Origin of the sequence: Allomesorhizobium camelthorni, from assembly GCF_011045125.1 — a bacterium.
Classification (GTDB): Bacteria; Pseudomonadota; Alphaproteobacteria; order Rhizobiales; family Rhizobiaceae; genus Allomesorhizobium; species Allomesorhizobium camelthorni.
On record NZ_JAAKZF010000011.1, the window covers coordinates 55,272 to 139,639 of the forward strand.

Annotated in this window: 76 protein-coding genes, 1 tRNA gene and 1 pseudogene (1 of these 78 only partly in view); 34 read left to right on the forward strand and 44 right to left on the reverse strand. The window is 64.1% G+C overall.

Features of this window, described 5'->3' with window-relative positions; translation table 11 throughout:
* Positions 1 to 1,474, reverse strand: the 5' portion of a protein-coding gene (locus G6N73_RS11280; RefSeq protein WP_165027604.1) for a sigma-54-dependent transcriptional regulator. 41 nt of this gene lie to the left of the window's left edge; only the first 1,474 of its 1,515 coding nucleotides appear in the window; the start codon lies at positions 1,472 to 1,474; the stop codon falls past the left edge of the window.
* 153 nt (positions 1,475 to 1,627) lie between these two features.
* On the opposite strand from G6N73_RS11280, the gene G6N73_RS11285 reads away from it, so the two are divergent.
* The 11 genes from G6N73_RS11285 to G6N73_RS11335 all read left to right on the forward strand — a co-directional run bounded on the left by G6N73_RS11285 (position 1,628) and on the right by G6N73_RS11335 (position 15,296).
* Positions 1,628 to 3,463 (forward strand): M3 family oligoendopeptidase, encoded by a 1,836-nt coding sequence (locus tag G6N73_RS11285; protein WP_165027607.1) that lies wholly within the window; start codon positions 1,628 to 1,630, stop codon positions 3,461 to 3,463.
* Positions 3,464 to 3,677: 214 nt separating this feature from the next.
* A complete protein-coding gene (locus tag G6N73_RS11290; protein ID WP_165027731.1) occupies positions 3,678 to 4,775 on the forward strand; it encodes an aminodeoxychorismate synthase component I in 1,098 nt (365 codons plus the stop codon).
* Entirely contained in the window at positions 4,724 to 5,383 is a 660-nt protein-coding gene (locus G6N73_RS11295) for an aminotransferase class IV family protein (RefSeq protein WP_165027609.1), read from the forward strand. The genes G6N73_RS11290 and G6N73_RS11295 overlap by 52 nt, the downstream gene beginning before the upstream one ends.
* A gap of 290 nt (positions 5,384 to 5,673) precedes the next feature.
* On the forward strand, positions 5,674 to 6,570 hold the full coding sequence (locus tag G6N73_RS11300) for a heme-dependent oxidative N-demethylase family protein (RefSeq protein WP_165027611.1): 897 nt from the start codon (positions 5,674 to 5,676) through the stop codon (positions 6,568 to 6,570).
* 169 nt (positions 6,571 to 6,739) lie between these two features.
* On the forward strand, positions 6,740 to 8,185 hold the full coding sequence (locus G6N73_RS11305; RefSeq protein WP_165027613.1) for a homospermidine synthase: 1,446 nt from the start codon (positions 6,740 to 6,742) through the stop codon (positions 8,183 to 8,185).
* Positions 8,186 to 8,423: 238 nt separating this feature from the next.
* Positions 8,424 to 8,813, forward strand: coding sequence for an outer membrane lipoprotein Omp10 (gene omp10 / locus G6N73_RS11310; RefSeq protein ID WP_165027615.1), 390 nt, complete (start codon positions 8,424 to 8,426; stop codon positions 8,811 to 8,813).
* A gap of 84 nt (positions 8,814 to 8,897) precedes the next feature.
* Positions 8,898 to 10,151 (forward strand): phenylacetate--CoA ligase family protein, encoded by a 1,254-nt coding sequence (locus G6N73_RS11315; RefSeq protein ID WP_165027617.1) that lies wholly within the window; start codon positions 8,898 to 8,900, stop codon positions 10,149 to 10,151.
* Between the two features lie 144 nt (positions 10,152 to 10,295).
* Entirely contained in the window at positions 10,296 to 12,353 is a 2,058-nt protein-coding gene (locus tag G6N73_RS11320) for a 5'-nucleotidase C-terminal domain-containing protein (RefSeq protein ID WP_165027619.1), read from the forward strand.
* 136 nt (positions 12,354 to 12,489) lie between these two features.
* Positions 12,490 to 13,554, forward strand: coding sequence for a ferrochelatase (gene hemH / locus G6N73_RS11325; RefSeq protein ID WP_165027622.1), 1,065 nt, complete (start codon positions 12,490 to 12,492; stop codon positions 13,552 to 13,554).
* A 321-nt stretch (positions 13,555 to 13,875) separates the two neighbouring features.
* Positions 13,876 to 14,826, forward strand: coding sequence for an SPFH domain-containing protein (locus G6N73_RS11330; protein ID WP_165027624.1), 951 nt, complete (start codon positions 13,876 to 13,878; stop codon positions 14,824 to 14,826).
* Positions 14,827 to 14,837: 11 nt separating this feature from the next.
* Positions 14,838 to 15,296, forward strand: coding sequence for an NfeD family protein (locus G6N73_RS11335; RefSeq protein ID WP_165027626.1), 459 nt, complete (start codon positions 14,838 to 14,840; stop codon positions 15,294 to 15,296).
* Positions 15,297 to 15,376: 80 nt separating this feature from the next.
* On the opposite strand, the gene G6N73_RS11340 is transcribed toward G6N73_RS11335, so the two are convergent.
* A complete protein-coding gene (locus tag G6N73_RS11340; protein ID WP_165027628.1) occupies positions 15,377 to 16,378 on the reverse strand; it encodes a KpsF/GutQ family sugar-phosphate isomerase in 1,002 nt (333 codons plus the stop codon).
* Positions 16,379 to 16,526: 148 nt separating this feature from the next.
* Here G6N73_RS11340 and G6N73_RS11345 point away from each other — a divergent pair, with 148 nt between their 5' ends.
* On the forward strand, positions 16,527 to 18,233 hold the full coding sequence (locus tag G6N73_RS11345) for an outer membrane beta-barrel protein (protein ID WP_165027630.1): 1,707 nt from the start codon (positions 16,527 to 16,529) through the stop codon (positions 18,231 to 18,233).
* A gap of 4 nt (positions 18,234 to 18,237) precedes the next feature.
* Here G6N73_RS11345 and galU read toward each other — a convergent pair whose 3' ends face one another.
* Positions 18,238 to 19,140: a UTP--glucose-1-phosphate uridylyltransferase GalU gene (gene galU, locus G6N73_RS11350; protein ID WP_165027632.1), complete on the reverse strand. Its 903-nt coding sequence runs from the start codon at positions 19,138 to 19,140 to the stop codon at positions 18,238 to 18,240.
* A gap of 208 nt (positions 19,141 to 19,348) precedes the next feature.
* Between galU and G6N73_RS11355 the strand changes: the two genes are divergently transcribed.
* Together G6N73_RS11355 and G6N73_RS11360 are read left to right on the forward strand one after the other, a co-directional pair.
* Positions 19,349 to 20,575: a lytic murein transglycosylase gene (locus G6N73_RS11355; protein WP_165027634.1), complete on the forward strand. Its 1,227-nt coding sequence runs from the start codon at positions 19,349 to 19,351 to the stop codon at positions 20,573 to 20,575.
* 121 nt (positions 20,576 to 20,696) lie between these two features.
* A complete protein-coding gene (locus G6N73_RS11360; protein WP_246251904.1) occupies positions 20,697 to 21,977 on the forward strand; it encodes an SGNH/GDSL hydrolase family protein in 1,281 nt (426 codons plus the stop codon).
* A 26-nt stretch (positions 21,978 to 22,003) separates the two neighbouring features.
* Here G6N73_RS11360 and G6N73_RS11365 read toward each other — a convergent pair whose 3' ends face one another.
* The 5 genes from G6N73_RS11365 to G6N73_RS11385 form a co-directional block, all read right to left on the reverse strand.
* Entirely contained in the window at positions 22,004 to 23,458 is a 1,455-nt protein-coding gene (locus tag G6N73_RS11365; protein WP_165027636.1) for a glutamate synthase subunit beta, read from the reverse strand.
* Positions 23,459 to 23,486: 28 nt separating this feature from the next.
* On the reverse strand, positions 23,487 to 23,852 hold the full coding sequence (locus G6N73_RS11370) for a DUF5615 family PIN-like protein (RefSeq protein WP_165027638.1): 366 nt from the start codon (positions 23,850 to 23,852) through the stop codon (positions 23,487 to 23,489).
* A 3-nt stretch (positions 23,853 to 23,855) separates the two neighbouring features.
* Positions 23,856 to 24,101 carry a DUF433 domain-containing protein gene (locus tag G6N73_RS11375; RefSeq protein WP_165027640.1) on the reverse strand — a complete coding sequence of 82 codons (246 nt, stop codon included), beginning with the start codon at positions 24,099 to 24,101 and terminating at the stop codon, positions 23,856 to 23,858.
* 72 nt (positions 24,102 to 24,173) lie between these two features.
* Positions 24,174 to 28,877: a glutamate synthase large subunit gene (gene gltB / locus G6N73_RS11380; protein ID WP_165027642.1), complete on the reverse strand. Its 4,704-nt coding sequence runs from the start codon at positions 28,875 to 28,877 to the stop codon at positions 24,174 to 24,176.
* Between the two features lie 33 nt (positions 28,878 to 28,910).
* Positions 28,911 to 29,066, reverse strand: a complete 156-nt coding sequence (locus tag G6N73_RS11385; RefSeq protein ID WP_165027644.1) for a hypothetical protein — start codon at positions 29,064 to 29,066, stop codon at positions 28,911 to 28,913.
* A 278-nt stretch (positions 29,067 to 29,344) separates the two neighbouring features.
* On the opposite strand from G6N73_RS11385, the gene G6N73_RS11390 reads away from it, so the two are divergent.
* A complete protein-coding gene (locus tag G6N73_RS11390; RefSeq protein ID WP_165027646.1) occupies positions 29,345 to 30,394 on the forward strand; it encodes a threonine aldolase family protein in 1,050 nt (349 codons plus the stop codon).
* A 44-nt stretch (positions 30,395 to 30,438) separates the two neighbouring features.
* Here the strand turns inward: G6N73_RS11390 and G6N73_RS11395 are convergent, their stop codons facing one another.
* Positions 30,439 to 30,909: an Hsp20 family protein gene (locus tag G6N73_RS11395; RefSeq protein ID WP_165027648.1), complete on the reverse strand. Its 471-nt coding sequence runs from the start codon at positions 30,907 to 30,909 to the stop codon at positions 30,439 to 30,441.
* Positions 30,910 to 31,372: 463 nt separating this feature from the next.
* Here G6N73_RS11395 and G6N73_RS11400 point away from each other — a divergent pair, with 463 nt between their 5' ends.
* The gene (locus G6N73_RS11400; protein ID WP_165027650.1) at positions 31,373 to 32,323 is read left to right on the forward strand and encodes an alpha/beta fold hydrolase; all 951 of its coding nucleotides are present in this window, start codon (positions 31,373 to 31,375) and stop codon (positions 32,321 to 32,323) included.
* Positions 32,324 to 32,326: 3 nt separating this feature from the next.
* Here the strand turns inward: G6N73_RS11400 and hisN are convergent, their stop codons facing one another.
* Positions 32,327 to 33,103, reverse strand: coding sequence for a histidinol-phosphatase (gene hisN / locus G6N73_RS11405; RefSeq protein WP_165027652.1), 777 nt, complete (start codon positions 33,101 to 33,103; stop codon positions 32,327 to 32,329).
* Positions 33,104 to 33,428: 325 nt separating this feature from the next.
* A complete protein-coding gene (locus tag G6N73_RS11410) occupies positions 33,429 to 34,319 on the reverse strand; it encodes an N-formylglutamate amidohydrolase (RefSeq protein WP_165027654.1) in 891 nt (296 codons plus the stop codon).
* A 208-nt stretch (positions 34,320 to 34,527) separates the two neighbouring features.
* On the opposite strand from G6N73_RS11410, the gene cpdR reads away from it, so the two are divergent.
* Positions 34,528 to 34,890 carry a cell cycle two-component system response regulator CpdR gene (gene cpdR / locus G6N73_RS11415; RefSeq protein ID WP_008835384.1) on the forward strand — a complete coding sequence of 121 codons (363 nt, stop codon included), beginning with the start codon at positions 34,528 to 34,530 and terminating at the stop codon, positions 34,888 to 34,890.
* Between the two features lie 103 nt (positions 34,891 to 34,993).
* Positions 34,994 to 35,068, forward strand: a tRNA-Val gene (locus G6N73_RS11420).
* Positions 35,069 to 35,157: 89 nt separating this feature from the next.
* On the opposite strand, the gene G6N73_RS11425 is transcribed toward G6N73_RS11420, so the two are convergent.
* Positions 35,158 to 35,445: a hypothetical protein gene (locus tag G6N73_RS11425; RefSeq protein WP_165027656.1), complete on the reverse strand. Its 288-nt coding sequence runs from the start codon at positions 35,443 to 35,445 to the stop codon at positions 35,158 to 35,160.
* A 267-nt stretch (positions 35,446 to 35,712) separates the two neighbouring features.
* Positions 35,713 to 36,015: pseudogene (locus G6N73_RS38565) on the reverse strand (MarR family transcriptional regulator); the annotation flags it as partial.
* Positions 36,016 to 36,137: 122 nt separating this feature from the next.
* On the opposite strand from G6N73_RS38565, the gene G6N73_RS11435 reads away from it, so the two are divergent.
* Together G6N73_RS11435 and G6N73_RS11440 are read left to right on the forward strand one after the other, a co-directional pair.
* Positions 36,138 to 36,632 (forward strand): methyltransferase family protein, encoded by a 495-nt coding sequence (locus tag G6N73_RS11435; RefSeq protein WP_165027660.1) that lies wholly within the window; start codon positions 36,138 to 36,140, stop codon positions 36,630 to 36,632.
* A gap of 56 nt (positions 36,633 to 36,688) precedes the next feature.
* Positions 36,689 to 37,309: a TVP38/TMEM64 family protein gene (locus tag G6N73_RS11440; protein ID WP_165027661.1), complete on the forward strand. Its 621-nt coding sequence runs from the start codon at positions 36,689 to 36,691 to the stop codon at positions 37,307 to 37,309.
* 44 nt (positions 37,310 to 37,353) lie between these two features.
* Here G6N73_RS11440 and G6N73_RS11445 read toward each other — a convergent pair whose 3' ends face one another.
* The 15 genes from G6N73_RS11445 to G6N73_RS11515 all read right to left on the reverse strand — a co-directional run bounded on the left by G6N73_RS11445 (position 37,354) and on the right by G6N73_RS11515 (position 52,229).
* Positions 37,354 to 38,199: an EamA family transporter gene (locus G6N73_RS11445; RefSeq protein WP_165027663.1), complete on the reverse strand. Its 846-nt coding sequence runs from the start codon at positions 38,197 to 38,199 to the stop codon at positions 37,354 to 37,356.
* Positions 38,196 to 39,107 carry an endonuclease/exonuclease/phosphatase family protein gene (locus G6N73_RS11450; protein WP_165027665.1) on the reverse strand — a complete coding sequence of 304 codons (912 nt, stop codon included), beginning with the start codon at positions 39,105 to 39,107 and terminating at the stop codon, positions 38,196 to 38,198. The genes G6N73_RS11445 and G6N73_RS11450 overlap by 4 nt, the downstream gene beginning before the upstream one ends.
* Positions 39,108 to 39,256: 149 nt before the next feature.
* The gene (locus G6N73_RS11455; RefSeq protein ID WP_165027667.1) at positions 39,257 to 40,321 is read right to left on the reverse strand and encodes an ABC transporter ATP-binding protein; all 1,065 of its coding nucleotides are present in this window, start codon (positions 40,319 to 40,321) and stop codon (positions 39,257 to 39,259) included.
* A 14-nt stretch (positions 40,322 to 40,335) separates the two neighbouring features.
* A complete protein-coding gene (locus G6N73_RS11460) occupies positions 40,336 to 41,127 on the reverse strand; it encodes an ABC transporter permease (protein WP_165027669.1) in 792 nt (263 codons plus the stop codon).
* The gene (locus G6N73_RS11465) at positions 41,124 to 42,038 is read right to left on the reverse strand and encodes an ABC transporter permease (protein WP_165027671.1); all 915 of its coding nucleotides are present in this window, start codon (positions 42,036 to 42,038) and stop codon (positions 41,124 to 41,126) included. Before G6N73_RS11465 ends, G6N73_RS11460 begins: the two co-directional genes overlap by 4 nt.
* A gap of 59 nt (positions 42,039 to 42,097) precedes the next feature.
* Complete coding sequence (locus G6N73_RS11470; protein WP_165027673.1) at positions 42,098 to 43,204, reverse strand: ABC transporter substrate-binding protein; 1,107 nt, start codon at positions 43,202 to 43,204, stop codon at positions 42,098 to 42,100.
* 206 nt (positions 43,205 to 43,410) lie between these two features.
* Complete coding sequence (locus G6N73_RS11475; protein ID WP_165027675.1) at positions 43,411 to 44,598, reverse strand: iron-containing alcohol dehydrogenase; 1,188 nt, start codon at positions 44,596 to 44,598, stop codon at positions 43,411 to 43,413.
* 20 nt (positions 44,599 to 44,618) lie between these two features.
* On the reverse strand, positions 44,619 to 46,004 hold the full coding sequence (locus G6N73_RS11480; RefSeq protein ID WP_165027677.1) for an aldehyde dehydrogenase family protein: 1,386 nt from the start codon (positions 46,002 to 46,004) through the stop codon (positions 44,619 to 44,621).
* 22 nt (positions 46,005 to 46,026) lie between these two features.
* Positions 46,027 to 46,443 (reverse strand): PIN domain-containing protein, encoded by a 417-nt coding sequence (locus G6N73_RS11485; RefSeq protein WP_165027679.1) that lies wholly within the window; start codon positions 46,441 to 46,443, stop codon positions 46,027 to 46,029.
* Between the two features lie 3 nt (positions 46,444 to 46,446).
* Entirely contained in the window at positions 46,447 to 46,887 is a 441-nt protein-coding gene (locus G6N73_RS11490) for a DUF7662 domain-containing protein (RefSeq protein ID WP_165027681.1), read from the reverse strand.
* A gap of 71 nt (positions 46,888 to 46,958) precedes the next feature.
* Positions 46,959 to 48,329 carry a glutamine synthetase family protein gene (locus G6N73_RS11495; protein WP_165027683.1) on the reverse strand — a complete coding sequence of 457 codons (1,371 nt, stop codon included), beginning with the start codon at positions 48,327 to 48,329 and terminating at the stop codon, positions 46,959 to 46,961.
* Positions 48,330 to 48,430: 101 nt separating this feature from the next.
* Positions 48,431 to 49,480, reverse strand: coding sequence for a TRAP transporter substrate-binding protein (locus G6N73_RS11500; RefSeq protein ID WP_165027685.1), 1,050 nt, complete (start codon positions 49,478 to 49,480; stop codon positions 48,431 to 48,433).
* A gap of 97 nt (positions 49,481 to 49,577) precedes the next feature.
* On the reverse strand, positions 49,578 to 50,903 hold the full coding sequence (locus tag G6N73_RS11505; RefSeq protein WP_165027687.1) for a TRAP transporter large permease subunit: 1,326 nt from the start codon (positions 50,901 to 50,903) through the stop codon (positions 49,578 to 49,580).
* A complete protein-coding gene (locus G6N73_RS11510) occupies positions 50,900 to 51,397 on the reverse strand; it encodes a TRAP transporter small permease subunit (protein ID WP_425484073.1) in 498 nt (165 codons plus the stop codon). Before G6N73_RS11510 ends, G6N73_RS11505 begins: the two co-directional genes overlap by 4 nt.
* Before the next feature lie 4 nt (positions 51,398 to 51,401).
* The gene (locus G6N73_RS11515) at positions 51,402 to 52,229 is read right to left on the reverse strand and encodes an N-formylglutamate amidohydrolase (protein ID WP_165027690.1); all 828 of its coding nucleotides are present in this window, start codon (positions 52,227 to 52,229) and stop codon (positions 51,402 to 51,404) included.
* A 174-nt stretch (positions 52,230 to 52,403) separates the two neighbouring features.
* Between G6N73_RS11515 and G6N73_RS11520 the strand changes: the two genes are divergently transcribed.
* The 3 genes from G6N73_RS11520 to G6N73_RS11530 all read left to right on the forward strand — a co-directional run bounded on the left by G6N73_RS11520 (position 52,404) and on the right by G6N73_RS11530 (position 57,752).
* Positions 52,404 to 53,231: a MurR/RpiR family transcriptional regulator gene (locus tag G6N73_RS11520; protein WP_165027692.1), complete on the forward strand. Its 828-nt coding sequence runs from the start codon at positions 52,404 to 52,406 to the stop codon at positions 53,229 to 53,231.
* Between the two features lie 198 nt (positions 53,232 to 53,429).
* Positions 53,430 to 54,614 carry an efflux RND transporter periplasmic adaptor subunit gene (locus G6N73_RS11525; protein WP_165027693.1) on the forward strand — a complete coding sequence of 395 codons (1,185 nt, stop codon included), beginning with the start codon at positions 53,430 to 53,432 and terminating at the stop codon, positions 54,612 to 54,614.
* Between the two features lie 9 nt (positions 54,615 to 54,623).
* Positions 54,624 to 57,752 (forward strand): efflux RND transporter permease subunit, encoded by a 3,129-nt coding sequence (locus tag G6N73_RS11530; RefSeq protein ID WP_165027695.1) that lies wholly within the window; start codon positions 54,624 to 54,626, stop codon positions 57,750 to 57,752.
* A gap of 47 nt (positions 57,753 to 57,799) precedes the next feature.
* On the opposite strand, the gene G6N73_RS11535 is transcribed toward G6N73_RS11530, so the two are convergent.
* Complete coding sequence (locus G6N73_RS11535) at positions 57,800 to 59,041, reverse strand: acyl-CoA dehydrogenase family protein (RefSeq protein ID WP_165027697.1); 1,242 nt, start codon at positions 59,039 to 59,041, stop codon at positions 57,800 to 57,802.
* A 179-nt stretch (positions 59,042 to 59,220) separates the two neighbouring features.
* Here G6N73_RS11535 and G6N73_RS11540 point away from each other — a divergent pair, with 179 nt between their 5' ends.
* From G6N73_RS11540 to G6N73_RS11550, 3 genes are read left to right on the forward strand one after another with little or no spacing between them, the layout of a single operon-like run.
* Positions 59,221 to 60,036 (forward strand): SDR family oxidoreductase, encoded by an 816-nt coding sequence (locus G6N73_RS11540; RefSeq protein ID WP_165027698.1) that lies wholly within the window; start codon positions 59,221 to 59,223, stop codon positions 60,034 to 60,036.
* A 49-nt stretch (positions 60,037 to 60,085) separates the two neighbouring features.
* Complete coding sequence (locus tag G6N73_RS11545) at positions 60,086 to 60,535, forward strand: MaoC family dehydratase (RefSeq protein WP_425484074.1); 450 nt, start codon at positions 60,086 to 60,088, stop codon at positions 60,533 to 60,535.
* Positions 60,532 to 61,563, forward strand: a complete 1,032-nt coding sequence (locus G6N73_RS11550; RefSeq protein ID WP_165027701.1) for a phosphotransferase family protein — start codon at positions 60,532 to 60,534, stop codon at positions 61,561 to 61,563. The genes G6N73_RS11545 and G6N73_RS11550 overlap by 4 nt, the downstream gene beginning before the upstream one ends.
* Before the next feature lie 49 nt (positions 61,564 to 61,612).
* Here the strand turns inward: G6N73_RS11550 and G6N73_RS11555 are convergent, their stop codons facing one another.
* From G6N73_RS11555 to G6N73_RS11570, 4 genes are all read right to left on the reverse strand, one after another.
* Entirely contained in the window at positions 61,613 to 62,173 is a 561-nt protein-coding gene (locus G6N73_RS11555; protein ID WP_165027702.1) for a sarcosine oxidase subunit gamma, read from the reverse strand.
* Entirely contained in the window at positions 62,166 to 65,159 is a 2,994-nt protein-coding gene (locus G6N73_RS11560) for a sarcosine oxidase subunit alpha (protein ID WP_165027703.1), read from the reverse strand. Before G6N73_RS11560 ends, G6N73_RS11555 begins: the two co-directional genes overlap by 8 nt.
* Positions 65,160 to 65,364: 205 nt before the next feature.
* The gene (locus G6N73_RS11565; protein ID WP_165027704.1) at positions 65,365 to 65,751 is read right to left on the reverse strand and encodes a sarcosine oxidase subunit delta; all 387 of its coding nucleotides are present in this window, start codon (positions 65,749 to 65,751) and stop codon (positions 65,365 to 65,367) included.
* A gap of 16 nt (positions 65,752 to 65,767) precedes the next feature.
* Entirely contained in the window at positions 65,768 to 67,021 is a 1,254-nt protein-coding gene (locus G6N73_RS11570; RefSeq protein ID WP_165027705.1) for a sarcosine oxidase subunit beta, read from the reverse strand.
* A gap of 242 nt (positions 67,022 to 67,263) precedes the next feature.
* Between G6N73_RS11570 and G6N73_RS11575 the strand changes: the two genes are divergently transcribed.
* On the forward strand, positions 67,264 to 67,836 hold the full coding sequence (locus G6N73_RS11575; RefSeq protein WP_206078797.1) for a PadR family transcriptional regulator: 573 nt from the start codon (positions 67,264 to 67,266) through the stop codon (positions 67,834 to 67,836).
* A 54-nt stretch (positions 67,837 to 67,890) separates the two neighbouring features.
* Here G6N73_RS11575 and G6N73_RS11580 read toward each other — a convergent pair whose 3' ends face one another.
* Positions 67,891 to 68,598 carry a hypothetical protein gene (locus G6N73_RS11580; RefSeq protein WP_165027707.1) on the reverse strand — a complete coding sequence of 236 codons (708 nt, stop codon included), beginning with the start codon at positions 68,596 to 68,598 and terminating at the stop codon, positions 67,891 to 67,893.
* A gap of 188 nt (positions 68,599 to 68,786) precedes the next feature.
* Here G6N73_RS11580 and G6N73_RS11585 point away from each other — a divergent pair, with 188 nt between their 5' ends.
* The 6 genes from G6N73_RS11585 to G6N73_RS11610 all read left to right on the forward strand — a co-directional run bounded on the left by G6N73_RS11585 (position 68,787) and on the right by G6N73_RS11610 (position 73,716).
* Complete coding sequence (locus G6N73_RS11585; RefSeq protein ID WP_165027708.1) at positions 68,787 to 69,557, forward strand: SDR family oxidoreductase; 771 nt, start codon at positions 68,787 to 68,789, stop codon at positions 69,555 to 69,557.
* A gap of 448 nt (positions 69,558 to 70,005) precedes the next feature.
* Positions 70,006 to 70,269: a 30S ribosomal protein S21 gene (rpsU, locus tag G6N73_RS11590; protein WP_040585386.1), complete on the forward strand. Its 264-nt coding sequence runs from the start codon at positions 70,006 to 70,008 to the stop codon at positions 70,267 to 70,269.
* Between the two features lie 100 nt (positions 70,270 to 70,369).
* Positions 70,370 to 71,215, forward strand: coding sequence for a tetratricopeptide repeat protein (locus tag G6N73_RS11595; RefSeq protein WP_165027709.1), 846 nt, complete (start codon positions 70,370 to 70,372; stop codon positions 71,213 to 71,215).
* Positions 71,216 to 71,293: 78 nt separating this feature from the next.
* Positions 71,294 to 71,782: a DUF992 domain-containing protein gene (locus G6N73_RS11600; protein WP_165027711.1), complete on the forward strand. Its 489-nt coding sequence runs from the start codon at positions 71,294 to 71,296 to the stop codon at positions 71,780 to 71,782.
* 14 nt (positions 71,783 to 71,796) lie between these two features.
* The gene (locus G6N73_RS11605) at positions 71,797 to 72,195 is read left to right on the forward strand and encodes a VOC family protein (RefSeq protein WP_165027712.1); all 399 of its coding nucleotides are present in this window, start codon (positions 71,797 to 71,799) and stop codon (positions 72,193 to 72,195) included.
* A gap of 90 nt (positions 72,196 to 72,285) precedes the next feature.
* On the forward strand, positions 72,286 to 73,716 hold the full coding sequence (locus G6N73_RS11610; protein ID WP_165027713.1) for an MFS transporter: 1,431 nt from the start codon (positions 72,286 to 72,288) through the stop codon (positions 73,714 to 73,716).
* Between the two features lie 15 nt (positions 73,717 to 73,731).
* Here the strand turns inward: G6N73_RS11610 and G6N73_RS11615 are convergent, their stop codons facing one another.
* The 9 genes from G6N73_RS11615 to G6N73_RS11655 form a co-directional block, all read right to left on the reverse strand.
* Positions 73,732 to 74,544 (reverse strand): IclR family transcriptional regulator, encoded by an 813-nt coding sequence (locus G6N73_RS11615; RefSeq protein ID WP_165027714.1) that lies wholly within the window; start codon positions 74,542 to 74,544, stop codon positions 73,732 to 73,734.
* 72 nt (positions 74,545 to 74,616) lie between these two features.
* Complete coding sequence (locus G6N73_RS11620) at positions 74,617 to 75,816, reverse strand: aminotransferase class V-fold PLP-dependent enzyme (protein ID WP_165027715.1); 1,200 nt, start codon at positions 75,814 to 75,816, stop codon at positions 74,617 to 74,619.
* A gap of 45 nt (positions 75,817 to 75,861) precedes the next feature.
* Complete coding sequence (locus G6N73_RS11625) at positions 75,862 to 76,353, reverse strand: RidA family protein (RefSeq protein WP_165027716.1); 492 nt, start codon at positions 76,351 to 76,353, stop codon at positions 75,862 to 75,864.
* Between the two features lie 11 nt (positions 76,354 to 76,364).
* Entirely contained in the window at positions 76,365 to 77,378 is a 1,014-nt protein-coding gene (locus G6N73_RS11630) for an ABC transporter ATP-binding protein (RefSeq protein WP_246251905.1), read from the reverse strand.
* A complete protein-coding gene (locus G6N73_RS11635) occupies positions 77,375 to 78,385 on the reverse strand; it encodes an ABC transporter ATP-binding protein (protein WP_165027717.1) in 1,011 nt (336 codons plus the stop codon). The genes G6N73_RS11630 and G6N73_RS11635 overlap by 4 nt, the downstream gene beginning before the upstream one ends.
* On the reverse strand, positions 78,382 to 79,608 hold the full coding sequence (locus G6N73_RS11640; RefSeq protein WP_165027718.1) for an amidohydrolase/deacetylase family metallohydrolase: 1,227 nt from the start codon (positions 79,606 to 79,608) through the stop codon (positions 78,382 to 78,384). Before G6N73_RS11640 ends, G6N73_RS11635 begins: the two co-directional genes overlap by 4 nt.
* A gap of 3 nt (positions 79,609 to 79,611) precedes the next feature.
* Positions 79,612 to 80,475: an ABC transporter permease gene (locus G6N73_RS11645; RefSeq protein WP_165027719.1), complete on the reverse strand. Its 864-nt coding sequence runs from the start codon at positions 80,473 to 80,475 to the stop codon at positions 79,612 to 79,614.
* Positions 80,475 to 81,416, reverse strand: a complete 942-nt coding sequence (locus G6N73_RS11650) for an ABC transporter permease (protein ID WP_165027720.1) — start codon at positions 81,414 to 81,416, stop codon at positions 80,475 to 80,477. Before G6N73_RS11650 ends, G6N73_RS11645 begins: the two co-directional genes overlap by 1 nt.
* A gap of 110 nt (positions 81,417 to 81,526) precedes the next feature.
* Positions 81,527 to 83,068 (reverse strand): ABC transporter substrate-binding protein, encoded by a 1,542-nt coding sequence (locus tag G6N73_RS11655; RefSeq protein WP_165027722.1) that lies wholly within the window; start codon positions 83,066 to 83,068, stop codon positions 81,527 to 81,529.
* Between the two features lie 174 nt (positions 83,069 to 83,242).
* Between G6N73_RS11655 and G6N73_RS11660 the strand changes: the two genes are divergently transcribed.
* A complete protein-coding gene (locus tag G6N73_RS11660; RefSeq protein ID WP_165027723.1) occupies positions 83,243 to 84,046 on the forward strand; it encodes a potassium channel family protein in 804 nt (267 codons plus the stop codon).
* 132 nt (positions 84,047 to 84,178) lie between these two features.
* On the opposite strand, the gene G6N73_RS11665 is transcribed toward G6N73_RS11660, so the two are convergent.
* A partial coding sequence (locus G6N73_RS11665; RefSeq protein ID WP_165027725.1) for an NAD(P)(+) transhydrogenase (Re/Si-specific) subunit beta occupies positions 84,179 to 84,368 on the reverse strand: 190 nt, incomplete at its 5' end.

Here is an 84,368-nt window from a genome sequence, read left to right on the forward strand (position 1 = left end):
TCCCGTACTCTTTCAGCTTGCGGTAGAGGGTCGAGCGGCCGATGCCGAGCCTGCGCGCGACCTCGCTCATCTGACCATTGTAATGGTCGATCGCCATCCTGATCATTTCGAGCTCGACCTCGGCCAGCGAGCGCACATTGCCGCGCTCGTCGAGCGCCTTCAGTATGCCGAACCGGATTTCCGCGGCCGGCCGCAACGGCGTGGTCCTGTCTTCAGTTGGAGCGCGCTGGGCCTCCAGCGGGGCGGCAACGGGTTCCGGCTCGCCGCGATCCAGATTGACGGTGCCCTCGACCTGCGCCCTGATCTGCGGGAACTCCTCCTCGGTCAGCGTTTCGCCTTCGCACAGCACGGTGGCCCGGAAGATGGCGTTTTCGAGCTGCCTTATGTTGCCCGGCCAGTCATAGGCCTGAAGCATCGACAGAGTGCGCGCCGAGATGTCGGTGATGCGACCGCGCGCCTCAGTGGGCGCGACGCGCCCCATGAAATGGCGCACGAGATGCGGAATGTCGTCGCGGCGGTCGCGCAGCGGCGGCACGAAAATCGGATAGACGTTCAGCCGGTAGAACAGGTCCTCGCGGAATTTGCCGTCCTTGACCTGCTGCAGCAGGTTGCGGTGGGTGGCCGAGATCAGCCTTATATCGACCTTGACGGTCGAGCGCCCGCCGACCGGGTCGACCTCGCCGTCCTGAACCGCGCGCAAGAGCTTGACCTGCACGTCGAGCGGCAGGTCGCCGATCTCGTCGAGGAACAGCGTTCCCGAATGCGCCTCGACGAACTTGCCAGCGTGCTTTTCGGTCGCGCCCGTGAACGAGCCCTTCTCGTGGCCGAACAGGATGCTTTCGACCAGATTGTCGGGGATGGCGCCGCAATTGACCGTGACGAAGGGTTTTGAACGGCGCTCGCCGGAGCCCTGGATGGCCCGGGCGACGAGTTCCTTGCCGACGCCCGATTCGCCCTCGATGAGGATCGGAATGTTGGAGGCGGCGGCTTTCTGCGCCAGCCTGAGCACGCGGTCCATGGCCGGGCTGCGGGTGACGATATCCTTGAAGGAGAGCGTGCCGCCGCCGCGTTTGGAGGAGCGCTTCGCCTCCATCTCGCGCGCCTCGACCTTGAGCGCATTGTCGATGGCCGTGCGCAGCCGCTCCGGCGAGGCCGGCTTGACGACGAAGTCGAACGCGCCGTTGCGCATCGCCAGCACCACGGTCTCGATGCCGCCCTGCGCGGTCTGCACGATGACCGGCAGATGGATGCCGCGCTCGGCCATGGCCTTGAGCACGCCGATGCCGTCCAGCCCGGGCATTGAGAGATCGAGGATGACGACGGCGACCGGACGGGCCTCAGGCCCCTCCAGCAGCTTCAGCGCCGCCTCGCCGCCATCGGCGACGAGCGCCGAGTGGCCGAATTTCGTCACCGCAGCCTCGAGCAGCCGGCGCTGCACGGGATCGTCGTCGACTATGAGTATGCAGGCTGCCATGAATGACATATTTCGTTAGCAGATGGCGGGTACGGGCGTTATTGCCGTCTGGATCATCCTGGCACAGGGTTCTAAATAAATGGCTTCGAAAAAGCCGGGGAATCGAGCGTTCGGGTTTACGCGGCGCATACCTGGAATCGGAAGGCGGACATCATGGCATTGAACCCCGGCGCAAAGGCCGCCTCCCTGGCGGCAAGCCAGGCTCCCTCCGCACTTGGAGACCTGCCGGAATGGGATCTCGGCGACCTCTATCCGGGCATGGATGCGCCCGAGCTGAGGCGCGACCTGGCGAAGGCCGCCGAGGACGCCGTCGCCTTTGAGGAACGCTGGAAAGGCACGCTTGCGAGTGAAGCCGCGCGTGGCGCCGAAGGCCGCCTCGGCGAGGCGCTGCGCGAATATGAGGCAATCGAGGAACTGGTCGGCAAGATCGCCTCCTATGCCGGGCTGATCTATGCAGGCGACACTTCCGACCCGCAGCGCGCCAAGCTTTATGGCGACGTGCAGGAGAAGATGACCGACGCCAGCGCGCATCTGCTTTTCTTCGCGCTCGAACTGAACCTGGTGGACGATGCGCTGATTCTGTCCGCGCTCGACGCCGACCCGGCATTCGGCCACTACCGGCCCTGGGTGCTCGATCTCCGGAAGGACAAGCCCTACCAGCTCGAGGACCGCATCGAGCAGCTGTTCCACGAAAAGTCGATAACCGGACGCGGCGCCTGGAACCGGCTGTTCGACGAGACGATGACCGATCTGCGCTTCGAGGTCGGCGGCGAGGAACTCACGCTGGAGCCGACGCTCAACAAGCTTCAGGACCCCGACGGCGAGGTGCGCCGCGCCGCCGCCGAAGCGCTGGCGAAGACCTTCAAGGAGAATCTGCGCACCTTCACGCTGATCACCAACACGCTGTCGAAGGACAAGGAGATCTCCGACCGCTGGCGCGGCTTCGAGGACATCGCCGATTCGCGGCATCTCGCCAACCGCGTCGAGCGGAGCGTCGTGGATGCGCTTGCCATGGCCGTTCGCGAGGCCTATCCGCGTCTGTCGCATCGCTATTATGCGATGAAGGCGCGCTGGCTCGGCATGGAGACCATGAACCATTGGGACCGCAACGCGCCGCTGCCCGAAACACCGCAGGCGACCATCGGATGGGACGAAGCAAAAAACACGGTTCTGTCGGCCTATCACCGCTTTTCGCCCGACATGGCCGACATTGCGCGGAAATTCTTCGACCGCCGCTGGATCGACGCACCGGTGCGGCCGGGCAAGGCGCCGGGCGCATTCGCGCATCCGACCGTGCCGTCGGCGCACCCTTATGTGCTCCTCAATTACATGGGCAAGCCGCGCGATGTGATGACGCTGGCGCACGAGCTCGGCCACGGCGTGCACCAGGTGCTGGCCGGCGCCCAGGGGCCGCTTATGGCCTCGACGCCGCTGACGCTCGCCGAAACCGCCTCGGTGTTCGGCGAGATGCTGACTTTCCGCTCGCTGCTGGACAAAACCATCGACCGCCGCGAGCGCAAGGCCATGCTCGCCCAGAAGGTCGAGGACATGATCAACACGGTGGTGCGCCAGATCGCCTTCTACGAGTTCGAGCGCAAGGTGCACACCGAGCGCAAGAATGGCGAGTTGACCGCCGACCGGCTCGGCCAGTTCTGGCTGGAGGTGCAGGCCGACAGCCTGGGACCGGCAATCAGGCTGCGCGAGGGCTACGAGACGTTCTGGACCTACATCCCGCACTTCATCCACTCGCCCTTCTACGTCTATGCCTACGCGTTCGGCGACTGCCTGGTGAACTCGCTCTACGCCGTCTACCAGAACGCCGAGCGCGGCTTTCAGGAGAAGTATTTCGACATGCTGCGGGCCGGCGGCACCAAGCATCACTCCGAGATCCTGGCGCCGTTCGGGCTAGACGCCACGGATCCAGCCTTCTGGCAGATCGGACTCAGCATGATCGGCGACCTGATCGACGAATTGGAAGCGCTGGAGTGAGACAGGTTGGCTTTACCCTCCCCCTTGAGGGGAGGGTCGATCCGCGCAGCGGATCGGGGTGGGGGTCGTAACAAGCGTGGCATCTTCTTTTCCACCCCCACCCCGTCTCGCACCCGCCGCTCCACGGCGGCCGCTCGCCGACCCTCCCCTCAAGGGGGAGGGTAAAAGCGCTTCACCCTTCGTCCTCTTCCGCGACGACCCGGCCGGGCGCGAGGTGCTGTTCGAGCAGCCGCGCGAGATCATCGCTCCTGATACGGCGGAAAGTTTCTTCCCGGCGCTGGAAGCGGCGCAGGCCGCCCATGAATCGGGAAAGTGGCTTGCCGGCTATTTCTCCTATGAGGCCGGCTATCTGTTCGAGCCGAAGCTCAGGCCGCTTCTGCCTGAAAGTCGGCGCGCGCCGCTCTTCTGCCTCGGCGTGTTCGACGGCCCATCCGACGCCTCCCCGCCCGACCGGCAAGCGCCCCCCAGCAACGGGCCGATCTTCGACGCGCGGGCAAGCTGGTCGTTCGAGGATTACGAGAAGCGGTTCGCGCGGCTGCACCGGCATCTGCGCGAGGGCGACTGCTATCAGGCCAATCTGACTTTTCCGGTAAACGCGCAATGGTCGGGCGAGGCGCTCGCGGCCTTCAATGCGCTGACGGCGCGCCAGCCGGTAAAATACGGCGCGCTGGTTTGTCTCGGCGAGCCGCTCGTCCTGTCACGCTCGCCAGAGCTCTTCTTCGAGATCGACCGCAAAGGCTGGATCGAGACGCATCCGATGAAAGGCACCGCCCCGCGCGGCGCGACGGAGGCGGAGGACAAGGCGCAGCGCGAATTCCTGCGCAACGACCCGAAGAACCAGGCGGAAAACCGCATGATCGTCGATCTGTTGCGCAACGACATCTCGCTGATCAGCGAGGTCGGCACGCTCGACGTGCCGGAGCTTTTCCGTATCGAGACCTACCCGACTGTGCACCAGATGGTGAGCCGGGTGCGCGCGAAACTCCTGCCCGATCTGACGATCGCCCAGATCTTCGCCGCACTGTTTCCGTGCGGGTCGATCACCGGCGCGCCGAAGATCCGCGCCATGGAAATCCTGCACGCACTGGAGGGGACGCCGCGCGACGTCTATTGCGGCGCCATCGGCTGGATCGCGCCGGACGGCACGATGCGGTTCTCGGTGGCGATCCGCACCATCTCGCTCTTTCCGGGCGGCGAGGCCGTCTACAATATCGGCGGCGGCATAGTCTTCGATTCCACCGCCGAGGAGGAGTATGCGGAATGCCTTCTGAAAGCGCGGTTCGCGACGGGAACGGTGCCGGCTTCGAGCTGATCGAGACGCTGCGCTGGGAGCCGGCGCGTGGCTTCGTGCGGCTGGAGCGGCATATGGCAAGGCTGGCAGGCTCGGCGCACGAGCTTGGTTTCAAGCTGTCGCCGGCCGGGATCGATCGCGCGCTTCGAGACGCCGCTGGCCGCGACGCGCCGCTGCGTGTCCGCCTGACGCTGCGACGAGACGGTAAGGCGGAGGTTACGACGCAGCCATTCACGCCGCTCGCCCCGGACGCTGTCTGGATGCTGCGAATTGCCGAAACCCGATTGGACCCGAACGATCCGCTGCTGCGCCACAAAACGACGCGGCGCACCGTCTATGATGCGGCGCGCGCGGAATTTTCGCGCGAAGCGGCAGACGAGGTCATCCTGCTCAACCAGCATGGGCAGGTCTGCGAAGGCACGATCACCAATGTCTTTGCCGATATGGGCGACGGCGTCCTGCTGACGCCGCCGTTGCGATGCGGCCTGCTGCCCGGCGTGCTTCGCGGCGAGTTGCTGGAAAGCGGCAAGGCCAGGGAAACGGTGCTGAAGGTTGACGATCTTCGCCGCGCGAACGCGATTTTCGTCGGCAACTCGCTGCGCGGGCTGATCAGGGCGCGCCTGGGTTAGACAGAGCACTCCTGTCCACCCCCCTCTGTCCTGCCGGACATCTCCCCCGCAAGGGGGGAGATTGGCAGCTTCGCCGCTGCCGCCAATCTTTCAGCGCCGCAAGCTGGACGCGGCATTCGAGAAGGCAAATCTCCCCCCTTGCGGGGGAGATGTCCGGCAGGACAGAGGGGGTGGACAGGAATGCGCTGTTTTTGCCGAAGGCCAAGTTTGACAATTCTCTACCGCTGCCAATCGAAACGCGCTACGATTCCGCCATGGCTTTAAGCATTGAACCGTCACGATAATTCGGCTTGTCTCCTCCCCTCCATACCCCCTATGACGGCTCGTCGAAGCCGTTCTCGATCGGCCTGAAGCCGCTGGACCTCGCCGAATGGATCGAGATCGGCGACGATCTGGACATGTATCTGGCCGAGAAGCACCGGCTCTACGCGACGGTTCCCGACAGGGTTTTCGTCGAGGAACCGAATACGCGGGAAGCGCAGCGTGAAGTGCTCGATCTCATCGAGGCGCATCTGGCCCGGTATCATCCGGAACTGCTTGAGCGGCTAACGGGCAACGCGCGAAACGGCGACGAAGCGGAGCCGCCGCTTCTCACGGCATCCCTGCTCGTCCAGGAAGATTTGATCCTGATGCGCAGGGGCGAGAACGGCTGGCGGCTCGCGGCGGGGTCGCTGTGCTTTCCGTCATCCTGGTCGCTGGGCGAGAAATTCGGGCGGCCGCTGCATGAAATCCACGCGCCGGTGCCGGGATTCGGCGGCGGCACCCGCAACGCCGATCTGATAAGCCGCATGTTCGACAGCCTTCAGGGCCAGGCGGTGCTGCGCTGGAACTGGTCGCTGCAGGCCGGCAACGATCTTTACCTGCCGTTCTCGCACCGGGAGCGCGTGGACCGGGCGACGAACCGGCCGCCGAAATTTTCGAGCGACGAGATCGCGGCTCGGGCCTTCATCCGCGTCGAGCGCCAAACGCTGCGCAAGCTGCCGGTTTCGGGCGACATTCTTTTTACCATCCGCATCCATCTCGACCCGCTGGCGGCGATCGAAAAACATCCTGAGCGCGCCGCGCTCGCCGCGTCCTTTGCCGATCAGCTCGAAGGGCTCGACGAGGCGCAGCTGGACTATAAGGGCCTGACCGCCGACCGCGACAGGCTGGTGGCGGTGCTGCGGGGCATCTCATGCGTCCGCTAAGCGTCTGTTTGGAAACTCTACTCTGGCGGGTCATCTGCCATAGCGAGTTTCGAAACAGACGCTAACCAAGCATTGTGGTTTTCGCTTTATTGTGACGAGGAACTATGGTCTTCAACTCGACCATCCGTCGAGATACACGCATAACGCGCGAACCAGGAGTGTCTGAAGAATGGCGAAAGAAAAGTGGCCCGTCCACGGTGAGATAACCGGCCCGGTGGTGATGATCGGCTTCGGGTCGATCGGCCGCGGCACGCTTCCCCTCATCGAGCGCCATTTCAAATTCGACAAATCCCGCATGACCGTCATCGATCCGCGCGACGACGACCGCAAGCTGCTCGACGAACGCGGCATCGCCTTCCTGCAGGAGGCGGTTACGAAGAAGAACTACAAGAAGTTGCTGACGCCGCTTCTGACCGCGGGCGGCGGCCAGGGCTTTTGCGTCAACCTTTCGGTCGACACCTCCTCGCTCGAACTCATGAAGCTCTGCCGCAAGCTCGGCGTGCTTTATGTCGACACTGTCGTCGAACCCTGGCTCGGCTTCTATTTCGATACCAAGGCCGACAACGCCTCGCGCACCAACTATGCGCTGCGCGAAACCGTGCGCGAGGAGATCCGCAAGAATCCCGGCGGCGCCACCGCCGTCTCCTGCTGCGGCGCCAATCCGGGCATGGTGTCGTGGTTCGTCAAGCAGGCGCTGGTCGATCTCGCCAACGACCTCGGGCTCCAATTCGCCGAGCCGGCGGAAGGCGACCGCGAAGGCTGGGCGCGGCTGATGAAGCAGGCCGGCGTCAAAGGCATCCACATCGCCGAGCGCGATACGCAGCGCACCAGGAACCCCAAGCCGATGAACGTGTTCTGGAACACCTGGTCGGTCGAAGGCTTCATTTCCGAGGGGCTGCAGCCGGCCGAACTCGGCTGGGGCACGCATGAGAAATGGATGCCGAAAAACGCCCGCAAGCAGAAGAAGGGCTCGAAGGCCGCGATCTTCCTCGAACAGCCGGGCGCCAATACGCGGGTACGGACATGGTGCCCGACGCCCGGACCGCAATACGGCTTTCTCGTCACTCACAATGAGTCGATCTCGATCGCCGATTTCTTCACCCTGCGCGACAAGAAGGGGAAGGTCTCCTACCGTCCGACCTGTCACTACGCTTATCATCCCTGCAATGACGCCATACTGTCGCTGCACGAGATGTTTGGGTCCGGCGGCAACGCGCAGCCGGTGCATCACGTGCTCGACGAGGACGAACTTGTCGACGGCGTGGACGAACTCGGCGTGCTGCTCTACGGCCACGCCAAGAACGCCTATTGGTACGGCTCGCAGCTTTCGCTTGCCGAAGCGCGCAAGCTGGCGCCCTACCAGAACGCAACCGGCCTGCAGGTCACCTCGGCGGTTCTGGCCGGCATGGTCTGGGCGCTGGAAAATCCGCAGGCAGGCATCGTCGAGGCCGACGAGATGGACTACCGGCGCTGCCTCGAAGTGCAGTCGCCCTATCTCGGGCCGGTCAGGGGCTATTACACCGACTGGACTCCGCTGGAGGGCCGCCCCGGCCTGTTCGCGGAAGACCTCGACACGAAGGACCCCTGGCAGTTCCGCAACATGCTGGTCCGATAAAGAGGCCGTCATAATCTCGGCCTGCCGTAGCGGCGCGAGCATCGGGGTTCGCTTCCGTTTACCGGGAGTGCTAATCTTCGCGCCCGAAGCTGCAAGCAGAATATCTGCGGGGGCGGCGGGACCGTGACAAATGCGAAACAGTTTTCGGGCAAACCCGGCCAGGCGGGACCTGAAAACGGCGAGCGCCTTGATTTTCCGCGTACGCCAAGCGACACAATCACGATTTGAGAAGAGAGGGATGATCGCCATGGTGCGCAAACTGTTTTCCGCAGCCGCTATCGCCGCTGTGGCGGCGGGCCTCGCCGGCTGCATGACCGGCGGCCCCGGCGGGGGACCATTGGCCGCCGCCCCGACGGGCGTGGAAGGCGAGTGGCTGAGCACAGACGGCGTCGCCGTGTCGCGCTTCTCGGGCGGGGTGTTCCAGACGACGGCGCTCGACACCGGCAACAAGCTGGCCGACGGCAGCTACCAGATGGTGGACAACCGGAACGTCGCGATCACCGTCAAATCGCTCATTCGCCAGACGACCTCAAGCGTCAATTGCGCGCTGGTCGCCTCCAACCAGCTCAACTGCACCAGCTCCACCGGCCAGCAATTCGTGCTGACGAGGCGTCCGGCGGTCGGCTGATCCGGCCCCGGAGCCAATCATGCCAAGGTCTGCTTGCGGCGCTGTTGTGCGCCGCGCTAACCTCCCGCGACTGAGGGAGGCAGCATGAGCGAGCATTTCGACGACCTTGAGACGCGAGACCCCGCCGAGCGCGAGGCGGCGCTGTTTGCGGCACTTCCCGGATTCCTGCGCAGGGCGACGGCGGCAGCGCCTGGCCTCGCCCGCTGGCTGGCCGACATCGACCCTGAGGCGGTGACGAACCGCGCAGCGCTCGCCGGCCTGCCGGTGCTCAGGAAATCCGGGCTGATGGAATTCCAGCAGGCCGATCCGCCCTTCGGCGGCTTTGCCGATCCGGCCGCGTTGCGGGGCAACCGCGTGTTCCACTCGCCCGGCCCGCTATGGGAGCCGGAGCTCGGCGAGGATGTCGCGGAAAACACCGCCCGCGCCTTCTTCGCCGCCGGCATCCGCGCCGGGGACATCATCCACAATGCCTTCGCCTATCACATGACGCCGGGCGGCTTCATCCTCGACGCCGGCGCGCGCGCGCTCGGCTGCATCCTGTTTCCGGCCGGCACCGGCAACACCGACATGCAGGTCGACGCAGCGGCGGCGCTGAGGCCCTCGGTCTACTGCGGCACGCCGGACTTCCTCAAGGTCATGCTCGACCGCGCCGCCGAGACCGGCAAGGACCTGTCCTCCTTCCGGCTGGCGCTGGTGTCGGGCGGAGCGCTGTTTCCCTCGCTGCGCGCCGAGTACAAGACGCGCGGCATCGACGTGCTGCAATGCTACGCCACCGCCGAATTCGGCGTCATCGCCTATGAGAGCGCTGCCGCCGACGGCTCGCCCAATCCGGGCATGATCCTCAACGAGAAGCTGATCGTCGAGATCGTTCGCCCTGGCACCGGCGACCCCGTCGCGGAAAGCGAGGTCGGCGAGATCGTCGTCACCGGCTTCAACGCCGGCTATCCGCTGGTGCGGCTCGGCACCGGCGACATGTCGGCGATCCTTCCCGGCCTGTCGCCCTGCGGCCGCACCAACGCCCGCATCAAGGGCTGGATGGGCCGCGCCGACCAGCGCACCAAGGTCAAGGGCATGTTCGTCGATCCGGCCCAGATCGCCGCGGTGGTCAGGCGGCATCCCGAAATTGCCAAGGCACGGCTGGTGGTCGCCCGCGACGGCGACCGCGACGCGATGGTGCTGCATGTCGAGGCGGCAAGCGGCGCTGCGCCCGATCTTGCCGGCGTCGAGGCTTCGCTGCGCGAAATCACCAAGCTCGGCGGCGCGGTTCGCCTGGCAGCGCCCGGCTCGCTCGCCAATGACGGCAAGGTCATTTCCGACGAGCGCGACTACAGCGCCTGATTGCACCGGATGGTCCCGCCAGAGCCCGGGATTCCTCTTGCATCCGGCAAACCGCAATGTGAACATGGATCGGGGACCGTCTCGCATGAGCGGTCATGGGAGTCGCGCAAAGCGCTCCGACAGGGGATCACTCGGGAGACTGAAATGAAGAAGTTCGCCGCCATCGCAGCCCTATCGGCATCGGCAGTCGCCATGTCGGCGGGCGCTTCCTTTGCCGACTACACGCTGAACATCCTGCATATCAACGACTGGCACAGCCGCATCGAATCCAACAACAAATTCGAATCGACCTGCTCGGCCGAAGAGGAAGGCAAGGGCGAGTGCATCGGCGGCGCGGCCCGCCTGGTCACCGCAATCACGGACCGGCGCAAGGCGCTCGAAGGCCAGAATGTGCTGCTGCTCAATGGCGGTGACAATTTTCAGGGCTCGCTGTTCTACACCACCTTCAAGGGCGCGGTCGAAGCCGAATTCCTGAACCTGATGAAGTTCGACGCCATGACCGTCGGCAACCATGAGTTCGACGACGGCGAAGATGCGCTGGCGCCGTTCCTCGACGTGATCAAGTTTCCGGTGCTCTCCGCCAACGTAAACGCCAATGCGCAGTCGAAGGTCGGCGACCGCATCAAGCCGTCGATCACGCTCGACGTCGGCGGCCAGAAGATCGGCATCGTCGGCGCGGTCACCAACGACACGCCGGAAGTCGCTTCGCCCGGCCCGAACATCACGATCGAGGACGACATCAAGACGATCACCGCCGAGGTCGAGAAGCTGAAGGCCGCCGGCGTCAACAAGATCATCGCGCTGACCCATGTCGGCTACCCGCGCGACAAGGAGATGATCGCGAAAATCCCCGGCGTCGACGTGGTGGTGGGCGGGCATTCGCACTCGCTTCTGTCCAATACCGACGACAAGGCCGAAGGCCCCTACCCGACCATGGTCGACAATCCCGAGGGGTATAAGGTTCCGGTGACGCAGGCCGCGTCCTATTCCAAATATCTCGGCGAGTTCACCGTCACCTTCGACGACAATGGCGTCGTCAAGGAGGCCAAGGGCGATCCGCTCTATCTCGACAAGTCGATCAAGCCGGACGAGGCGGTGCTGGCTCGCATCAAGGAACTCGGCGCGCCGATCGAGGAGTTGAAGAACAAGGAGGTCGCCGAGACGACGGCGACGATCGACGGCAGCCGCGAAACCTGCCGCGCCAAGGAATGCGAGATGGGCAATCTGATTGCCGACGCGATGATCGACCGTACCAAGGACCAGGGCGTGACGATCGCCATCCAGAACGGCGGCGGCATCCGCGCCTCCATCGACGCCGGCAAGGTGACGATGGGCGAAGTGCTGACCGTGCTGCCGTTCCAGAACACGCTGGCGACCTTCCAGTTGACCGGCAAGGACCTCAAGGCCTCGATCGAGGCCGGCCTTTCCGAGATCGAGGAAGGCAAGGGCAAGTTCCCGCAGGTGGCCGGCCTGAAATATTCCTTCGACAAGTCGGTCGCGCCCAATGAGGGGCGGCTGAAGTCGCTCGAAGTGATGGAAGGCGGCGCATGGGCCCCGATCGACGAGGCCAAGACCTACACGATCGCCACCAACAATTTCGTGCGCGGCGGCGGCGACGGCTACAAGCTGTTCGCCGAGAACGCGCAGAACGCTTATGATTACGGCCCGAGCCTTGAACAGGTGGTCGCCGACTATCTCGCGGCGAACCAACCCTATGCGCCGAAACTTGAAGGGCGCATCACCGAGGTAGGTGCGGCGGTCGCAGCAGCACCGGCAGCTGAGCCAGCGCCGGCGGCAGAGCCGGCTCCCGCAGTCGCCGCCGCTGAACCAGCGCCCGCGCCTGAAGCGGCGATCAAGATGCCCGATTTGCCGGCCGCATCCGGCGAGATCGCCACGGCAGCGCCGACGGTCGAAGCCGCGCCTGAAACCGCGGCGGCCGCGCCGGTTGTCGAACCTGCCCCGGCGGCGGAGCCGGCAAAGCCGGCCGAACCGGAAATGGCGGCAGCACCCGCAGCAGCCGAGCCCGCGGCGACGGCCATGCCCGACAGACATGTGGTCGTCCCAGGCGATAATTTCTGGGATATCGCCGAAAAGATCTATGGCGACGGGTTCAAGTGGAAGGCGCTGTCCGAGGCCAACCCGCAATATGCGCCCAAGAAGCTGCCGGTCGGGGCGACGCTGAAGGTTCCGCCGGCAAGCTGAGCGTCCCGGCCGCGATGAAAGAGAGCCCGTCCGGAACATCCGGGCGGGCTTTTTTCATGGCGAGGTGCGGCCAGACGCAGCATTGTATTCCACGGTCATGCGGCTAGGTTCCCGGCCGTTACCGGAGAAGCGCTGAATGGATGCCGCGAAAACCAGCAAGACATCGAAAGCCGAGACGGGCGGCCAATCGCCGTCCGGGCATCCGGCGCTGAAATCGCAAAAGATCGGCGTCATGCTGGTCAATCTCGGCACGCCTGACGGCACCGACTTCGGCTCGATGTGGCGCTATCTCAGGGAGTTTCTTTCCGACCCCCGCGTGATCGAACTACCGCGCATCGCCTGGTATCCGATCCTCTACGGCATCGTGCTGAACACCAGGCCGAAGAAATCCGGAGCGAACTACCGCAAGATCTGGAACAGGGAGCGCGACGAATCCCCGCTGCGCACCTATACCCGGTCGCAGAGCGAGAAGCTCGCCGAGGCGCTGCGCGGCGAGCCGCAAATCGTTGTCGACTGGGCGATGCGCTATGGCAGCCCGTCGACGAAAAGCGTGGCGGAGCGCCTGGTGGCGCAGGGCTGCGGCCGCCTGCTGGTCCTGCCGCTCTATCCGCAATACTCGGCAACGACGACAGCGACCGCGAACGACAAGCTGTTCGCCGCGCTGGCGAAAATGCGCCGGCAGCCGGCTGTCCGCAGCGTGCCGGCCTATTACGACGATCCGGTCTATATCGACGCCGTCGCCCGCTCGATCGAGACGCACCTCGCCTCTCTCGATTTCGCGCCGGAGGTGGTCATCGCCTCTTACCACGGCATCCCAAAAGCCTATTCCGACAAGGGTGATCCCTATTACTGGCACTGCCTGGAGACGACACGGTTGGTGCGCGAGCGGCTGGGCTGGGGAGAGGAAAAGCTGATCACCACCTTCCAGTCGCGTTTCGGCGCGCAGGAATGGCTGCAGCCCTATACCGACAAGACGGTGGAAAGGCTCGCTCGGGAAGGTGTTAAGTCGATTGCAATCGTCAATCCCGGTTTCTCGTCGGATTGCATCGAGACGCTGGAGGAGATCGCAGTCGAGGCCCGCGAGATCTTCCTGCATGCGGGCGGGGCCAACTTCGCCCACATACCCTGCCTCAACGACAGCCCCGGCGGCATGGCGGTGATCGAGGCCCTGGTGCGCCGCGAATTGTCAGGCTGGGTATAAAAAGATCTGCGCTGTGCCGCATGGATTCCCGACACTCTCCGCTCGTTCCTCGCTCATGAGGTCGGGAATGACGGATCTGATGGAGGCTCCTGCCAATCTCCGGCGTTGACGATTTTCAGCATGCCTCTATGCGTTCGTCATTCCCGACCTCGTGAGCGAGGAACGAGCGGAGAGTGTTGGGAATCCATGCCTCGACGGTCACTACATGCTCTACGACGACAGACATTCCGCTCGTGATTGTGTCGACGCCGAAACCCAATTAGAAGTTTCAGCAGAAACCGGCGGCCGACTATGCCGGCCGCATTTCCAGGGGGAACTTTCATGCCGTTCACCGGCCTCGACATCATCATTCCGATCCTTGTCATTCTCGTCCTGCTGGTACTGTTCACCAGCATCAAGACTGTCGGCCAGGGCTACAACTATACGGTCGAGCGCTTCGGCCGCTACACCAAGACGCTGACGCCGGGCTTGAACCTGATCATCCCCTTCATCGACCGCATCGGCGCCAAGATGAACATGATGGAGCAGGTGCTGGACGTGCCAACGCAGGAGGTCATCACCCGCGACAACGCCATCGTCGCGGTCGACGGCGTGGCCTTCTTCCAGGTGCTCAACGCGCCGCAGGCGGCCTATCAGATAACCAACCTTCAGAACGCGATCCTCAATCTCACCATGACCAATATCCGCTCGGTCATGGGTTCGATGGATCTGGACGAGTTGCTGTCCAACCGCGACACCATCAACGACCGCCTGCTGCGCATCGTCGACGAGGCGGCGAGCCCGTGGGGCATCAAGATGACCCGCGTCGAGATCAAGGACATCAACCCGCCGGCCAATCTGGTCGACTCCATGGCCCGCCAGATGATGGCCGAGCGCACCAAGCGCGCGCAGATCCTCGAGGCCGAGGGCCTGAAGCAAGCGCAGGTGCTGGAGGCCGAGGGCCGCAAGGAAGCAGCCTTCCGCGACGCGGAGGCGCGCGAGCGCGCGGCCGAAGCCGAGGCGCGCGCCACGCAGGTCGTATCCGAGGCGATCGCCAAGGGCGACGTGCAGGCCCTCAACTATTTCGTCGCGCTCAAATACACCGAGGCGATGGCCAAGATCGGTTCGGCCAACAACAGCAAGGTCGTGCTGCTGCCGATTGAGGCCGCTTCGCTGATCGGCTCGCTGGGCGGCATCGGCGCCATCGCGCAGGAGGTCTTCCGCAACGAAGGCACCGCCGGGGCGCAGCGCCAGGCGGCGCGGCCGCCGGTGGTGCGGCCCGACCAGGGTTGAGGATAGCGGCAATGCTCGAAAGCATCTTTGTCGAACTCGGGCCGTGGAACTGGATGGTTCTCGGCTTCGCGCTGCTCGCGCTGGAACTCGTCGTTCCCGGCTTCTACCTGCTGTGGATCGCGCTGGCCGCCCTGGTCATCGGGGCGGTGTCGCTGCTGATCTGGGATGCCGGCTTCTGGATCTGGCAGGTGCAGGTGGTCGCGTTCCTGGCGCTGGCACTGGTCGCGGCCTATCTCGGCCACAGGCTGATGGGCGGCAGAAACGCCGAAACCGACCAGCCGCTGCTCAACCTTCGCGGCGAACAAATGATCGGGCGCACCGCAACTCTGACCGAGCCGATCCGCGAGGGGCGCGGACGCATCCAGCTCGGCGACACATTGTGGAGGGTGTCAGGCCCCGATTTGCCGTCCGGCACGCGTGTCCGGGTCAAGGCCGCATCGGACTCGGAGCTGATCGTCGAGGCGGTCTGAGCCGAGTTATTTGGCGGTATGATCTTGTCCGAAAAGTCTGCAACTTTTCGCTGCGCGGACCTTCGGTTCGGGATCATACTCTAAGCCGCGCCGATCCTGAGCAGGTCATGCAGATGCACTAGGCCGACCGCGCGGCCGTCCTCGATGACCATCAGGCTGGTGATCGATGAGGAATTGATCGTCTGCAGCGCCGTGGCGACGATCGTTTCGGGCCCGACAGATTTCGGCTCCTTCGTCATCACCTCTTCAACCGTCATCGCCAGAAGGTTGTTGCCGAGGTGGCGCCTTATGTCGCCGTCGGTGATGACGCCCTTGAGCGTTCCGTCGGCGGCCACCACTCCGACGCAGCCGAAACCCTTTTGCGAAATCTCGCGGATGGCCTCGGGCATGCCGGCGCCGAGCCGGACAAGCGGAAGTTCGTCGCCGGTGTGCATGATCTCGCGCACCTGCGTCAGATTGGCGCCGAGTTGGCCGCCCGGATGGAAGGTGCGGAAATGGTCAGGCGTGAAGCCTCGCGCCTCGAGCAGCGCAATGGCCAGCGCATCGCCGACGACGAGTTGCAGCAGCGTCGATGTGGTAGGCGCCAGCCCGTGCGGGCAGGCTTCCGCGGCGCGCGGCAGGCTTATCACCACGTCCGCCTGGCGGGCCAGCGCCGAACTATGCCCGGCGGTGACGGCAATCAGCGGAATGAGGAAACGGCGCGAATAGGCGATGATGCCCTTGAGTTCGGCGGTTTCGCCCGACCACGATATGGCGACGATGGCGTCGTCGCGCGCGATCATGCCGAGATCGCCGTGATTGGCTTCGGACGGATGGACGAAGAAGGCGGGCGTGCCTGTCGAGGCAAGCGTGGCGGCGATCTTGGAGCCGATATGGCCGCTCTTGCCGACGCCGGTGACGATCACCCGGCCGTTGATCTGCGACAGGAGCTCGACCGCTTCGGCAAACGGTCCGGCGACGCCGTTCTCCAGAGCGTCTGCCAGCGCGGCCACGCCGGCTTGTTCGGTGCGGACGGTGCGGAGCGCGGATGCAATCGACGCCTCCCGCTCGGGCTTCCGCTTCTTCAAGGTTTCAGCATGCATGGACGATGCGCTTAGCGTTTTGCCGCGCGGCTGTCCAATATTTATCGCGCGGCTCGACAGTTCGACGGCGCCGCCTCAACCCTCCATTAACCATCGCCATTTACGGTTCGGTAAGCATGGCGCCAGCGCGCCTTCCAGCAAGGTGACGATGCCGCAGGTTCGCCCAGTATCGACGAAAAGCGCGCCTCGCCCGGCAGCCGGTTACCGGCTGCTGTCGGTGAGCGCGGCGGCATTGCTGTGGGCCGCACCAGCTCTCGCCCAGGAAAGCGGCCTTCGCGGCGCCGTCGCCGAAACGGAGATCACCGGTTCGCTGCTGTCGCGCGCTCCGGACCAGGCGGCTGTCGAACCAAACCAGCCTTTTCCCCGCTATGTCCCGGTGAGCCCCGGCGCGGTGGCGGAGGAGCCTGCCGACGACAACGACAGCATTTTCGCGCCGGCCGATGTCGCCGACGATCCTTTCGCGGACGATCCGCCCATTCCGTCCCGCGTGCCGACGACCGCCAGGCAGCGCGCCGAGGAAGCGCGCACACGGGCGCGGCCGCAGACGGCATCTGAGCGGCGCGCGGCGGAAACGGCCGAAACCACCGAAGGCGCTACAGTCGATGAAGTGATCACCGGGACCGAGCGCGTCGACACGATCGATTCGGCGGAAGATCTGGCGCTCGACGAGGGCGCCGGACGCATCGAGGCGATCGAAGGCCTTGACGGGATCGAAGAGGACAATCCGTTTGCCGCCACCGGCATCCGCGTCGGGACGTTTATCATACGGCCGACACTGGAACAGGGCGTGACGGCGACATCCAACGCCGATGCGAGCAGCGGCGGCGAACCGGCCACGCTTTCGGAAACGACCTTGCGGCTCAACGCCATATCGGACTGGAGCCGCCACACCGCGACGATCGACGCCTACGGCAATTTCAGAAAGACGATCTCAGGCGACGAAATCGACGAGACCAGGGGCGGCATCGACGCGGCGCTGGCGCTGGATATTGCCAACGACTACCGCGCGCTGGCCGAACTCGGCTACGAGGCCGGGCCGGAATCGGCGTCGTCGCCGGTGGTGATCGAGGGAACCGTGTCGCAGCCGCTGCGCCAGACCTTCAACGGAAGCCTCGGCTTCGAAAAGGATGTCGGCAAGGCCCGCTTCGGCATCACCGGCCTGGTCGAGCACCACACCTATGGCGACGCGGATCTGTCGAGCGGCGGAACGCTTTCGCAGGAAGACCGCGACTTCACGCTGGGCGCCGTCGTGCTGCGCGGCGGCTATGAGATTTCGCCGGCGCTGACGCCCTTCGTCGAGGCCGAATTCGGCCGGCGGCAATATACGCTGGAAGAGGATGCAAGCGGCTTCCAGCGGTCTTCGGACCGGGTCGGCGCGCGGGCGGGACTGGAGCTCGACCTCACCGAAAAGCTGACCGGCGAGTTCTCTGCCGGCTGGATAAGGGAAACGTTCGACGACGACCGGCTTGACCCGCTCTCGGGCCCGACGCTGAACGCAGACCTCGCCTGGTCGCCCGAGCGCGGCACTATCGTCAATCTAGCCGCGGCGACGTCCGTGGAGGGCACCACGACCGCCGGCGAAAGCGGCTCCATCCTGCATGCCGCGCGCATTGGCGTGGAGCGCGAAATCCGCGCCAATCTGACAGCCAACGCCTCGGTCGGCGCCGGCTACCGCGACTATGCCGAATCCGACGGCCACGATCTGATCCTGACCGCCGAAGCGGGTGCGACGTGGTGGCTGAACCGCTATGGCGGCCTCACCGGCCGGCTGCGCCATGAGATGATGGACAGCAATCTGCCCGACCGGGAATATGAGGCCAACAGCGTGTTTCTCGGCCTGAAACTGCAGCGGTAGCAGCTCAGCCCACTTCGCGACGCTCAAGCGGCTGGATCTCGTCCAGAAGCGCCTCGATGGTGGCCGACATGCTCTCATGCATATCGGCGCGCCACAGCGCGAAGGCGACATTCGCCTCGATGAAGCCTTCCGGCGAGCCGCAGTCGAAAGTGCGTCCCCGATAGTGATAGCCGAAGAAGGGCTGCTGCTTTTCGAGTTTGAGCATGGCGTCGGTGAGCTGGATTTCGTTGCCCGCGCCACGCTCCTGCCCTTCCAGCACCTTGAATATCTCGGGTTGGAGGATGTAGCGGCCGTTGATGTAGAGATTGGACGGCGCGGTTCCGGCCTTCGGCTTCTCGATCATGCCGGTGATCTCGAAACCGGTATGGATGTCCTCGCCCTTGCCGACGATGCCGTATTTGTGGGTTTCGGCCGGATCGCATTCCTGCACGGCGATGATGTTGTTGCCGGTCTCTGCGTAAAGTTCGACCATGGCCTTAAGGCAGCTCTTGTCGGCCTGCATGATCATGTCGGGCAGGAGCAGCGCGAACGGCTCGTCGCCGACCAGGTCGCGCGCGCACCAGACGGCATGGCCAAGACCGAGCGGAACCTGCTGGCGGGTGAAGCTGGTCTGGCCCGGACCCGGCTGCAGGCGCTGAAGATGTGCGAGTTGGTCGTCCTTGCCGCGCTGCGCCAGCGTGTCGTAGAGCTCGAACTGCAGATCGAAATGATCCTCGATGACGCCCTTGTTGCGGCCGGTCACGAAGATGAAGTGCTCGATGCCGGCTTCGCGCGCCTCGTCCACCACATACTGGATCACCGGCTTGTCGACGACGGTCAGCATTTCCTTGGGGATCGATTTCGTCGCCGGGAGGAAGCGCGTGCCGAGACCGGCGACCGGGAAGACTGCTTTGCGGACTTTTTTCATGGCGCAATTATCCGTTCCGATGGGCCGGCTGCAATCACAAAGAATGACATGTTGATGCCGGAATTGAACATTACTGCGAAAAATCGAATTTCAGTGTGGGGCAATCAAGCGTTCCGGCCGATTTTGGTTCTCGCGGCGCTATGGTAAACCGATTGATAACCGGCTTCGACGAAAATGAGTCTTCCGCACGCTTTCAAGGAGGGAACAGATGCTCGTTCGCAAGACCGCAATTCGCCTAGGGAGCGTCTTGGCGGCTGCCGGCCTATCGCTCGCCCTTTTCTTCTCGGCCGGACCCGCTTCGGCCGACGCCGGCTTCCAGCGCTGGGTCGCGAGCTTCCGGGCCACCGCCACGCAGAACGGCGTCTCGGGCGCGACCTACGACCGCGCCTTCCGGGGTGTCACCGATATTGATCCCGAGGTTCTCGAGAAGGCCCGCTATCAGCCTGAGTTCACCGCGCCGGTATGGGACTATTTCGACAACCGCGTGCATGAGAACTCGGTCGCGGTCGGCCGCCAAATGGCGCGCAAATGGAAACCGTGGCTCGACCGCATCGAGGCGAAATTCGGCGTCGACAGGCACATTCTGCTGGCCATTTGGTCGATGGAATCGAATTACGGCGAGATCCTGAAGAACGACAAGGTCATGCGCAATGTCGTGCGCTCGCTCGCCACGCTCGCCTATGCCGACAAGAGGCGCGCCAAATTCGCACGCACCCAGCTGATCGCGGCGCTGAAGATCCTGCAGAGCGGCGACATAGACGAGAGCCACCTCACCGGCTCCTGGGCCGGCGCCATGGGCCACACGCAGTTCATCCCGACCTCCTACCAGGCCTACGCGGTCGACGCCGACGGCAACGGCCGGCGCGACATCTGGACCTCTATCCCGGACGCGCTGGCGACCGCCGCCAATCTCCTGCGCAAGAATGGCTGGCAGGCCGGAAAGACCTGGGGCTACGAAGTCACCCTGCCGGCGGGCCGGAAATTCCCCGCCGGCTCCATGTCGCTCGCCAAGTGGCAGAGCATCGGCGTCGTGCGCGCCAGCGGCAAGCCATTCCGCAACGGCTCCGACAAGGCGGAACTCAAAGTGCCGGACGGCCGCGGCGGACCGGCATTCCTGATGACAAAAAACTTCTCGGTCATCAAGCGCTACAACAATGCCGACAAATATGCCTTGGCGGTTGGCTTGCTCGCCGATGAAATCGCCGGCTATGGCGGCCTTGTGCAGGACTGGAAGCGGCCGTTCACCAAGCTGTCCTTCGAGGAAAAGCAGGAGCTTCAGCAGAGACTGTCGGCTCACGGCTATTACGACGGCAAGTTCGATGGCAAGATCGGCGAAGGCTCCCGCTCGGCGATCAAGGCTTTCCAGGCGCAGTTGGGCCTGGAGCCGGACGGCCATCCGAGCATGGAAGTGCTGTCGACGCTCAGGCAGCGCTAGCGCGCGATTCCGTTCCGGGTGGAACCGGAAGGAGCTGTGACCTATTTTGACTTGAGCGCACTACCCGAAGGTTCGCTACGCTCCGCGAAACTTCGCTTCTGGTTCTTAGCGGGAGAAGACATTGCCATCGCATCAGCGCATCTGGTTCGCCGCACGGCGCTTGTTTGCGATGATGCTTGCGCTTGCGGTGCTGGTCACCGGCTTTTCGATCGGCGCGCCGATCCAGGTCGCCGCGCAGGAATACCGTCCGTGGTTGCGCAATCTTTGGATCTTTCCGCGCAGGGAGCGGCGGGTGGCGCCGCAGCGGGTGGCGCCGCAGCGGGCGGTGCCGAGGCGCGAGGTGCCCGGCGCAAGACGGAAAGTCATCCGCAGGAGCACCGGCCAGGCGCGCAAGTCGGTCGCCCGTCGCAATGTTGAGAGGGCGGCGCCGGCGGAACCGGAAGTGCCGGCCGTCGAGAAGCTTGCCGACGCAAAGATCGTGCTGGTGGTCGGCGATTTTCTTGCCAGCGGACTGGCCGAGGGGCTGGCAGAAGCCTATGCCGAAAACCCGCGTGTGAAAGTGGTCGACAGGTCGAACGGCTCGTCGGGCTTCGTGCGCGACGACTTCTTCGACTGGCCGGGCGAAATCGCCGGCATCGTCGAGGAGGAAAAGCCTTCCGCAATCGTGGTGATGCTCGGCTCCAACGACCGCCAGCAGATAAAGGCGGCAGGTGAGCGCGAACCGGTCAGGTCCGAAGGCTGGACCAAGGAGTACACGCTACGCGCCGAGAAGTTCGGCAAGACCATAGCGGACGGCAAGGTGCCGTTCGTCTGGGTCGGCATGCCGGCTTTCAAATCGTCCAAGATGACGTCCGACATGCTTGCGTTCAACGACATCTATCGGACTTCGGCCGAGGGCGCGGGTGCGGAGTTCATCGACATCTGGGATGGCTTCGTCGACGAGAACGGCGCGTTCGTGACCACCGGCCCGGACGTGAACGGGCAGCCGGCGCGGCTGCGCTCGGGCGACGGCATCAACATGACGGCGGCCGGAAAGCGCAAGATCGCCTTTTACGCCGAAAAGCCCCTGAACAAGATATTGGGCGAAACCACCGGCCCGGACCCGTTCGCATTGGCGCCGGCAACGCCCGTTGCACCCGGTACGCCGAACGCCGCGCCCGTCGACCGCACGGTTCCGATTTCGCTCGCCGACCCACAGCTTGATGGCGGGACCGAGCTTCTCGGCGCGCAGGCGCCTAAGAAGAAGCAAGAGGCCCGCACACCCGGCGAAAGGCTGGCGATCGAGGGCGTGGCTCCCGAAGCGGCGCCCGGCAGGGCCGACGATTTTTCGCGGCCACGCAAGCCGCCCGTTCCGGCCGCCACGCCGGACAGCGCGGAAACGACGACCGCAATCGGCCGCTGAGCGAGATAGCTGCTGCGAACGAACGGCTATCTCGGCAGGACGCTCGACCCCATCAGCGCTTCGTCGATCGAGCGGGCGGCCTGCCGGCCCTCGCGGATCGCCCATACCACGAGAGATTGGCCGCGGCGGACATCGCCGGCAGCGTAGAGCCGGTCGACGCTGGTCCGGTAGTCGCGATCGTTGGCCTGGACATTGGTGGAGCGGCGCGCGTCGGTGCCGATCGCAAGCTTTCCTTCCAGCTCCTTGACGATGCCGTCGCGGAAAGGGCCGGCGAAGCCGATGGCGATGAAGGCAAGATCAGCGCGGATGACGAATTCGGTGCCGGCGATCGGCTGGCGCTTCTCGTCGACCTCGCAGCACCTAACGCCGGTGAGCTGCCCTTCCTCGCCGATGAATTCCAGCGTCGCCACCTGGAACTCGCGCTCGGCGCCCTCCGCCTGGCTGGACGAGGTCCGCATCTTGGTCGCCCAGTAGGGCCAGACCGCGAGCTTGTTTTCCCTTTCCGGCGGCTGAGGCCGGATGTCGAGCTGGGTGACGCGCACCGCGCCCTGCCGGAAGGCGGTGCCGACGCAGTCGGACGCCGTGTCGCCGCCGCCGACCACGACGACGTGCTGGCCCGCCGCCACGATCGGCTTTTCCGGCCACGCAACCGACTGGATGTTCTCGCCGCCGACGCGCTTGTTCTGCTGGACGAGATAAGGCATCGCGTCATGCACGCCGTCGAGGTCGTCGCCCGGAATGCCGGCCGCCCGCGGCGTTTCGGAGCCGCCGCAATAGAGCACCGCGTCATACTCGGCGAGCAGTTCCTCGACCGGTCTGTCGACGCCGACATTGACGCCGCAATGGAAGGTGACGCCCTCGCCCTGCATCTGCTCGACACGCCGGTCGATGAAATGCTTCTCCATCTTGAAATCGGGAATGCCGAAGCGCATCAGCCCGCCGGGGCGGCTCTCGCGCTCATAGACATGGACGTCGTGCCCCGCGCGGCCGAGCTGCTGCGCCGCCGCCATGCCCGCCGGCCCGGAGCCGATGACGGCGACGCGCTTGCCTGTCTTCTTCTCCGGCGGATAGGGCCGGATGTGGCCGAGTTCATAGGCCTTGTCGGCGATCGCCTGCTCGATCGTCTTGATCGCGACGGGGATGTCCTCGAGGTTCAGCGTGCAGGCTTCCTCGCACGGCGCCGGGCAGATGCGGCCGGTGAACTCCGGGAAATTGTTGGTCGAATGGAGGTTGCGGATCGCGTTGTCCCAATCGCCGGCATAGACGAGGTCGTTCCAGTCCGGGATCTGGTTGTGGATCGGGCAGCCGGTCGGGCCATGGCAGAACGGTATGCCGCAATCCATGCAGCGCGCGGCCTGTTTCTCGACCTCCTTGTCCGACATCGGCAGCGTGAATTCGCGAAAATGCCGGATGCGGTCGGAAGCCGGCTGGTACTTGTGCACCTGCCGGTCGATCTCGAGAAAACCTGTTACCTTGCCCATCTTTACTCCGAATTGATAGCTGCCCACATCACCGCGCAGGAAGTTCACGCGGTTTGATGCGTGTCCGGCCAAGGACCGTCAAATTACCGAGGAACCTGCTTTCCTGGTCAGCCAGCCGTTCCACAACTGCCGAAGCGACTTCGTCCCACGGACCCGGAAAGGTTGAAAGCTGGAGTACTACGACTCCATATGCCGGATGACCTCGCGAAAAGATCAGGTCGCCATAGTCAAAATCCTCTGTAAGGAGCACCCGTTCGTCCCGGACCGACCAAGCGAGCACCAATTCATCGGGTATTCCTTTGGATACATCTCCAACCCACTCCACATCGTGACCATGATCGCGCAGCTTGGAGACGATCAAACGCCCGAGGCATTCATCTGCGAGATACCGCACCCCTTACTCAGCCGCTTCCGGGTGAGAGGTGAACGCATCCCGGATGTGATCCGCCGCAAATTCGTTCGCAGCCAAAACGTCCTGTTCCGTCAGACGCGGGTACTGCTCTAGAATCTCGGCTGTGGACAATCCTCGCGATGCAAGCCGTAACACGTCCTCAACCGTGATCCGGGTGCCACGAATGGTCGGTTTTCCAAACCGGATTTCCGGGTCGGCCACAATTCTCGACTTTCCGTCAGCGGTTTTCATTTCTGTGTTCCATCGGTCCACTTAGCGAATTCGCCCGAATTTACTCCATATCCTACCCGCGACCAAATTCCCCTACTCCGCCGCCACGCTCATCCGCAGACGCTCCATCTCCTGGAGCGCACGGCGATACTCGACCGGCATCACTTTGCGGAATTTCGGCCGGTAGCTCGCCCAGTCCTCGAGGATTTCCTTGCCACGCGTCGAGCCCGTGTAGTGCACGTGGTTCGAGATGAGCAGATGGAGGCGCTCCTCGTCGTGGCTGGTCATATCGCCCGACACGTCGACGCGGCCCTTATGGTCGAGGTCGCCGCCATGGTGGTGCAGCTTCTCGAGCATGTCGTCTTCTTCGGGAACCGGTTCGAGTTCGACCATGGCCATGTTGCAGCGCTTGGCGAAATCGCCCGCTTCGTCGAGCACATAGGCGACGCCGCCCGACATGCCGGCCGCGAAATTGCGTCCGGTCTGGCCGATGACGACGACCACGCCGCCGGTCATATATTCGCAGCCGTGATCACCGACACCCTCGACGACCGCGACGGCGCCCGAATTGCGCACGGCGAAGCGTTCGCCCGCGACGCCGCGGAAATAGCATTCGCCCTCGGTCGCGCCGTAGAGAACGGTGTTGCCGACGATGATAGAATCCTCGGCGACGATCTTCGCATCGTCGGGCGGGCGGATGACGATGCGGCCGCCCGACAAGCCCTTGCCGACATAGTCGTTGCCGTCGCCGATCAGCTCGAACGAAATGCCGCGCGCCAGGAACGCGCCGAAGGACTGGCCGGCTGTGCCGGTCAGCTTCACCGAGATCGTGTCGTCGCGCAGCCCCTTGTGCTTGTAGCGCTTGGCCACCTCGCCCGAAAGCATGGCGCCCGTCGAGCGATCCACATTGCGGATGCCGACCTCGATCTTGACCGGCAGCTTCGATTCCAGCGCCGGCCTGGCGAGCTCGATCAGCTTGCGGTCGAGCACGTCGTCGATCGGATGCTTCTGGCGCTCGGTCCAGTGCGTCGCCTCGCGCGGCGCCTCGGGCTTGTAGAACACGCGGCTGAAGTCGAGGCCCTGGGCTTTCCAGTGCTCGATCACGGCCCGCTTTTCCAGGAGATCGGTATCGCCGACGATCTGGTCGAGATGGGTGAAGCCCATTTCGGCCAGCAGCCCACGCACCTCTTCCGCGACATAGAAGAAGAAATTGATGACGTGCTCGGGCGTGCCCTTGAAGCGCTTGCGCAGCACCGGATCCTGGGTCGCGACGCCGACCGGGCAGGTGTTCAGATGGCACTTGCGCATCATGATGCAGCCGGCGGCAATCAGCGGCGCGGTGGAGAAACCGAACTCGTCGGCGCCGAGCAGCGCGCCAATGATCACGTCGCGGCCGGTGCGCAGCCCGCCATCGACCTGAAGCGCCACTCGGCTGCGCAGATCGTTCAGCACCAGCGTCTGGTGCGTCTCGGCAAGGCCCATCTCCCAGGGTGAGCCGGCATGCTTCAGCGAGGTCAGCGGAGACGCACCGGTACCGCCATCATATCCGGAGATGGTTATATGGTCGGCGCGCGCCTTGGCGACGCCCGCGGCGACCGTGCCGACGCCCACTTCCGAGACCAGCTTGACCGAGACGTCGGCTTCTGGATTGACGTTCTTCAGGTCGAAGATCAGCTGCGCCAGATCTTCGATCGAATAGATGTCGTGGTGCGGCGGCGGCGAGATCAGCCCGACGCCCGGCGTCGAATGGCGGACCTTGGCGATGGTCGCGTCGACCTTATGACCGGGCAACTGGCCGCCTTCGCCGGGCTTTGCGCCCTGCGCGACCTTGATCTGCATGACATCGGAGTTGACCAGATATTCCGCGGTCACGCCGAACCGTCCCGAGGCGACCTGCTTGATGGCCGAGCGCTCCGGATTCCGGCCGCCGCCGGGCAGCGGCAGGTAGCGGTCCGGCTCCTCGCCCCCCTCGCCGGTGTTCGACTTGCCGCCAATCTGGTTCATGGCGCGCGCCAGCGTGGTGTGCGCCTCTCTGGAAATCGAGCCGAACGACATGGCGCCGGTCGAGAAGCGCTTGACGATCTCGGCCGCCGGCATGACCTCCTCGATCGGCACGGGCTTGCGCCCGGTCTCATCGGCGGTCTTGATCTTGAACAGGCCGCGAATGGTCTGCGCGCGCGCCGTGTGGCTGTCGATCTGGGCGGAATACTCCTTGAACGTGTCCCACGAACCCTGGCGCACGGCATGCTGCAGCGAGGCGACGGCGTCGGGCGACCAGATATGGGCCTCGCCGCGCATCCGGAACAGATATTCGCCGCCGACTTCCAGCGCGTTGCGCAGCACCGGGTCGTTGCCGAACGCGTCGTGATGCCGGCCGACCGTCTCGGCCGCGACCTCTTCGAGGCCGACGCCCTCGATCATCGTCGCGGTGCCGGTGAAGTACTTGTCGACGAAATCGGTCCGCAGGCCGACGGCGTCGAAAATCTGCGCGCCGCAATAGGACTGATAGGTCGAGATGCCCATCTTGGACATGACCTTGAGGATGCCCTTGCCGATCGACTTTATGTAGCGCGAGACGACCTCGCTCGCATCGACCTCGGCCGGCATCTCGCCGCGCTTGTGCATGTCGAGCAGCGTGTCGAAGGCGAGATAGGGGTTGATCGCCTCCGCGCCGTAGCCGGCGAGGCAGCAGAAATGATGGATCTCGCGCGGCTCGCCGGATTCGACCACGAGGCCGACGGAGGTGCGCAGCCCCTTGCGGATAAGGTGGTGATGGACCGCCGCCGTCGCCAGCAGCGCGGGAATGGCGATCCGATCCGGACCGACCTGGCGGTCCGACAGGATGATGATGTTGTAGCCGCCGGCGACCGCCGCCTCGGCACGCTCGCACAGCCGCTCGACAGCGCCCTGCATGCCGGCGGCGCCTTCAGCCGTCGAATAGGTGACGTCGATCGTCTTGGTGTCGAACCTGTCCTCGGTGTGGCCGATCGAGCGGATCTTCTCGAGATCGGCATTGGTAAGGATCGGCTGACGCACTTCGAGCCGCTTGCGGCGCGACGAGCCGACGAGGTCGAAGATGTTCGGCCGCGGCCCGATGAAGGAGACGAGGCTCATCACCAGCTCCTCGCGGATTGGGTCGATCGGCGGATTGGTGACCTGGGCGAAATTCTGCTTGAAATAGGTGTAGAGCAGCTTCGACCGGTCCGACATCGCCGAAATCGGCGTGTCGGTGCCCATGGAACCAACCGCCTCCTGGCCCGTCGTCGCCATTGGCGACATCAGCAGCTTCACGTCTTCCTGCGTGTACCCGAACGCCTGCTGGCGATCGAGCAACGTCACATCCTTGCGCAGCGCGCGCGGCTCGACCGGCTTCAGCTCTTCAAGGATGAGCTGCGTGTTGGAGAGCCACTTCTTATAGGGGTGCTTGCCCGCGATCTCCGACTTGATCTCCTCGTCGGAAATGATCCGCCCCTTCACGAGGTCGATCAGGAGCATCTTGCCGGGCTGCAGCCGCCACTTCTTGACGATCTTTTCCTCCGGCACGGTGAACGCGCCGGCTTCCGACGCCATGATGACCCGGTCGTCGTCGGTCACGATATAGCGAGCGGGGCGCAGGCCGTTGCGGTCGAGCGTCGCGCCGATCTGCCGGCCGTCGGTAAAGGCAACGGCGGCGGGGCCGTCCCACGGCTCCATCAGGGCCGCGTGGTATTCGTAGAACGCCTTGCGGTCTTCATCCATGAGCTTGTTGCCGGCCCAGGCTTCCGGGATCAGCATCATCATGGAATGCGCGAGCGAATAGCCGCCCTGGAACAGGAATTCGAGCGCATTGTCGAAGCAGGCGGTGTCCGATTGCCCTTCATAGGAGATCGGCCATAGCTTGGAGATATTGTTGCCGAACAGTTCGGAATCGACCGACGCCTGGCGCGCCGCCATCCAGTTGTTGTTGCCGCGCACCGTGTTGATTTCGCCGTTATGCGCGACCATGCGGTAGGGATGCGCCAGCTTCCACGACGGGAAGGTGTTGGTCGAAAAACGCTGGTGGACGAGGATCAGCGCCGTCTCGAAGCGCGGATCGCTGAGGTCCTTGTAGTAGGAGCTGACCTGGTAGGCCAGGAACATGCCCTTGTAGACGATGGTGCGCGCCGACAGCGACACACAGTAGGCGCCTATGTCGCGATTGTCGTTCTCGGCGTAGATACGGCCGGAGATCACCTTGCGCAGGAGATAGAGCCGCGCCTCGTACTCTTCGTCATCGTCAATGTCGGGCGTGCGGCCGATAAAAACCTGGCGGTGGTACGGCTCGGCGGCCGCAATATCGGGCGCCTTGGACAGCGAGGAATTGTCGACCGGCACGTCGCGAAAACCGATCAGCGGCAGGCCTTCCGACTGCGCCGACTCGGCGATGATCTCGTCGATGTGCGCACGCATCGCCGCGTCCTGCGGCATGAACCAGTGGCCGACGCCATACTGCCCGGCTGGCGGCAGTTCGATGCCCTGCCTGGCCATTTCCTCGCGAAAGAAGCGGTCGGGAATCTGCACCAGCACGCCGGCCCCGTCGCCCATCAGCGGATCCGAGCCTACGGCGCCGCGATGCGTCAGGTTCTGCAGCATGGCCAGACCGTCCTCGACGATCTGGTGCGACTTCACGCCCTTCATCTGCGCGATGAAGCCGACGCCGCATGCATCATGCTCGTTACGGGGATTGTAGAGGCCATGCTCGATGGCGCGTTTGACGGCGACGGCTTTCGTCTGCGCGGGGGCGGTCTGCTCCGTCGTCACAGATGAAATGTCCATCATCGTCCTTCCTCCGTTTTTGCCTCGCGCGCCGCTTCATCGCAGTGCCTGACGGCGCCCGACGAGCGGAAATGTTACGAAATTCGGCGAAAACATCCGGACAAGCCAGATGATTTTCGCCTGTTGCGGCGCCGTCACCGCCTGTCGATATTCCGGCGCCACCCGCAGCGGCAGCCGGACAAGCGCGATCATACGCCAAATCCAGCACACATTGCGAAGATAAATACGACAGCACTGCTGTCCTAAATTTCTTATGTCAGAATTTTCCCGGTGAAACAAGACCGATTTGCAAACATCTTGACGTATGCGCGACATAAAATTTCGCCTCACGGCAGATATAGGTAACTTTCAGCCATCTCCACTGCGGCAATATGCGGTCCGGCGCGGATGGGGCAACCGGCCTCTTGAACTCCGGCTGCAAAACCGGTGAATGTCGCATCGCCTTTAATCCTTGATCATTTGGACAGAAAATGATTTTCGCATCAGACAATTGGGCCGGCGCGCACCCAAATATCGCCGCCGGACTTTCGGCCCACGCTTCCGGCTACGACCCGGCCTATGGCGATGGCGCGCTTGACCGGGCGGTCGCCCAACGGTTCAACGAGATTTTCGAACGCGAGGTGGCCGTTTTCTTTGTCGCCACGGGCAGCGCCGCCAATTCGCTGGCGCTGGCATCGCTGGCACGGCCGGGCGGCATCACATTCTGCCACCGGGAGGCCCATATTCTCGAGGATGAATGCGGCGCTCCCGAATATCTGACCGGCGGCGCGCGCCTTCGCGCCGTGGACGGCCGGCTTGGCAAGATGGATCCAGGCGAGCTGAAGGCCACGATCAATCATTTCGTGCCGGACTTCGTGCATGCCGGCCAGCCTATGGCCGTTTCGATCACGCAGGCGACCGAGGTCGGAACCCTGTACGGCCTCGACGAGATCGCTGCGATCTCATCGATCGCAAGGGAGTACGGCCTGCCGCTGCACATGGACGGCGCCCGCTTCGCCAATGCGCTGGTGGCGCTCGATGCGACGCCGGCAGAAATGACCTGGAAGCGCGGCGTCGACATCGTTTCTTTCGGCGGCACCAAGAACGGCTGCTGGTGCGCCGAGGCGGTGGTACTGTTCGACACCGGGCGAGCGAGGGATTTTTCGTTCATACGCAAGCGCGCCGCGCAGCTATTCTCCAAGTCGCGCTTCATCGCCGCGCAGTTCGACGCCTATTTCAGGGACGGGCTCTGGCTAGAAACGGCGCGGCACGCAAATGCGATGACCAGTCGCCTCGCGGCGCGCGTCGAAGCGTCGTCCAGGGTCCGGGTCGCCTGGGAGCCGCAGGCCAACGAACTCTTCGCGATCATGAGCAAGGATCTGGCGGAGAGATTGACCGCCGCGGGCGCGGTCTTCCATCCCTGGAACACGCCGCACGGATACGCAGGCGCCATCGGCGACGACGAGACGATATGCCGGTTCGTCACCAGCTTCGCCACGACGGCCGAGGACGTTGACCGCTTCGGCGAACTGATCGCATAAAAATGCGGCGCCCGGAGGCGCCGCTATTCGCTTGGGAGGAGCGATTATTTGGTGGTCGTGGCCTCGATCTGCTTGGCGGCCTTGGCAGGCGCCGTAGCGATCGCGATCTTGCGCGGCTTCATCTCCTCGGGAACGTTGCGCTTCAGGTCGATGTGAAGCAGGCCGTTCTTGAGGAAGGCGCCGTTGACCTCGACATGGTCGGCAAGCTGGAAGCGGCGCTCGAAGGCGCGCGAGGCAATGCCGCGATAGAGGACTTCAGAGCCCTCGCCATTGCCTTCATCCTTCCGCTCGCCCTTGACGCTCAGCACGTTGCGATGCGCCTCGATGGCGATTTCGTCTTCGGCAAAGCCGGCGACAGCCATCGAAATGCGGTAGGCGTCTTCACCGGTCCGCTCGATATTGTAGGGCGGATAGGTCTGGCCGTTGTCCGGCTGGGCAAGCGAGTCCAGCATCGTGAAAAGCCGGTCGAAGCCGACGGTCGAACGATAGAGGGGCGAAAAATCAACGTGACGCATGGTCTGTTCTCCTGTTGAGCAACACTGTTTGCGTTTTGGCCCGGTGCAAACCCTTGAGCGGCGTATCGCATGGACCAGCGGCCCCGTTTCGGCGGCCACATCGATAATCTGGGAAGCGAAAAAGGCCGTTTCAAGGGTTTCTGACCCGGGAATAATCCGCGGCGGGCAGCGTGCTCGAAACATGAACGCAGGATGAACCGCGGCTTCGGCAAGCGTTCAGACGACATTTGTTAAATTTGCATTCGAGATCAGGTTCGGCGATGCGCCGGTGCGCATCGCGACGAAGCCGAGCCGGGTGTAACGTCCCTTCCTCCCGGATCGACAGAGACCGGAAGCCAGCGCAAGCAGCTTCCGGTCTCTTCTGTTACCGGATCTGTTCCCGGATTTTCTTTGCTTTTGCCCGTCATGATTCTATCACCTTGGCAGCGCTGTCGCTTTCGGCGCGCCGAGAGCGAAGTGGACGATGAGCACTCCTTTCCATGAACTTGCCGGCAATCCGGTACCGGAAAACGCCACCGCCGGGTTTTTTACGGCCAGCGACGGCAAGGTGCTCCGCCACGCCTTTTTTCCAACCTCGGCGCGTCCCTTCAAGGGCACGGTCGTTCTGCTGCCCGGCCGCAACGAGTGCATCGAGAAGTATTTCGAGACGATCCGCGACCTGACCGCGCGCGGCCTTGCCGTGGCGACCCTCGACTGGCGCGGCCAGGGCGCTTCCGACCGGCTGATCAAGGATCCGCAGCGCGGCTATGTGCGCACCTTCTTCGATTACGCCAACGATCTTGACCAGTTCTTCACCGAGTTCGTGTTGCCCGACTGCCGCGGCCCTTACTACGTGCTCGCCCATTCGGCCGGAGCGCTGGTGGCGCTTCTGGCGGCGCCCTCGCTGGCCAACCGCGTCAGCCGCATGGTGTTGATCGCACCCTTCCTGATGGTGACCGGCACGTCGCTGACGCTTCCGACCATCCGCCGCCTGGCGATGGCGCTTTATTATCTCGGACTGGGCCGGCTCTACGTCACCGGCGGCCCGCGCCCGCTGCAACGATACCCGTTCGCCTCCAACAAGCTTACGTCCGACCCGGCCCGCTACGCGCGAAACTGCGAGCTTTACGAGGCTTATCCGCATCTGGGACTGGGCGGCCCGACGGTGGCGTGGATCCGCGCGGCGGCCGAGGCCTCGGCAACGGTCCAGGATCCGGACTTCATCGCGAAAATCCAGACGCCGATCCTGATCATCGCGGCGGGAGCAGACGAGGTGGTGGCCAACCGGCCGATCGAGGATCTGGCGCGGAGGCTGCGCAACGGCTCGCTGCTGACCATCGACGGCGCCCGCCACGAAATCCTGCAGGAAGCCGACATTTTCCGCGAGCAGTTCTTCGCCGCTTTCGATGCTTTCATTCCGGGGAGCGGCGGCTGAAGATCAGCCCCGGTGCAGCAGTTCCAGCGCCGCGTCGTGCAGCTTCGGCGAGCCGGCGGCGACGATCTCGCCGCCATTCTCGGCCGGTCCGCCGTCCCAATTGGTGATCTTGCCGCCGGCCCGCTCGATGATCGGGATCAGCGCCACGATGTCGTAGGCCTGCAGGCCGACCTCGACGACGAGGTCGATATGGCCGGCCGCGAGCATGGCGTAGGCGTAGCAGTCTGTCCCGTAGCGCGACAGTTGGACCGCAGCCTCCAGCCGGTTGTAGGATTCGCGCCGGCCGCCAAGGAACAGCGCCGGCGTCGTCGTGCACAAAGTCGCCTGCGCAAGCGCATCCACCTTGCGCGTCGCCAGCTTGCGGGCGCCGCCAGGGCCTTCATAGAAGGCGCCGCCACTGTCGGCGCGGAAAAGCTCGCCGATGAAGGGCTGCGACATCATGCCGGCCACCGCGTCGCCGTCGACGGTGAGGCCGACCAGCGTGCCCCAGAGCGGAACGCCTGAAATGAAGGAGCGCGTGCCGTCGATCGGATCGATGACCCAGATGTGGCTGCTCGCGGCATTCTCGGAACCGAATTCCTCGCCCAGTATCCCATGGTCGGGATATTCTTCCCGGATGACCGCACGGATCGCCTGCTCTGCCCGCTGGTCCGCTTCGGTGACCGGGTCGAAGCCGCCTGAAAGCTTGTTGGAGACCGCCCCCCGGCCGCGAAAGCGCGGCAGGGTCTCGGCGGCGGCAGCCTCGGCGACACGCCGCATGAACTCGGCCGAAATCTTCAAAATCCCGTCTCCCAAGGGCCAGCGACGCCCGAATCACTTTGGCCGACTATAGCCCTGCTTCTGTCGATTCAGGCCCATTTCCGCAGGTTAACCGGGCAATTTGGCGCGTTTTTGTGTTGCGCGAGCGCAACATTTTGAGGCAAATTCCCCGATCTCCACATCAATATGAATTAATTATTCATGTATGCGCTTGACATTTGTGCAGCGCACAATAAATTTTCAGTCGGACAGGTTCTCCTGTCTATGCCCTCCTTGGGCGTTTCCTCCCTAGACTTCGACCGCGTTGTGCGAACAACGCGGTTTTTTTTGGCCGCGGATGCGCCGGCTATTCGGCGGCAAGCGGCAGGTCCACGAGGTCGCGGTCGGGCATTCCCATCAGATCGGCGCAGAACCGCGCCAGATCGTCGGCCAGCGCATCGAACCCTGCCGATCTCTGCAATGTCCGCTCGTTCATGTAGAGCCCGCGATTGACCTCGATCTGCAGCGCGTGGAGGCCGCGCGCCGGGCGGCCGTAATGCTCGGTGATGAAGCCGCCGGCATATGGCTTGTTGTGCGCGACGGTGTAGCCCATCGACGTCAGGAGCCCGATTGCTCTTTCGGTAAGCGCCGATGCGGCGGACGCGCCGAAGCGGTCGCCTATGATGAAATCGGGGCGCACGCCGCTGTCGCCGATCCGGATGCTGGCCGGCATCGAATGGCAGTCGATCAGCACGCCATAGCCGAAACGCTGGTGGGTGCGCGTCAAAAGCAGCTTCAGCGCGTCGTGATAGGGCTTGTAGACGGCCTCGATGCGCGCCACCGCCTCGGTGAGCGGCAGGCGGCCGGCATAGATGTCGAGCCCCTCGCCTACCAGCTTCGGCACCGTGCCGAGGCCGCCGGCCACGCGCGCCGAGCGGATATTGGCGTAAGGTGGCACCGGCTCGACGAACATGCGCGGGTCAAGTTCCCAGGGCTCGCGGTTGACGTCGAGATAGGCGCGCGGAAAGTTCGCCGCCAGCATCGGCGCGCCCAGCGCCACGGCGCTGCCGAACAGTTCGTCGACATAGCAATCCTCGGAGCGGCGGATCGCGTTGCGGTCGAGCCGGATCATGGCGAGGAAGCGATCGGGATAGTGGGAGCCGCTGTGCGGGGAGTTGAAGACGAACGGCACGCGCTGATCTGCGGCGGTGCGGATCTCGAACGGCGCCAGCGCCGAAAAGTCATCGCCCGCCGTCATCGACACCTGCCTGCGAACACCACTCCATCATGGCTTCGAAACTGCCATCTGCCGGCCATTCTGTCCAGCAGTTCGGTGCAAGGACGGACGTTGCGTTTCGGCGGCGGCATAGCTGCATTCACTTGATCTTTACCGTCGGCTCTTCATATAGAGATGGTTAACCAGACTGGCTGCAAGCAGTCTTTGCAGGTGATTCGGACGGGAAAACATGGCACGCATTCTTCTGGCGGAAGACGACGACGACATGCGTCGGTTTCTGGTCAAGGCGCTCGAGCGCGCCGGCTATGACGTCAGCGATTTCGACAATGGCGCCAGCGCCTATGAGCGGCTGCGCGAAGAGCCGTTTTCGCTGCTTCTGACCGACATCGTCATGCCGGAAATGGACGGCATCGAGCTGGCGCGGCGCGCGACCGAGATCGACCCCGACCTGAAGGTGATGTTCATCACCGGCTTCGCCGCCGTGGCGCTCAATCCCGATTCCAAGGCACCGAAGGACGCCAAGGTGCTGTCGAAGCCGTTTCACCTGCGCGATCTCGTCAACGAGGTCGAAAAGATGCTGCAAGCCGCCTGATGGCGCGCGGCCGCCGGGTTAGGCCGGCGCAAATAGCCGGCCTTTCGGCCAATCTCGCTATTGACGCGCTCGGCCATAATATGGTGTATGCGCGGCTTCGGATGGGCGTGTAGCTCAGCGGGAGAGCACTGCATTGACATTGCAGGGGTCACAGGTTCAATCCCTGTCACGCCCACCATCCAAGCCAAACAAGGTCAATGTGTCCGAGACCATCTGCCTTATAGGCGTTGATAGCGACGACCCTCATTCCTTTGACAGTTTCTGTTTTCAGTCCTGTGGTGCCTTCCACTTGAAACTGTAGCAGTGCGCCAGATCGGCGGGAGTGACTTCTGGATCACTCGACTGGCCGGTACCAGCATTCACGACCAGCGCCCACAAAGGTGGCAGTCCCTGCTCCCGACAATGCGGCGCCAATTCCTTCGTAAGTTTCTGACCAGCACCACGAGCGATCATTCCGCCCACAATTCCAGCGAATTCACCATAAGTGATCGTTGCTTTGTTCCGGGCGACGTAAGCCAAGAGCCGGACCATCCGTTCTGTTTGCTCGCTAGCCATTCTAATTTTCCTTCATGCCAAGGTTTCAAACTGTTGCTCAGCAGCGCAGCGCTGCCCCTGGCGCGGCGATCCTCGTGCTCTGCGGCAGCCGCCTCAGCGTTCCTTTGCCTCATCGCTGAGCCGCCGCACGATTTCGACAGTGTTGCGGATGTCGGCTTCGCTGAGCCCGGCGCCCATCGTCGAGGCGATCGCCAGGAGCCGGGCGTTCAACTCGCGGTAGTGCGCTTCACCCTTGGGCGTGAGGCGCACCAGCTTCGATCGCCGATGCCTCGGATTGTCGATGAACTCCACGAGCCCCTCCGCCGCCAGCTCGTCGGCCAACCGCTGCATGCGCTGGCGGCTGGTCGGCCGCATCTGGGCGATCTGCGGCACGGTGAGCGGGCCAAGCAGCGCCAGGCTGCGCATGAAACCGAACGCGCCGCCGCCCCAGCTCGTGATGAGCCCTGTTCTCTGGCCAACTGCCCGTATTCGAAAGAAGAATTGTGCTACTTCGAGCATCAGGTCCGCTATCGCCTCGCCCTTGCTCGTGGCGATCCGACTTTCCGCTTTCCCCTGTCGCACCGACGCCATCTATTCCGCTCCATCGTTGAGATTGACAACTATGTTGTCAAAAACTAGAATGACATCAATGTTGTCATCTTAACGCCGATCCTGGCCATCGGCGCAACGCTTGGCAAGTGGGAGAAGCCAAAATGGGCTCCACCGACCAGCAGGCTAATGACGCCCCGGTGGCGCGGGGCATCGCGCGGCCGCCGTTGCTCTATCTCGCGTGCCTGTTCCTGGGGGTTGTCCTCGATCGCGTGCTTCCCTTGCCGCTCATCTTGCCGGAGGCCGCCCTCTTCCGTTGGACCCTGGGCGCAGGGCTGATCGTGGCCGGTCTCGCGATCATGGCCGCGGGAATTCGCAATTTCTCCCGCGCGGCTACGCCCGTGCGCTCCAACCAGCCTGTCCGCGCACTGGTCACAACCGGCATACATGGCTGGAGCCGCAATCCGATCTATGTCGGCATGTTCCTCCTCTATGCCGGCATCGGCATAGCTGCGCGCAGCCCGTGGGTCCTTGTCCTCGCGCTGCCTCTCCTCATCATCCTGCACTATGTCGTGGTCGCGCGCGAAGAGGCCTATCTCGAGCGGCGCTTCGGCGGCTCCTACCGCGACTACAAAGCGCGCGTCCGCCGCTGGCTGTAGCCCTGAGCAAGAGCGCCGGCCCCGTTGGCCGGTCCTGGAGAAGTCCGGAGGCCGAATTGAGACTGGGCCTGGCCGTGGTCGTCGTAGTGGCATTGGTGCTGGCCTCTTGCGCCACGATCCCGACGCCTCAGGAGGCCAACGACGCAGTTCTCATGCTTCGGAAATACGAGAGCTGGGCATGGGCCGCAGGCATCGTTCTCATCTGGGCCGATCTGGTGTTGCCGGTCCCGCAGACTGTGGTGATCGCTGCTCTCGGTGTGATCTACGGCGCCGTGCTCGGGGGTCTCTTGGGTAGTGTCGGCCAGATCACTGGCGGCCTTCTGGGCTATGTCCTCATGCTCACCTCCGCACGGCGAATGGTGAAGCGCTTCGTTGGCCCCCAGTCATTGAACAGGATGGAGAGTTTGTTCGAACGGAGCGGCGCCTGGGCGATCGTCCTCACCCGCAGCCTCCCCTACAGCATTCCGGAAGCCATGGTCTTTCTTGCCGGGCTCGCGGGGATGCCAACGAGAAAATTCACAGCTGCATTGGCTTTGGGCAGCGTGCCCACGGCGTTTGCGTTTGCGGCGATCGGCGCCGGCTGGGCCGACAAGCCGATCCTGGCGCTCGTGGTGAGCTATGTGCTTCCCATCCTGCTCCTGCCCGTTGCGCTTTTTCTCATGCGTCGCTCATCGTAGGACATGTCAACTGCAACGCCCGGCGACGGCGGGTGCGCCGGCGCTCAACCCAGCCGGAGCGCTACAACGCCGGCGACGATGCAGAGCGCCGCAGCGATCCGCCATCCCGTCATCTTTTCGCGCAGCGCAAAGACGGAAATGAGCATGGCGAACAGGATCGAGGTTTCGCGCAGAGCCGCCACCGACGCGATCGGCGCCTTGGTCATCGCCCACATGGCGATCCAGTAGGAGGCGGCGCTTAGAAGGCCGGTGAGAATGCCGACATGCCATTCCGTCTTCATGATCGGAAGCAGGCTGCGCCCGCGGTAGTAGAACCCGATCGCCATCGAGACCAGCCCGTCGCAGAGGAACAGCCCTGCCGCGTAGCTCGACGCGGTGGCGGCCAGGCGCGCGCCGCTGCCGTCGGTCAGCGTGTAGCCGGTGACAAAGATCGAGGTGGTCAGCGCGAACCCGACCGCCCGGCGGTCGAGCCTGCCGAGCCCCCTGCCGCCGCGAAACGACATCAGCAACGTGCCCGTCGACAGGAGCACGATGCCGAGGACCGCCAGCGGCGGCGGCAATTCGGCAAGCAGTAGGATCGCGCCGATCGTGGTCATCAGCGGCGCCGCTCCCCGCGCCAGCGGGTAGGTCTGGGCGAGGTCGCCGGCCTCATAGGCCATGACCAGGAACAGCCGGTAGCCGATATGGATGGCGAGCGAGGCGGCGATGAACGGCCAGACCGCCGCGGCGGGAAATTCGACGAAGGGGATGACCGGCAGGGCCGCAAGGCTCATGCCGAGCGACGTCAGCGAGATCGAGGCAAAACGGTCGCCGCGCATCTTGATCAGCGCGTTCCATGCGGCATGCATGGCGGCCGCCGCGAGCACCGCGAAGAAAACGGTGAGCGTCATTCCGGCGCGATCCGCGAGGCCGGATCGTCGAGGTCGATGTCGATCCGGAGCGGATGGTGGTCAGAAGCGATCTCGGCATTGTCGACGCTGACCAAGCGCACGCGCGATGCCAGCATCGAGCCGACGAAGCAATAATCGAGCCGGCGCTTCATGATGCGGCCGCCGATTTCCTTTACGTGGGTATAAAGATCGCCAGGACCGTGGCCGGCCACCGTCGCCGCATCGACAAAACCGTCGAGATAGGAAGCTCCGGCATGGTGTGGCGTCGTGCCGGTGACGCGGCGGTATTCGGCGCTATCCGGCTCGCAGTTGAAGTCGCCCAGCCAGATCGCCGCCAGCGGGCATTCGGGCTCGCTCTCGCCATGCGTCCAGCCGCGCTCCGGCTCGTCGTCAGCGCCGCTCCACGGCCCGCCCTGAAACGGCGTGCGGCGATGCAGATCCTGCAGAAAGGCTATCTGCCCCAGCCGCTCCTCCGCGCCGATATGGGCGAGGTGCAGAGAGAAGAACCGAACCGGCCCGGCCGGGGTGCGGACCATGCATTCGAGTGCTGCGTTCTGCGTGTTGAGCGGCGCGATCGTCCGGTGCATCGGCAAGAGGTGCAGGCGCGACCAGGCGATCGGCCAGCGCGACAGGAGCATGGTTCCGAACTGCCGCCGCCGGTTGACGACGCGGCCGTCCATGCGGGTGCTGGCGTCCATGTCGAAGGCGGGACCGTAGATCCAATAATGTTCGGGCAGGAGCCGGCCGAGAATTTCGGGCTGGTCGTCGAAGCCGGTCCGCCGCCAGCCGCGCTCGACCTCCTGCAGCGCGATGATGTCGGCCCCGGCGAGCACCCGCGCGATCCGCTCCAGATCGTAGCGGCCGTCGGCTCCGAAACCGTACTGGATGTTATAGCTGACGAGCTTCACGCCAAAGTCCCCCGCCCGATCGCAGTACGCCTTCGGTATTTAGCTGGCAATAAGAAGCGGCGCGGCGAGGTTTGGGCCAACGAGGGACCGCGAGTTGCGAACCGACCTCACCCGCTGATCCACCCTCCCTGAGACAGGGGAACGCCGCGCTACTGCAACACGAGAAGATCGGATGCGGCGAAGGTTATGTTCGCCGTTTCGCCGACTACGGGCGGCGGCGTGGATGGGCTGTTGAACGTGTCCAGCGACACGGCGTTCTTGCCGACGCCCACCCGCACGCGGATGACAGAGCCGAGGAAGCTCACGTCGGAAATCTCGCCGGCGATGCTTGAATCGCGGCCGGGGTGATTGCCGACCGAAATCGCCTCGGGGCGAAGCGCAAGCGAAATCTCGTCGCCGGCTGCCTTTCCGTCGAGCGCGCGCTTCAGCGCGATCTCGCTGCCGTTGATGCTCACCGTGCCGCTTGCGGGGTCGGAAACCGTACCTTCGAGGATGTTGAGCGTGCCGACGAAGGAAGCCACGAAGCGCGTCGCCGGCTTGTTGTAGATCTCGAACGGCGTGCCGACCTGCTCGGCCTTGCCGCCATACATGACGACGATGCGGTCCGACATGGACAGCGCCTCTTCCTGGTCGTGCGTGACGAAGATGGTGGTGATGCCGAGCTTCTTCTGGATCAGTCGGATTTCCTCGCGCAGCGAGACGCGGACCTTGGCGTCGAGCGCCGACAGCGGCTCGTCGAGCAGCAGCAGCTTCGGTTTAGGCGCCAGCGCGCGGGCGAGCGCCACTCGCTGCTGCTGGCCGCCCGAAAGCTGATAAGGATAGCGGTCGCCGAACTCCGGCAGCTTGATTATTGACAGCATCTCGGCGACACGCGCATCCGATTCGGCTCGCGGGACGCCCGCAACCTTCAGCCCGAAGCCGATATTCTGCGCCACCGTCAGGTTCGGAAACAGCGCATAGGCCTGGAACACCATGCCGATGTCGCGCTGGTTGGGCTTCAGATTGGTGACGTCCTTGCCGCCGATCATCACCATGCCGGCGCTAGGTTCCTCGAAACCGGCGACGATGCGCAGCATCGTGGTCTTGCCGCAGCCGCTCGGCCCGAGAAACGAAACGAACTCGCCTCGCTCGACGTCGAGGTCGAAATCCTGGACCACGGTGGTCGCGCCGAAAGCCTTGCGGACATTCTGGATCGAGAGGAAGGTTTCGGCCATACAGCGGGTTCCAGTCAGTTGGGGCGGTTCGCCGATCGCGGCGCGAACCGGGCAAGTATCTGAATGCCGCCCATGCAGGCCCACGTGATGACGAACGCGATGATGGCTAGCGCCGCCGGCTCATAGGCGCGATTGGCGCCTATGTTTTGCATGTAGGGGCCGAAGGCTGGTGCGTTCAGCAGGCTCGCCATGGTGAATTCGCCGATGACGATCGCGAAGGTTAAAAACGCACCGGAAAGCACCGCAATCAGCACATTGGGCAGGATGATGCGGCCGATGATCGTCGCCCAGCCGGCGCCGAGTATCTGTGCGGCCTCGGTCAGTGTGCGCACGTCGATTGTGCGTAGCCCCGTATCAACCGCGCGATACATGTAGGGCAGCGCCAGGGTCGCGTAGCCGATCACCAAAAGTACATCCGTACCCCGGCGCGTCGCCAGGAAAGGCAGCGGCGACGACGAGCCGTACATGCGGATATAGCCGAATACGATGACGATCGCCGGAATGATGAGGGGCAAAAGCGTCACGAACTCGACTACTGGCCTCAGATGGGGCATGCGCAGCCTGATCCAGTAGGCCGTCGGCACGACGAGAAGAACGCCGAGCAGAATGGTCATCACGGCAACGGTCACCGAATAGGCGAAAGTTTCCTGGAAGCGGGTGTCGCCGATCACCGACCGGTAGGCCTCAAAGGAATAGACACCCCGCTTCATGCGCAGCGAGAATTCGAAAGTTGCTATCAGCGGCAGAAAGAAGAACGTCGCGCCCAGCCCGAACGTCACCCACGCCCAGATTCGGGAGGCCCTCATTTGAGCCACCTTTCGCTGCGCGTGCGGAACCAGATGTAGAAGATATTGGCGACGCCGGTGATGAAGATCATGCCGAACGCCAGCGCGTAGCCGAGATGCGGGTTATGCAGCACGTCGCCACGGATCTGCGCATAGAGGAGTATCGGCACGATATTCAGCTGCGAACCGGTGAGCGCATAGGCGGTCGCGATAGCGCCGAAGGCATTTGCGAAGAGCAGAAGCACGGTCCCGAGGAAGCTCGGCCACAGGACCGGAAGCGCCACCATTCGCCAGTATTGCGCCTGCGTCGCCCCGAGCGTCGCGGCGGCCTCGGCCCATTCCTTCTTCAGCCCATCGATGGCAGGCACGATGATGAGCACCATCAGCGGTATCTGGAAGAACAGGTAGGTCAGCGTCAGGCCCCAGAACGAGAGGAGATTGAAGCCGAGCGCATATATATTGATGCCGAACCATGTGTTGAGCAGCACGGTCACGAGTCCGAGCCTGCCGAGCGTGGCGATGAAGGCGAAGGCCAGCGGCACGCCGGCGAAATTCGATGCAACGCCGGAAAAGGTCAGCGTCGCAGCCCGTATCCATTCGGGCAGGCCACCGCGCACGATCGCAACGGCGATCGCCAGGCCGGCCAGACCACCCAGAAGGGCCGATGCAAGGCTGATCCTGATCGAAATCCAGTAGGCCGAACGGATCGAGGGCTGCATCAGTTCGGCGATGTTGGCGAACGTGAACTCGCCTTCATTGTTCTGGAACGCGCCGACGATCAGGTAGAGCGTCGGCAGTATCAGGAACATCAGCGCGAAGATGAAGAACGGCGCAACACCGAGCCAATGCAACGGCAGCCGAACGCCGCGCCGCTCGGCCGGCGGCGCTTCCTGCGCGGCTTCCAAGGCTGCGGTAATACTTGTTTGAGTCATGCGGGCGCCAGATTTGGTGCGAGGCGCGGGCGACCTAGGGCCGCCCGCGCTTCGACTGCCTACTGGACGTTGGCGCCGACGACGGCGTCCCAGTTCTTGGTAATCGTTTCCTTCGCCACACCCTGTTCCTCAAGCGTCGGGAACACGGCTTTTTCATAGGACTCCGCAGGCGGCAGCTTATCGAGCAGCTCCTGCGGAATCTTGCCGTTCTTGGCCAGATCGTTGAAGCGGATCGGATGGCAATAGCCCTTCAGCCAACCGAGTTGCCCTTCATCGGAATAGAGGTATTCCATCCAGAGCTTGGCGGCGTTCGGATGCGGCGCATAGGCGCTGATCGCCTGAACATAAACGCCGGCTACGACGCCGGTTTTCGGCACCACGACTTCCGCGGGCGGATTGTCGAGGAAGCCATCGCGCCATGCCAGAGCATTATAATCCCAAGCAACCGCGATCGGCGTTGCGCCCTGAGCGATCGGAGCCGCCTTTGCGGTGATCGGCACGAAATTGCCCTTGGCGTTCAACTCCTTGAAGAACTCCAGCCCCTTCTCGCCGGAGGTCTTGGCATCGGTCGCTCCGCTCGCCAGGCCAGCGGCGTAAACTGCCTGGATTGCCTGGTTGGACGTGCGCGGATCGCCAGAAAGCGAAACCGAATTCGCATACTCGTCCTTGAGAAGGTCGGCCCAATCCTGCGGCACATTCTTCACGATATCGGTGTTCACGATGAAGGCGAGAACGCCGTAATAATCGCCATACCAATAGCCGTCGGCATCCTTGGCCGAATCCGGGATCGTGTCCCAGGTCGACACCTTGTAAGGCTGTATCAGGTCTTCGGCCTTGGCCGTCGGGCCGAAGGAGAGGCCGACGTCTATAACGTCCGGAGCCTGCGGACCCTTATTGTCCTTGTTTGCCTTGATCGCCTCGATCTCGTCGGCCGAACCGGCGTCGGGGTTGAGTTCGTTGATCGTGATTTCAGGATACTTCGCCTTGAAGCCGGCGATGACATCGCCATAGCCACACCAATTGTGGGGCAGCGCGATCGTGGTCAGTTGGCCCTCCGCCTTCGCGGCGGCGACCAGTTCGTCCATGGACTGGGCAGAGGTAATTGCCGTCGCTGCCATCAGCGATGCGGCGGTAAGGGAAAGGACCTTTCCCGTAAACTTGAACATGTGTTCTCTCCGTTGAACTGACGCCATTGGACGCCTGCGATGCGGTTACCGGCATTCGATGACAGACAGATGAAAATGCGGCCGCCCGGACCCCCCAGGCAGGAAAAAGTTAACTACTTTTCTATGCTTGTGGCAATCGCGGCCATTGTTTTCCGGCTAACGATTTTCGCCTGTTCGATTTTGCTCCCCCTCCCTTATTTAGAGTTCTACCTGCCAGAGCCTTGCACCGCGCCGGCGATCGAATTGTCGAGCAGCGCAAGCGCCGCTTTCCGCGTCAGCTTCACCGGGTTTCCGCCCGCCGTCGGATCGACGATCGCCATGTCGGCGATCAGCGCCTTGCGCTTCTTGTCCATGTCGAGCCCCTTGATAAGGTCCGGCAGCGCATGCGGCACGCCCAGTTCCTTGCGCAGCTTGAGCACGGCCTTGGCAAAGCCGTCGAACCCGCCCTTGATGCCGATATAGGCGGCAAGCCTGGCGATGCGCTCTTCGACAGCGTCGCGGTTGAAGGCCAGCACATAGGGCATGAACACGGCGTTGGTCATGCCGTGATGGGTGTCGTAGAGAGCGCCGATCGGGTGCGACAGCGAGTGGATGGCGCCGAGGCCCTTCTGGAAGGCGGCGGCGCCCATGGCGGCGGCGCTCATCATATGCGCGCGGGCGGCCAGATCCTTGCCGTTGGCGTATGCCCTGGGCAGGTTCTCGAATACGAGCCTTATCCCCTCGATCGCGATGCCGTCGGCCATCGGATGATAGCCCGGCGCGCAATAGGCTTCGAGGCAGTGGGCGAAGGCGTCCATGCCTGTTCCCGCCGTGATGAAGGGAGGCATTCCGACCGTCAGTTCGGGATCGGCGATCACGATCGCGGGCAGCAGCTTCGGATGGAAGATGACCTTCTTGGTGTGGGTTTCCTCATGGGTGATAACGCCGGCACGGCCGACCTCGGAGCCAGTGCCGGCGGTGGTCGGCACGGCGACGATCGGCGCGATGGCGTCGGAATTAGCGCGCGTCCACCAGTCGCCGATGTCCTCGAAATCCCAGACCGGCCGCGTCTGGCCGGCCTGGAAGGCGATCAGCTTGCCGAGATCGAGGCCCGATCCACCGCCGAAGGCGATGACGCCGTCATGCTTGCCCTTTTTGAAGACCTCGATGCCGGCCGTCAGGTTGGATTCGACCGGATTGGGCTTCACGTCCGAAAACACGCCGTAAGGAATCCTGGCGTCGTCCAGCAACTTCAGCGTGCTGGCCACGACCGGCAGCTTCGCCAGGCCGGGATCGGTGACGAAAAGCGGCCGCTTGATGCCGGCAGCGGCAAGCGCATCCGGCAATTCGGAAATGCGCCCTGCGCCGAAGCGGACGGTAGTCGGGTAATTCCATTTGGAAACGAGTTTGGTCATCAAATGTACTTTCGAAGAAATCAGATTGTTTCGCGCAGGTGATACGATTTCGGCCGGGTCAGATTCTCGTAGCCGACGACCGACATGGCGCCGCCCTTCCCGGTTTCCTTGACCCCCGTCCAGACCAGGCCGGGATCGACATAGTCGCAGCGGTTCATAAACACCGTGCCGGTCTCGACGCGGTCACCGATCGCGGCGGCGCGGTCGGTGTCGGTGGTCCAGATGGAGGCGGTCAGCCCGTAGGGGCTGTCGTTCATCAGCGCAATGGCCTCCTCGTCGTTGCGCACCTTCATGATGCCGACGATCGGGCCGAAGCTTTCCTCGCGCATGACGCTCATCTGGTGATCGACATTAGTCAGCACTTCCGGCGCCAGATAGGGCGAGCCTTCGCGGTCGTTATCGACCTTCATGCCGATATGCGCGGCCGCGCCCTTGCGCAGCGCTTCCGCCTTCTGCTCGCGGATGAAATCGGCAAAGCGGGCCTGCGCCATCGGCCCCATCGTGGTTGCCTGGTCGAGCGGATTGCCGACCACGTAGTTCTTCGTCTCGGCGATGAAGCCTTCGACGAATTCGTCGTAGACCTTCTCGTGCACGTAGACGCGCTCGATGCCGCAGCAGCACTGGCCGGAATTGTAGAAGGCTCCGTCGACGAGATTGGCCACAGCGTGTTCGAGTTTCACATCCGGCAGCACATAGGCCGGATCCTTGCCGCCGAGTTCGAGGCCGAGCGTCATGAAGGTGCCCGCCGCCGCCTTCTCGATGGCGCGCCCGCCGGCGACCGAGCCGGTGAAGTTGACGTGGTCGATCTTGCCGGAGCCGAGCAATTTCTCGGTCTGCGCATGATTGAGCACGATGTTCTGAAAGACGCCTTTCGGCAGCCCGGCCTGTTCGAAGGCCTTTGCGAAACGCTCGCCGACCAGCAGCGTCTGCGCCGCGTGCTTGAGGATCACGGTGTTGCCGGCCATCAAAGCGGGCACGATCGAATTGACGGCGGTTAGATACGGATAATTCCACGGCGCGATGACGAACACCACGCCGAGCGGCTCCTTCTTGAGATAGCGGCGAAAGCCCGGCCGGTCCTCCGGAACGTACGGCGCCAGCGCCTTCTCGGCGAGCGCCACCATGTAGCGGGTACGCTCCTCGACGCCGCCCTTCTCCCCGCCGTAGCGCGTCGGCCGGCCCATCTGCCAGGCAAGTTCGGGCACGATCTCGTCGTTCATGGCCAGCAGCGCCTCGAGGAAAGCGAGCAGGTATTTGCCGCGCTCGGCGATCGGGGTCTCGGCCCAGCCGGCCTGCGCCGCCCTCGCCCGCTCGACGGCGGCATTGACCGCCTGATCGGTTGCGACCGGCCGCTCGGCATAGATCGAGCCGTCGATGGGGGATTTGAGCTTGATGGTTTCCGTCATGAAATTTCCCCGTCTTGTTGTTCTAGCAGGAGATTACCTGCACGTGTCCTTGGTCGGCGTAGTCTATGATTTTGCGATCACGCGTCATGATGCGATAGCCATGCTCCCGTGCGGTCGCGATGAAAAGACGGTCGAAGGGATCCCTCGGTGGATTCCCAGGAAGAAACGAGGCATTGATCAGAATGTCGGTCGTGAGCATCGCCATTTCAGAAAACGGGGGGATGACCAGACTGTCAAACCAGGATCGGACAGACATCGTCGACGACACTTGCCGCCGTGCGACCAGCATTCCCATCTCCCAGGCGCTGGTCGGCGAAACCATCACAGGTATCCGCGCTTCAGCGCTTTCATCAAGCGCCGCCTTGGCTGTCGGGTCTAGCTTCGCCTCCTCCGTAATCCAGATGGCCGCGCAGGTGTCGAGCAGTATGTTCCCGGGCACATGTCAGTCCCTGACCTCAGGCCCATATTTCCGATCCAGATAGTCAGCCAACTCCGGATCGGCCGGCTCTGTGAGATCGACGCCGGGAAGCAAGGTAATCACCCCCTTCAAACGACCGAACAACGGGTGTCGCCGCACTGGGCGCTCGAATTCTGCCTGCGGGCTTTCGCCGAATCCTTCCAGCGGCGCGGCGTGGACGACAGGTTGAACACGGGCAAACACAACGCTCTCCCCAGCAACATCTACATCCTCCGACTGGAATCCTGCCGCCACCCACTCCCTGGTCATGGGATTGTTGCTGGGGTTGTTGCTCCACCAGGCAGGATACTTCTTCGAAGCGGGCAGCTTTTCCCCGATCAGGCGCTCGATCTCGTCGAACGACATCGGAACCCGATCTTTGTCTTGCCTCGCCAGATATGAACGCAACGGTGTGTACTTTCCCATTTTCGTATCTCCAGGCTGAACTGTAGCCACACTACAGCTTCAGTTAAGCTGGATCAACGTTGATTAAAGCTTTAGTACCTTTCGAAACCTCGGTGCAGTTCCCAGTCTGTGATGCGGCGATCGTATTCCAACTGCTCCCAGCGGGCCGTGTGCAGGTAATGCTCGATCACGTCTTCGCCGAATGCTTCCTTCAGCATCCGCGACGTCGCCAACGTCTCGGTCGCCTCGCGCAAGGTCTTGGGAATTTCCGGCAGTTCCGCTGCCTGGTAGGCGTCGCCGACGAAAGGCTTCTGCAGCTCCAGCTTCTCGTCGATGCCGGCGAGCCCGGCAGCAATCAGCGCCGCGAACGCCAGATAGGGGTTGAGGTCGGCGCCGCCGATGCGGCACTCCATGCGAATGCCCTTGGTGCCCTCGCCGCAAAGGCGGAAGCCGGCAGTGCGGTTGTCCTCGCTCCACATGATCTTGGTCGGCGCGAATGTGCCGGACTGAAAACGCTTGTAGGAATTGATGTAGGGAGCCAGGAACCAGGTGAATTCCTTGGCGTATTTGAGCTGGCCCGCGGCCCATTGCTGGCCGAGCCGGCTCAGCGTCCATTCGCTGTTCTTGTCGTAGAAAAGCGGCGTCTTGCCGTCGGCGCTCCACAGCGAATTGTGGATATGGCTCGAATTGCCGGCGAGGCCGTAATTGTACTTGGCCATGAAGCTGATGGCCTTGCCCATGCTGTCGGCGATTTCCTTGGCGCCGTTCTTCAGGATGACGTGGCGGTCCGCCATTTCCAGCACTTCGGCGTAGCGGACGTTGATCTCCTCCTGGCCGGGTCCCCACTCGCCTTTGGAGTTCTCTATCGGGATGCCGGCCGCCTCCATCTCGTTGCGCAGCCGGCGCATCACGCCCTCTTCCTTGGTCGTGATGCCGATCAGGTAGTCGCCGATGTAGGGCGAAGCCGTCTCGAGGTGTTGCCAATGCTTGGCGCGGGCGGATTCATAGGTTTCGCTGAACAGGTAGAATTCGAGTTCGGACGCGAAATAGGCGAGATAGCCGCGCTCCTGGAGGCGCTTGACCTGCTTGCGCAGGATCGCGCGAGGCGAATGCGGCAGATCGTCATGCGTGTGGTGATCGAGCACATCGCAGAGGACCAGCGCGGTCTTCTCCAGCCACGGGACGCGGCGGATCGTCGACAGGTCGGGCTTCATGACGAAGTCGCCATAACCTTTCGACCAGCTTGCCGCCTTATAGCCGGGCACCGGCTCCATATCGATGTCGTTGGCCAGCAGATAGTTGCAGCCATGCGTCTCGTCATAGGCCGACTCGACGAAATATTTGGCCAGAAAGCGTTTGCCGACGAGCCGCCCCTGCATATCGACGGCGCAGGCCAGCACAGTGTCGATCTCGTTTCCGGCGACCGCCGTTTTCAATTCATCGAACGAAACATTTCCGGCCATTCTTTACTACTCCGCAGCCCTGGCTGGCGCATCAAGGTTTCAAATTGAAGGCCCGGCCGCCGAAACGGCCGAGCGCTTTTAAGTTGGTTCCGAAGCGAGGCTCAGCCGTAGCGATAGGGCGGTCCGGCTTTCTGCATCAATGTACGATAGTCGCGCAGTATCTTGACCACCTTGGCGGTGCGCTCGCTAGTTGCGGAAATCTCGTCCCAGAACTTCTCGCCCTCGGCTTCCACGGTCGCCCATTCAGCGTCGGGGATCGTCGTCAGCTCCATTTTGCCGCCATTCACCCGAAGGTCGGCCTCGCCTGCCCAGTACCAGTGGAGCCGGTAGTAGTGCGAGGAGTCCATGGTGAGCTTGAACAGCTCCTGGAGATGCGGCGGCACGGCGTTCCAGCGCTCGGTGTTGGCGAAGAACGAGCCGATCCAGGCGCCGGCGATATTGTTGGTGAGGAAGTATTTGGTGACGTCGGCCCAGCCCACCGTGTAGTCCTCGGTGATGCCGGACCAGGCGATGCCGTCGAGTTCCCCGGTCTGCACGGCCACTTCGATGTCCTCCCAGGGCAGCGTGACCGGAACAACGCCGAAGCGCGACAGGAACTTGCCGGCTGTCGGGAAGGTGAAGACGCGCTTGCCCTTGAGATCCTCAAGGCTCCTGATCGGCTCCTTGGTGTTGAAGTGGCAGGGATCCCACGAGCCGGCCGACAGCCAGGTGACGTTCTCGACCTCGCCATAGGCTTCCTGCCAGATTTCAGCCAAGCCGTGCTTGTAGAACAGCGCCTGAACATCGAGCGAATAGCGGGTGGCAAACGGGAAGTAGCCGCCGAAGACGCGAACGTCGACCGGCGCAGCCATGGAATCGTCGTCCGACTGGACCGCATCGATGGTGCCGTTCTGCATGGCGCGAAACAGTTCTCCGGTCGGCACGAGCTGGTCGGCATAGAACAGCTCGATCTCCATCTCGCCGTTCGCCGCCTTGTTGAAAGCGTCGATCGCCGGCTTGATGACATGTTCGCCGAGCGCCGGGCCGGCGTAGGTCTGCAGGCGCCATTTGATCGGCGCCTGCGCCCTGACGATGTTCGGCGCCGCCAGCGTCGTCGCGCCAGCGGCAGTCACCAGGCCCGCCTTGGTCAGAAATGTGCGTCTTGATTGCATGATAGGTCTCCACTCTGTTGGCTTCGTTTGATCGCCGCTTGCCGCGGCTGTTATCGGTCGGTTTCTTCTTTCTCAGTCGTCTCGCGCGCCGCCGCCGTCACTGCCGCAAATAGAGATGCTGCGGTAGCCATAGCGCAATCTGCGGAAACACCATGACGATGACCAACGCCAGGAGCATCACGGCTACGAAGGGAATGATGGAGCGGTAGATGTCTCCGAGCGAGACCTCTGGCGGCGCCATGGCGCGCATAAGGAACAGATTGTAACCGAAGGGCGGCGTCATGTACGCAATCTGGCAGGTGATCGTGTAGAGCACGCCGTACCAGATGAGGTCGAAGCCGAGCAGCTTGACCAGCGGCACATAGAGCGGTGCGACAATGACCAGCATCGCCGTGTCGTCGAGGAACATGCCCATGATCAGGTAGGAGAGCTGCATCATGATCAGGATTTGCCAGGGCGTCAGCCCTAGCTGGTCTATGAAGAAGCTCTCGATGGCCTTCACCGCGCCGAGCCCGTCGAACACAGCACCGAAAGCAAGCGCGGCGACAATGATCCACATGAACATGCAGGAAATGCCGAGCGTCTTGCGGACCGCGGTGTGCAGCACACGCAAAGTGAGCCGGCCCTTCGCCACGGCGACGATAGTGGCCGCCACCGCGCCGACCGCCGAGCTTTCCACCAGGCTGGTGACACCCATGAGAAAAAGGCCGGTCATCATGAAGAAAATGAAAAACGGCGCGATGCCGGCCGAAAGCAGCTTCAGCTTCTCCTTGATCGGCATTGCCCGCTCGTCGGCCGGCAGCACCGGACCAAGCTGAGGCTGGATCAGGCAGCGGACGACGATGTAGAGAACGAACAGCCCGGCCATGAGCAGCCCGGGGAAGACGCCTGCGAGCCAAAGCTGGCCGACCGGCTGGCGTGCGATCATGGCGTAGAGGACGAGCACCACCGATGGCGGAATGAGGATACCGAGCGACGAGCCGGCCTGGATGACGCCAGTGACCATTACCTTGTCGTAGCCTCGCCGCAAGAGTTCGGGCAGCGCGATCGTCGCGCCGATCGCCATTCCCGCGACGCTCAAGCCGTTCATCGCCGAGATGACCACCATCAGCAGGATCGTACCGATCGCAAGGCCGCCGCGAACAGGGCCGAACCAGACGTGGAACATCTTGTAGAGATCATCGGCAATGCCGGTCTCCGACATGACGTAGCCCATGTAGATGAACATCGGCAGCGTCAGAAGCGGATACCACTTCATGATCTTCATCGCCTGGTTGAAGCCCATCTCCGAGCCCCCGGTTCCCCACAGGAAGAAGGCGAAGATGACGGCGACAAAACCGATCGCCGCGAAGACGCGCTGCCCTGTGATCATGAGCAGCATCATCAGCGCGAACATCAGGATGGCGATGAGTTCGTAGCTCACTGGGTGTTCTCCCCGCGAGCCGCCGCGATATCCTTGAAGAATTCCGCGATCGCCTGAAGCAGCATCAGGACGATGCCGACGCACATGACGATCTTGATAGGCGCCATATAGGGTGACCAGGACGAATAGCTGGTTTCGCCGTAGCGGATCGCATAGCCGGTGCTGGAAATGCCGCCGTAAAGCATGAAGCCGAGATAGACGATCAGGAAGAAGATGGTGAAGATGTCGACGCCGGCGCGACGGCGCGGCGACCAGCGGCCGTACCAGAGATCCATGCGGACATGGGAATCGTCGATCAACGAATAGCCGCCACCGAGCATGAAATAGGCGACCATCAGAAACTGGGCCATTTCAAGGGTCCAGAGCGGCGGAATGGCAACCGTCTTGACGATGGATGAATAGAGAAGCACTCCGATCATCACGAAGATGAGATACATCGAGAACAGGCCGACGACACGGTTTATTGCCTCGACGCCTCGCACGAAAGCTCTCATCGCCCTAGGCAATTTCCCTACCTCCGTTCGCCATTGCCTTCTCCAGATTGCCGCCCGGCGCCGACCCTTCGCCGAGTTCCAGGACGGTCAGGATGGGAGCGAGAAGCCCCGCCCATTTCCGCTGGCCGGCTTCGTCGCCGATCTCGTCATTGCGGATTTCTATCATGGCGCAGGGGAGCCCGCGCGAGCGCCCGTGACGTTCCAGCGTGAAATAGACGCGATCGGCCGGCGAATAGGGCTCGTTGTCGCCGACGACGATGCCTTCCGACGATTTCAGCGCCGCGATCATGGGATCGGCGATACTCCGGTCCTCGTCATGCAATATGCCGATATGCCAGGGCCGCTTCACTCCCTTGTAGACGGGGGTGAAGGAATGGACGGAAACGAGCATGGTTCCCCGGTCCTGCAACAGCCTTCCCTTTATCAGTTGTTCGACCGCTTCGTGAAAGGGCTGCCATGACAATGCGACACGAGCCTGGCGATCCTCAAGCGAAAGGTTCGCGTTGCCCGGAACAGCCGTCGCCTCGCTGACCGGGCAGATCAGGTCGGGCGCGTCGAGCGGCCGGTTGCAGTCGATCAGCAGGCGAGAGAGCCGGGATTCGATCAGCGTTGCATCGAGCGCCTTGGACAATCGGCGGGCGACCGGCAACGCCCCCGGATCCCAGGCGATATGGCTTTCGAGCTCGCGCTTTCCGAGGCCAAGACCTCCAAAGCGTTTGGGAATGAAGTTCGATGCGTGATCGCAAATGAGGACGATCGGACTACGACCGTTGCGGTTCGTGATCCGGACGGCATTGGTGATTGCGTGCTCGCCTTGCAGCGCGGGTTCCATTGTGTCGTCGTCCCCTGAGGCGCCGTATCGTATGTTACGTATTTTGTTTCATTGCGCCTCGATGAATGATTTCATACACATTCGGAAGCTTTGTCAAACGCGTTCGCGCTGTTGATGATGCAAAGGTGGGGAGATGCGTGGGCCGGGATCGGCCGCGCGTTGTGGGAGGGTTCATTGGCATTGAGCATTGCGGAACTGATCGCCGATCGCATCGACACGATGCCGGCCAGCGAACGCCGCGCCGCGCAGACGCTGATCGCCAGCTATCCGATGATCGGCCTGAAGACGGTCGCCGACTTCTCGATGCAGGCGGGCGTCAGTTCGCCGACGATCCTGCGCTTCGTTTCCCGCCTCGGCTTCCAGAATTATCCCGAATTCCAGTCGGCGTTGCAGGATGAGCTTGCCGCGCAGCTCCAGTCGCCGCTGTCGCGCACCGCTTCGCCCTCGTCGCATGGCCGTGGCGAAGCTTCGCCGATGCTGGAGGCGACGCTCGAGAACATTCGCGAGACATTCCGGCACGTCTCGGAAAAGCAGATGCGCGAAATCGTGATGCTGCTTTCCAATCCGCGCGCCAAGACCTTCCTGATCGGCGGCCGCTTCACCGACCCGGTGGCGCGCTACATGGCGGCGCATCTGACGATCATCCGGCCCAACGTCTTCCACCTGACAGGCCAGGAAAGCAATTGGCGCGACCAGTTGATCGACATGGGCAAGCGTGACGTGCTGCTGATCTTCGACATCCGCCGCTATCAGGACAGCCTGGTCCGCTTCGCGGAGAAGGCGCATCAGCGCGGCGTGCAGATCGTGCTTTTCACCGACCAATGGCTGTCGCCCATTGCCCGCTTCGCCCGCCATGTCATCGCCGGGCGCACGGCGGTCCCCTCGCCGTGGGATTCGTCCTCCGCCCTCTTCGTGGTTGCCGAAGCGCTGATCGGCGAGATCACGCGCGAACTGGAGGCCGAGAGCGCAAGACGCATCCGCGAGATGGAGGATCTGCGCTGAAAATCAGACTTTCGTGATTTTGGCCAAGGCGGGGTGCGGTGTGATATTACAGATATTTAAGGTGCGGACCGGCCTGCGAATTGTCATAAAGGCCGCGTACTGATTTCCGGGTGCTTTTGCGCCCGAAAGTTCCCCGGCTCGCTTTTCGGTACGGCAGAGGCCGGGTGGACACGAAGCCGACTGCCGACCGGAGTGCCGATGGCCGCCTGGAAACAATTTCTTATCGCCGCCGTCATCCTCGTGGCGGCTGCCGCGGGCTGGGTGCGGTTTTTCCCCGGTGCACCGGAAATGCTCGCAGACTGGGGGATCGAATGGGCGTTGGCAGCTACGCCCAAATCCGAAAATGCAGCCAATAGCGGCCGTCGTCAGGGCGGGGAACGGGAGACGGGCCTTCAGACCGCGGTCGTGACACGGCCAGTCACTCCCGCCACGATCAACGACCGGCTGTCGGCGATCGGCACCGGCCGCGCCGACAAGTCTGTTGTCGTCAAACCCTACTCGGCCGGCCGGCTGACCGAACTGGCTGTTGCCTCGGGCAGCCGCATCCGCGCCGGCGACGTCATCGCGAGGCTCGACGCCGACACAGAGGAGATCGCGGTCGACCGGGCGCGCATCGCCATGGCCGACGCCGAGGCGCGCGTCGAGCGGATCAAGGCGCTGCGTTCGTCCAACACCGCCACCGCCGTCCAGATGACCGAAGCGGAACTGGCGCTCGAAAATGCGCGCCTGGGAGTGCGTGACGCCCAGCTTGCGCTCGAGCGCCGTTCCATCGTCGCGCCGATCTCCGGCATTGTCGGCATAATCCCGGTAGAGGCCGGCAACTACGTCACCACCGAGACGGCCATCGCCACACTCGACGACCGCTCCAGCATCATCGTCGATTTCTGGGTGCCGGAACGCTACGCCAGCGCCATTACCGTCGGCATGCCGATGAGCGCCACCTCCATCGCGCGCCCCAACCAGGTATTCGAAGGCGCGGTCAGCGCGGTCGACAACCGCCTCGACGAGGCCAGCCGCACGCTGCATGTGCGGGCGCGCATCGGCAATCCCGACGATACACTGCGGGCGGGCATGTCCTTCCAGGTCTCGATGCGCTTTGCCGGCGACACCTATCCGTCGGTCGATCCGCTGGCCATCCAGTGGGGCGCCGACGGAGCCTTCGTCTGGGCGATAGGCGAAGACGGCAGGGCCAAGCGCACGCCGGTTCGCATCGTCCAGCGCAACACGGAGAGCGTCCTGATCGACGCAGACATACGCGCCGGCGTCGAAGTGGTCACGGAGGGCATCCACGTCGTCCGCGAGGGCGCCGAACTGCTCATTGCCGGCCGCGAACCCGCGGCATCGGCCATGCCGACGCCGCTCGCCTCCGGCAGCGGCTCCTGAGGCGCCGCTATGGCTGCAAACCAGGATCCCAACAGCGAAAAAGGCATGACGGCGCTTTTCGTGCGCCGCCCGGTGCTGGCCTTCGTCTTGAACACGCTGATCGTGGTGGCGGGTCTTGCGGCCCTGGCCGGCGTCGAGATTCGGGAGCTGCCGGATGTCGACCGGCCCGTCATCTCCATTTCCACCGATTTCACCGGCGCCGCCGCGGAAACCATCGACCGCGAACTGACGGCCATCGTGGAAGGCGCGGTCTCGCGCGTGGCCGGTGTGGAAGCAATATCGTCGACCTCTTCCTTCGGCCGCAGCCGGGTCACGGTCGAGTTCGGCGATGATGTCGATCTCGATGCCGCAGCCTCCGATATGCGCGACGCAGTGAGCAGGGTCCAGAACCAGCTTCCCGATCTGGCCGACATACCGCGCATCGTGAAGGCCGACGCCAACGCGCAAGCGGTGCTGCGCCTGGCCGTCACTTCGCAGGACATGTCCGTCGAGGACATGACCGTGCTGATCGAGGAGGAGGTGGTTGACGCCTTCGCCGCGGTTCCCGGCGTGGCCGATGTGCAGGTCTACGGCGATCGCGACAAGATCTTCCGGGTGGACATCAATCAGGCGCGCCTCGCCGGCCATGGCATGACTGTCGCCGATATCAGCAGCGCCCTGTCATCAATGGCCTTCGACGCACCGGCGGGATCGCTGACCAGCAACACGCAGGATCTGGTCGTGCGCGCAACGGCGTCGCTGACGACCCCGGAGGCTTTCGAGAACATCATCATCGGTGACGGCCGTACCCGTCTGGGCGACGTCGCGACCGTCACGCTCGGTCCCGACCTGGGAGAGTCGCGTCTTCGCGCCAACGGCGCCACCGGCATCGGCCTCGGCATCGTGCGGCAGGCTCAGTCGAACACTCTGGACATCTCCGAGGGCGTGCGCGCAGCGGCGGCGAAGCTCAACGAGACGCTCCCCGAAGGCATGGAAATCCGCGTCACCAGCGACGACGCGACCTTCATCGAGGGCGCTATCCATGAGGTCGAGATCGCCCTTGGCCTTTCGGTGTCGTTGGTGCTGCTCGTCATCTTCCTGTTCCTCTGGGATTGGCGCGCGACCCTCATTCCCGGCTTCTCCATGCCGGTCGCGCTGATCGGGACCGTCGCGGCGATCTACCTGGCCGGCTTCTCGATCAACATCCTGACCCTGCTGGCGCTGGTCCTGGCCACCGGCCTCGTCGTCGACGACGCCATCGTCGTTCTCGAAAACATTGTGCGTCTGCGCAACCAGGGCATGGGCCCGCGCGCCGCCGCCGTGCTGGGCGCGAAGGAGGTGTTCTTCGCGGTGATCGCCACCACGGCGACGCTGATCGCGGTGTTCGTTCCCCTGTCCTTCCTGCCCGGCCAGACCGGCGGCCTGTTCCGGGAATTCGGCTTCGTGCTGGCGTGTTCGGTCGCCCTGTCCGCAGTGGTCGCGCTCTCGCTTTGTCCCATGCTCGCCTCGAGAATGCTCCGCGGCCATGCCGGCGAGGAGCGGACCGGCGTCGCCGCGCGTGTCGGCCAGAGCCTGGCCGGCCTCTACCGCCGCCTGCTTCGCGCCTGCCTGAACGCTCCCGCGCTGGTCGTCCTGGCGTCAGTGCTTTTCGGCGCGGCGGCGTTCGGCATCTCCGGCTCCATCCAGCAGGAACTCACTCCGCCCGAGGACCGCTCGTCGGCCTTCCTGCGCATCACCGCGCCGCAAGGCGTCAGCCTCGACTACCTGTCGCAGAAAATGCGCGAGATCGAGCAGCTGGTCGCCCCCATGCGCCAGTCGGGTGAGATTCGAAACACTTTCGGCATCGCCGGATCGAACAGCTCGTCCAATAGCGGCTTCATGGTGCTGTCTCTCGCGCCATGGCACGAGCGCGAGCGCACCCAGCAGCAAATCGTCGACGAGGTCGAAAATCTGATGCGGCAGGTGCCGGGCGTAAGGGTCTTCGCCGCCCAGCCGAACAGCCTGGGCATTCGCGGCGCCGGCAGTGGCCTGCAATTCGCGGTCGCCGGCAACAACTACGCCGACCTCGGCAAGGCCGCAGCCGCGATCGTCGCGGAGATGGAGAAGGATCCCCGCTTCCAGCAGCCTCGGCTTTCCACCGACACCACGCAGCCGCAGCTTTCCGTGGGCATCGACCGCGAACGCGCGTCCGACGTCGGCATCGACATAGCCGGGCTGGCCGAAGCCATGCAGTCCATGCTCGACGGGCGCGAAGTCGGCTCGGTTTTCATCGATGATCGTGCCTATGACGTCAAATTCGTTTCGACCACCAACCCGATCAACGACCCGACGGATCTTGAGAATGTTTACCTTCGCGCCGGCGATGGCCGTTTCGTTCCGATGTCGACGATCGCCAGCCTGACCGAACAGGCTGTGCCGCCGTCGCTGGCGCGTGAGCAGCAATTGCGCGCCGTCGCCGTCACCTCGGGACTGCGCGACGACTTTGCCCTCGGCGCCGCCTACGAGGTCGCGCAGGAGATAGCGGCCCCGCTGCTCCCTGCCGGCAGCCGCATCATACCGCTCGCTGAAACGGCGACGCTCGGCGAACAGTCGAGCAGCATGTTCGTGATATTCGGCTTCGCCATCGTCATCATCCTGCTTGTGCTCGCCGCCCAGTTCGAGAGCTTCGTCAGCGCCATCATCATCATGGCGACAGTGCCGCTCGGCCTCGCCTGCGCGGTTTTCGCGATGCTGCTGACGGGGACCAGCCTCAATGTCTACAGCCAGATCGGCCTGGTCATGCTGGTCGGCATCATGGCCAAGAACGGCATTCTCATCGTCGAATTCGCCAACCAGCTCCGCGACAGGGGCATGGGCGTGCGCGAAGCGATCGAGGAGGCGTCGAACATCCGCCTGCGGCCGGTGCTGATGACCATGATCTGCACCATCCTGGGTGGCCTGCCGCTGGTTCTGGCGAGCGGCGCCGGGGCCGAAGCGCGCATCGCGCTCGGCTGGATCATCGTCGGCGGGCTTGGCCTGGCGACCGCATCGACGCTGTTCCTGACGCCCGTCGCCTATCTGCTGCTCGGACGGTTCGTGACGCCGAAGATCGAGGAAGAGGCGCGGCTGAAGCGCGAACTCGACGAGGCAGCCTATACAAGCATGGAACCGGCGGAGTAGCGCCGGACCTCCTCTCGTTCGGCTTCGTCCGGCTCTTCGGCCCGATCTCAGATCTTTTCCTGCGTATATTTCCTGAGTTCCGTTCGCGCGACCTGCCGCCGGTGCACGGCATCGGGCCCGTCGGCGAGGCGCAGCGTCCTCAAATGCGTCCAGGAGCGCGCCAGCGGCGTGTCCTGGCTGACCCCGGCGCCGCCGAACATCTGCACCGCCTCGTCGACGACCGTCAGCGCCACGCGCGGCGCGACAACCTTGATCTGGCTGATCCAGGGGGCGGCGGCGCGCGCGTCGCCCTGGTCGATCATCCACGCCGCCTTGAGGCAGAGCAGCCGCGCCATCTCGATCTCCATGCGGCATTCGGCGATGATGTCGAAATTCGCGCCGAGCTCGGCCAGCGGCCTGCCGAAGGCCTCGCGGCGGAGCGAACGCCGGCACATCATCTCGAGCGCGGATTCCGCCTGGCCGATTGCCCGCATGCAATGGTGAATGCGGCCGGGGCCGAGACGCCCCTGCGCGATCTCGAAGCCCCTGCCCTCGCCGAGAATCAGATTGCCCTTGGGCACCCTGACATTGTCGAAGCGGATGTGGAAATGGCCGTGCGGCGCGTCGTCGTCGCCATAGATGTTCATCGGCCGCAGCTTTCTGACGCCGCCTGTATCGGCCGGCACCAGAATCATCGAATGCCGCTTGTGCTTCGGCGCGGTGTCGTCGCCGGTCCGGACCATGACGATGTAGATCTTGCAGCGCGGGTCGCCAGCGCCTGTAGCCCACCATTTTTCGCCGTTCAGCACGTAATTGTTGCCGTCGGGTTCGCAGCGCATGGCGATGTTAGTGGCGTCGGAGGAGGCGACGTCCGGCTCGGTCATCAGGTATGCGGAGCGGATCTTGCCGTCCAGCAAGGGCCGCAGCCACTTCTCCTTCTGGTTCTCCGAGCCGTAGCGTTCCAGCACCTCCATATTGCCGGTGTCGGGTGCGGAGCAATTGAAGGTTTCGGCCCCGAGATGCGCGCGGCCCATTTCCTCGGCAAGGTAGGCATATTCGACGGTCGAGAGCCCGTAGCCGCTCTCCGACCCGGTCAGCCAAAAGTTCCACAGGCCGCGCTCGCGCGCCTTGGCCTTCAGGCCGCCAAGGATTTCCTTCTGCCGCGCCGTGAACGCCCAGCGGTCGCCCTCCTTGCCTACGTCGGCGAGGAATTCCGCGTCGAGCGGGATGATCTCTTCCCGCACCATGCGGGCTACGCGTTCGTGGATCGGCTTCAGCCGCTCCGTCATGCCAAGGGCCATCTCAGACATCGATTTCTCCTCCGTGACGCCGAGCCGACGCAACGCGCTGATCACCACCTGTTCAGATACAAACTCGGCCGAACAAGCCGCGTTCGGGTCTTTACGGCCGGTGCAGCATCAACATACTGGCTTGCCATTGCAACGCCATCGCGAACACGCGGCGCTACGGCGCGGCCGGAGGTTTTTCCATGTCCTATCTCGACGAGCTTTTCTCGGTGGCGGGCAAGGCTGCTCTGGTGACGGGGGCGGCGACCGGCATCGGCCGCATGGCTGCGACCGCGCTGGTGCAGGCGGGCGCGAGCGTGATGATCGCCTCGCGCAAGGGCGAGGATTGCGCCCGCGTCGCCGGCGAACTGAACGCGCTCGGCGCGCCCGGTAAAGCGGAGGGCTTCGGCGGCGATGTCGCCACCGAGGCCGGCGTGCTGGCGCTTGCCGCTGCCGTGAAAGAACGAACCGACCGGCTGGATATCCTGATCAACAATGCCGGCACGTCGTGGGGTGAGCCGCTGGCGAGCTTTCCCTACAAGGCCTGGGCGAAGGTGTTCGACGTCAACGTCACCGGGCTCTTTCACCTGACGCGCGAATTGCTGCCGCTGCTGGCTAAAGCGGCGACTGATGACGATCCGGCGCGCATCGTCAATCTCGGCTCGGTGATGGGAACGCAACCGCTGGCCGACGACGCCTATTCCTACACCGCCTCGAAGGCGGCGGTGCATCATTTGACCCGGACGCTGGCGATCGAGCTGGCGGGCCGGCGCATCACCGTGAACGCGTTTGCGCCCGGACCCTTCCGCAGCCGCATGACGGCATTCGCCACCGGCACCGAAGAAGGCGCAGGCCGGGTGGCGAGCCATGTGCCGATCGGCCGGATCGGCGCGCCCGATGACATTGCCGGCGCGACCCTGTATCTGTGCAGCCGTGCGGGCAGCTATGTCACCGGCGCCATACTGCCCATCGACGGCGGACAGTCGGTGCAGCATGGCATGACGCTGTTCAAGGAATGATTTCGTACCGGGAGCCGAAAGCTTGAAACCCATAACCGTTGATCAACTCGTGGCCGGCGTCGGGTCCGAAATCACATCGCCCTGGCGCATCGTCACGCAGCAGATGATCAACCTGTTCGCCGACGCGACCGACGACCACCAGTTCATCCATTGCGACCCGGAGCGGGCGGCGGCGGAGACGCCATTCGGCGGCACCATCGCGCATGGTTTCCTGACGCTGTCGCTGCTGTCGGCCATGGCCTACGAGACCATCCCCCCGCTCGAGGGCGCCGGCATGGGCATCAATCAGGGCTTTGAGAACCTGAAATTCGTCGCGCCAGTGAAGACCGGGGTGCGTATCCGGACGAAATTCGTGCTTGCCGACGTGAAGGTTCGTCCCTCCGGCTGGATCCAGGTCGCGCATGAGGTCACCATAGAGATCGAGGGATCGAAGAAGCCGGCGCTGACGGCGCGCTGGCTGACGCTGACCATGGTCGAGCCGGAGAAAGCGACGGGATGAGCGACCCGAACGCGCTCGACCAGGCGGCGCTCGCGCCCTATCTGGAGGCGGAAATCCCGGGCTTTTCCGGGCTCCTGTCGATCGAGAAGTTCAAGTCCGGCCAGTCCAATCCAACCTATCTCGTCACCGCGAAGTCCGGCCGCTATGCGCTGCGGGCCAAGCCGCCGGGGCAATTGCTGAAATCTGCGCATCAGGTCGACCGCGAAGTCCGCGTTATGAAGGCGCTGGCCGGCACGGCGGTTCCGGTCCCCGCAATGCTGCACCTTTCCGGTGAGGACTCGCCGATCGGCCGCATGTTCTACGTCATGGGCTACGTCGAAGGCCGCATCTTCTGGGATCCGGCGCTGCCCGAGATCGCTTCCAGCGCCGAACGCGCGGCGATCTACGATGCGATGAACGCGACGCTGGCCGCGCTGCACGATGTCGATCCGGCGGCAGTCGGGCTCGGCGATTTCGGCAGGCCAGGCAGCTATTTCGAACGCCAGCTCGGCCGTTGGACCAGCCAGTATCGCGCGACCGAAACCGGCGCGCTGCCCGACATGGACCTGCTGATCCACTGGCTGGAGGCGCATATTCCGGCCGACGACGGCGTCGTCTCGCTGGTGCATGGCGACTACCGCCTCGACAATATGATCTTCGCGCCGGACCGGCCGCAAGTGCTCGCCGTGCTCGACTGGGAGCTTTCGACGCTCGGCCATCCCTATGCCGACCTCGCCTACCAGTGCATGCAATGGCGACTGCCGCATGCATCGGCCTTTCGCGGACTCGGCGGCCTCGACCGCCATGCGATCGGCCTGCCGACCGAAGAAGAGTATGTCGCGGCCTATTGCCGGCGGCGCGGCATCGACGGCATCGCCGACTGGACGTTCTTCCTCGCCTTCTCCTTCTTCCGGCTCGCGGCGATCTGCCAGGGTGTTTATAAGCGCGCGCTCGACGGCAACGCCTCCAATCCCGAATGGGGCCTCAGGCACGGCGAACTGGTGCCGCTGCTGGCCGGCCTTGCCGTGGAAATGATCGGCGGAGAGTAACGCTCGACGTCTCCTTCCCCCTTGAGGGAAGGGAAAGGCCCGCGCCTCGTCAGGCCGCGGCGTCGCGCGCGGCTTCGACCAGGAAGGCAAAAACGTAGTCGGCAAAGGAACGCCAGCATTCGATGCGGAAGGCGTCCTCGGCGGTGCGATAGAGGACGATTTCGACCTTGCCGAGAATGGTGCGCGAGCAGGCGCCGACCGGAAAGGCCGCGAGCGACAGGTCCTGCGGGCAGCCGGCATTGACGGCGGCAGCGGCTGCACGCCCGGTGACGGAGATGCCGACATTGCGATGCGAGATGCCCACGGCCGAGTGCAGCGCCTTAACGCCGGCGCAGTCGTCCAGCGGATCGCGGCCGCCGTCGTCGATGACGAGCCATTCGTCCGGCCCGAGCCAAAGCGCCGACCTCTTGCCCTTGCTTGCCGAGGTCTTCGGCGCGGTGGGCAGCGTCAGGCCGAGCGCCTTGGACAAAGCGCCAAGCGAAGCGGCCGGCGCACGCAGCGAGATGCGGTCGGCGGGTTGCAGCACCGCCAGCCGGACGTCTTTCGCGCCGAACTCGCGGCCTGCCAAAGCCGGCGCGCGCGCGGCGATCCTCGATACTGCGTCAGCCATTGATGCGGCCTCCCTTCTCGTCGAAGAACACTGGCGAGCACACCTCGACCTCGACGACGCCGTTCGGCATCGGCACGTGCAGCGTCTTGCCCATCATGGCGCGTCCGTCAGCGACAAGCGCCATGGCGATGGAGCGGCCGCAATTTTCCGACCAGTAGCTGGAGGTGACGTGGCCGATCATCTTCATCGGCACGGGCTGTTTCGGATCCGCAACGATCTGCGCGCCCTCTTCGAGCACGCTCTTCGGGTCCTTCGTCTTCAGGCCGACAAGCTGCTTGCGGCCCGGAGCGACGAGATCGGGGCGGGTCAGGCCGCGAATGCCGACGAAGTCCGTCTTCTTCTTGCCGATGGCCCAGTCGAGCCCTGCGTCGTTCGGCGTGACGGTGCCATCCGTGTCCTGGCCGACGATGATGTAGCCCTTTTCGGCCCGCAGCACATGCATCGTTTCGGTACCGTAAGCACAGGCGCCGTGCTTCTGGCCCTCGGCCCACAGCGCTTCCCAGACAGCCAGGCCATGATCCGCCGGCACGTTGACCTCGAAACCGCGGTCGCCGGTGAACGACATGCGGAACAGCCGGGTCGGTACGCCGCAGATTTTTCCTTCGCGTACCGACATATGCGGCATCGCCTCGTCGGACATGTCGATGCCCTCGACCAGCGGCTCGATGATCTTGCGCGAGTTCGGCCCCTGCACCGCGATAACCGCCCACTGCTCGGAAATCGAGGTCAGCCAGACGTTCAGATGCGGGAACTCGGTCTGGAGGTAATCCTCCATATGGTTCATGACGCGGGCCGCGCCCCCGGTCGTCGTCGTGACGTGAAACCGGTCGGGCGCGAGCCGACCGACCACGCCGTCGTCATAGATAAAGCCGTCCTCGCGCAGCATGATGCCGTAGCGGCAGCGGCCGGCATCGAGCTTCTCCCAAGGATTGGTGTAGAGCAGTTCCATGAACTTCGCCGCGTCCCGCCCGACCACCTCGATCTTGCCGAGGGTGGAGGCGTCGAACAGGCCGGCCGACCGGCGCACGGTCACGCATTCGCGGTTGACGGCGGCGTGCATGTCCTCGCCGGCCTTGGGGAAGTACCAGGCGCGCTTCCACTGGCCGACATCCTCGAACACCGCACCGTGGGCTTCGGCCCAGGCGTGCGTCGCGGTCTTGCGGGTCGGGTCGAACAGCGCGCCGCGGCCGTGGTTAACGATCGCGCCGAACGTGACGGGCGTATAGGGCGCGCGGAAGGTGGTGAGCCCGACTTCCGGGATTTCCTTGCCCAGCGTCTCGGCCGCGATAGCCAGACCGTGCATGTTGGAGGTCTTGCCCTGGTCGGTCGCCATGCCGGTGGTGGTGAAGCGCTTGACATGCTCGATGGAGCGCATGCCTTCCTTGACGGCGAGGCGGATGTCCTTGGCGGTGACGTCGTTCTGGAAATCGACGAAGGCCTTTACGGCCGTGTTTGCACCCGCGCCGGGTGCCGCGCCGAGCATGTTGCCGGCAAAGCTTTCAGTGCTCGCGGCCTTCAGCCTGGGGGATTTTACTGCTTTGCCGCCGGAATCCCCCGCGGCCTTCTCGCCGGCCGCATAGGCCTCGTCCACCGCCGCCGTGAGATCGTCGGCGCCGTTGCAGGCGCCGACCGAGACGCAATCCTGCGCGTAGGCTCCGGGCAAGAAGCGTTTCGTGGCGTCGTCGAAGGCGACCTTGCCGCGCGACTGCGAGAAGAGGTGCACCGACGGTGTCCAGCCCGACGACATCAGGACGGCGTCGACCGAAATGGTGCGCTCGCCGCCACCGGCCTTCGGCTGGATCGTCATGGAGGAGACGCGCAGCTTGCCGCCCGCTTTGATGACGGCGCGGCCGTGATTGATCTCGATGCCGAGCGCCCTCGCCTCCTCGACCGCCGGACTGGATGGGTTGTCGCGCAGATCGACGATCGCGGCGATGTTGACGCCGGCCTTCTTCAGGTCGATCGCCGCAGCATAGGCAGTGTCGTTCGCCGTGTAGACGCCGACATTGCGGCCGACCGCGACGCCGTAGTGATTGAGGTAGGTGCGAGCCGCAGACGCCAGCATTACGCCCGGCCGGTCATTGTCGGCGAACACCATGTGCCGCTCGATCGAGCCGGTGGCGAGAATGACGCGCTTGGCGCGGACCTGCCATAGGCGCTCGCGCGGCAGCCCCTCGCCCGGCCTGGCGAAGTGGTCGGTGACGCGCTCGACAAGGCCGACGAAATTCTGCGCGTAATAGCCGAAGGCGGTGGTGCGCGGCAGCACGCGGACATTGTCCATGGCCGCAAGCTTCGCCACGGTCGCTTGCGCCCACGACCAGCCGTTCGCGCCGTCGACCGAAGCGCCGGCCTCGAAGCGCAAGCTCCCGCCGAATTCGGCCTGCTCGTCGCAGAGGATGACACGGACGCCGGTTTCGGCCGCAGCCAACGCGGCCGCGATCCCGGCAGCGCCACCGCCTAGCACCAGCACGTCGCAATGGGCGAAGCGCGAGGCATAATGATCGGGATCGGGCTGGTCTGGCGCAACGCCGAGGCCGGCGGCGGCGCGGATGCGCGGCTCGTAAAGCGCCTTCCAGGCGGCCTTCGGCCACATGAAAGTCTTGTAGTAGAAGCCGGCCGAGAACATGCCGCCGGCGCGGTCGGACGCGGCGCCTACGTCGAAGGCGAGCGAGGGCCAGCGGTTCTGCGAGTTTGCCGTCAGCCCGTCATAGAGCTCCTGCACGGTGGCGCGGACGTTGGGTGTATTGCGCGCCGCATCGCGCACGATCTGCACCAGTGCGTTCGGCTCTTCCGCGCCGGCCGAAAGGATGCCGCGCGGGCGGTGGTATTTGAAAGAGCGGCCGACGAGGTGGACGCCGTTGGCGAGCAGTGCCGAAGCCAGCGTGTCGCCCTCGACGCCCGACAGGGCACGCCCGTCGAAGGAGAAGCGCGCGGTTTTTGTCTGCGCCAAGCGGCCATGGCCGGAGATGCGGAAACTGGCCGCCATTATGCGATCTCCACTGATGCCGAGTGAAGTCGCAACCGACCCCCCTCTGTCCTGCCGGACATCTCCCCCTCAAGGGGGGAGATCAGCCGGCCGTTCGGATTTCGCCAATCGTCGCAAATCGAGGCGACGCGGATGACGCTGCCAATCTCCCCCCTTGAGGGGGAGATGTCCGGCAGGACAGAGGGGGGTCGGTGAAGAACGGCCATCACGCTTCCCCCTTCTTCACCGGCTTACGCTTTGCCGCAGGCTTCTTCACATTGAGCTGGTCGGGCGGGCGGTTGGCCCACGCCGCGGGGCCGCTTTCGGCAATTGCGGAAAGGTCCGGCTTCGGCTCACCGGCCTTGTAGGTAAGGATGAACTTGTCGCTGACTGTATCGCGCGCGGCGTTGAAGAACCGCGCGCAGCCATGCATGTGCCGCCAGCGCTCGAAGATGATGCCCTTCGGGTTCGAGCGGATGAAGAAGAACTTTTCGAAGTCCTCGTCACTCTCAGCGGCGATGTTCGACGGGCGGGCGATATGCGCCTCGCCGCCGTTGCGGAATTCGAGTTCCGGACGCTCTTCCTCGCAATAGGGGCAGCGGATCAACAGCATGATTTTCTCTCGGGACTCAGTGCGCGACAGCGGCGGCTGCCGCCTCGTCGATCAAGCGGCCGGTGCGGAAGCGCTCGATGGTAAAGGGCGCGTTGATCGGGTGCGGCTCGTCGCGGGCGATGGTATGGGCGAATACGTTGCCGGAGCCCGGCGTCGCCTTGAAGCCGCCCGTGCCCCAGCCGCAATTGACGTAGAGCCCCTTCACCGGGGTCTTGGCCAGGATCGGCGAGCGGTCCGGCGTCACGTCGACGATGCCGCCCCAGGAGCGCAGCATCTTCATGCGCGTGAACATCGGGAACATCTCGCAGATGGCGTCGAGCGTGTGGTTCAAAATGTGCAGGCCGCCGGTCTGCGAATAGGAAATATACTGGTCGGTGCCGGCGCCGATGACCAGTTCGCCCTTGTCGGACTGCGAGATATAGGCATGCACGGTGTTGGACATGACCACGCAGGGGAACACCGGCTTGACCGGCTCCGACACCAGCGCCTGCAGCGGATAGCTTTCGAGCGGCATCCTGACGCCGGCCATGTCCATGATGACGGATGAATGGCCGGCTGCGACGACGCCGATCTTCTTCGCGCCGATAAAACCCTTGCTGGTTTCAACGCCGGTGACCTGGCCGCCCGCGGCGCGCTTGATGCCGGTGACCTCGCAGTTCTGGATGATGTGGACGCCGCGCGCCGAAGCCGCCCGCGCATAGCCCCACGCCACCGCGTCGTGACGCGCCGTGCCGCCGCGGCGCTGGAGGGATGCGCCGACCACGGGGTAGCGGGCGTCGCGTGAAGTGTTGAGCGGCGGACAGAACTCCTTCGCCTGCTCCGGCGTCAGCCACTCATTGTCAATGCCGTTCAGCCGGTTGGCGTGGACGTGGCGCTTGAGCACCTGGATGTCGTGGACGTTGTGCGCCAGCATCATCACGCCGCGCGCCGAATACATGACGTTGTAGTTGAGATCCTGCGAGAGCCCGTCCCACAGCTTCAGGGCGTGATCGTAAATGCCGGCCGATTCGTCGTAGAGGTAGTTGGAGCGGATGATGGTGGTGTTGCGGCCGGTATTGCCGCCGCCGAGCCAGCCCTTTTCCAGCACCGCGACATTGGTGATGCCGTGTTCCTTGGCGAGGTAGTAGGCCGTCGCCAAGCCATGGCCGCCCGCACCGACGACGATCACATCGTATTCGGCCTTCGGCTGAGGCGAGGACCACTGCTCCTCCCAGCCCTTGTTGCCGCGCATCGCCTCGCGGGCGATCGCAAATACCGAATATTTCCGCATGGGCGCTGGCCTCGTGGATGTCGGAAGCTTGTCGTCTCAAATCAGAGGGCGAGGCATACCACTAGCGAAAAGCCGATGTCACCTTTGCGCTGTTTGCGACGGCGATTGCCGTTTTGCGCCGGACGAGACGGCTCTCCAGATCGGCTTGGCATCGCCGGGGAGCCGAATTTTGATCGAAGGCTTGCACAAGATGCAACTTCGATATATCTAAGTTGCATCTTAACATATCGAAAGGCATTCGAATGAACCCCTTCAGACATTGCGGCCACAGCCGCTACAACTGGAAATCCCGAGGGCCGCACGGCCATTTCGCCGAGCGCGCCGAACACCGCCATGGCGGCGGACGCGGCGGCAGGCGGCGCATCTTCGACCAGGGCGACCTCCGTCTTGTCGTGCTGCAACTGATTTCGGAAAAGCCGCGCCACGGCTACGACATTATCCGCGCCATCGAGGAAAAGGTCGGCGGCGCCTACAGCCCGAGCCCCGGCGTCGTCTATCCGACGCTGACCCTGCTCGAAGACATCGGCCATGTCCGCGTCACGACCGACGAGAGCGCCAGAAAACTCCACGAGATCACGCCGGAAGGAGCCGAGTTTCTCGAGCGGAACCGCGAGGCCGTCGATGCGATCTTCGCACGGATGGCGGGTATCCAGCAGGCGCAGGGCCAGAGCGCGATGCCGCAAATCGTCCGCGCGACCGAGAATTTCAACCTCGCGCTCAGGATGCGGCTCAGCCGCCAGCCATTGACCAACGAGCAGGCCAACGCCATCGCCGCGATCATCGATCAAGCGGCGACGGCGGTCGAGCAGAGCTGATCTTTCAGCCGACATCGCCTGCGGACGGCATAGCCGGTCCGCCGACCGGCGCGCTCAGTGCGTGCTTTGCAAGCGTATGTGGGAAAGTAAAGATGACCAAACCGCATAAATTGGGGTCAAATGACTCTGACAACAATCAGTGGCGATGCCGCTTACTTCGGCATCGTCGGACTGAAGCGCCATTTCCACAAAGCCCTCGTCGACCACATAGCGGGGCTTCGTCGCAATCGCCGCACCAAATCGCCGTACAATCGGATCGGTATGTGCGAGCAGCCAACGCAGCTTCTTTTCGGTGGCAGCGAAATGCTGACCGTGAACTTTCACCAACGTCGCAAAGGCTGAATCAGGGCGAAGCTTAGCAGCGTTTTCCAGTCCGAGCTTCAATTGCCATGGTTGTGCGAGGCGGATGAACTGGATGACTTTCCATCTCACGCCGGGATGCTCGTCATCCAGCCGCAGCAGTACACGCCCAAGGGCCGCGTCATCGGCTGGAGTGGTGCAGTTGGCTAGCGATTCGATAGCATCGGATCGGGTGCGCGAGTCCTGAGCGTCAAGAAGAGCGGTAATCTCTACCACAAAACAATTCGCCCTGAAGCCCATGAAAGTGAGCAGAAAGGCCACCGCAGCCAGCGTGTTCTCGTTGCTGGAAACCAACAAGGGACGGAGGTTTTCGATCGGAAAACCTCGCTCAAATTCGCAAAGAATATCATTGGCCAGCACGCCGTCACCCGCGAAGCCGGGATCCAGCAACTTCTCGATCATTTTCTCTGGGGTCATTGTGGTGGGTGGCGCGTCCACCCGCAAGATTTCTGAAAAATTGCGTAGACCGCCTTTCGCGGCACGTCAATGGATGCTCGCCGCACGTATCGGGTGGTTCGTTCCTTTCCGATTTGCGACCACGGTCACCGATGCCGGCAACCGCCGGTGGGAAATCGGAAGGACTTAGGAAAATGTTTTCACTCGTGAACAAGGTCGCAATCGTCACCGGGGCAAGCTCCGGCATCGGGCGCGCCACGGCGCTGCTGTTTGCCGAACAAGGTGCGCGCGTCGTCGTCGCCGCCCGGCGGCAGGCCGAGCTCGACACGCTGGTCGAGGAAATTGCCGAGGCCGGCGGCGAGGCTACCGCCCTTGCCGGCGATGTAAGGGACGAGGCCTACGCCCGGGCGCTGGTCGAACTGGCGGTGAAGAAGTTCGGCGGCCTCGACATCGCCTTCAACAATGCCGGCATTGTCGGCAATGCGGGTTCGGTGCCGGACATGGCGCTGGAAAGCTGGCGCAAAACGCTCGACACCAATCTGACCAGCGCATTCCTCGGCGCGAAATACCAGGTTCCGGCGATGATCGAACGCGGCGGCGGCTCGCTGATCTTCACCTCGACCTTCGTCGGCCACACCGTCGGCTTTCCCGGCATGGCGGCCTACGCGGCGAGCAAGGCAGGCCTGATCGGCCTGACGCAGGTTCTAGCTGCCGAATACGGAGCGAAGGGCGTTCGCGTCAACGCGCTGCTGCCAGGCGGCACCGATACGCCGGCAAGCATCACCAACGCGCCGGGCGCGGGACCTGAGGTTCTGGCCTTCGTGGAAGGGCTGCACGCCCTGAAGCGCATCGCCAAACCGGAGGAGATCGCCCGTTCGGCGCTTTATCTCGCCTCCGACGCATCAAGCTTCACCACCGGCGCGGCGCTTCTGGCCGATGGCGGCGTCTCGATCAACCGAACGTAAGCATCCGCCAAGCGCTGGCGGCTGAAATTATCTGGCTTGCAACAGCGACAATTTCCGCGCCGCAAGCGCTCCCTGCGCGAGATCGGGAATGCGAGGCTGGCGGCCGGATAGGGCCAGCCGCCAGCCGGCTGGTGCCCTTTTGGATTGGATCTGGATCCCCCAAAAGCCCATGCGGAACAAATTATATCATATTACTTTCCGCTGAACACTGTTTTTCCAGACGTTGTTCACAGTATGGAAAGAATGCCGCCAACAACTGCTGCCGTTGCCATGGATTGCTGCAAGGCCTACATTGCTTGACAGGGCGATCACGCAATTGCCGGCTTCCCTCTCGACATTCCCCGCTGATTCTGCTAACAGCCAGCGCAATTCGCGGTGGTGACCGCCGCGAGGGCATAGGGCTATTGGCCCTTGCCTTTTGATTTTAAACCGAAAGACAGGATTGCCCGTGCAGGTACTCGTCCGCGACAACAATGTTGACCAGGCGCTTCGCGCGCTAAAGAAAAAGATGCAGCGCGAAGGCATCTTCCGCGAAATGAAGATGCGCGGACACTATGAGAAGCCCTCCGAGAAGCGCGCCCGCGAGAAGGCAGAAGCCGTCCGCCGCGCCCGCAAGCTGGCCCGCAAGCGCGCACAGCGCGAAGGCCTGCTGCCGATGACGCCGCGCCCGGCTGCCGCCGCTGGCGCCGGAGCTCCGCGCACGCCGCGCTGATCCCGCCAATATTTCGTCCTTTTCAAAGGATACCGGAGGTGGGGCGATGGTGAGTCGCCACCACCTTTTCTTTTACCGGCAGCCTGAGGAAGCACCATCGATGAACGCATTGCCCGGCAACCGCAAACTCTCGGGACGCGGCCTCGCAATGCTTGCGGCCATGATTTCCGGCGTTGCGCTGGCCGGCTGCACAACCACCCCGACCGGCGAACTCGCGACCATCGAGGTGGCGCAGGGCTCCGACGAGAACATCTCGTCGCTGACCGCCGTCATCGAGCGCAACCCGAGCGATCCCGAAGCCTACAATGTGCGCGGATCGGCCTATGGCCGCGGCGGCAAATATCGCGAGGCGCTGGGGGATTTCGACAAGGCGCTGGCACTGCGCCCGGATTTCTACCAGGCCTACGCCAATCGTGCGCTGATACACCGCTTCCTCGGCGACCAGGCGAGTGCGCTGGCCGACTACAACCGCTCGATCCAGCTCAACCCCAGCTACGACGCCGCCTATATCGGCCGCGGCAATCTCTACCGCAAGGCGGGTCGCGTGCAGGAAGCCTTCAGCGACTTCCAGCGCGCCATCCAGCTCGACACCACGGACCCGCGCGCCTATCACAATCGCGGCCTGATCTATCAGTCGCAGGGCCAGCACGCCTTCGCGATCGAGGATTTCTCGACCGCGATCTCGCTGGCTCCCGACGCCGCCGAACCTTACAACGGCCGTGGCCTCTCCTACATCGCCACCAACGACGAGGAGAACGCCTTCGCCGATTTCAACACGGCCATAAAGCTCGACGGCAAGATCGCCGAAAGCTGGGCCAACCAGGCGCTGATCTATGAGCGCCGCGGCGACAAGCAGCGAGCCGCCAAATCCTACGCTCGCGCGGCCCAGCTCGACCCCAACTACAAGCCCGCCGTCGAAGGTCTGGCCCGCACCCGCGCCAGCTGAGTCAAGGCGGGGCTGGCCGCCGGAACCATGTCTGTCTCCGCCAGTTATTGGCCGTACGGGATACGAAGGAGACGTCAGGTGAAACAATCCTACATTGCCGCAGCGGCAGCAGCCGCGCTTTCGGCTTTCGCCTTGTCCGCACACGCGCAGCAGGCTGGCGTGGAACTCGGGCTCCTCGAATGCCAGGTGGAAGGCGGGACCGGCTTCATCATCGGCTCTACCAAGGACGTGAAATGCACCTACGGGCCGGCCGACGCGTCCATGGCGCCTGAAACCTACTCGGGCGTGATCAGGAAGATCGGCCTCGATGTCGGCACGACGGGGACCACCTACATCCAGTGGGCGGTGCTGGCTCCCAGCGCCAATGTCTATGCACCGGGCGCGCTCGCCGGCAATTATGTCGGGGCAAGCGCGGAGGCCTCGGCCGCTGTCGGAGTGGGCGCGAACCTGCTCGTCGGCGGCTCGAACCAGACGTTTACGCTGCAGCCGCTGAGCCTGCAGGCGCAGACCGGCGTGAATATCGCGCTCGGCGTCACCGACTTCCAGTTGCGCAGCGTCGCCAACTGACGGTGCGGCCTGCAATGTTCGACCATATCGGCTTCCGGGTCCGCGATCTCGAAGCGGCGCGGCGTTTCTACGACGCCATCGCGGAAGCGCTCGGGCTTGCGACGGGCGACAACACTGACACCTCGTTCCTGCTCGGCCGCAGCGCCGCCGAGCCGATGCCGTTTCTCTGGATCGGCACCGACCAGCCCGCCTTCTGGTCGGAGGAGCACACGGTTTCGGCCAGCCCCATTCACATCGCGTTCCAGGCCAAAGATCGCGCCAGTGTCGATGCATTCCACCGAGCAGGATTGGCCAATGGTGGAACCGACAACGGCGCGCCCGGCCCTCGCGGGCCGGCGGAGATGAAATACTACGGGGCCTATGTGCTCGATCCCGACGGCAACAATATCGAAGCGGGTTTTCGCGAGGAGTGAACGAACAGGCATGTGAGGCAATGCTGGCCCCACCGCTTCCGCTTGCTGGACGCGACCGGCCGCCCTATCCATGACCGCCACGAGGCGGCCATGACTTACACCGAGGCGGAAAGAGTGGACTGGCGGGCGCTGTGGGCAAGCGGCGACCTGGCGCGATTCTGCTTCATCAGCCTTGGCATTCTCCTGCACGCCACCAACGAGACCATGGTCGCGACCGTCATGCCGGCCATGGTTGGCGACCTGTCCGGTGTGGAGCTCGTCGGCTGGTCGCTTGCGGTCTACGAGATCGGCGCGATCACCGCCGGGGCCGCGGCTGGCCGGATGGTAAGCTACGTGCCGCTGCGCACCAATATGATGGCAGCCGCCCTGCTCTACGCGGCGGGCGCGCTGATCTGCGCTATGGCGCCCTCCATGCCGGTATTCTTGGCAGGCCGCGTCGTCGAGGGGCTTGGCGGCGGTGCGCTGGTATCGCTGGCCTTCGTGTCGGTCGAAAGATTGTTTCCCCGCAATATCTGGCCGCAGTTATTCGGGGTCATGTCGGCGATCTGGGGTGTCGCGGCTTTCTCCGGTCCGTTGATCGGCGCGCTGCTCTCGCAGTATTTCTCCTGGCGCTGGGCCTTCGGTCTGTTCGTCTTCGGCGGCCTGGCAATGGCCATCGCCTGCTACGCCGTGCTGCGCAGTCCCGAGGCGACGACGCGCAAGGCGGCCGGAACCGGACTGCCGCCATTCCCCTTCGCCGCGCTGGCATGCCTTGCGGCGAGCGTGCTCCTGATCGCGCTTGCCGGCGTCGACATCGAGATGCTGCGCTCGTCGCTTTTCCTGGCCTCGGGACTCGCCGGGCTTGCGCTGTTCTTCCTGCTGGATGGGAGGAAGCCGCGCTCGCGGCTGTTTCCGACGCGGCCGTTCGATCCGCGCTCGGCCGTCGGCAGCGGCATGATTATGGTGTTCGCATTCTCGGTCGCCACCTGCTCCTTCGCGCTCTACGGCCCGCTGATCCTGACAACTCTGCACGACATTCCGCTGCTGACGACGGGCTACATCATCGCCGCCGAATCGATCTCCTGGTCGATCCTGTCGATACTGGTCGCCAATGCGCCGCCGCGCAGCGAGCGGTCAATCATCATCGGCGGCGCGCTGATGATCGCGGCCGGAATTGCCGGCTTCGCCTATGCCGTGCCGCTCGGATCGGTACCGCTGATCCTGTTCTGTGCGGTGCTGCAGGGCGGCGGCTTCGGCATCGCCTGGCCGTTCGTCACGCGGGTGATCGTGGCAACCGCCGACCCGGCCGAAAGCACGGTGGCGTCGTCCGGTGTGCCGACCATGCAGCGCATCGGATACGCGGTCGGCGCGGCCATGACCGGCATCATCGCCAACGCGGTCGGCTTTTCGGAAGGGCTGAGCCGCGAAACATCCGCCGGTGTGGCTTCCTGGATTTTCCTGGCGTTCCTGCCGCTGGGGCTAATCGGCTGCCTGGCGGCGGCGAAGCTGACCCGCGATTCGCGGGCTCTGCGGGAAGCCTAGTCCAGCAGGCTGGATCTACGCCCTGCCCGGCCGCCAGCCGAGGCGCGATTCGATGCGGCGCGCGCTGGCTTTCACCAGCGCGATCAGGTCGGGATCCTTTTGCCTGACCTTGATGTCGGGAACCACGATAGAGATGGTGGCGCAGCATGCGCCCTGTGTGTCGCGGATGGGGGCGGCGATGCAGGCGACGGAAAAGTCGGACTCGCCCGCCTGGATCGACAACCCCTGCTCCAGCGCGGCGCGCGAGCTTGCCGCCAGCACATTGACGTCGGTCTCGGCGCGGCCGGTCGGCGATGCGGTGGCGCAGCGCTCGAACAACGCGCGCCGCTCCGGCTCGGGCAAATGGCCGACAAGGAGCCGCCCCGACGCAGTCCAGTTCAGCGGGCTACGCGTACCGACGCGCGAGGTGACCTGGAAATGATCGGAACCTTCCGCCATGGCCAGCACCACCATGTGGTCGGCGTCGCGGCCGCAAATCTGGATCGTCTCGCCGGAAGCAGCGGCAAGTTCATGCATCTCCTCGGTCGCTATGGTGAGAAGATCGACGCTGCGCGCATAGGTGAGGCCGTAATGGTAGAGGCGCGGGCCGAGCCAGATCAGGCCGCTTTCCTGGCGTCCGAGCAGGTCCTTTTCGACCAGATCGTCGACGATGACATAGATGGTCGAAAGCGGCGCGCCGGTATGGCGGGCGATCTCGTAGGCGGTAGCCGGCCGCTCGACCTTCTGCAGGAAGTCGAGGATCTGCAGCGCACGGTCGATGCCGCTGGTGCGCGAGCGGCGCACCTCGGCGATGGTCGTATCGGCGGGTTTCACATTGAGGTCGGTCATTTTCCGCCGGCTGCTCGCAGGATTTGATGTCCAAGGCACATTAGGATGTTTCCGCCCACGCGGGAACGGCGATCAGTCGGGCCATTTCAGGATCGCCGCCTCCTGCCGCAACAGGCGTTCGGTAAACGGCGTCACGATTGTCTCGTTGGACTTGCGGGCCTTTTCCAGTTCCTCCGTCAGCCTTGCCGCAACCTTGTGCTCCTCGCCGGGGTGCAGATTGCACGGGTCGAGGTAGAAATAGCCGTGCTCGACCTCGTGATCGCGCACGATCACCGGCGGATCGCCGGCTGCGAGGCGGTCGGCGATATCCCAGGCGCTGATGCGAGCCTCCACCGTGTCGACGCGAAGCTTCAGGCGATCGAGCGGATTGTTGGTCGGGTCAGGCACGATCTCGGCAACGACGCCGGGACGACCTTGAAGCGCTTCCAGCCAGCAGTCGAGGGCACGGCGCTCGCGCGCGCGGATGCCATCATGATCGCGCGACTTCCACGCGGTCAGCGCCGCGAGCGCGCCGACAATGCCTTCCTTGCCGACCTTCATGCCGCGGCCGATGCCGCGATTCTGGAGATAGACGTTGCGGACGAGAGCCTTCGAGCCGGCGACGATGCCGGAGGTCGGGCCGCCGAGGAATTTGTGGCCGGAATAGAGTACGAGATCGGCGCCGTCAGCGAGAAAGCCGGCGAGGTCGTATTCCGACGCCGCATCGACGATGACCGGAACGCCGCGCTCATGCGCGACTTCGGCGAATATTTTCAGCGGGATCTGGGCGTATTCGACGACATGGTGCGAGACGACATAGACGGCGGCGGCCGTGTGCTCGTTGATCGCGCCGCGCAGATGATAGGCCGAGGCGCTGGTCGCCTGCCCGACCGGCACGACCTTGGCGCCGGTCAACCTTATGCCCTGCTCGACCGGAGCGCCGTAGCTGATCATGTGGCCGGACTGGATGACGACTTCGTTCTTCAGGCCGGTCGTGTCCGGCAGCCGCTCTATGGCGGCAAGGTCGGAGCCGGTCATCGAGGCTGCGACCGCCAGGCTGATCGCGGCGGAGCAGGAAGCGGTGACGAAGCCCGCCTCCGCGCCGGTGAGGTCGGCGATGACCTCGCTGGCGCGGCGATGGAGATCGCCCATCTCGACGAATTCGGTGAGGACCGCCGAAACCGCCTCGACCGCCTCTGGGACGACTATGGAAGCGCCAAGCGAGGTCATGGTGCCGGAGACGTTGATGACCGGGCGGAGGCCAAGGTCGGCGCGGATATCGTTGGTCGGCATTCTGTCAGGACTCCGGGAGTTCATGAATTGAACAAGTGATCGTCATCAATCCACCGCCACAATGGCTTCGATCTCGACGGTGATGCGGCCGGGCAGCGAGCCCTGGCCGACGGCCGAGCGCGCATGGATGCCCCTGTCGCCGAATACTTCGATGAGAAGATCGGAGCAGCCGTTGATGACGGAGGGATGATCGGCGAAGTCGGGCGCGGCGTTGACCATGCCGAACAGTTTTACCACACGGCGCACGCGGGAGAGGTCGCCCAGTGCCTCGTGCATGACCGCGATAAGGTTGATGCCTGTGAGCCGCGCATGGGTATAGGCGGCTTCCGTCGAAATCTCCGCGCCGACCTTGCCGGTATGCAGGGAGCCATCGGCCTCGCTCGGGCCCTGCCCCGAAAGGTAGAGAAGATTGCCTTCAAGCACGTGGGTGACGAAATTGGCGATCGGCGGCGGTGCGCCGGGAAGCGTTATCCCAAGCGCTTTCAGCCGGTCGTACGGCGTGGTTTCCGGACGCTTCAGAAGCTCGGAAAAGGTCATGCAAACTCCAGTCAGGATGCTGTTTCATTGTGGCGGATGCAGGCCACGAACTGGCCTCCGCCGACCGCCTCGACCGGCGGGACGTTTTCTGCGCAAGCCGGGAGAGCGAGAGGGCAGCGCGTGCGGAAGACGCAGCCCGAAGGCGGGTTGATCGGGCTTGGAATGTCGCCGTGCAGCGCGACATGCGTGCGCCGCCGGGTCGGGTCGGGTATGGGCGCGGTTGCCAGCAGCGCTTTCGTGTAGGGGTGGCGCGGCGTGGCGTAGACGCGGCGGCTCGGCCCCCGCTCCATGACCCGGCCGAGATACATCACCACCACCTCGTCGCAGAGATATTCGACCACCGAGAGGTCGTGGGCGATGAACAGCATTGTGAGGCCGAGGCTCTTCTGCAATTCGCTCAACAGATTGAGCACCTGCGCCTGGACCGAGACGTCGAGCGCCGAAACGGGCTCGTCAGCGACGATGAATTCCGGCTCGACGGCGAGCGCGCGGGCGATGCCGATGCGCTGGCGCTGGCCGCCCGAAAATTCATGCGGGAAGCGCGTGGCATGATCGGGCGAGAGGCCGACCAGCGTCAGCAACTCCGCGACCCGCTCGCCCCGCTTCTTGCCACGCGGAAAGCCGCGCGCGTCGAGCGCCTCGCCGATGATCGCGGCAATGCGCATGCGCGGATTGAGGCTGGAGAACGGATCCTGGAAGACGATCTGCAGCCGGCGGCGATAGGCGCGCATCTCGCGCGGCGTGAGCGAGAACAGGTCGACGCCGTCGAAGATCGCCTTGCCGCCGCTCGGCTCGACCAGCCGCAGGATGGAGCGACCAGCGGTGGTCTTGCCCGAACCGGATTCGCCGACCAGCCCGACGGTCGCGCCCTTGCGCACCTCGAAGCTGACATCCTCGACGGCATGCACGATGCGGCCGCCGCGCCCCGGAAAATGCTTGGTCAGGCCTTCGATGCTGAGCAGGACCGGCTGTTTAGCCGGCGATTGCCGGCTCTGGTCGGGGAGGCGCGTGGCGGCGGCGCTCATAGCTCGGCGCTCCTGATGCAGCGGGAAAAGCCCACGCCCGCAGAGACCAGCGGCGGCGGCGCTTCACGGCAGGCTTTCAGCGCGAATTTGCAGCGCGGCTCAAAGGCGCAGCCGGGCGGCAAAGCGGTGATCGGCGGTACGCTGCCCGGGATCGAATAGAGCGCCTGGCGCTCGCCGTCCGGGCTGATGTCGCGCGCGGCGTTCGGCGTGCAGGCGAGCAGCCCCTTGGTGTAGGGGTGGCGCTGATGCGCGAAAAGGTCGTTGACCGGCGCCTGCTCGACGACGCGGCCGCCATACATGACCACGACATTGTGCGCGATTTCGGCGACGACGCCGAGATTGTGAGTGATGAACAGGATCGACATGCCGAACTGCTTCTGCAGCCGGCGCAAAAGATCGAGGATCTGTGCCTGTATGGTCACGTCGAGCGCCGTGGTCGGCTCGTCGGCAATCAGCAGCGACGGACCGCAGGCAAGCGCCATGGCGATCATGACGCGCTGGCGCATGCCGCCCGACATCTGGTGCGGGTAATCGTCGAGGCGCGAGGCGGCATCCGGGATTTCGACCAGCCTCAGCATTTCGAGCGTGCGGCTGCGGGCCTCGCTGCGGCTGACCGGCTCGTGCAGCGCGATCATTTCGCCGATCTGGTCGCCCGCCGTGTAGAGCGGGTTCAGACTGGTCATCGGCTCTTGGAAGATCATGGCGATCTCCCGGCCGCGGATCTTGCGGAACTCCTTCGGGCCGAAGGCAGCGAGATCGTGGACCCGCTCCTGGCGGTCGCGAAACAGGATGCTGCCGCCGGCGATCGCGCCCGGCCGCGACAGCAAGCCCATGATCGACAGGCTGGTGACTGACTTGCCAGAGCCGGATTCGCCGACCACGGCCAGCGTGTCGCCGCGCTTCAAATCAAAGGTGACGCCGTCGACCGCCTTGGCCGTCATGCGGCGCGTCACGAACCAGGTCTTCAGGTCGCGGACCGAAAGTATGGTGTCGGCGTCGAGTGTCATGACTTCCACCCGCAATGCGGACAGGCATGCCCGCCGGCCGAGCCTTCCGCCGGAACGTGCCTGTGCGCCGTCACGGGCTCCGCGCCGAGAATGGCGTAGCGCGGCTCGAAGAGCCGGGTGAGCCGGCTGGTCGCGCCTTGAGAATCCTTCACCGTCAGGTCCGAATCGACAACGTCGAACAGCGTGAACTCGGCCGGCTTGCCCTTTTCCAGCAAATTGTCCGCCGGCAGGCGGATAGCGCGGCGCGGCGCGGTGGTCGAGGCCGCCACGACATCGTCGAGCTTCATGCCGAGCGACAGGAGCTTGGACATGGTCGTCGCCATGTCCCAGACCGATCCGTCGAGCGAGCGATTGTGCAGGTCGGTCGAAATGGTCTGCGGCTTCAGCCCGCGCGACAGGGCAGCCTTCGCCACGTCGAAGGAGAAGGATGCGCCGCCATGGCCGACATCGAGCACGATGCCGCGCGCCGCTGCCTGCTCGGCGAGCTGGTAGAGATCCTCGTCCTCGAGGATCGAGCCGCCGGCCTTGCCGTTGAAGCAGTGGGTGACGATGTCGCCATCGGTAAGCACGCCGAGCACGTCGTCGTAGAGCGGCGGCGGCTCGCCGACATGCACCATCAGCGGAAGCTTAAGGATACGGCAGAGTTTTTTCGCGAGCTTGACCGGCGCGAGATCCCAGCCGCCGGTGATAACGGCGCTGGCCCTGACCTTCAGCCCGACGATGACATCGCGGTTGGCTTCTACCGCGGCGATGGTGCGATCGATGTCGATCGAGCGCATGTCGATCAGTTCGCTGACGCGGTTGCAGGCGACGAGGCCGATCGAGCCGAGATTGAGGAAGGCATAGATGTTTTCCCGCGCGGGCTCGATGATGAATTCGCGCAGGCCGTGGAAATTGGCCTCGCCCGCCGAACCGGCGTCGACCATGGTGGTGACGCCGCGCGCCGCGCCGCATTGCTCCGGCTTCAGGGAGATGTCGGTGCCGCCATACCAGACATGGACATGGAGGTCGGTCCAACCCGGCGAGACGAACGCGCCGTTCGCCTCTACAGTGCGGACATCGCCGCCGGCGTCGATCCGCGCCGAGATTTCGGCGATGCGGCCATTCTTGCCGATCATGATATCCAGCGGCGCGTCCGACACGGACTTTTCGCCAAAGCCGATCGGCTTCGCGCCCTTGAGGAGCAGCGGCTGGGCGGCGGATGCGAAACGATTGCCGATCATGTGTCAAATGTCCTTCGCAAGTCGCGGGTCGAGAAGGTCGCGCAATCCGTCGCCGACCAGTTGCAGCGACAGAACGGTGAGCACGATCGCCGCCCCCGGAAAGAACATCATCCAGCTGGCCTGGTCCATGTACTGGCGGCCGACGCTGATCATGGTGCCCCAGGTCGGGGTGTCCGGCGAGATGCCGACACCGAGAAACGACAGGCCGGCTTCGGCCAGGATCGCATTGGCGAAGATGAAGGTGCCCTGCACCAGGAGCGGCGAGGTGACGTTGCGCAGCACATGGCGCACCAGGATCACGGGCGTCGGCACGCCGAGCGCCCGCGCCGCCTCGACATAGGGCAGCTCGCGGATGACCAGCGTGGAGGCGCGGATGACACGCGCCAGCCTCGGCGCATAGACGATGCCGAGCGCAATGACGACGTTGGTGGCCGATGCGCCGAGCGCCGCGACCAGCGCGATGGCCAGGAGGATGTCGGGAAACGCCATCATCGCGTCGATGAGGCGCGAGACCGGCTGGTCGAGCCTGCGGAAGAAGCCGGCGGTCAGGCCGAGCACGATGCCGATGATCGACGAGAATACGACGACCGCGAAGCCCACGGTGAGCGAAGTGCGGCCGGCATAGAGCATTCGGGTGAAGATGTCGCGGCCGAGATCGTCAGTGCCGAACAGATGCGCCATTTCCGGCCCGTGCAGGCGGCTGGCGATGGAGAGCTTTGACGGCGAATAGGGCGCGATGAACGGCGCGAGCAGCGCAGCAGCGGCGATGATCGCCAGGATGATTATACCGATGAGCGAGGTGCGCCGCCCGACCAGCCGCGACAGGATGTTCGGCTCGCTCTGGAGCGCTTGCGCAACCGCGGCCATCAGTAGCGCACCCGGGGATCGATCAGGAGATAGAGCATGTCGATGCCAAAATTGACGAGCACGTAGAGGCCGGCGATGACCAGAAGCGCGCCCTGGATGACCGGGTAGTCGCGCCTGAGCACCGCCGAGACGACGAGATTGCCGACGCCGGGCAGGCCGAACACCGTCTCGGTGACGACGGCGCCCGAGATAAGCAGCGCCGCGGTGAGGCCTATGACGGTCAGGATCGGGATCAGCGCGTTCTTCAACGCATGCTTCAGCACCACGCGCCATTCGCTCATGCCCTTGGAGCGCGCGGTGCGCACATAGTCGTCGTTGAGCACGTCGAGCATGGAAGCGCGGGTGAAGCGGGTGATAAGCGCCGAACTGACCAGGCCGAGCGCGAAAGCCGGCAGCACGAGATAGTGCAGGCGCTCGAACAACGTAGTGCCCGGGCCGCCATAGCCTGAGGTGGCGAACCAGCCGAGATGCACGGCGAAGAACTGGATGAACAGCAGGCCGAGCCAGAAGCTCGGCACGCTGGCCGCGAACATTGCGAGCGCGGTTGCCGCCTGGTCGAACATCGAGCCGCGCCAGTAAGCCGACAATATGCCGACCGGCAGTGCAATGACTGTTGCGATCAGCAGCGAGAAGATCGTGAGGAAGAAGGTAGGTTCGGCGCGGTCCATCAATGCCTGGGTGACCGGCTGGCCGAGGAAGATCGACTGGCCGAAATCGGCGCGCAGCACACCCGCGACATAGTTTGCGAACTGTTCGAGGATGGTCCCGTTCAGCCCCAGTTTCTCGCGCAATTGCTCGATGTCTTCGGCCGAAGCGTCCGGGCCGAGCATGACCGCGGCCGGGTCACCGGGCGTGACGCGGACGATGACGAACACGACGGTGACGACCAGCGCCATCACGACGAGCATGCCGAACAGGCGGTTGAGGGCTGCACGCAACATGGCTGCTTGCTCGATGGTTTGATCGGGGCGGATGCGGAGCGCCGGACTTCTGGTCCGCCGCCCCGCCCTCTTCCGCGCAGTGTGGGAGGATGCGCGGACGTGTGGAAGGGCTATTTCTTCTCGAAATAGGCATTCCAGAAATAGGGCCACGGAGCCGGCGCCACGCCTTCGAGGTCCGGCGCCTGCGCGGCCAGCGCGTTGAAGTTGCCGACCTTGTAGGCGGGAACCTCGTCATAGATGGCCTTCTGCACATCGGCCCAGAGTAACACGCGCTTGGCCGGGTCGGCCTCGGCGTTGAACGCGCCGAGCACGGCGTGCTTGGTATCGGAGACCCACCAGCCGGGCGAAGCGTCGGACATGATGCCGGTGAGCGAGGGCTCGGGCAGGAACGGGCTGTGGGTGATGTAGATGTCCCACAGCGCCGGGTCGGCGCGGTTCTTGGTCAGCGTCGCCCACTCGACCACGTCCATCTGCACCTGGAAGCCGGCGGCCTTCAGATATTCGGCGGCGACCTGCGCCATCTTGTAGTGGAACTCGTACTGGCGGCTGGTCAGGATACGCAGCGGCTTGGAGCCGTCGTAGCCGGCCTCCTTGAGCAGGGCGGCGGCGGCCTCCGTATCGCCGGCCGGCTTGTAGGGCTCCGTGCCGGCTTCGGTGTGCCAGGCATAGCCCTCCGGATACATGGCGCCGTCGACGCTGAAGAAGTCGGTCGAGCCGAATGCGGCAAGCAGCATGTCCTCCGGCGCGAGCGCGGCCTGAATGGCCTTGCGGATGCGGATGTCGGAGTTCAGCCCTTCCTTGGTGTTCATGACGAAGACCGGCCAGCCGAACGGCTTCAAAAGGATCGCTTCGGTCTTGCCGCCGGAGACGCGCTCGAAGGATTCCACAGGAAGCTGGTCGACATAGGCGAACTGACCGGCGACCGCCCCTTCGACGCGAGTGTTGGGATCGGGGACCGGCACGAAGCGGATCTCGTCGAGATACTGCTTGCGTGCACCGCCGTAACCATCCGGCTCGCCGTCGCGCGAAACGTAGCCGTCGAAGCGAACCAACTGGATAAACTGGTCGGGCTTGCGCTCCTTGAGCATGTAGGGGCCGGTGCCGACGAAGGTCGCCAGCGGCTCCTCGGCCGCATTTGCGGCGGGAATGATGATGGCGGCGGCGTTGTTGAGCGACAGCAGCGAAAGCAGCGGCGCGAACGGCTTCGAGAGCGTGATCTTGACCGTGCTGTCGTCGACGGCCTCGACGCCGGTGATGGTCTCGGCGGCCTGCTTGCCGCGGGTAGCGACCTTCATCCAGCGCTCCAGCGAGGCGACGACATCGGCGGAGGTCATGGGATTGCCGTCATGGAACTTGACGCCGGCGCGGAGCGGGATCGTGTAGGTCAGCCCATCGGCCGAGATCTGCGGCATGTCGGCCGCCAGAAGCGGCGTGACGCCCCATTCGGCGTCGAATGTGTAGAGCGTCTCGAACATGTGCTGGGTCACGATGCCGACGAGGTCGGCCGTCGACGCCATCGGGTCCAGCGTCGGCGGTTCGCCGATGGTGGCGACGTCGATCACGCCGCCTGTGGCGGGTTCGGCTATTGCCAGGCTCGTGGCCGACCACAGTACGGCGGTGAGCGAGGCGAATACTTGCACGATGCGCTTCATTCGTTCCTCTCTTCTATTCCATTTTTATGGAATGTATATCTTAGTTACGGATTAACTTTGCATCGAACTGTTCCCGCGTCAAGCGCACGCTGAATCGCAGAGGATGGCGCCCGCGCGCTCCCCTCTTTCTGTTCGTGCTGGACGCGGTCGCCGCCGAAGGGTTATCCAGCAGGGATGCAGTCTGGAAATGATGGGACCAAAAGCAGCGGCTCGGCCTTCGACCGGTTCCGCGGCGCGTTGCGCATTCTTTATCACGGCAGTTCGCCGGCGGCGCTCCGCTTTCAGATGGCGGTGATCCTGGTCGATCTCGCCATCATCGCCTTCTTCATCGCCTCGCCGGTGCTGAGGGACCAGCCGTCATTCCTGTGGGTGGATTATTCGGTAGCGGCGTTGCTGGCCGGCGACATCGTCATGCGTGGCCTGGCATCGTCAGACGCGCTGCGCTGGCTGCGGCAGTCGACCGTATTTGTCGACATCTTCATCCTCGTCACGCTGCTCATGCCCAACACGCTGGCCAATCTGGGCTTCCTGCGCATCCTGCGCCTGTGGTCGCTGTCGCGCAGCGGCATGTTGTGGAGGCCGCTGCGTCGCGCGGGCTATTCGTCTTGGCGCGACGCAGCCCATGCGGTGGTCAACCTTCTGACCTTCCTGTTCGTGGTCACCGGCTTCGTCTACACGTTCTTCTTTCGCGAAGGCTCCGGCATCGAAGGCTATGTCGATGCGCTGTATTTCACCGTGGCGACGGTGACCACGACGGGCTTCGGCGATATCGTGCTGCCCGGCCCATGGGGCAAGCTGACTTCGATCGCGACGATGATCATCGGCATATCGCTGTTCGTGCGCCTGGCGCAGGCGATGTTCCGTCCGGGCAAGGTGTTCTTCCCCTGCCCGGTCTGCGGGTTGCAGCGGCACGACGTCGACGCTGTGCACTGCAAGGCATGCGGCACGGCGCTGAAGATCCCCGACCCGGGAGATTGAGAGCGAAGCGGCTGGAGCAATTCCAGGAAAAGTGGAAGCCGGTTTTCCGTCCGGAATTGCGACAAAACAATGAGTTAGATCGGTTCAGCGCTTCTGTGGAGCGGTGAACCGATCTAAGGCGCCGGCGCTTTGTCAGTGGTCCATTGCCTTGACGATTTCCTCGGTCATCTTCTTGGCGTCGCCGAGCAGCATCATGGTGCCGTCCTTGTAGAACAGCGTGTTGTCGATGCCGGCATAACCGGAGCCGAGGGAGCGCTTGACGAACAGGCAGGTGCGCGCCTTGTCGACATCGAGGATCGGCATGCCGTAGATCGGTGATGAT

Coding starts and splice junctions, on each gene's coding strand:
- G6N73_RS11495 (WP_165027683.1), bottom strand. CDS start 48,329: ATGGCCGGAAATGTTTCGTTCGATGAATTGAAAACGGCGGTCGCCGGA.
- G6N73_RS11555 (WP_165027702.1), bottom strand. CDS start 62,173: ATGGCTGACGCAGTATCGAGGATCGCCGCGCGCGCGCCGGCTTTGGCA.
- G6N73_RS11465 (WP_165027671.1), bottom strand. CDS start 42,038: ATGACTCAAACAAGTATTACCGCAGCCTTGGAAGCCGCGCAGGAAGCG.
- G6N73_RS11375 (WP_165027640.1), bottom strand. CDS start 24,101: ATGAAAACCGCTGACGGAAAGTCGAGAATTGTGGCCGACCCGGAAATC.
- G6N73_RS11565 (WP_165027704.1), bottom strand. CDS start 65,751: ATGCTGTTGATCCGCTGCCCCTATTGCGAGGAAGAGCGTCCGGAACTC.
- G6N73_RS11390 (WP_165027646.1), top strand. CDS start 29,345: ATGATTTTCGCATCAGACAATTGGGCCGGCGCGCACCCAAATATCGCC.
- G6N73_RS11585 (WP_165027708.1), top strand. CDS start 68,787: ATGTTTTCACTCGTGAACAAGGTCGCAATCGTCACCGGGGCAAGCTCC.
- G6N73_RS11515 (WP_165027690.1), bottom strand. CDS start 52,229: ATGGAACCCGCGCTGCAAGGCGAGCACGCAATCACCAATGCCGTCCGG.
- G6N73_RS11335 (WP_165027626.1), top strand. CDS start 14,838: ATGCTCGAAAGCATCTTTGTCGAACTCGGGCCGTGGAACTGGATGGTT.
- G6N73_RS11320 (WP_165027619.1), top strand. CDS start 10,296: ATGAAGAAGTTCGCCGCCATCGCAGCCCTATCGGCATCGGCAGTCGCC.
- G6N73_RS11455 (WP_165027667.1), bottom strand. CDS start 40,321: ATGGCCGAAACCTTCCTCTCGATCCAGAATGTCCGCAAGGCTTTCGGC.
- G6N73_RS11475 (WP_165027675.1), bottom strand. CDS start 44,598: ATGACCAAACTCGTTTCCAAATGGAATTACCCGACTACCGTCCGCTTC.
- gltB (WP_165027642.1), bottom strand. CDS start 28,877: ATGATGGACATTTCATCTGTGACGACGGAGCAGACCGCCCCCGCGCAG.
- G6N73_RS11575 (WP_206078797.1), top strand. CDS start 67,264: ATGAACCCCTTCAGACATTGCGGCCACAGCCGCTACAACTGGAAATCC.
- G6N73_RS11425 (WP_165027656.1), bottom strand. CDS start 35,445: ATGGCTAGCGAGCAAACAGAACGGATGGTCCGGCTCTTGGCTTACGTC.
- G6N73_RS11470 (WP_165027673.1), bottom strand. CDS start 43,204: ATGTTCAAGTTTACGGGAAAGGTCCTTTCCCTTACCGCCGCATCGCTG.
- G6N73_RS11340 (WP_165027628.1), bottom strand. CDS start 16,378: ATGCATGCTGAAACCTTGAAGAAGCGGAAGCCCGAGCGGGAGGCGTCG.
- G6N73_RS11530 (WP_165027695.1), top strand. CDS start 54,624: ATGGCTGCAAACCAGGATCCCAACAGCGAAAAAGGCATGACGGCGCTT.
- G6N73_RS11615 (WP_165027714.1), bottom strand. CDS start 74,544: ATGACCGACCTCAATGTGAAACCCGCCGATACGACCATCGCCGAGGTG.
- G6N73_RS11315 (WP_165027617.1), top strand. CDS start 8,898: ATGAGCGAGCATTTCGACGACCTTGAGACGCGAGACCCCGCCGAGCGC.
- G6N73_RS11365 (WP_165027636.1), bottom strand. CDS start 23,458: ATGGGCAAGGTAACAGGTTTTCTCGAGATCGACCGGCAGGTGCACAAG.
- G6N73_RS11385 (WP_165027644.1), bottom strand. CDS start 29,066: ATGATCGCGCTTGTCCGGCTGCCGCTGCGGGTGGCGCCGGAATATCGA.
- G6N73_RS11535 (WP_165027697.1), bottom strand. CDS start 59,041: ATGTCTGAGATGGCCCTTGGCATGACGGAGCGGCTGAAGCCGATCCAC.
- G6N73_RS11620 (WP_165027715.1), bottom strand. CDS start 75,816: ATGCCGACCAACGATATCCGCGCCGACCTTGGCCTCCGCCCGGTCATC.
- G6N73_RS11570 (WP_165027705.1), bottom strand. CDS start 67,021: ATGCGGAAATATTCGGTATTTGCGATCGCCCGCGAGGCGATGCGCGGC.
- cpdR (WP_008835384.1), top strand. CDS start 34,528: ATGGCACGCATTCTTCTGGCGGAAGACGACGACGACATGCGTCGGTTT.
- G6N73_RS11435 (WP_165027660.1), top strand. CDS start 36,138: ATGGGCTCCACCGACCAGCAGGCTAATGACGCCCCGGTGGCGCGGGGC.
- G6N73_RS11655 (WP_165027722.1), bottom strand. CDS start 83,068: ATGAAGCGCATCGTGCAAGTATTCGCCTCGCTCACCGCCGTACTGTGG.
- galU (WP_165027632.1), bottom strand. CDS start 19,140: ATGAAAAAAGTCCGCAAAGCAGTCTTCCCGGTCGCCGGTCTCGGCACG.
- G6N73_RS11635 (WP_165027717.1), bottom strand. CDS start 78,385: ATGACACTCGACGCCGACACCATACTTTCGGTCCGCGACCTGAAGACC.
- G6N73_RS11510 (WP_425484073.1), bottom strand. CDS start 51,397: ATGAGAGCTTTCGTGCGAGGCGTCGAGGCAATAAACCGTGTCGTCGGC.
- G6N73_RS11645 (WP_165027719.1), bottom strand. CDS start 80,475: ATGGCCGCGGTTGCGCAAGCGCTCCAGAGCGAGCCGAACATCCTGTCG.
- G6N73_RS11490 (WP_165027681.1), bottom strand. CDS start 46,887: ATGGGAAAGTACACACCGTTGCGTTCATATCTGGCGAGGCAAGACAAA.
- G6N73_RS11355 (WP_165027634.1), top strand. CDS start 19,349: ATGCTCGTTCGCAAGACCGCAATTCGCCTAGGGAGCGTCTTGGCGGCT.
- G6N73_RS11330 (WP_165027624.1), top strand. CDS start 13,876: ATGCCGTTCACCGGCCTCGACATCATCATTCCGATCCTTGTCATTCTC.
- G6N73_RS11480 (WP_165027677.1), bottom strand. CDS start 46,004: ATGACGGAAACCATCAAGCTCAAATCCCCCATCGACGGCTCGATCTAT.
- G6N73_RS11500 (WP_165027685.1), bottom strand. CDS start 49,480: ATGCAATCAAGACGCACATTTCTGACCAAGGCGGGCCTGGTGACTGCC.
- G6N73_RS11400 (WP_165027650.1), top strand. CDS start 31,373: ATGAGCACTCCTTTCCATGAACTTGCCGGCAATCCGGTACCGGAAAAC.
- G6N73_RS11625 (WP_165027716.1), bottom strand. CDS start 76,353: ATGACCTTTTCCGAGCTTCTGAAGCGTCCGGAAACCACGCCGTACGAC.
- G6N73_RS11305 (WP_165027613.1), top strand. CDS start 6,740: ATGGCGAAAGAAAAGTGGCCCGTCCACGGTGAGATAACCGGCCCGGTG.
- G6N73_RS11445 (WP_165027663.1), bottom strand. CDS start 38,199: ATGACGCTCACCGTTTTCTTCGCGGTGCTCGCGGCGGCCGCCATGCAT.
- G6N73_RS11660 (WP_165027723.1), top strand. CDS start 83,243: ATGCAGTCTGGAAATGATGGGACCAAAAGCAGCGGCTCGGCCTTCGAC.
- G6N73_RS11550 (WP_165027701.1), top strand. CDS start 60,532: ATGAGCGACCCGAACGCGCTCGACCAGGCGGCGCTCGCGCCCTATCTG.
- G6N73_RS11640 (WP_165027718.1), bottom strand. CDS start 79,608: ATGATCGGCAATCGTTTCGCATCCGCCGCCCAGCCGCTGCTCCTCAAG.
- G6N73_RS11630 (WP_246251905.1), bottom strand. CDS start 77,378: ATGAGCGCCGCCGCCACGCGCCTCCCCGACCAGAGCCGGCAATCGCCG.
- G6N73_RS11610 (WP_165027713.1), top strand. CDS start 72,286: ATGACTTACACCGAGGCGGAAAGAGTGGACTGGCGGGCGCTGTGGGCA.
- G6N73_RS11595 (WP_165027709.1), top strand. CDS start 70,370: ATGAACGCATTGCCCGGCAACCGCAAACTCTCGGGACGCGGCCTCGCA.
- G6N73_RS11540 (WP_165027698.1), top strand. CDS start 59,221: ATGTCCTATCTCGACGAGCTTTTCTCGGTGGCGGGCAAGGCTGCTCTG.
- G6N73_RS11605 (WP_165027712.1), top strand. CDS start 71,797: ATGTTCGACCATATCGGCTTCCGGGTCCGCGATCTCGAAGCGGCGCGG.
- G6N73_RS11460 (WP_165027669.1), bottom strand. CDS start 41,127: ATGAGGGCCTCCCGAATCTGGGCGTGGGTGACGTTCGGGCTGGGCGCG.
- G6N73_RS11525 (WP_165027693.1), top strand. CDS start 53,430: ATGGCCGCCTGGAAACAATTTCTTATCGCCGCCGTCATCCTCGTGGCG.
- G6N73_RS11345 (WP_165027630.1), top strand. CDS start 16,527: ATGCCGCAGGTTCGCCCAGTATCGACGAAAAGCGCGCCTCGCCCGGCA.
- G6N73_RS11410 (WP_165027654.1), bottom strand. CDS start 34,319: ATGACGGCGGGCGATGACTTTTCGGCGCTGGCGCCGTTCGAGATCCGC.
- hemH (WP_165027622.1), top strand. CDS start 12,490: ATGGATGCCGCGAAAACCAGCAAGACATCGAAAGCCGAGACGGGCGGC.
- G6N73_RS11295 (WP_165027609.1), top strand. CDS start 4,724: ATGCCTTCTGAAAGCGCGGTTCGCGACGGGAACGGTGCCGGCTTCGAG.
- omp10 (WP_165027615.1), top strand. CDS start 8,424: ATGATCGCCATGGTGCGCAAACTGTTTTCCGCAGCCGCTATCGCCGCT.
- G6N73_RS11580 (WP_165027707.1), bottom strand. CDS start 68,598: ATGATCGAGAAGTTGCTGGATCCCGGCTTCGCGGGTGACGGCGTGCTG.
- G6N73_RS11650 (WP_165027720.1), bottom strand. CDS start 81,416: ATGTTGCGTGCAGCCCTCAACCGCCTGTTCGGCATGCTCGTCGTGATG.
- G6N73_RS11560 (WP_165027703.1), bottom strand. CDS start 65,159: ATGGCGGCCAGTTTCCGCATCTCCGGCCATGGCCGCTTGGCGCAGACA.
- G6N73_RS11395 (WP_165027648.1), bottom strand. CDS start 30,909: ATGCGTCACGTTGATTTTTCGCCCCTCTATCGTTCGACCGTCGGCTTC.
- G6N73_RS11285 (WP_165027607.1), top strand. CDS start 1,628: ATGGCATTGAACCCCGGCGCAAAGGCCGCCTCCCTGGCGGCAAGCCAG.